The sequence below is a fragment of the Nocardia sp. CA-128927 genome, assembly GCF_050955855.1.
Lineage (GTDB): Bacteria > Actinomycetota > Actinomycetes > Mycobacteriales > Mycobacteriaceae > Nocardia.
Genome location: NZ_CP192087.1, coordinates 5,721,217 through 5,836,559, shown reverse-complemented (window position 1 = coordinate 5,836,559; position 115,343 = coordinate 5,721,217). Strand labels below are relative to the sequence as shown.

Genomic DNA, 115,343 nt, shown 5'->3' with positions numbered 1-115,343 from the left:
GTTGAGCAGTTCGAGATCTATCCCGGCGATCTCTCTGGACTGGAACGGGACCTCGCCGCCGGATGCCCGCGCGCACACCTCGCTGACCACGACATCATCGAAAGTGTCGCCGCCGGAAAGGTATTCGACGTGCGCGGTGAACGTCCCGTCGAGGCCGAGGGCGGTACACGTCCGCAGGGCGAGCTCGGCCAGCTGGGTCTCCGTCGCAGGGTCGGTGCGGGCCGAGCCCGAGCCGCCGCCCTTGGTCAGGTCCAGCAGCGAGCGGATGTACAGGCCGGAAAACAGATGTGTCAGAGTGCCGTTCGTTACCAGCACTTCCGAATGGTATTGCGGGCCTTCGAGTAACCGCTCGACAAGGGCGTCGCCGAGTCCGTCGAGATCGACGTCGGCGAACTTCTCGGTGCGGATGCCGCGCAGGTTCGCCTCCGCGGCCGGTTTGACGATGACGAGCTCGTCGTCGGCGAATCCGGTGCAGCCACCGGCCTTTTCGATGCTGCCGTTGGCGACGATCAGTGTTTCCGGGACCGGGACACCGGCGGCCTCGAGTGCCCGGCGCATGACACCCTTGTGCCGGTAGTTCTCCAGCGAGGCGGCGGGAAGGGGTGTCGGCAGGTTGATTTCGTCGCACAGCTGCGCCGCGAGCCCGAGCAAGTACTCGTCGTTGGTCACGATCGCGGTCGTCCCGGCGGGGATCAGCGACCGCCATTCGTCGATCTCGGCGATCCGCTCGTCGCCGATGCCGTCCAGCGGCGCGTCGCCCTCGCGGACCAGCGGGACCTCCCCGGTCCGCAGTATCCGTAGCTCGGCGCCCGACGAGGCCACGGCTGCACCGAATTCGGTCAGCCCGACGGTGCCCAGCGATTGCTTCGCTTGGAGCAGGACCACTGTTGCGCGATCACCTGATGACAACACGCCTCCACGCCTCTAGGTGCTGGTCGACGCGCTGGCAGCCGGTGATGACGGCGTCCGGATCGCGCGCCAGCGAGATACGGATCAGATCGGTGCCGAGTTTCGGCTGGGCCCAGTAGAACAGCTCGCCGGGCAGCACGTGCACACCGACCTCGCCCAGTTCGGTGTAGAGCGCGCTGGCCTCGACGCCTTCCGGCAGCCGGAACGTATCGACGGAGATTCTGGATTCAGGATAGGCCGACGGCAGGTTGATGTGATCCCGCGCCAGCGTCCGATTGCGCTGGATACCACCGCGTAGTCGGTCGTAGCCGCCGTGTTTGCCGTCCTCGGCGAACAACTCGACGATCCGCAGGATGAACGGCGACGCGGACAGCATGTGATCGGAGTACATCCTGGCCAAGGGGAGCGGATTGCCGACATTCCAATTCAGGAAGCCTGCCTTCAATTCCTGTAGGGGCCAGAGCTTTCCGGTGTCCTCGATGATCACCCAGTCGACGTCGTAGCGACCGAGCACGGCGTACATGTCGTACTGGGCCCGCAGATCCTGGGCTCGGAAGCACGAATCGATGACGAGCACCGTGTCGCGGTCGGCGCACGCGGCGGCGATCTCGTGCAGGCGATCCGCATCGATCACGGTGCCGGTCGGGTTGTTCGGCGAGACGGTGAACAGCACGCCGTGGGTGGGTATCACCTCGTCGAGTTTTCCTGCCGCCAAATCGGTTTCGGCGACGGAACGGATGGTCAGTCCGTGGCCCGCCAGCAGATCGTGCAGGTTGTCGAAGGTCGGCTCGACCATGGTCACCTGGCGGCCGGCCAGGCGGACCGCCTTGCCGATCATGTCGATGGCGGTCGAGGAGGAGTAGCAGCTGCGAAAGGTGACATCATCGGCCAGTGCGTCGTGCTGCCCGATCGAGGTCAGGAACGCGTTGCGCGCGCTCTTCTCGACGGCGTCGACCGGCTGCTTCCTGGTCTGCGCGAAGACCTCCGGGAACGCCGCGACGATCTCGGATTGCGTGCTGGACAGCGACATTCGCGGATGCCCGTCGGACAGGTTCACACCGTCGATCAGCGCCTTGACCTCGAGGTCGGTGATGTTGTCAGGCATGCAAACGACCATCCTGTTGCGTCTTGGTCCGCCGGGCGGCAGCGGCCAGGGTCATGATTTCGAAGATCACCGCGACACCGAGATGCGCGGTGATATCGGCGGAGTCGTACGGCGGCGAGATCTCGACCAGCGATACGGTGCGGATGTTCGGCAGGTCGAGCTCGCGGAGCAACTGCAACGCGAAGGCCGAGGACGGTCCGCCGACCTCGGGGGTGCCGGTGCCCGGGGCGCACGAGGGATCGACGAAGTCGATATCGAAGGTCAGTGCGATCGGATTCGAACCGACCTTGTCGCGGACGATCCGGCCGAGTTCGCGGGGGCCGAGCGCCATTGCCTCGTCGCAGTTGATCACGGTGAAGCCGAGGCCGTCGTCGACCAGGTCCTCGCGCGGCACGCTGCCGCGCATGCCGATCTGGATGCTGGTCGTCGGGTCGATCAGTCCTTCTTCGGCGGCGCGGCGGTACACCGTGCCGTGGAAGTGCTTCATGCCGAAGTAGTTGTCGAGCACGTCCCGGTGCGCGTCCAGCTGGACCAGCGAGAGCGGGCCGTGTTGTCTTGCGGCCGCACGTAATTCGGCGATCGCCAGGCTGTGGTCGCCGCCGACCAGGATCGGCAGCGCCCCGATGTCGTGCACGAGGTTGACGCTGCTCTCGATCAGCTCGAGGGTTTGCAGGTGGTACCCGGGCACGATGTGCACGTCGCCGCCGTCGACGACGGTGAGCAGATCGGTGATGACCAGGTCGCGTTCGCGGCTGCCCAACCGGCCGAGCGTGCTCGCCGAGCGGACCGCCTCGGGCCCGAAGCGCGCGCCGCTGCGGTAGCCCGTCGCGCCGTCGATCGGCACCCCGAGGATGACGGCGTCCACGCCGTCCTCGGCGGTCAACTCCTTGATCGGCCGGTAGGGAAGCCGGAAGAAGGTGCGCGGGCCCGAGCTCAACCGGGAGACGGCCTGGCTGTCAGTGTAGTCAGTCATCATGGGTTCCCTTGGACCGCAACAGCATTGCGGTCACGATGCCGGTTTCGTCGAGGCCGGGAGTGTCGACGTCGTCCACCACCACCTCTAGCCCCTCGCTCTTGTACAGCTCCGTCCAGTACTGCTTGGGCGCGAGGCGCTGGTCGGTGAACGGGTGCAGCAGGAAGTAGTGGTTGTAGTAGTTCGTGCGGTGCGGGTCGCGCATCTTCGCCGCGTCGTCCCAGCAGTAGTCGATATCGATGACCAGTAGTTCCAGCCCGGGGTTGGTGTCGAACAGCGACCGGAGGAACTTGCGGACGCCGACTTCGCCCTCCTGCCCGAGGATTTCGTGGATGACGAAGCTGATGATGCCGAAGTCGTATCGGGATTCGGTCTGCTCGAGATGGCCGATCGCGTCCGCGTTGACGATGTCGATCCGGTCGGCATGCAGCGATCCGGACACGAATTCGACTGCGGCGGCGGCCCCTTCGGGACTCGGCTCGATCCCCGTGAGCCGCATCTCCGGATACTTCTCGGCCAGCGTGGTGAGGAAGATGCCACTGCCGCAACCGAGGTCGATGCCGCTGCGATAGCTCTTGCCGCGCTGGTCGAGCACCCGATACATCAGCGGGATCGCGTCGTGCACGCTGATTTCGCAGCTGCCGATGCCGACCATGCGGCCGTCCCGGGGCACCGCGGCGGGCGCGGTGAACCCGCTGCCGATCTCCAGGAAGGTCCGGCCGTATCCGCCGATCATCATTTGATACCAGCCGCGCGCTTCCCAGATCTGCACGAGCTTGTCGGTGGCCTGATCGTTGTCGGTGTATCCGGCTGTGCGCAGGAAGAGTTGCAGGGCGTCGACCCGCTCCGGTGTGGTGACGGCCGATTCCAGCGCCTTGCGGGCCGAAATCCCGTTCACCACAATTTGTTCCAGCACACCGTGCTGGATCAGGTTGTACAGCACCGCTGACTGCACGAATCCGCTGAACGGTTCCAGCGCTTCGATCAGGCGATTCCGGTTGAGCATGTCGTTCATACCTTTCTTTCGGTCTTTCCGCCCGTCAGCCAGCGGCGAGCCGATCGGGATCACCGACGAATGCCAGCTCGTATTTGTTCTGCCGATAGCCGTACGCCCCCGACGAAAGGTTGGTGAACAGTGTCCAATCGGAGAGCTGTGGTGCGGCGGGGATCAGGCCGTGCTGGGTCGTTCGACCGGGTTTCGGGCAGATCAGGTCCAGTCCGGCGATCTGGGAAAGCAGGGTGGCGGCGCCCTCGATGCGCTCGGTGAAGTTGCCGATGCCCTGCAGCAGCATGCTGCGATCGGCGGCCCAGAAGCCGTAGCGTTCGTCGAAGGTGGCCGACGCGAGCGCGGCGGTGAAATCGCGTTCGGTGCTCGCGGCGAAACGGCGGAGCTTCGCCAGGACCACCGCGGGTTCCTTGACGGAGGTCTGGCCACCGTCCAGCACGCGTTGCGCCAGCGTGTAATACATCTCGGCCTTGGCCGACATCCGGGCCAGCGCCTGCACCCAGGCCGGGTGGGTCATGCCGGTGCGTGCGCGCAACGTATTGCACTGTTCGACGGAGCCGTCGATGAAGACGCGGGAGTTGGGGACGAACGCGTGGTCCAGTTCGATGATCGCGTCTTGTTCGTCGAGCACGTCGATGGACTGGTCCGGCAGCTCGTGCGCACCGCGGAAACCGGCCCGGGAATGTACCGTCACGCCGCTGCTGTCGGGTTCGATCGCGACGCACAGCGCGGTGCATTCCTCCGCCTGCGACAGCATGCGATAGGGATAGATCAGCAGCACGTCGGAATACAGTGCCAGGGTGGCGAGCTGTTTGAAACCGCTGAGGTAAATACCGTCGGCGTCGCGTGCCACGACTTTCAGCAGGTGGTCCTCGGAAATTCGGGCGCGTTCGGAGATATCGGAGATCGCGTGCGTGAGTATCCAATTGCCGGCGCGGCACTCGCGATGGAACTCGCGTATCGCTTCGGCGCCGACACCGAAATGGTCGGCGTTGGCGGCCCAGGCGGACACGATACCGGCGAGGAAATCAGGGCTGCGACCGAGTAATCCGCCGCTGTGCGTCGCGAACCGCCGCAGTTGAGCGGCGTACTCCAGGAATTGCTCTTTTGTTTCCGGCGGCGTCCAGATGCAGTCCCAGAACAGCTTGAGTTCAGGATTCGTGCGCAGGCCGTCCAATGTCTTCGCGAAAGGAGTGCGAGTCCTTTCGGCAAAACTGACCGATATGGTTTCGGTCGAGCAGCTGATCTGCTGAGTTTCCAATGGGTATCCTTAGTCCTGCGACCTGGAAGCCTGAAGTGTAGCTGCCGACTTCGGTGGAAAACTGCCGGTGACGATGGCTTTAGAACGTCCGAGTAATCGGGCGGCTACCTTTTGATCGACTTCGCGCATTGTGTACCTCTGATCAATCAATTCGAATTAACTACACCCCAGATCTAAGTAGGGACACCCGCTAGCCTGCCCCGCCTTCAAGGTAGCCGACCTAACGAAGTGTAACCATTCAAGTATCTGTGACCCTCATCACATCGTAGCATTTGGCGATCACGCGTCGAGCGTTCATTCGCGGCTATCGCATGCGGCATTGAATTCATGTTTCGGGAACCCCCCGACTGGGGGGATCGGCTTTCTCGGCAACCCCCCTTGTTGGGGGGTTGTGGATTCCGGAGATATGGAGAGAATGAAGGCGGAGCAGCGCCTGAAGAATGACCTGCCGTAACAACTCTCATTCATATACGTGCTGGTATGCAGTATGCTGGAAACGGCGTTGCGACGTGGGTATGTCGGTGCTAGATTCGGGGTCACCAGGGGCTCAGCTCTCCCTGATCGGGGTGTTCGGCAAAGGCTTCTTTACGAATTAGAACATTCAGGCCGTGACCCCGATGTCTGAAGGGCGGTATTGGTGGATACGAATCCGGTGGGGTCCGGTGCCTTCGATCGTCCGGCGATCGAAGAATGGATGGCAGCGAAGATAAGCCAGATCATCGGAATGGACCCGGACGCGATCGATCGGACCACCACCTTCGCCGCGTACGGGCTGACATCGTCGGACGCGGTCGGGCTGTCGGGTGAACTGGAGGAGTGGCTGGGGCGCAACCTCCCCGAAACCCTGCTGTACGAACACCCGACGGTCGAGCAGTTGAGCGCGGCACTTGTCGGGACTGCCACGGACTCCGTCAGCGCCACAACAGATTTGGGTACTGCGGACGGTCTCGGAGTGACTGCCGACGGTGACACGGTATGCATCGCCGGCATGTCGTGCCGATTCCCCGGCGGGGCGAACACGCCACACCTGTTCTGGCGCAATCTGGCCGACGGCATCGACACGGCGACCGACGTGCCGTCGCAACGATGGGACGCCCGGCGATTCTTCGATCCCGACCCCTATGCACCGGAAACGACGTACACGATGAGGGGTGCGTTCGTCGACGACATAGCGGGATTCGACGCCCAGTTCTTCGGCATCTCGCCCCGCGAGGCGATGCGGATGGACCCGCAACAGCGGATGCTGCTGGAAGCGGTCTGGGCGGCGTTCGAGGATGCGGCCATCCCGGCCGAACAGATCCGGGGCAGCCGGACCGGCGTGTTCGTCGGCATGATGGCGGACAGTCGTTACGCGAACGTACTGGTCGACCACGGCGGCCACGGCGAACTGGACGACCCGTATGTGGGCCTGGGCAGTGCGTCCAGTGTCGCGGCGGGACGGCTGTCGTATCTGCTCGACCTGCGCGGGCCGAGCATGGTCGTCGACACGGCCTGCTCGTCCTCGCTGGTCGCACTGCACCTGGCGATCAACAGCATTCGCAACGGCGAATGCGATCGAGCCGTCGTCGCCGGGGTCAGCGCGATCGTGCATCCCGACACCTATCAGCAGGCCTGCAAGATGCGGATGCTCGCCGCGGACGGTCGATGCAAAACGTTCGACGCGGAAGCCGACGGGTTCCTGCTCGGCGAGGGCTGCGGCGCAGTCGTGGTCGAACGGCTCACCGATGCCCGAGTTCGTCAGCATCAGGTGCTGGCGGTGGTCCGTGGGTCGGCGGTGAATCAGGACGGCATGAGCAACGGGCTGACCGCCCCGAACCGTGCCGCTCAGGTGGCGGTGATCCGCGAGGCGCAACAGCGTGCCGGAATCAGTGCCGACAGCATCGATTACGTCGAGGCGCACGGCTCGGGCACGCAGCTCGGCGATGCGATCGAGATCGCCGCGCTGACAGAGGTTTTCGGGGTACCACGCACGGGTGTCCGGCCGCTGTATGTGGGTGCGGTGAAGACGAATATCGGCCATTTGACCGGGGCGGCCGGGATGGCCGGACTGATCAAAACGGTGCTGATGCTGAACCGTCGGATGATTCCGCGGAATCTGCATCTGCGCCAACCGAATCCGGCGATCGACTGGTCCGCCAGCCCGGTCCGGTTGCCGCACGAGAACATTCCGTGGCCGCGCGAGGACGACCGTACGCCCACTGCTGGTATCAGTTCGTTCGGCTGGTCGGGCACCAATGCCCACGTCATCGTGTCCGCCCCACCGCTCGCCGCCCCACAGTCGGATCCTGACGACCAGCGCTGGCACATCCTGCCGTTGTCGGGGCGCTCGCCTCAGACGTTGACCAGCACCGCGCACGCGATCGCGGAGTATCTGCGCAGCCATCCGCGCCTGGACCCGGCCGACGTGGCCGCCACGCTCCAGACCGGGCGAGACGCGATGCCGACTCGTACGGCCGTGCCATTCCGGACTTTGCTCGACGCCGCCGAAGCTCTCGACGAGATCGGGCGTCGAGTACCGGTGGCGACCGTTCCACGCGGACCGCGGCCAACCGTGCGATTCGTGTTGCCGGGCACTGGCGATCAGTTCCCTGGGATGGGGCGCGATCTTTACCGATCGCACCCGGCATTCCGCGACGCGATCGACCGCTGTGCCGAGATCGCCACCGAATCGCTTGGTATGGACCTACGTACTGCCCTGTACCCCGACGCGGCACCGACAGCATCGGATCCCTTCGCTGCGCTGCGTGGGGGCGCGACCGCTGCCGCCGGGGAGCTGGTTACCCGAATCGATCTGGCGCACGCGGTGGTCTTCGCGTTGAACTATGCAGCGGCGCGGCTTTGGCAGAGCTACGGCATCGAGCCGAGCGGTCTGCTCGGCTACAGCCTCGGCGAGTACTCCGCCGCTTGTTTGGCCGGTGTGCTCGAGGTCGATGCCGTGCTGCCGCTGGTCATTCGGCGCGCACAGCTCGTCGCGGCCGCCGAACCCGGCGCCATGCTCACCATCGCGACCAGCGCGGACCGGGTAGCCGAGTACCTCGGCCCGGATCTGTCTTGTGCCGCGGTCAACAGTCCCAATACGGTCGTCGTCGCCGGTACCGATGCAGCGATCGCCGGGCTCGAACAACGCCTCGCCGCCGACGAGATCGCCGCGCGGCGGGTGCCGACCACGCGCGCCATGCATTCCCCGCTGCTGGATCCGTTGCGCGAGCGGCTGATCAAGCTGTTCGACGGGCTCGAGCTGCGGGCGCCCCGAATTCCGTTCGTGTCCAACCTGACCGGGGCGTGGATCACCGACGAGCAAGCGTGCGACCTGGACTACTGGGCGGAGCACATGTGCTCGACGGTGTCGTTCGCCGACGGAGTGCACACGCTGGGCTCGGAACCGTGCGTGGTGGTCGACCTCGGGGCCGGTCAGCTGGCCAGCCTGGTCAGTCAGGCGCTGGTGCAGTCCGGCGGTGCCGCGGCGTTGCCGACGCTGCGGGGCTCCGCGACGCGCGATCCGGACGAGATGATCGTGGCCCGCACGCTTGGTCGGCTGTGGTGCGGTGGGGTGGACGTGGATTGGTCTCGCGTCGGTTCGGCCGGTACCTCGATTTCCCTGCCGACGTATTCGTTTCAGCACCAACAGTTTTGGCCAGAAATCGAGAACAGACGCGGTGCCGCCCCGATCGTCGCGACGGAAACCGCGGCAACGGAGCTCTTCGAGCCCCAGTGGGTCGTGGCACCGGCCGGTGATTCAGCGGAGCGGTACGGGCCGTACCTCATCTTCACTGACCCCGGCACCCGCAGCGCCGATCTGGCCGGGCACTTGGTTAAGGCATTGGACGGCGTCGACCTGGTAACCGTCGTCCCCGGTACCGAATTCGGGACATCGACCGGGGGCGGGTACCGTCTGCGGCCCGACGAGCCAGCGGACTACGAGCGCCTGATTGCGGCGCTTGCCGAGCGGAACCTATTGCCACGCACCGTTGTTCACCTGTGGTCGGTGCACGGCTCGCTTGCCGATCCACGGACCGGCGACGGCGTGGTCACCCATCGACGCCTGGGGTTCGACAGCCTGATGGCACTCGCCGGACAGCTGGGCAGCGAATGCGTCGACGGGTGCCGGATATTGGTCGTCACCGATCACGCGCAGCTCGTCGCCGCCGAGGACGACCTCTATCCCGGAAAGACCACGGTGGCAGGGCCCGCGTTGACCGCAGGGCAGGAATACCCGGGGCTGGCGGTGCGCACCCTGGACGTCGTCACGCCGGTAGACGATGAGGATGGTTCGTGGGACGAGCTCACCGAAGCCGTTGTCACCGAACTGAATTGGCCGGGCACCGACACCGTCATCGCCCGTCGCGGACGGCGCAGATTGGTGAAACGCTTCAGGCCGCTCACCCTGGACGCACCCGCACCCTACGTGCGCGACGGCGGCGTCTATGTGATCACCGGGGGCACCGGGAGTATCGGTCTCCAGGTGGCGGCACATCTGGCCGCCGCGGCGTCCGATATCAAGCTCGTCCTGCTGGCCAGGACGCCACTGCCGGATCTCGACAACGAGGAATCAGCCCAGGCCGACGAGACATTGCGCGGCAGGGCGAGTGCGGTACGCGACCTGACGCGTACGGGTGCCGAGGTGCTCGTGCTGACCTGCGATATCGGTGATCGGAGCGCCACCGTTGCCGCGATCGCCAACGCCCGCAAACGATTCGGCCCGATCGACGGCGTGATCCACGCCGCGGGCGTGCTGTCGCCGGATGCGTTCACCACGATCGAGGCGACGACACCGGAGATCAGCGCGGCGCATTTCCGGGCCAAAGTCGACGGCACGATCGCGCTCGCCGAAGCGCTGCGCGGTGAGCGCCCCGACTTCGTCGTCCTGCTGTCTTCGATGTCGGCTGTGCTCGGCGGCATCGGATTCGCCGCCTACGCCGCCGCCAATGCGTTTCAGGACCAATTCGTCGCGATGCGCGGTCTGCCCGGCGGATCCGCGTGGCGTTCCGCGTGCTGGGACACCTGGCAGGCGACGGTCCGGCACGGCGAAACACCCGGTGTTGCAGACTCTTTGGACAAGTACTCGTTCGCAGCCGCTGACGCCCTCGCGGTACTGGACCGGCTCATCGCGAGTGGCCCGCGCCGCGCGGTTGTCTCCGCGGGCCAACTGCACCAACGCATCGAGGCGTGGGTTGGCGGCGGTGATCCGTTCCATGAGTCGGCCACCTCGTCGGCACCGGCATCCAACGCGGCACCCCCTGTCAGAACCATCGAGGAATACCAGCACCGGCTCGCCGAACTGTGGCAGGAGGCCCTCGGCGTGGACCAGGTCGGCCCGCACGAGAACTTCTTCGAGTCCGGCGGCAATTCACTGGTCGGGCTGCAACTGATCAACTCGATCAAGAAACAGTTCCGCGCCGTCATCCCGACCGTGGCGTTGTTCGAGGCGCCGACCATCGCCGACATGGCCGACTACCTGCTCACGGCGACCGCAGACGAAAGGAAGTCACGGGTATGAAACTTCTCGGCGTCATCGGGGCCGGTGTCATGGGCTCCGGGCTCGCGCAAGCCCTTGCGGCGCACGGCTTTTCCGTCGTGCTGGTGGACAGGTCCCGTGAACAGCTCGACCGTGCGGAAAGCGAGGTCGTTCGATATGCCCGCACCGGACGGCTGTTCGGCCACGACACGGAGAAGTACGGCGACCTGACCCAGCGGGTCAGCTACACCACCGATATCGGCGAGGTCGGCGCGGCGGAGTTCATCATCGAGAACATCACCGAGAACTGGGCGCTCAAGGCGGAGATATACCCCGAGCTGGATCGCATCTGTCCGACCGACACTGTCTTCGCGGCGAATACGTCGTGCATTCCGATCACCAAGATCGCCGGGGTGACCAATCGCCCGGATCGGGTGATCGGCATGCACTTCATGAACCCCGTTCCGATGAAATCCACCGTCGAGGTGATCCGCGGCTGGCACACCTCCGAGACCACCATCGCCACCGCGTTGCAGCTGCTCGCCGACCTCGACAAGCGCGGCATCATCGTCAACGACATGCCGGGCTTCGTGTCCAATCGGGTGTTGATGCTGATGGTCAACGAGGCGATCTTCCTCTTGCAGGACGGCGTGGCCGCGGCGGCCGAGGTCGACGAGATCTTCCGGTCCTGCTTCGGGCACGCGTCGGGTCCGCTGGAGACCGCGGATCTGATCGGGCTCGACACCATCCTGTACAGCATCGAAGGACTCCAGGAGTTCTACGGCGACAGCAAGTATCGGCCATGTCCCTTGCTGAAGAAGATGGTGGACGCCGGACTGCACGGCCGGAAGTCCGGTCAGGGCTTCTTCTCCTACTCATGAAATCCGGCTCGCACCAACGAACCATTGCCCCGTCACCGACAGGACCGTAGCTATGTTCACCGATGCCCGTTCCGAAATCCGTGAGTTCGTCGCCAAGCGGTTCCCCGAGGGCCGCCTCCAGGACGATCACGACATCTTCGAAAGCGGCTTCGTCAATTCTCTTTTCGCGATGGAACTGGTCATGTTCATCGAGCAGCGCCTCGGCGACCGCATTCCCAACGACGAGCTGATGCTGGACAACTTCCGCACGGTGGACGTGATGACCGACCTGGTCGGCAGGCTCGGCGGTCGAAACGGTCACGGCGCGGCCACCGAGGTGGCGTGATGACGGTGCAGACGGAACCCGCTGTGGGTCACGCGTTTTCGCGGGCCGAGATCGGTGCGTTCGTCGATGAGGTGGTTGTGCCGCGGGCGGCCGAGTTCGATCGTCTGGGGCGGATCGACGCGAGCATCGTGGCCGAGTTCGCCGCGCGTGGCCTGTGGGGTGCGGTGCTGTCGGTGGCCGACGGCGGTACCGGCGCCGGAATGACCGCTCTCGCAACGGTGCACGAGGAGGTGGGTCGCGGCTGTTCGTCCATGCGCAGCCTGCTGACCGTGCATTCGATGGCGTTGTACGCGCTTGATCGGTGGGGGACCGAGGCGGCGAAGAGCCGGTGGAAGGCCCATATGGTCGCCGGTGCCGCGCTCGGTGCGTTCTGCCTGACCGAGCCCGAGGCGGGCAGCGATTTCGCGGCGCTGCAAGCGTCGGCGCGGCGCGAGGGTGACGAGTGGGTTCTCGACGGCCACAAGCTCTGGGTCACCGGCGGCCAGCTCGCCGACGTGCTGCTCGTATTCGCCCGCACCGCAGTCGGTCCCGCCGCGTTCCTGGTCGATGCGGCTGCTCCTGGTGTCCGCCGCATTCCGGTCGAGGGGATCACCGGGACCCGTGGCAGCCAGGTCGCTGAGATCGTCTTCGAGAACTGTCGCGTCGGGTCGGACGCGATCATCGGGCCCGAGGGCATGGGGTTGGCCATTGCGACGGGCGTGCTGGATATCGGGCGGTTCAGTGTCGCCGCCGGGTGCGTCGGCATCTTGCAGGCCTGTCTGCAGGCCAGCGTGAGTTATGCCAACAAACGCCATCAGGGTGGCGCGTTGTTGCGCGAACACCAACTCGTGCAACAGATTATCGCCACCATCGCCACCAACACCCGGGCGGCCCGGCTGCTGGTCTGGCAAGCCGCGCAGCTGAAGGACGCGGGCAGTCCGGACACCATCATGGCGACCTGCATCGCCAAACAGTTCGCGGCGACCTCGGCGGTGGCCGCGGCGAATGACGCGGTGCAACTGCACGGTGCGCGCGGCTGTAGCGACGAGTTTCCCGTCGGCCGGTATCTGCGCGACGCCAAGGTCATGGAAATCATCGAGGGCAGCACGCAGCTGCAACACGTACTCATCGCTACCGACGCGTGCCAGAATCGGGCCCGGGTCGTCGACGTCGAATGATGCACAGAGACCAGGGAATTCGATGAACGCTGATGTCGGTAAACGTCCCCGCAACATCAAGTGTGTGGTCTGGGATCTCGACCACACCCTGTGGGATGGCGTCCTGCTGGAGAACGCCGTGGTCTCCGAGCTCAAGCCGGGGATCAGGGACACCATCGCCACGCTCGACGAGCGCGGGATTCTGCATTCCATCGCCAGTCGCAACGATCCGGAAATCGCGGTCGCGAAGCTCACCGAGCTCGGTGTCGCCGACTACTTTCTGCACCCGCAAATAGGCTGGGACAACAAGTCCACCTCGGTCGCGACGATCGCCAAGCTGCTCGATATCGGGATCGACACGCTCGCCTTTGTCGACGACCAAGAGCTCGAACGCGACGAGGTCGGGTTCGCCCATCCGGAGGTGCTCTGCATCGATGCCGAGCAGGCCGCAACCCTGGCGGACCGGCCGGAATTCCAGCCGAGGCACGTCACCGCGGATTCGCGGGCGCGGCGGCACATGTACCGGGCGAGTATCGAACGTTCCACGGCCGAGGAGCATTTCTCCGGCACCAACGAGGAGTTTCTCGCCACTCTGGGGATGCGTTTCAGGATCAGTCCGGCGGGCGCTGCGGATATAGGTCGCGCCGAGGAACTCGTCGTCCGGACCAACCAGCTGAACTCGACGGGCGTCATGTACTCGGCCGAAGATCTTGCCGCGCATGCCGAATCCGCTGATCACCTGTTGTTGATGGCCGAGCTGGAAGACAAGTACGGCACCTACGGACAGGTCGGTGTCGCGCTGGTGGAACGCGGTGTGCACCAGTGGCGGTTGAAGTTGTTGTTGATGTCGTGTCGGGTGATATCGCGGGGAGTGGGGACGGTGCTGCTGAACTATGTGGTGCGGCTCGCTCACGGCGAGGGTGCGCGGCTGGTCGCGGAATACGTTCCCACCGACCGGAATCGAATCATGTACATCACCTATCGATTCGCCAACTTCGCGGAACTCGGTGAAGAGAACGGCGTCACGCTGCTGGCCGCACCGGCGGTGCCGCCGGCGCTCGCACCGTCCTATCTCACCGTCGACACGGTCGAGACGGTCGCATCGGAGCGTCGACGATGAACGCTCCCACGATCGATGCCCGTAAATGGATGCCGTATCCGTCGACCGGTGTTGCGGCGACGACGCTGTACTGCCTGCCGCATGCCGGGGCGGGTGCTTCGACGTACCTGCCATGGCGCAAGGAGCTGCAAACCGACGTCGACGTGGTGCCGTTGCAGCCGCCGGGTCGCGAAATGCGTATGCGCGACGAGCCTTTCGAACATCTCGGGCCCTTGTTGGATGACTTGCTCGCGTCGATGGACGGTGTCTGGCGGGAGCCGTTCGCGCTGTTCGGCCACAGCTTGGGCGCTCTCGTCGCCTACGAGCTGGCTCGTCGGCTCTGTGCGGGCGAGGGGCCGCGTCCGGCGCAGCTGATCGTGTCCGGACGCCGTGCGCCGCAACACCCTTCACGGTTGCCGTGGATCCGCTTGGCCGATGATCCGATGCTGCTGGAGATCGTGCGCGGGCTCGGCGGTACGCCGGACGAGATCCTCGCGGACGACCAGATGCGGCAGACGGTGCTCACCCTGATGCGCGCGGATCTGGGGGTTGACCAGACGTATCGTTATCAAGCGGACCCGTCGCTCGACTTGCCGATCACCGTGCTCAGCGGCAGCGCCGACCCGCACGTGACGATGGCCGAGCTCGAGCCGTGGGCCGAGTGTGGTTCGGCCGGGGTCGACATTCGGCTCGTGCCCGGCGGGCATTTCTTCGTGGTGACCCACCGCGATACCGTGCTGCGTAGGGTCCGGCACTGCCTGGTGAGCCCGCCATGATCGGCGGCATCGCCCCGCGCCGGGCGATCGCCCCCGACGATGTCGAACTGTGGTGGTTGCGGCTGACGGGGGCGTGTTCCCCCGGAGATTGCCGGGTGCTGTCGCCCGAGGAACTCGCCCGCAGCGTCCGGTTTGATACGGTCGAGTTCGCTGGCGACTTCATTCACACGAGGGCCACGCTGCGGCGCGTGCTTTCGACCTATGCCGGGTGTCTCCCCGAGGACCTCGTTTTCACCGCCGGGCCGCATGGCAAGCCGGAATTGCCTTGCTATGCACCGGCATTCAATCTCACGCACACCCGAGGTCTGGCCATAGTCGCCGTCGCCGGGTCGGCATCGGTCGGGGTCGATATCGAACGGGTCGACGCCGATTTCGATCTGGCGGGCCTGTCGTCACGAGTGCTCACCACTCGCGAAGCGGACCTGGTCGGCACGGACCGGCGACGCTTTATGCACCATTGGGTCGCCAAGGAGAGCTATCTGAAGTGGCTGGGTAGCGGGCTGACGGTATCGCCCGACGCGATCGAGCTGACCACTGATCGGAGTGGGCGCGCCGTGATCGCGGCGGTCGATGGCGGCGAGCTGCCCACTCGATACGTCCATCACTTCGGCCTGAACTCCCACTACGTCGGAGCCTTCGTCAGCGACCGTATGCCACAACGCTTCCCGCTGCGGCCAGCCGAAACAGTCTGCGCCGAATCGAGTCTGCGACGCCAGACGTCAGGAGTGCAAGCATGACAACCTATTTCCCGGTCGAACCCGCCACCCTGGCGGAAATGCTGGCCGCCCGCGCCGCCGCCACGCCGGACGAGGTGCGGTTCCATCACCTCGGCGACGGTGACGAGCCCACCGCGGCAATGACTTTCCCCGAGCTCGACCGCGCCGCTCGGGCGACCGCCGCACATCTGGCGGAGGTCGCGCGGCCGGGGGAGCGGGCGCTGCTGCTCTATGCGCCCGGCCTGGAATTCGTTGTCGCGTTTTACGGGTGTCTCTATGCGGGCGTGATCGCGGTTCCGGTGGCGCCGCCGCAGCCGAACAAGTTGGCGGACAGTCTGGCTCGACTGGCCTCCATCGTCGGTAACTCCGGTGCGCGGTTGCTCCTCACCAGTGCCGATATCGAGCCGCTGCTGACTCCGGTACTGGCCGAGGCCGACGGATTCGCGGCGCTGCGCACGGTGGTCACCGACCGTATCGATCAGTCGGGGGCCGACCGGTACAGCGATCCGGGCATCACCGCTGACACTATCGCCCACCTCCAGTACTCCTCCGGATCGACCGGGGAGCCGAAGGGTGTCGCGCTCACGCACGGCAATGTGCTCGCCAACCTGCGGCTGGTGACCGGGCAGATCGGAGCCGGGGTCGGGGTGGCGTGGTTGCCGACCTTCCACGACATGGGTCTGCTCAGCATGGTCACCTATCCGGTGTACAGCGACTCGACCGTTATCGGTATGTCTCCCTTGGCATTTGTGCAACGCCCGGCGCGGTGGATAGCGGCGATGTCTCGGTACCAGGCCACCCACACCGTCGCCCCGAACTTCTCCTTCGCACTTGCCGTGCGGCGGGTGCCTGCCGAGCAGGTCGCCAACTACGACCTGTCCAATCTGCGGGTGGCACTCTGCGGTGCGGAACCCGTTCGGGTGGACACGATGGCCGCCTTCGCTGAGCATTTCGGTGCGGCTGGCTTCGATGCGCACAGCCTGTTCCCGTGCTACGGCCTAGCCGAGGCAACGCTTTTGGTGACCGGCGGCCCTCGCGGCAGTGGGCTCACCACCATCGAGGTGGATCCGACCGCGCTGGCCAAGGGGCGGGTGGAACCGGTGTCGAGCGGCGGTCGCAGGCTGGTGGCCAGTGGCGAGTTGAACGACGCCTACGAACTCATCCTCACCGATCCCGACACGCTCGCCCCGCTACCGGACGGGCAGGTCGGCGAGATCTGGCTGCGCGGGGACAGCATCGGCATCGGGTATTGGGATGCGCCCGAGGCATCGGCTGAAACCTTCGCCGCCACCATTCCTGGTCGCGCCGGGCACTTCCTGCGCACAGGTGACCTCGGCTTCGTGCACGAGGGACAGCTGTACGTCACCGGGCGTCGCAAGGACCTCATCATCGTGGACGGGTACAACCACTACCCGTCCGATATCGAGGCCGCCGCGATGGACAGTCATCCGGCGCTGCGTCCCGATCGATGCGCGGCGTTCCAGGTTCTCGACGGAGACGAACCCGCTTTGATCCTGGTCGCCGAGTTGAACCGCGGCAGGAGGGCCGAGGACATCGACAAGACCGAGATCGTCACCGCGGTGCGTCGTGCGGTGGGTGAGCACAACGGGTTGCGGCTCGATGACGTGGTTTTGGTGACGGCCGGTTCGGTGCCGTTGACCTCCAGCGGAAAGGTCCGCCGCTATGTGGTCCGCGAACAGTATCGAGACGGTGCGCTGACTGTCCTGCCCTGATCTTGTTGTGGCAGAGCCTATTGCGTTGTCCGCGGGAGATTCGGCTACGCAGGCACGTTGGCGAGGAGTCGATCGACGAGGGTGTCGACATCGTCGGAAGTCATTGTGCCCATGCCGAATAGCGTGCGGACGTAGATCGGGGCGAGGATGTGGTCGAGCACGTCCAGGGCTTCGGGCGGGTGTTCACCGCGGGCGTGTGCGCGGTCGAGCATCTGCTGGAGTTGGCCGCGCCGTTCGGTGAGGAACTGGTCGCGGGCCTGTGCTCCGGGTGCGCCTGCCTGGGACAGGGCGATGATCAGGCGCAGTACGGCGAGGCCGTCGGGACCGCTGACGTCGCGGGCCACGTCTGCCGCGTACTGGCGCAGGTCGGTGTCGAGGCTGCCGGTGTCCGGGATCGGTGAGTTGGTGGTGAGCCAGGTGAGCGCCACGTCGGTGGTCAGCGCTTCGAGGGTGCCCCAGCGGCGGTAGATGCTCGAATCAGCGACACCCGCGCGGGCGGCGACATCGCCGACGGTGAAGTTGCCGTATCCGGTCTCGGCCACCAGTTCGGTGACCGCTCGATGTACCGCGACCTTGACGCGGGCGCTGCGACCGCCCGGTCGGCGGGATGTGTCCGTCACCCTTTCATCTTAACGCAGCCGGGACTTGCGTTAGCGAACCACTCCGCCTTACAGTCACTAACGCAGCCAGTACTTGCGTTAGGAGATTCGCCGTGAACATCGCCGCCTCCACGATCGTCGATCGCATCGGTCTAGCCCTGGAGATGACGGGTGCCATCGTCGACGGCGTCACCGAAGCCCAGCTCGATCAGCCCTCCCTCTGCGCGGGCTGGGATCTGTGCACCGAACTCAACCACCTGGTGGGTGGCATGCGGATCTTCGCGGCCGAACTGACCGCGACCGAGCCCGGCGGCGAGCATCACGACGACTGGCTCGGATCCGACCATCACGCCGCCTTCGCGGTTGCCGCCGATCTCGATCGCGCGGCCTGGCAGCGCCCCGGTGCCCTCGACACCACCATCCGGCTCGGCTTCGGTCCTGTCCCCGGGCAGTTGGGGGCGCTGATTCACCTAGGCGAGGTCCTGGTGCACGGCGTCGACATCGCCGTCGTCACCCAGCAGCAGCACCTCATCGATCAGCATGCGTGCGGACAGCTGCTGAATACCATGCGGGACATGGACTTCGACGCTTTCCGTCGCCCCGGCCTGTTCGACCCGCAACAGCGCGCCCCCGCCGATGCCCCCGCCCATCAGCAACTACTCGCCTTCACGGGCCGACCGATCAGCTGACCCGGCGAGCCGTGATGAGCCAGGCACACGCGTCGAACCACACGCCATCGCTCGTGCAGTGCGCGGCCATGACGGCGCGCAGCCGGTCGAGTGCCCGCTCGGTCTCCTCGGTGTCGAACTGCTTCAGCACCTCGCCCGCCATCTGCAACGCGAGCACGGCGTCAACGCCGGCATCGGGATCCGCGCCGTAATAGACGGGCTCGGACACGTCAGTGATGCTGATGTCGATGAATCCGGCCGCGGTCAGCACGCTCTCCGCCTTGGCCGGATCGGCCAGCGAGAACGCGCCGCCGTCCGGTGCGGTGACCGGTGCGCCCGCAAGCGCTTCGCGGATCGCGACCACCCACTCCTGCTGGCCACCGCCTTGCCAAACCAGTTGCGCCAGTTGTGCTCCGGGCCGCAGTGCCCGCTCGATGTTGGTGAATGCCGCGACCGGATCGGCGAAGAACATCGTGCCGAACCGGCTGATCGCGAGGTCGAAATGCTGTGCTGGGAACGGATGGACCTGCGCGTCCGCCTGCTCGAAGCGCACATTGCGCACCGCCTCGGCCGCACTGAGCTCGCGAGCCTGCGCCAGCATCACCGGCGATATGTCTACGCCGAGCGCGTTGCCCTGGTGCGCGAGCCTGGCGACCTCACGCGTGATTTGACCGGTGCCGCAACCGATGTCGAGGACGCTGTCGCTGGGCTCGACGTCGAGAGCTTCGCGCAGTCGCCGGTTGTAGTGACGCAACTCGGCGTCGTAATCGAACGTGCTGTTCGAAGTCGGTGCTACGCGATTCCCACTGTCAACCATGCAGCCATCATGTCGACAATCCCCGCCGCGTGCAGCATTGTCAGCGAGCGTGCCCGGCGGTTGCCGCGAACTCCCGCAGCAGAGTGCCGGTCGTTTGCGGATCTTCGAGCATCGGAGTGTGGCCGACACCCGGCAGCAATTCGATCCGGACGTCAGGGATGACACGGTAGGTAGCCGCCGACGCGGAGCGCCATCGCTTGTCCTCGGCGCCGAAGATCACCAGCACCGTCAGGCCCAGCGGAGCGAGCCGGGCGGGCAGGCTTCGCTGACCCAGATAATCCAGGCTTGCCCGGGACGTCGCCGCAAGCGCGCGGTGGGTCATCCCCAACAGATCGGCGACGACCGCTTCCGGGATGTCGATCGGGCGAGTGATGGCGGCGCGGAACGCTTTTCGGGCGAGGTCAGGGGTGCGCAGCGGCCACAATAGCCGCCCGAGCCCGGTCATCATCAGCCGATTGAGCAGGCTCTGTGTGATACGGGCGTCCAGGCTCGGGCCGGTATTGACGAGCGCCAGTGCTCCCACCACATCGGGCCGTTGCTCCGCCAGCGCGGTGGCCACCGAACCGCCCGTGGAATGCCCGATGACTGTCACCCGGCCCACACCGAGTTCGTCCAGCGCCGCGCCGACCCGTCGAGCCTGCGTGGGAATGTCGTACCCGTCGGCAGGACTGGTCGACTTCCCATGACCGAACAGGTCGACCCGAATGACCCGATGGGTGCTCGCGAGTGCCGGTACTACCTGATCCCAACTGGCCGTCGAACCCGCCAAACCGTGGATCAGCAGCACCACAGGCGCATCAACCGCACCATCCAGCACAACGTGCATGTCCCCGTCGTCGACCCGAACGAACCGATCACCGGCCGTGTCCGCTGCCATAACGTTGTCTCCTGCCGTCCCCTCGAATGGCCCGATAACCACCCGCAGCCAACACGGTCAGCATCGCCGACGCAGTGCCGACCGTCTTGGACGAATCTTCCACACCGCTGGTCAGTGGCACGAGCGTATTTCGCACGTGTTGACGAGGGGCTCAGCCGACACGCCCCCGGGCGCGGACGGGTCGCGGGGCGCCTACCTGCGGCTAGAGTCGGAGTTCTGCGAAGACAACCGGTGGGAGGCTGAGTATGTGGGCGGTCGTCGAGAAGTGGTATGCGGGAGCGTATGAAGGTTTCGGTGTCCTCATCACCGAAGACTGCCAGGAAGTCATCGCGCGAGATGCGGTGGTGGAGAACGACATCCCGCTGAAGCCGGGTGACCGCGTCCTGATCGACTACATTTCCGGCCCCGACGGCGCCGACGCCATCAAGCTCGTGAAAGTCCAGTAGGTCGGACGATCGTCCTGGGCCGGGGTCGTGTGATTTCCGGCCGGTAGTAACCTCACCATCGGACAGATCGCCGATCGTTGCGGATTCGCCAGCCCCGGAGCGCTGTCGTCCGCCTTGCCAGCGAGGTCGGCGTCCGGCCGTCGGTGCACCGCAAGAATTGACCGATGGACGGCAATCCCGCGCATGGCTCTGGGCCGGTCGACTCGCTTAGTTTCGAACCGGCGCAACAAATCTCGCGTGCGCACCGAGCCCGTGGACAACCCAGTCCCACCGGGCAGCTGGCAGCGAACGAAAGGATTCCGTCTTGGAGAGCTACGACGCGTCCGCGACCTCGACTGCATCGGCAGCCGTCATCTGGCGCCTCCTCATCGACGCACGTACCTGGCCCGATTGGTCGACCGTCGACGCCCTGGTGACCGAACGTTCCAGCGGGCTAGATCCCGATGGCCGCGATCCGGTCGGTGCGGTCCGCGCGTTCCGCACCGGGCGCATCGTGACCGGCGAGCGGCTGACCGGACTCGACGAGGGCAAACGAATGACCTACGAGGACGCGTTCAACTGGGCCATCCGCAACTATGACGCGGTGATCGACCTGGTGCCCGCGGCCGACGGCGGCACGGTCATCCACTGGTACGGAACCTATTCCGCCCGTTGGGGATTGGGTTGGTTGATGCAGGCCGTCATGCGACGCGTCATGCAGCGGATGGCCGATGGCCTCGCTTCTTACGCGACGGCGTTGTCTTCCAGCACGAAGACCCCCTAGCCCGTTCCGGCAACAGGGCGCCAACTCTTCGAGACAGGGGAGCAGCCGCAGTCCGAGTGCATCGAGAATCCCGCGATCCTGTTGCGGAGCAGGTATCCGGTACCGGTAGTCTGGGCAATGTCAGAGCTCGGTCACATTCTGCCTGGTGAGGACCTTCATGCCATCGAATTTCGCTCTCAAGACAATGAATACAGCGCATCGAGTGCTGTTGAAGGCCACCTGCGGCAGGCTGGGGAACGAGTTCGGCGGGATGCCGTCGGTCGAGCTCGTGACCACCGGCCGCAAATCGGGGCGCCAGCATGCGGTGCTGTTGACCGCGCCGATCGTGGACGGGGACACCTACGTTGTCGTCGCCTCCCGCGGCGGCGACCCGCAACATCCGGCCTGGTTCCTGAATCTCCGCGACAACCCGAACGTCTTGGTATCGGTGCGCAGCGGGCCGCGTGTGCCGATGACCGCCCGGATCGCCGACGCCGCCGAGCGTGCCGAGCTGTGGCCGCGGGTGACCACCGCACAGAAGGTCTACGCCGGTTATCAGAAGAAGACCACGCGCGAGATCCCGCTGGTGCTGCTGACGCCGACCGCGGACCCCGCCTCGAACTGACCGTCGAGCTCGCTATCGGGCCGGGGAGTACGTCGGCGGTTGCCGTAGCAATCTCCCCGGCCACCGGTAGAGGATCAAGACGCCGATCACATTCGCGGCCAACGTCAGCACACCCTGCTCGCCGAGCCACAGCCAGGCGTGCGATCCCGTGGTGTGCGGATCGAACACGCTCTGAATGACGCTGTTCCACGATGCGTGCAGCACGACGACCGGCCAGATACTGCCGGTATCGAGCCGGAGCCGGGCGAACACATACGACACCACGGTCACCTGAACGACGAAGAGCAGGGCGATCACCGGCACGGACCCGCCATTGCCGGTCAGATAGCTGCCGCCGATGATCAACGGCAAATGCCAAGCCGCCCAGATCAATCCGCTGACCAGGATCGGCTGCGGAACTTCGGCATCGATGAGCCGGGTGAGCAGATACCCGCGCCACCCGAGCTCCTCACCGAGCGCGAACACCAGACCGACCGCGGTACCGAGCCCGACGCCGACGAGCAGTTCGCCGCCGAAGGACACCCATCCGCTGGAGGAGCCTGCGGGGGAGGTGAACTGGGCGAGTCCGCTCGCCCATCCCACGCCGTACGCGGCGACAGCGATGGCGACCGGGTAGCCGAGGCCGATCAACAACGCCCACCAGCTGCGCCGCCCGCCTAGTCGCAGCGAGATATCGGCGAAACCCTCATGCAGGATCAGCCGGGCGATCAACGCAGCCAGCCCCGGTGCCCACATGAGGAGAAGGACTCCGATGTCATTCTTCGCGATGACGGCGAAAGCCATGGCGGGGGCGGAAAGCGCGATCAGCGCAATGAGGAAGATGCCGACTCCTCGTCGCGCTATGCGACGCCGCTCACCCTGCTCCAGCACCGACGCCCCCACCAGCTGATCTTCGCGTTGTCCAGGTGCCATGCATGCACAGTAGGCAGCGCCGACCGGCTCGGGCGTCACCCCGGAGGGCGGTATTCCCCTCCGGGACAACCCTGATCTCCGCCCTGAGGCGGGAAGTCCTACGCGACCAGCTTCTCCTTCTTCAGCCAGTCGTAGGCGACGTCGGCCGGATCCTCCCCGTCGATATCGACGCGACCATTGAGCTCCTGCATCAGCTCATCGGTGAGGTGTTCGGAGATCGTCCCGATCAGCTTCCGCAACTCCGGGTAGCGATCGATGATGGCGCCACGCACGACCGCCGTGCCGCTGTAGGGCAGGAAGAACTTCTTATCATCTTCCAGGACAACGAGATTCAGGTTCTTGACCCGGCCGTCGGTGGTGTAGACCATGCCGAAGTTGCAGGGTGCAGCCTTGGCTGTCGCCGTGTAGACGACTCCGGCATCCATTCGGGTGACGTTGCCGGACGGAACACCGTTCGGATCGTTGTACGGGATACCGTATTTCTGCAACATCGGAATGAAACCGTCGGAGCGACTGAAGAATTCGTCGTCGACACAGAACGTCCGGTCGGGGACCGGTAGCGTGGCCACGTCGGACAGCGACTTCACATGCAGCCGTTCGGCGTTCGGTGTCGACGCACCGAACGCGTAGGTGTCGTTGAAGTTGGCGGGCGGCAACCACTCCAGATTGTTGTCGCGCTTCTCGATCTCGTGCACCCGCTGCCAGAGCTCGTTCGGATCCGCGATCGTCTCGGTCTCGTTGTGGTAGTTGACCCACCCGGTGCCGGTGTACTCCCACAGAATGTCGGCGTCGCCGTTGAGCTGAGCCTGCCGCGACGATGCGGAACCCGGTGCCCCGGTGAGGTCTTTGACCTCGGCGCCCGCCGCGGCCAGGTAGGTCGCGGTGATCTTGCCGAGCAGCACACCCTCGGTGAAGCTCTTCGACGTGACGACCAGCTTCGCGCCGTCGAGCGGCTCCTGGCCGTCCGGCAGATGCGCCTCGTGGAATGTCCCGGACGAGCTCACCAGACCGCACCCGGCCAGCATGGACATCGCGACGACGAGCGCGGAAAGCAACGTGACCCGTTGCGCGCGTGGCGATTTCATGAGATACCTCGCGGGGTCGCGGCGAGTTCGACGAGTCGGCCGAGCCAGTCGATGATCAACGCGAGCAGCCCGACGAGGATCGCGCCGGAGATGAGCAGCTTGGGCAGGAAGAGGGTGACCCCGGTGGTGATCAGCGTGCCCAGACTGGTCGCGCCGATGAACGTGCTCAGCGTCGCGGTGCCGACCAGAATGACCAGCGCGGTGCGCACCCCGTTGAGAATCACCGGCACCGCGAGCGGCAGCTCGACCTGGAACAGCGTCCGGGTGCCCGAGTAGCCGATGCCGCGCGATGCCTCGATCGTCCGGTGATCCACCTGCCGCAGCCCGACGATCGTGTTCTGCAAGATCGGCAGAATCGCGTACACCACGAGACCGACTATCGCCGTGCGGAATCCGGTGCCGAGCCAGAAGGTGAACAGGACGAGCAGGCCGACCGCGGGAGCGGCCTGACCGATGTTGGCGACATTCACCGCGATCGGCTCGAGCCGCTTCAACGCGGGCCGAGTCAGCGCGATACCCAGCGGAATCGCGACGACCACCACGATCAACGTGGCGACCACGGTCAGCTTGATGTGCGCGAGGATCGTCGTTTGCAGGTTGTCCCAGCCGAGCGACGCCTTCTCCGTCGGCGTGAACGTCGTGGACCGATACCAGAGCACGTACCCGATGCCGATGACCGCGATGATGATCGGCTCGAACCACACGTCGATCGGAACGCGGCGACTCATGACGGCTCGGCCGATCCGGGTTCCTCGTCGGCGGCCACCACCGGGGTCGGCGCCGGATCGGTGCCGTCGACGTAGGTCTCGTACGACAGATCGGCTTCCTCGGAGCGCACCTCGGCGAGCTTGGCCTGAATCGTCTCGGTCACCGAACCGATGCTGAGCGACCCGACCACCGCGCCCCGGCCATCGGTAACCAGTGCGGCACCTTGACTGGCTGCGAGCATGGCATCGAGTGCGTCGTTGAGGGTCGACGATCGGGCGACGACCGGCAACCGCCGATCGAGGAAGTCGGAGACCTCCGGTTTGGTCGCCACCTCCGTGAGCGACGGCCACGACCGCGGCCGCCCGGCCTCGTCCACCACCACGACCCAGGTGTGCCCGGCGGCCTTCGCGCGTCCGATGACCGCCTGCGCCGACTCACCGACCCGGGCGGTGATCACCTTGTCGTACTCGACATCACGCACGCGCGACACGGTCAGATACGCCAGCTTCGCGCCGGATCCGACGAACTCCTCCACGAACGGCGTGGCCGGATCGGTGAGGATCTCCTCCGGGCTCGCGTACTGCTCGATGTGCCCGCCTTCGGACAGGATCAGCACCTTGTCGCCGAGCTTGGTGGCTTCCTCGAAGTCGTGCGTGACGACCACGATGGTCTTGCCGAGCTCGTGCTGGATCGCGATCAGGCTGTCCTGCAAACGAACCCGGGTGATCGGATCGACCGCGCCGAACGGTTCGTCCATCAGCAGCACCGGCGGGTCCGCTGCGAGTGCGCGCGCGACGCCGACCCGCTGCTGCTGGCCGCCGGACATGTCCTTGGGCAGCCGGTCGGCGAAGACGCTCGGATCGAGACCGACCAGATCGAGCAGGTACTCGGTGCGCTCGGCGATCCGCTTCTTGTCCCACCCGAGCACCCGCGGGATCGCGCCGACGTTCTTGGCGACCGTCCAGTGCGGGAACAATCCACCGGACTGGATGACGTACCCGATCGACTGCCGCAGCTTGTCCGGGTCCTCGCGGGTGACATCGCGACCGCCGATGAAGATTCGGCCCTCGGTCGGCTCGATCAACCGGTTGATCATCTTGAGCGTGGTCGTCTTGCCACAGCCGGACGGGCCGACGAACGCGACGATCTCGCCCGCGTCGATGTCCAGGTCGAGCCGCTCGACCGCGGGCGTCTCCTGGCCGCGGTAGCGCTTGACGACCGCGTCCAGTTTGATGTCCGCGCCGGTCACATTGCGCTGCGCCGGCTGGCTGGTCACATCCGTCATGACAGTCCCTTTGCGATCGTGAGGCGTCCGAGCAGGACGAGGAGCGCGTCGAACACCAACGCGATGAGGACGATGAGAATGGTGCCGGTCAACGCCATTTCGATGGCGTTCGCGCCGCCGAGCCGGGACAGGCCGTTGAAGATCAGCGATCCGAGACCCGGACCGAGCACATAGGCGACGATGGCGGCGACGCCGACGATCATCTGGGTGGACACCCGAATACCGGTGAGGATCACCGGCCAGGCGATCGGCAATTCGACGGTCAGCAGAATGCGCCAGCGGGAAAAGCCGATGCCGCGCGCGGATTCGATGACCGTCGCGGGCACCGAGCGCAGGCCGACGATCGCATTGCCGATCACCGGCAACGCGGCGAAGAACGCCAGCATGATGAACGACGGGACGACGCCGAGTCCGAATGGCACCAACAGGAGCGCGAGCAGCGCGAGCGAGGGAATCGTCAGCGCGACGCGGCTAGAGGTCAGCGTCAGCGAGGACAACAGCGGGAGTCGATATACCGCGACGGCGATGAGCACAGCGACCACGGTTCCGACCAAGACCGTCTGAAATGCCAGGGAGGCATGCTGATACGCGAGGAACGTCAGAAATTCGCCTCGTCCCCGGACGTAGTTCCATAAGTTCACGCGATTCCCATCGTCAGGCGAAGTCGATACCTGTTTGTGCGTAGTCACCGGGCGCGAGCCGTCAAAGAGTAATCGACGCCGCGCGTTGGGCTCTGGATGACGCGCGGCGCAGGAATCGCCGGATTGTCGATCCCGGGCTGGCATTCCCCCCGCTAACGGCGATCAAACAATGCGATGTGCATTTCACACAATGCGTTCGGTACGAGGGCGTGACCGAATCCGCAGTGGAGACAAATACATCCGTGCCGACGCAGGTTATGCCGCGCCTTTCAGCGGCTCGACGGCCGAGTAGTACTCCGCATTGCCCGAGATCACGGTGCTCGACGTGCCGTCGACGCCGACGGGGATGCTGCCCGCCAGCGTGATCCGGGTCAGCCTGCGGTGTTCGCTGCCGTCGTAGTCGTCGATCGCGTAGTGCTGGGTGGCGTGGTTGTCCCACATCGCGACGTCACCGCGGGACCAGTCCCAGCGGACGGTGTGCTCCAGGCGCGTCACCCGGTCCTGGAGCAGCCGGAACAGCGCCTGCGATTCGCTGCTGGACACACCGACGAGCTGCTTCACGAAGCATCCGAGCAACACAGCGCGTTCACCGGTCTCCGGGTGCACGTGCACCACCGGGTGTTCGGTCTCGAAGTAGGTGGATTCGAACTCGCGACGGTAGGCCTTGGTGCTGTCGTCCAGGCGTTCCTCGGTGTCCGCGGCGTAGTCGTACTGGTTGGTGTGCCGGGCGCGCAGGCTTTCGGCCAGCCGCTTGAGCGGTTCCGGGAGCGAGTTGTACGCGGCGACGGTCGAGGCCCAGGTGGTCGAGCCGCCGTAGCTGGGCAGTGCGACCGCGCGCAGGATCGAGGCTTTCGGCACGCGATCGACGAAGGTGACGTCGGTGTGCCACACGTTGGAGCGACCGTGGTTGGAGTCGATGGCCAAGGTCTTCACGCCCGCCGAGGTGAGGGTCGGGTGTGGCGTGGTCGGGTTGCCGAGGAGTTCGGCGAATTCGTACTGTCCGTCCTCCGTCAGGTGCTGCTGGCCGCGGAAGAAGATCACCTTGTGCTCGTTGAGCGCCGCGCGGATGGTGGCCACGGTCTCCGCGTCCAGGTCACCGCCTAGTCGGACGCCATCGATGCGTGCGCCGATGTGGGCACCGAGGTTGACCACCTGTACGGCGGTGTCGGTCTCCGCTGGGTAATCGACGGACATACCAAGGCCTTTCGCTGAACCACATGGTCCAGACAGACGAAACCATCCGTGGTTTAGCCTGACCAGTATTACGGTCACCCAGATCAGAACGTCCGGTCGTCGCGTACCGAACGTCTAAGCGCTGGTACTCGGTTCAGGTGGTTGTTGCCCGACGTGCTCGGAATGCCGCTGTCTTGGCACGGTTCTGGCATGCGGTGCTACAGAACCGCTTGGTGCCGTTGCGGGAGGTGTCCAGGTAAACGCGGTCGCAATTGTCCGCCGAGCAGACGCCGATCCGGTCGGCGTGTTCGCTACCGAGCACGAAGGCGAGGCCGACGGCGCACGCGGCGGCGATGCCGGGGACGAGTGCGGCATCCGCGGAGTGGAAATGCAGGTGCCAGGGTTGCGTGCCGCGCCGGATGAGGGTCGGCCTGGCGCTGTATTCGGTGATCATCGAATTGACCTGTGCGGCAGCGGCATCCATGTCCTCGTCGGCGACCGCGGCGAACACCCGGTGCAGCTGCTCGGCCGCCCGGGCCAGATCTGCGGCGTCCTCCGGTTGGACGTGATACCGGTATGCCGCGAAGACCACGCTGTCCAACCGCTCGAGCAACTCCGCGTCGTCGGCCGCTGGTGGATACGGCTTGCCGCGACTTTCGCCCGGAACGGCGGCGTTCACCAGTGCGACCCCGTCTTCGACCACGCCTAACGTGTGACTGTCTAAACGCACTTGATCAGTCACCTCACTCTCGCTACAGTCGTTACTGTCGTTGATAGTTATGACAGTAACGGAGTCGTTCATGTCGCTCACGCCCACCCTCGCCCAGGCCTGGATCGACCGCTGGGATCGTCAGCAAGAGGGATATCTGCCCGACCGCGAGATCATGTTCGCGGTGATCGCGGACGCCGTCGCCGCCAAGGCCGACCGCCCGGACCCGCTCGTGCTCGATGTGGCCTGTGGTCCCGGTTCGCTCGGTGCCCGCATTCGCGAACGTCTGCCGCTCGCGCGTGTCATCGGCGTCGACGCCGATCCGGTGCTGCTCGAATTGGCCCGCACGGCATACGGATTCGAACTCGTCGACCGCAACCTCGCCGATCCGGCCTGGATCGCCGAGCTGCCCACCGAGCCGATCGACGCGATCGTCAGCACCACCGCACTGCACTGGCTCTACCCCGACCAGCTCGCCGCGCTTTACGCGCAATCCGCGAAGCTCCTCCGCCCCGGCGGCATACTGCTCAATGGTGACGACATGGCCACGCGCGCAACAGATATCGACCAGCTCCACCAGGCAATCGGCACCGGCCAGCTCGAACGAGAGGGCGTGGGCGACCGCGAGAACTGGGAGCAGTGGTGGACCGCCATCACCGCCGAACCAGAACTGGCCACCGCGGTCGCCGAACGAGACGACCGCCGGTGGGAACACCCATCTGACAGCGGCGCCACCTACGAGCAGCATCTGAAGTTGTTGCACGAAGCCGGATTCCGGACCGCGGAATCGATCTGGCAATACGGCCGCCGCCGAATCATCGCCGCCGTCAACTGATCCCGGATTGCCGCTACGGATAGCGGGTATGCGCCCGTTGTCAGTCGTTCGTCGGATATCTCGGAGGTTTTTAGTGTCGGAGCATAAGAGTGGTCCCCGCGAGGGCGTCGAAGGCGTCGTCGAAGGCGTGAAGGGCAAGGTCAAGGAGGCCGCTGGCGTCGTCACCGGTGACGAGAACCTCAAAGGCGAGGGACAGGCTCAGCAGGACAAGGCCGAATCCGAACGCGAAGCGGCGGCAAAGGAAGCCGCAGCGGAGAAAGCACGCGCGGAGGCCAAGGTGGACGAGGCAAAGCAAGCCGGTTATCAGCACGACCAGTAGTCGCCGAAGCCACGCGCAGGGCTGACGGGTGTATTCGCTTACCCCGTCAGCCCTGGCTTGCGATATCCGCCGCTCATCGCGCGAATTCAAGTGGTGCTGATCGCCCCGGTTTACCGTCCGTCGCGCGGGTATCCGGCGGGCAGGAGGTGTGATCATGCCGAAGGAATGGACCGACAAACAGGACCGTCAGTACGAACACGTCCGGGATTCGGAAAAGTCGCAAGGCGCGAGCACCCGCCGGGCCAAGGAGATCGCGGCGCGGGTGGTCAACAAGAATCGCGCACAAGCGGGTCAGACAAAGACCGCCAGCCGAACCTCGATACAGGACAAGTCGCCGCAGCAACGCGGCGGCGAGCGATCCGGCCGCCGCGGCCCCAAAGGCCCGACCCGCGACCAGCTCTATAACGAGGCTCGCCAACGCGGCATCCAGGGCCGTTCGAAAATGACCAAAAGCCAGCTCGCCCAGGCACTCGGCGGCAAGAAGTGACCGCGCAAACCTGACCTCCGCCAACAGGACGGCAGTGCGCCGACCCCCCACCAGCGGGCCGACCTCGGCGCGCCGCCGCAAACCGTTCGGCGACGGCCGTTTCTGCTGGCGTCGGCCGGGTATCACGACCGCTGACCGAGTCGCCGAAAGCGACTGTCGAAGGGCTCGACCCAGCGACTGCGGGGTCGAGCGAGGAAAGGGGTACATATGAGCACCTTGGCCGCCACCGTAGACGTCGAGGTACCGGTCCGCACCGCCTACAACCAGTGGACGCAGTTCGAATCCTTCCCGGAATTCATGGAGGGTGTGGAGGCGGTGCAGCAACTCGACGATCGGCATACGCACTGGCGGATCCACGTCGGCCCGTCGACGCGCGAGTTCGACGCGACCATCACCGAGCAACACCCCGATGAACGCGTCGCCTGGAAATCCGACAACGGCCCCCAGCACGCCGGTGTCATCACTTTCCACCGCCTCGACGACAACCACACCCGCATCACCGCCCAAATGGAGGTCGACCCCGAGGGTTTCGTGGAAAACGCCGCCGATGTTCTCGGCGTCCTGAAGCACCGCGTTCATGGCGATATGCAGCGCTTCAAGCAATTCATCGAGGGCAGGCACCACGAAACGGGCGCATGGCGTGGCGACATCGCGCGCCCCGACGCCTGACCAGACGTCCCCTATTCGTCAGCCGCGAGGAAGTCAGTTTCGTTGGCAGCGAAGGGATTCCGGGCGAACGGGGAGCGTGAAGGTGGGACAGCGCCGATCCGCCCTGTTTCGGGTGCTGTGCGCCGGGAAGGCTATATGGATGAAGGACGTACTGGAACGCGAAAGCAAATGGGAGGTCGACCGGGAATTCACACTTCCGCCGATCGATGACTTGGTTCCCGGCGGCCACGTCGAGGAAACATCGGTCGAACTCACCAGCACCTATTTCGATACCACCGCGCGCGACCTGCTCACCCACCACCTGACCCTGCGTCGCCGGGCCGGTGCTGACGAATCGGGTTGGCAGCTCAAGGTTCCGCAGGGTAGCGGCCGTGTCGAGGTGGTCGCCGAATGGTCCGACGAACTGCCGCGCGAACTCGCCGAGGTGGTCACCGGTGCAGCGTTGGGTCGGCAACTCCACGCGATCACGACGATTCACACGCTGCGCAACCGGCACCGCGTAGTCGGGCCGGACGGCGAACTGATCATGGAGATCGACGACGACGTCGTGCGGACGACGCCCGTCGACAAGGACGTGGACGCGCTTGCCTGGCGCGAGATCGAGGTCGAGCTCGGCCCGCACACAGACGCCATCCCGACCGAGTTGGCGGACCGGCTGGTCGAGGCGGGCGCCGCTCCGTCGAAGTATCCGTCCAAGCTCTCGCGCGCGGTATCGCAGCCGCCCGAGCGGAAAGTCGCGGGCTCGAAGGCGGAACGGGCAATTCACGCATACCTGGCCGCGCAGATCGACCTGATCTTCGCCGGGGACGTCGCGCTGCGCCGCGGCGAGGATCCGATTCACGACACTCGCGTCGCGACCAGGCGACTCCGCAGCACACTGCGCGTTTTCGGCAAGCTGCTGGACCGCACCGCGATCGGCGGCATCGCCGACGAGTTGAAGTGGTACGCGGGACTGCTCGGCGAGGTCCGCGACTGCGAGGTGCAGCGCAGCCGTCTCGCAGGCAAGATCGACGAGCTACCAGCCGAACTCGTGCTCGGTCCGGTGGCCGCCCGCATCGAGGCGACGCTGCTGGAACAACAGCTGGCGAGTCGGCAGGTGGTCGCCGAGGCGATGGACTCGCCCCGCTACCTGGCGCTGCTCGCCACCCTGCAAGCATGGAAGACGCAGCCGCCGTTGACGATTCGGATTCGCAAACACGAACTCGTGCGGTGCGCCCGCCGAGCGGCGGGCAAGGCCGACAAGCGGCTCGCGAAGGCGATACGGAACCGGCGAGATGAGTCGCTGCACCGTGCCCGCAAGGCCGCCAAACGCGCCCGTTACGCCGCCGAACTGCAAAAACCGGTGCGAAAGCGCGCGCAGGCGACGTCGAACATCAAGTACTACAAGCGGGTTCAGCGCGTGCTCGGCGACCACAACGACGGCGTCGTATCGGCCGGGTTCCTCTGGCGAACCGCCACCGCCGCGGGCACGGCGGGCGCCGAGAACGGCTTCACGTACGGCCTGCTCTATGCCAACGAAAAGCATGTGGCCGAGCAAGCGCGAGACTCGATCGCCGCGGTCGCCGGACGCCGATAGTTACCGACGTCGGTGCACGGAAATGGTGCTGACAACGAAAGCATGCGTGATTGCGCATGGCAATTCGGGCGCGTACAAAGGTGAAGCGGGTTGCTGTCCAAACGGTTTCGTTGTAATTCGGCACAGCCGGGGGTTTGCCGTTTTGTGATATCAATCGGCTATTGATTCGCCATTGACAACTGGCGCATGGATGCTGAATTCTTGCCGGGTGACGGGGAATGGGCCGAGCCGGCGAACACCGCCTCCGCACTTCTTAGGAGAATTGATGACTTTGCCGCAATGGCCCGACCACGACATCACTCAGCTACGTGAGGTCGCGGACAGGATCGCGACCCTCATCCAGCGGAACACCGACGGTAGCGGGGGACTTCCTCGTTTCGTCGATGCGCTGCGGCAGAGCGGGCCGATCGCGGAACTGCTGATCGAATACTCGGTCCGCTGGTTCAACGACAGCAACGGCGAGTCCGTCCTGCTCGGTCCGGAGCTGTACTGGCTGCTGACCGAGACCGTCCCGGTGGAAGACCGGGGGACCGCTGGTGAGGGTTTGGGCCCGGCGGGTATGAACTGCCATCCGGTGACCCGCACCAGGCAGATGCTGCTGATCTGCGTGCTGGAGAAGCTGTCGACGCGACCGTGGCGCCCGGAAACTCCCGAGCAGGCCGCGGCGATGGTCAAGCGGCGCTACAGCGACAACGCGCGGCCCGTGCTGCCCACCCGTGCGGCCGAGCAGGTCGGCGTCGAAGGCGTGATCACGACCTCGCAGTTCCCCTAGCACTCGGATCCTCGAGCCTGGATCACTGCGCGCCGCAACGTCGTTACTCATACCAACGCCACCTCCGTTGTGTGCGCCGTCACAGTGGTCGGGTTGCTCGCTCATCGTCGACGCGCTGCACGATGACCGACACGACTGGCCGCGTTTGCTCAGCGGATTCTGGGTCCGGCCCCGCCTGTCCGCGGCGAGCGCTATCGTAGATTCGTCCCACACCCGCACTGCCTGTTGCACTTCGAGGTGACGGTCTATGAGCGTGACAGCAGAAGGTTTCCGGCAGGACCTGCGCGAGTTCGCGCGACTGGCCGAAACCCGTTACGACCCTGATGTTGTGGATGCGCTATTGGCCGCGCTGGCCGGAGGGTGGGCCGAGTCCTGGCTCGCCGTGCGCACGACGACGCATCCGCCGCCGGTCCGACAGGTCAGCGCGCGGTTCATGAACCTACCGGCGGCACTGGATCCGGTCGGCCAACTGCGCGCGGCCGGGCTGCTCGGCTTCGACGGGCATCCGATGGAGGAACTGCTCGCAGAGGTATCGGCCGCGGTGCCGGTGGACTGGGGCGTCGACCTTGCAGTGGACAGCGGAGTTCAGAAGATCTGGACCGCTTTCCCGGACCTGATCAGCGTGGATCGGATCGTGAGCTTTCCGGGGATGCCCGCATCGGCGCGCGCCCACGCCGCACATCTGAACCGGTGGGGCGGTGGCGAAATCGCGTTGATGGCAGTCGATTTCGTCAACCGAACACTGAACTTGTACACCCAGATACTGCGGCCCGGCCAGCTCGCCGCCACCGACATCGCCACGATTCTGCGGGAACTCGATTTCGTCGCCGCCGATGCGGACGAATTGTCCGCGCTCGCTTGGCCTTACACGGTGTACGCGACCTTCGACTGGACCTCGCCCAGCATCCAGCGGATCTGTTTTCCCGCCCGCTACACCGCCGAGACGTTCCCCGCGCTCGATCCGGTGCTGACCCGCTTCGTCAACGGCGCACCGTTCGCGGGACCGGGACGACCACGCGGATTTGCCTTCTACGCCGCCTATGGCCCCACCGAGCGGTACTACAAAGTCCAAGCCGACTACACCTCGGCGGCGCGACAGACACTGCCGGGTGGTGTCGGGGTTCCGCAATCTCGATAGTGCCCGACGCAGGCGGAATCTGCTGCGCCCGAACAGGAGTGGGACGCCTCGGAGCCCATGCCGGTCAAGTCTGCTCGGAGCCGGGCGGCGTTCCCAGCAGTTCTCCCATGCGGCGTAGGACATCGATCTGGGCGGGGTTGTAGAGGTCGTTGATGGCCGCACTTATCGTGCGGCTGGCGAAGTGCGTCCCGCGCGGCGTCTCGGCATCGAGGCCCTGAAGTTGCGGGTGGCTCGCGAGCAGCACCCGGACCGGCGATATCAGCCTTTCGGCCAGCTCATCGCGGGTGCGCTCGTCCGCATCCGCCGCCGTTCGATAGTCCCCGCCAACTCGGCATCCAAGCTGCGCAGCGCCGCCTCGGGATGCTCGTCCGCCGCCCCCATCTCCGCAATGCGCGCCAACGAAAACCCGAGATCACTCTACCGCGTGATCCGCAACAACCGAACCAAATGCGCAACGCCATAACTCTTGTACCCGTTGGACTTCCGCTCCGGCTCGGCAAGCAGCCCCACCTCGTGATAGTGCCGCACCGCCCGCAAACTCGTCCCCGCAAGCTCGGCCACCTGACGAGTACTCCACGCCACGACTGCCTCCTCGCATCTCGCCGACATCGACCCCAGTCAAAACCATGCCGCCACGGCCGAGTCAACCCTCGTTGCGCGTGGGTGTGCTGCGAAGAATCACGTGTGGGATGTCAATCGTTCAGACGACGGTGTATCACGTGAATGGGTGGGAAAATATCTCTATGTTCGAGCCGAGAGAATTTAAAAAGGCCAAAAGGGACGTCGAAGAAGCGGTGCGCAGCGTTATCCAGAGTTCGCATCTCGGCACGTCGAACGATGTGGCCGCTCGGATGGTTCTCGAAGTGCAGGCCGAGAGATTTCGGTCGCTCGGCGGTGATGTCGGCAAGGCGGTGCATGGCCAGGGTTGGTATGCGCGAGCAATCATGGGATCCACGGCGTGCACCCGTGAGTTCATGGAGCATCTGGCTACGACGGCCGCACGTGTTCATTAGTCGAGAACCCAGCTAAGCAGCGCTGCAACGGATTTCGTTAGTCGGCAGTCGGCAGTCGGCCCGGCCTGGCGCTCGGCGAGCATGGAAAACGACGGCTCAGCTGTCCGTAACGCTTTCGCTCTGGGCGACGAATGTTGTATTGAGGCTCTGTACTTATTATCGCCCATTCTACCTACATATCCGAAAGAGGCCCGCCATGGGTCAATCGTCGATAACCGGCACGCGCGTCGGCACGCAGTTCGGCCATTACCAGCTGAATGCCTTGCTCGGGCAAGGCGGCATGGGAGAGGTTTACGAGGCCTACGATACGGCCAAGGACCGAACCGTGGCGGTGAAGATTCTGCGCGAGTCGCTGGCGAACGACCCGGTTTATAAGGAGCGTTTCCGGCGCGAATCGCATGCGGCTGCTCGACTGCGGGAACCGCACGTCATCCCGATCCATGACTGGGGCGAAATCGACGGCGAGCTCTACATCGACATGCGGCTCGTGCAGGGGCACAACCTACGGTCGCTGGTGACCGGCTATGGGCCGATCGCACCAGCCCGCGCGGTAGCGCTCATCGAACAGGTGGCCGCCGCGTTGGACGCGGCACACGCCGACACCCTGATTCACCGCGACGTCAAACCGGAAAACATTCTCGTGACCCGCGACGACTTCGCCTATCTGGTGGATTTCGGCATCGCCCACTGCGGCGCCGATCCGGGCCTCACTGCGTTGGGGTCAGCGATCGGTTCGTACGGATACATGGCACCCGAGCGGTTCGACGACGTGCCGGCCACCAACCGCGCCGACGTGTATTCGCTCGCCTGCGTTCTCGACGAGATCATGACTGGTGAGCGACCTTTCCGCGCGACCAGTGTCAGCCAGGTGATCAAGGCGCACTTGACATCTCCGCCGCCACGGCCCAGCAGTATTCGTCCCGGAATTCCGGCCGGATTCGACACTGTCATCGCCCGCGGAATGGCGAAGGATCCGAAGGATCGGTATCGCACCGCCGGAGATCTCGCCCGCGCGGCTCGCGCGGCTTTGTCGTCGCCGCAGCGTGTGGCGCCGACCGCGATCGTCGATCACGCGGTCTCGCCGACCACTGTCGTGCAATTGGGCAAGGCACCGTCGTATGAGGCGACCGCAGTCCGACCGGCCACCGGCCACGGCTCGGTCGCGGATATCGCTTCTCGCACAAACCCATCCGCCGCACCGGATGGCATCTCTTATGGGAGTCTCCAGTACCCGAGTGGGCTCTTTCCGTCGCAGGCGAGACGGTCGCGCATCGGCTCGGTCGCGGTGACCTTGTTGGTGGTGGTGCTGCTCGGCCTCGGCGGAGTCGTGGCATGGCTGGTCGTTTCCCAGTCGAAGTCCAGCGAGGTCGCCTCGACCAGCGGTGTGCCCTCGGTCGGTTCGGTACAACTCACCGCTGTAGTTCCTGCGGTACCCGCCGCGATGGCGAGCTTGCCGCCCACCGCGACGCCGTGTGCGTCGGTGTTCGGCCGAACCGGCCCGTTCACCGCATCCGCGGCGGGCACCAGTGTCACGTCGTGCCCGTTCGCCGAAGAGGTTCGTCGCGCCTACGCGGCCAGCGGCCCGCCCGCACCCCAGCCGGGCCCGGTCGTCGCGGTCAGCCCCGTCACCGGACTCACCTACACCATGATCTGCACGGCCAACACAGGCCTGGTCAGTTGCACCGGAGGCAACGACGCAGTTGTGTACGTCTATTGAGATCCGGCTCCTGACCTCGAGCACCTGATAGGTGCCCGCTGCAATGAGACGCGCATCGCACCTCGAGGCGCGACGCTCGCCGGTCCGATAGGGTGTGCACTTGCACGGCCGCGGGGGTTGATCGGGGCCGCTGAAACTAATCGAGATTTGCCAGTTTCGGGCAGGACATGCCCGGGCCGGTTGGGGGAGATTCGCCGCGAATCGCCGCACGGACAGGTCGTTGGCTGGCACGCGCATGAGGAGATATCGATGCCATACGCGATTGTGGGTCTGCTGACCTTGGCGCTGTGGGTCTACTGCCTGATCGACATCATCACCTGTCCGGACGCGGGCATTCGCCACCTGCCCAAGCTGGGCTGGCTGATCGTCGTCATCTTGGTGCCCACCATCGGCGCCCTGCTATGGCTCTTCGTCGGCCGACCGGTCAACGAGGGCCGCCCGCGCTCGACGACCGGTTACGCAGAGTACGACCGGCCGGGTCGCTACGTCGCCCAGGATCCGGAGGCCGACGCGGCGTTCCTGGCGGGCCTGCGCGAGCGGGCCGAACAACAGCGCGCCGAGGCCCGCCGCCAGGAGGCTGCTCGCCAGCGTGACGTGGACCAGCGCCGCGAGCGGGGCGAACAGCTCTAACTACGACGACGCCGGATTCCAGCGCCGCGCCAACTCGTCGAGCCGATCGCGGATGCGCCGAATCCTTGTGCTGGGCGCGGTTTTCGGAGCGAACAGCGAAACCGACAACGGATTCAGCGGTGTCTGCACGGGATGCGGCACATCTTCGCGCTGCAGGACACCGCCGAGTTCCGGACCGTATCCCAGATCGACCACGATCTGATCGGTCCGATACTCGACCCGGTTCACCATCGGCCGCAGCGCCAGCGCGACGATCTCGGGTATCAGTCGCACCAGCAACGCAGGCGCAAGGCCGACGATCACGGTGGCTGCGGCGACCGCCGGGCAAGCGACGAGGACTCTACTGAACACGGTCCAGCCGACGGTGAAGACTCGAGAGCTCCGCGCAGGCAACCGCCGCGCGATCGTCTCGCCGACGACGATCAGACCGAGCCCCGACAGCAACGCCCGCTCGATCCAGACAACGGGCACATTGTAATGTCGAAACACCAACTGCGAGAACGCCGCTCGCCCCTGCACGCGCTGCGCGAGTTGATGTGCGAGCACGGCTTCCAACTCCCGCGGGGCGAGCTGCTGCAACGATTCGGGCTGCGTCGTGATCATCCGATCCGGCACCACGAATCGCCGGTTCGCCTCCTGTATCCACAACGTATAGGACGCGGCGGTCACGCCTGCCTTGTGCGCGACCTTCTCCCACGCGGCGGTCAACACGCCCTGCTCGTCGGAGGTCGGCGGCCGCAGCCGGAATACCCGCAACATCCACCGGCGTTCCGCGCCCCGGAAACACACCGCACTCCAGAAACCGCACACCAGAAACCAGGCCACCGGCAGCGCGCCCGGTACACCGACACCGAGCGCGCGCCCGAGCCCATACAGCAAGACGGTCATCAATCCCGCGGACGGTAACGCGGCCAACAGCAGCACGATCCACGCCCGCACCCGGTCCGCGGTCGACCGCCGGGCAACAGCAGTTCCGCCTGGGTAATTCGCCTTCGCGATCACTTCGGAGGTCATGCCCGACCGTACAGCGGATTCCGGCCACACCGTTAAACCAGCGGTGATCAGTCGATGGCCATCGACTGGCCATCAGTGCTCGGGAATCGGGTGTTGATCGGCCTTGTCGAGGGTTGGTTGCGCGGGCTTGGCGGCGTTGTCGCCGGACGCGTCCGCCCCGGTCCGGCCGTTCGAACGATCCGCAACGCCGTCCGGCCCGTAGCGCTTGCGCAACAGCTGGTGAACGACACCGACGGCAACACCGGCGACGACCACGAGTCCGGCGAGCAAGGGGTTCATATCCTTCGAAAGGCTCGGTGCACGATCGGGCCGGAATATCCAAATACCCAGCGGGACAGCATAAGCCGCGGCAAGTGCCCCGGCCCAGCAGCGAAGTCGACGGAGTCGAACATCGCGGAAAGTACCGACCAGGACGACTGTGACCGGAATTACGGCCACCATGGCGAACTGACCGACGATCAAGACCGGGACGGCCCAAGCCGAAATCGCGACGGATCGAGCAGCGGGGTAGCTGCCGCGGTCAGTGCGCGGCGTTGTGCGGGACATGGCTTTCTCCTTCGGTGGCCGCGAGACGCGACCGGGTTCGTGGTCAGAGTTGGACGCCGAGGGTGGCCAGCAGCACGTGCACATCGGAGTTGACCCAGTACTCGGCGATCTTGCTCTGCTCGATGCGCAGGATGTCCGTGCCGGTGAATCGGACCGGGGTGCCCGGGGCGGCGGTCGCGCCGGGGAATCCGGCGCCGTAGGTGCCGACCGCGACCCAGCGGATCGCGAGGTGGTCGAGATCGACGATCGGACCGACTTCCACGGTGAACACCAGTTCGGTGAAGGCGGCACGGGTCTGCTTGATCCAGCCGATCAAACCGTCCGGCCCGCGGACGGCACGGTCGTCTCCGCCGCCGAGCAATGCGGCGTGCAGTGCGAAGTCCTGGGCGAGGATGTCGTCGGCGAGGGTGTAGTCGCCGTTCCAGAGGATCAGCCACCCGTCGAGTAGGCGTTGGGCTGCGAGTCTCGCGTCGGTACTGGTGGTTGTCGAGTTCTGCTGTGTTTCCATGTGAATTAGTCTCGCGGCGGCGCAGGTTTGCTCGCGTCGGTGATTCCTACCTATACCCAGGCGCGCCCGCTGGATACGTAGATGTGGCACTCCCGCCTCATCCACGCCAAGATCGGGTGGTGAGCGGGCGTCAACGAGTGAAAATGCACAGCACGACGGAGCCGAGCGGCGAGGGGCGGTCGTGAGTTATCTAGTCGGACGATCCGACGAGACGGCGCGACTGCTCGCGCTCTTGCACGAGACGAGGGAATCCCGCGGTGGCGCGATAGTGCTGCTCGGCGAGCCGGGTATCGGCAAGAGCTCGCTGCTGGACCAGCTGGCCAAGGCGGCCACCGGCGTCATGGTCATGCGCGCCACCGGTGCCGAATTCGAGATGGAGCTGCCGTATTCGGCGCTGCACCAGCTGTGCACGCCGGTGCTCGAACACCTCGACGCGCTGCCGGCCCCGCACCGCACGGCGCTGCGGATCGCGTTCGGCATGGAGACCGGCACCCCCGATCCGTTTCTGGCCGGTGCGGCCGCGCTCGGCCTGCTGGTCGAGAACGATCGACCGCTGCTGTGCCTCATCGACGACGCGCAGTGGCTCGATCATGCCTCGGCGCGGGCACTGGCATTCGTGGCCCGCCGGATCGCCGCCGAACGGGTGGCACTGGTCTTCGCCGCGCGCGAAAGCACGCCCACCCTGGACCAACTGCCTCGGCTGGAGGTCGAGCGGCTGAGCGAATCCGAGGCGCGCGCGTTGCTGGTTCGCGAGGTCCACTCCTCACTGGACGTGCGCGTTCGCGACCGCATCCTGTCCGAGGCACGAGGCAACCCGCTCGCCCTGGTGGAACTGCCGAGGACCGCGGGGCTGGCCGGCATGGCGGGCGGTTTCGACCTGCCCGCGCCACGCGCCGCCGAACGCAGCTTCCGCGCCCGCCTGGAAGTGCTGCCGCCCAAGACGCGGCTGCTGCTGACCGTGGCCGCCGCCGAGCCGACCGGTGATCCCGGCCTGCTGTGGCCTGCGGCGAAGCTGCTGGATATCGAGGACGCGGCCGCCGACGAAGTACCGATGGTCGAGTTCGGCACCAGGGTTCGGTTCATTCATCCGCTGGCCCGTTCGGCGGTCTATCAGGCGGCGACCGCGGCGGATCGCCGCCGCGCACACGGCGCGCTTGCCCAGGTGAGCGACCCGATCGCCGACCCCGACCGGGTCGCCTGGCATCGCGCACTGGCCAGCGTCGGCCCGGACGAGGAGGTGGCGGCCGCGCTGACTCGGTCGGCGACCCGCGCCCGGGCTCGGGGCGGCGAGGCCGCCGCTGCCGCTTTCCTGGAACGTGCGGCCGCCCTGACCCTCGAACCCGGCATGCGATCCGAGCGGATGCTCGCCGCGGTCGAGGCCAAGCTGTCGGTCGGTGACTTCGGTGTGGCCGCGGAGTTGCTCTCCACCCTCGACTCCGATGATCCGCGCGTCGACCTGCTGCGTGGCCGAATCTCCTTCGCCCGCTTCCGCGGTGGCGACCAGCCGACCGCGCATCTGCTCCGCGCGGCCACCCGCCTGGCGGACCAGGACCCGGCCGGTGCGCGCGAATGCTACGTGGACGCGATCGAAATGGCTTTGCTGACAGGCGGTCTCGACGCGGTGATCGAGGCCGCACGGACCGCACCACGCAGCCCGGAACCGCACACCAGCGCGGACGTCATCCTGGACGGCATGGTCGCGCTGGTCGACGAGGGACATCAGGCGGCCGCGAAGCTGCTGCGCAGCAGCGTGGCCGACGATTCCGACGGCGTGTGGACCCGCTGGCCGACCCTGGGATTCCTACTCGCCGTGGAACTTTGGGATCGCGACGCCATGCGCCGCATCGCCACCCAGGTTACCGAATCAGGCCGCGAGCTCGGCTCGTTCCACATGCTGCCGATCGGGCTGGCCATGCTCGCCACCATCACCGCGCACGCCGGCGACCTCGGCGGCGCCACGGCGATGATCTCCGAGGAGGAAGCGATCGCGGAGGCCACCGGCGCCGCACCGCTCGTCTATCCGCGCATTCACCTGGCGGGATTGCGCGGTCGACGGGCCGAGGCGGAGGAGCTGTTCGCGGGCGTCGGACCGCACATGACCCTCAGCGTGCAGTACGCCACCGCCGTCCTCAACAACGGCCTCGCCGACTATCCAGCGGCATTGCAGGCCGCCGAACGAGCCGTCGCCACAGGCGATCTCGGGATGGCTGGCCAGGCGCTGCCCGAACTGATCGAGGCGGCGATGCGCTGTCACCAACCGGAAACCGCACGCACCGCGCTCGCCGCATTGGCGGATCGGGCCGGTGCGGGCGGTCAGCCGTGGGGACTCGGAATCGAAACGTACGCAAGGGCTTTGGTAGAAGATGACGAAGACGCCTACCGCCAAGCCATAGCGCTGCTGGGATCCAGCAATGTCGCCGTCGCCACCGCCCGTGCGCACCTGGTCTACGGCGAATGGCTGCGCCGACAAGGCCGCCGCCGTGATGCCAAGGCCGAACTACATCACGCTCATGAGCAGCTGTCGGCGTTCGGCGCGGAGGCGTTCGCGGCGCGCGCGGCGGCCGAGCTGCGCGGCACGGGGGAGCAGACCCGCGGTCGATCCGCACTCGTCTCGGACACCCTCACCGTGCAGGAGGTGCACATCGCGCGGCTGGTCGCGGAGGGAGCCACGTCCAAGGAAGTGGCGGCCAAGCTGTTCCTGAGCCCGCGCACGGTAGATGCCCACCTGCGCAACATCTTCCGCAAACTCGGCATCACCTCACGACGGCAACTCCGCGATCTTCCGACCATCCGATAACCGCGCTGAGCATGCCGGGCTTCCCGTCGAGGCGACGCAGGGTGCGGTGGTCGGCTAGGGTCGGACTCGCTCTGGCCGACCACTTACCTGCGACGGATCCCATGATCATCGAGCTCGTACTCGCGGCGATCGCCGTGCTGGAGGCCGTCGGTCTGGTCGTGTTGTTCGTGCTGCTGACGCGCAGCCGCCGCGAGTTCGACGAGCTGCAACGCAAAGTCGACAGCAGGCAGCTCCTGATGATCAGTGGTCGAGAAGCGGTGAAGACCGTGTGGGATACCGCGAACCTGTTGCGCAAGAAAGGGTTCCGTGGCGCGGTCCTCACCTCGATCGAGAATCTGGCGGGTTGGGCCCAGGTCGAACGGCCTGACCTCGCGGGACTCACGCCCGACGGCCACGTCGTGATCATGTTCTCCGATATCGAGGGATCCACCGCCCTCAACGAACGGCTGGGCGACCAGGCATGGGTCAAACTGCTCGGCCGCCACGACCGGCTGATCCGCAACCGCGTCACCGAGCACGGTGGGCACATCGTGAAGAGTCAGGGCGACGGCTTCATGATCGCGTTCGCCGAACCCGAGCAGGCGGTGCGCTGCGGATTGGCTGTGCAGAGCGCGCTCGGCAACGGGGCCAAACTCGTTGGGCGCGAGCATGTTCGCGTGCGGATCGGCATTCATATGGGCAAGTCCGTTCGGCGCGGCGATGATCTGTTCGGCCGGAATGTGGCCATGGCGGCCCGGGTGGCCGATCAAGCGGGTGGCGGGGAAATCCTCATCAGCGAGCCGGTTCGGGAGGCGGTCGCCGACGAGCCGGATATCGCCGTCGGCGCCGGACGGGAAGTCGAGCTGAAGGGTCTGCACGGCACTCACCGCATCTACGCGGTCGAACGCGTGGGCTGAATCCGCGGAGCGTCGGCCGTTGTTGGTGGTCCGAATCGTACGAGGGAGCCGTAGTGTGGGCTGTCCGCTGCTATCGAAGTCATGCGATTCGGAGATCGGGGTAATCGGGAGTGAGTACCGAGGTCGTGCGGGGTGTCGGGGGAGCGGCACTGGCCTGCTACGAGGAGGAGAGCAGGGAAGGGGTCCGCTGGGCCGATGATCTGCGCCTGGTCGAGGCGGCTTCGCCGGTCGATGCCGCGGATCGCATCGTGGTGGAGTTGTCGGGCTGGGGCGCGACGACGCAGGCGGTACTCGGTGCGCACCTGGTCGAGCGCGGAGCCGGCGTGCGGCGCGAATTCGATACCTTTACCCATGGGCTGCAAGGCTTCTCGCCGCCACTCGCGCCGACCCTACTGCCATCGAATCTGGCGGTGCGTCCCGCCGAAGCGGTCGATCCGGCAGAGTTGCGTGAGACGTATGCCGCCGCATACCCGGTCGGGCACCCCGATCATCACGACATGAGCAAGTTCGAGGACCTGCTGGCGTTGATGGCGGGCACCCTCATGGGGCCGCTGTTGCCCACCAGTGCGGTGCTGATCGACACCGACCGCGGCGTCGGCGTCGCCGCCGTGCTCGCGCACGACTGTCCCGGCATCCCGCCCGAGGAAGGGCCGTGGATCTCCGAGGTCTTTCGTGACCCGGCGCCCGCCTATCGCGGCATCGGTTCGCTGCTCCTGCGTCACGTCCTCGAGGCATCCGCTGAGGCAGGCATACCCGCCCTCGGCTTGGCAGTTACTGCGGGAAACCCTGCCGCCCGGGTCTATGCGGACATCGGATTCGTCCGGACCGCGCGGTGGGTCGATCTAGTCCTGCCCTGACAGCCGCGGACAAGCATTCCTTGTCATCCGACGAGACACGCCCTAGCATCGAGACAAAGAGACGTGATATGTCTCGCAAGTATCCCACTGAAGGAGTGTCGATGCGTGATCGGATCGAGGTCAAACGGCACGTTGTCGGGTGGGTGCAGCGGCATATCGCCAACCCGGTCGCCCGTCGGCTACCGGGGCAGGCGCTGATCGAAACGATCGGCCGCCGCAGTGGCCTGCCGCGCCGTACGCCGATCGGCGGTAGGCGCGTGGGTGATGCGTCTGGTTCGTGTCCGAGTTCGGCGAACGCTCGGACTACATCCGCAACATCATCGCGAATCCTCATGTCCGCGTGCGAATTCACGGCCGCTGGCATTCCGGCATCGCCCACTTGGACCCCACTGACAACGCGAAACGTCGGTTACGTGAACTGCCGCGGATCAACAGCGGCGGTGTCCTGATCATCGGTGGCGAATTGCTCACCGTCCGGGTCGATCTCGACTCCGCGGGTAGTGTAGCGGCCTGATCGGCGATGTGCAGTTTCCTCGCCCGGCGCCGGTCGAGCTAGCGCTTCGGCCCGAAAACCATTGGCGCCAATGTGCGTTGGGCATAAGCGCGAACCGATTCATCGGTACGCAGATCGATGCCCTGTGCGGTCGGCATCAGTATGCAGGCGGCGAAGAGCATCGCAACGGTCTGACCTGCCTCGTCGGCATCTAAATGTGTTGCGTGGCCGTCGGATTGGGCCTGCCGAATCTGATCGGCGATGACGGCACTGCCGAGTCGCAGTAGCGCGGCGTCGTCGGCGAGGCCCGCCGCGATGAGCCGATCCGGTTCCAGCGACGCGGTACGCGCGATGACCGGATGCTCGCGAGCCATCCGCATACAGGCCACGAAGCTCTCCACCAGTCGCGCCGCAGGATCGTCGACCCCATCGACGGCGCGTAAAACGGTGTCGGCCATGCGCTTTCCCTCACGCATGGTGGCGGCCTCGATGAGGCCGTCGAGATCACCGAAGCGGCGATACACCGTCACCCGGTTGACCCCGGCCCGCCGCGCGATCGCGTCGATCTTCAACCGTGCGACCCCGCTCGCCGCCGCCTCCACCACCACGGCATCGAGAATCTTCGCCACCGTCCGGTCGGTGCGCTCCTCCGCGCTACCGAGAATCCCGGCCGCGACGAGGGCCCCGATGCTCTGCTTCATGCACTTCACTGTAGTGCGGCCTCGATGGATGCAACGGCATTCGGCTCGTTTGTTGCATCGGCTACATTCGCTGTCTACGATCCGGGTAATCGCCGACCGACTCCATTGCCGAGGGCTGCTGATGATCTCCGATAAACCCGCGCTCGTGCTGCTCCACGGCGTCACGATGTCGGCGAAGGCGTGGCAGGACGTGACGCCGTTGCTCACGGCGCACCACGAGGTGGTCGCATTGACGGCGCTCGGGCACAACGGTGGCGCGCCGGTCACTCGACGTCCGGTCCACGTCACCGACCTCGTCGACGACGCGGAACGCGCACTCGATGACCTCGGGCTCGAACGAGCTCATCTGGCGGGAAACTCGCTCGGCGGATGGATGGCCATCGAACTGGCCCGGCGCGGTCGCGCGGACTCCGTGTGCGCGCTCTCGCCCGCCGGGTTCTGGGAGGCGGGCGCGACCGGCCAGACGGCGGGTGTGAAGAAGCTGCGCAGAATGATCGCTGTCACCCGGCTGACCCATCGATTGCAGCCTCTCGCACTACATGCGCGACTCGTGCGTCGAATCGGCATGCGTGACATCGCCCGCCGCGCCGAGCGACTCACACCTGAACAAGCACTCGAAGCAGCCCGAGATCTCCTCGGCTGCACGGTAATCGATGACCTGCTCGGCAACGAAGAACAGCTCGCACCGCTGGCCGACCCGCCCTGCCCGATCACCCTCGCCTGGTCCGCCCACGACGCCATCCTTCTCCCGGATGTCAACGGCAGCATCGCCCGCGAGCGAATACCGAAGGCGCACTTCGAGATTCTGCCCGGCGTCGGACACGTGCCGATGATCGACGACCCGGCACTCGTCGCCCGAACGATCCTCGCCACCACCGGAGCACTCACCTGAAGGTCGAGATCGAGCGCGCGGTAACCATCACTGCCCCGATCGTCGCACTGGGCACACCACTCCTGACCGTTCCGGTCGCACTCGCCGTTCGGTCAGTCCCGCTCACTCGGCACGAGCAGGATCATATTAAGTGGTACCGCAGGTGACAGATAAACGCTACGATGCGAATGAAAGCAAATCCGCGCGGATCTTCCCCAAGGATGCGGAGGTTCTTCGATATGCGACCCAACTTGTTCTGGCGCTCGGCGAAACCCGCTGGTGCCGAGGGTGTTGCCTCTGTTGTCGGGCGCGGCGATCGAGCGGACCGGCAAACCGTTCGATCGACCGGACATCATGGTTCCGCACGTGGGCGGACGACGGTATGGCTGGACGCATTACGGCGTGATGATTCCGGATCTGCCTGAGCCACACCGGTATTTCAGCATCATGGTCATCGCCGGACTGCCCGGCGCGACGGCATTGGACAACGACGACGCCGTCGTGCGCAGCCCGCGCGACACGGTCACCATGTCCGCCTCCACCGCGGCACCGGGTGTGGCGCATTTCGGCGCGTACTCGATGTCCGAGCAGTGTGTCCTGACGCCGGACGGGTCGCTGCTCGACTTCGGTGGCGATGTGGTCGTCACCGGCACCTATCCGGATTTCCACGTGCGGGTGGGAGCCGGGGAATTCACCGCTGACCTGCAACTGCGGTGTACCGGCGAGGTCGCGTGGTTCGCCCGCTCGGTCGTCTACGACCACCTCAGCCTGCTCGTCGAATACACCGGCTCGATCTCGGTGGCCGGTCGACGTAGCGAGGTTTCCGGGCTCGGCACCTACGAATACGCCGCATGTGCGGGGCTGCACGGGCTCGTCGACCGGCCGCTGAGTGCATCGACGAAGGTCCCACTCGACTTCTTCAGCTATCACGTGATCGGCGTCGACGAGCGCTCGCAGCTGCTCCTCGCCGACACCCACGTGCTCGGTGCGCCGCTGGCCACCATGGCCTACTTCCGTTCGCTCGACGACGACACCTGGGTCACCCACGAAGGCGTGCGCTTCGAGGTCACCGAATACGCCGCCGAACCCGCCACCGATCCATTCGGTCAAAAGATGCGCCTGCCAACCAGATTCACCTGGACGGCGGCGGATGTGCTTGTCGTGCACGGCATCGTCGACAGCCCGCCGCGCTACGGCGTCGGCCGCGGATACATCATCGGATACTCCTGCGAGGGCAACTACCGCGGCCGTCCATTCGACGCCCGCGGCTACATGGAATACATCGACCGCGAAGCAGTAGACCGCGCCGATCCCGAATTCCGCACTGCGACAGCGGATCCCCTCCTCGCCTGACCGGTCGAAATCGATGCGGCGTCGAGGTCACTTCGGTAGCGGCACCATGCTGGAGAGCAACGCTCGGGCGAAGTGCCGGTAGCGCTCCGGAGTGAATCTATCCGGCTCCGAGAGCACCATCCGTCCGGCCTGTTCGCCCATCGCCAGCAACGAGATTGCCGTCAATTCGAGATCGAGATCGGCGAGACCGGGACGCCGATCGCGGCCCCACTCCAGCAGCGCGGTCAGCTGGGCAAGCGCGAAGCGGCGGCCGGTTTCGAAGCGGTCCCGGACCTGCGGGGGAGCGTCGTTGGCAGGCAGCAGCAACAGCTGCCACGATGTGGGGTTCTCGGCCACTGCGGTCAGCAGGTTAGTCATCGCCCGGATGAGGATGTCATCGAATTCGGCGGTGGTCTCGAAGGTGGGCATGGCACCGGCCAGCGTGGTCAGCGCCCGCTCCTCCTCGCGCTCGTGCAGCGCGACCAGCAGCGGCGCCAACCCCGGATATGCCGCGTACACCCGGGGTTTGGCGAGATCGACCTCCTTGGACACGGCCTCCATGGTGAGCGCCGCGTACCCGTGCCGGTTGAGCAGCCGCAACGCCGCGTCGAGGACCTGCTCGCGGCGTACTTCGAGGAGCATCCTCGGCTGGCGGGGACGCTTGGTGGATGGGCTCACTCGTCCCAACCCAATCATCCTCAGAAGTAGGCCCGCGCTCCCAGACGGGGCACCGGGACCTGGAGCGGACCGTTGGCGAGCCACGCACCCGCAGGCCACACGACCGGGGCGAGTTTGGCCGCGATGGCACGTTTGGCCTGGGTGGTGCGGTCGTTGCCGCGCATCTGGCGCAAGGCCTTGGACGAGATGTCGCGATTGTGGATGCCCCAGCGCCTGCTGTGGTCGGCGGCGCGTTCGATGATCTCGGTGCGTCGGACGGGGTCGCCGGCCGTGGAGGCCTGAGCAATCGCGGTGGCCGCGTCGGTGGCGTCGAAGACACCGGAGTTCACGCCGCGTCCACCCCAGGGGGAGAACAGGTGTGCTGCTTCGCCCGCGAGCAGGACGCGGCGGTCGACATCGGTGTAGGAATCGGCGACAACTTGGTGGAAGCGATACGTCGAAATCCATTGAATGTGTTCGCCATACCAGGGATCGACGACTTTCGACACCCACTCGCGCACACCTTCGGGGCTGGACAGCTGGTCCACGTCGTCGCCGGGTAGGCACTGCAGGTCGATCCGCATGCCGGAGGCGAACGGCATATGCATGACGTTGCGGCCGTCGAGGGCCGGGTCGTTGTAGTGGAAGTAGCCGTTCATCGGTGTCGTGCCGTCGGGGTGTTCGTCGACGTCGACGATGATGAACGGCGTCTGGTCGGTGACACCCTCCATGGTGACGCCGATCGCCTTGCGGGTGACCGAGCGGGCGCCGTCCGCGCCGATCACGTAGGAGGCGGTGAGTCGCGCGCCGTCGGCCAGCGTGATGGTCACGCCGTCGCGGGTGGTCTCGAGGTCCTGAACCGGTGCTTCCCAACGGAATTCGACGCCGTGCGCGAGGCATTCGGCGAAGACGATCCGCTCGGTTTCGCGCTGCGGCAGACTGCTCGCGAGGTGCGGCAGCACCTTGCGCAACGGACTGAGCTGCTGATTGAACACCCGACGGCCGCCGTAGTAGGCCTCATAGCCGGTCGGCAGCACGCCCGCGTCGATGATCTGCTGACCGAGCCCGGGCCGGATCTCGTTCAGGCGGCGCAGCGTTGGGAACATCAACGCAATCGCGCGACTGCCCGGCCGCACCCGCCCCTCCGGTTCGGCCTCCAGGACAATGACTTTCAGCCCGCGCCGAGCCAACGCGAGGGCGGCGACCAGGCCGACCGGGCCGGCGCCGACGACAACGCAGGGCTCGGTGTTCGACGGTTGATTCCCCATTGCGACCTCCATGTCTGACGGGTTCGTCAAGTAAGTACGTTACCGTAGCTACGGTATCGTACTTACGTCGAGAGGGCTTGAAGAAAGGTGGTCATGTCATCTTGTCGACGCGTGATAGTTACGTTAGCGTAGCTACGTCCACGTAACTAGAGCCGGTAAGAGCAGGCGGATCGCGATTGTGACAACTGATTCAATGAAGACTCAGGCCGAAGCGGGCGATCAGTCCCGAGGCCGCGTTCATCGCACCCGTGTGCTGATCATCGGTGCCGGCTTCTCCGGCATGGGAATGGCCATCCAGCTCGGCCGCCGCGGCCGTCGCGACTTCATCATCCTGGAGAAGGCCACCGAGTTCGGCGGGACCTGGCACGAGAACACCTATCCCGGCTGCGCCTGCGATATCCCCTCGCACATGTACTCGTTCTCCTTCGAGCCCAACCCGCACTGGTCCAAGATGTGGGCCGGCCAGCCGGAGATCCTCGAATACCTCAAAGGCCTTGCCGTCAAGCATAATCTGCGCGCCAACACCCATTTCGGGAAGACTCTGTATGGCGCCGCGTGGGACGAGGCCACGCACCGGTGGCACGTCCGCACCGAGGAGGGCGACGAGTACATCGCGCAGTTCCTCGTCTCCGGGATCGGCGGGCTGCACGTGCCCAACGTCCCGAAAGTCGCCGGTATCGAGAAGTTCTCGGGCACCACGTTCCACTCGGCGCAGTGGAACCACGAGTACGACCTGCGCGGCAAGCGGGTCGCGGTCATCGGAACCGGTGCCAGCGCAATCCAATTCGTGCCCGAGATCGTCGACGAGGTCGCCGAGCTGCACCTCTATCAGCGCACCCCGCCGTGGGTGCTGCCGCGCACCAACATCACCATCCCGGCCGCGGTACGCGAGCTGTTCAGTGCGGTACCGGTGACCCGGCGGTTGGCCCGCGACGGCATCTACTGGTCCTGGGAATCGCTCGGGATCGGCCTCAACGGCCGCACGAACCTGATGAAGCCGCTCGAACAGCTGGCGCGGCGCAACATCGAACGATCGATCAAGGATCCGGAACTCGCGCGAAAGTTGTTCCCGGACTACCGAATCGGCTGCAAGCGCATTCTCGGTTCCAACGACTACTACCCGGCGTTGGCCAAGCCGCACACGACCGTGATCACGGACGGGATCACCGAGGTGACCGAGCACGGCATCATCTCGGCGGACGGCGTGGAGCGCGAGGTGGACGCCATCATCTACGCCACCGGATTCGAGATCACCGGCGGATTCAGCCGCCTCGACATCGTCGGGCTCGAGGGTAGGAAGCTCGCCGAGCAGTGGGCCGAGCACGGCCTGGAAACCCACCTGGGTATCACCGTCGCAGGGTTCCCGAACGCCTTCTTCCTGCTCGGCCCCAACACCGGCCTCGGCCACAACTCTGTGGTGTTCATGATCGAACAGCAGATCAAGTACACGCTGAACGCGATGGCGCTGGCCGACCACCGAGGCGTCGAGGCGCTCACCGTGCGTCGAGCGGTGCAGGACCGGTTCAACGACGAGATCCAGCGCAAGCTGAGCAGCGGCGTCTGGAGCACCGGCGGTTGCGACAGTTGGTATCTCGACGCCGCGGGCGTCAACCGGACCGTGTGGCCGGGATACACCTGGCAGTACTGGCTCCGGGCCCGCCGGGTCGAACCCACCGAATTCGAACTCCTCGACTCCGCTCGGCCGACACCCGACAAGGTGGCAGCCCGATGAAGGGGTTCGACGGCAAGGTCGCGGTTATCACCGGCGCCGGATCGGGCATCGGTCGCGCGCTGGCGGTGGACCTGGCCGGGCGCGGTGCTCGGCTGGCGCTGTCCGACATCGATCCCGATGGCGTTGTCGAAACTGCGGCCCTGTGTAAAACGATTGGCGCACAGGCGATTCCCTATGTGCTGGACGTGTCGGACCGCAACGCGGTGTACGCCAACGCCGAGGAAGTGCTCGGCGCTTTCAGCGAGGTGAACCTGGTCATCAACAACGCGGGCGTAGCCCTGACCGCGCGCATCGAGGAGATGAGCTGGGACGACTTCGAGTGGGTGCTGAACATTGACTTCTGGGGCGTCGCCTATGGCACGAAAGCCTTTCTGCCACATCTGATCGCCTCGGGGGAGGGGCATATCGTCAACCTCTCCAGCGTCTTCGGCCTGATCGGCACGCCCACGCAAAGTGCCTACAACGCAGCGAAATTCGCGGTGCGCGGCTTCACCGAGGCACTGCGCCAGGAGATGCGGATCGCCGGACATCCGGTGGGCGTGAGCTGCGTGCACCCGGGCGGGATCAAGACCGACATCGCCCGCAACATGCGCGGACTGAGCGCCGTCGATCACAAGAAGGTGACCGCCGCTTTCGACAGGTACGCCTGGACCACCGCGCAACGCGCCGCCAAGGTGATCCTGCGCGGCGTGGAACGCAACTCCGCGCGAATCCTGGTCGGTGCCGACGCCTACGGATACGACCTGACACCGCGACTGCTCGGCGGCCGGTATCAGGACCTCAACGCGTTCGTAGCCAGGCTCGGCTCCGTGCAGGCGGCGAAGCGGGGCCTGCAGCTATGAGGCTGCGAGTTCGCTGCTTTCCTGGCCACGGCGCGCGGTAGCTGCTAGATTCCCGTTGAAATGACATCGTAGGTTGTCAAAATATCTGAGGCGTCGTTCCGAATGGCGTCTGAACAGTGCTCGAGCTGGTGTTGGAAGGTGAACGAGATGGCACAGTCGACAACAGCAGATGTCGAGGAACCACAGACCGAAGCCATGGAACCGGACCTCGACCGACCGTCGAAGGCCGACGAGCGGGTTCGCCGACGCGTCCCCGGCTCGGACGGCACCATCTCGATTCGACTGAGCACCGTCGCCCTGGCAGCCGCGATCGCCGTGCTGGTAGTCCTCGCGGGCGCGCTCGCCTGGGGCATGCACCGCAACGGCTCCGAGCGCGACGCGGCGCGCGCGGAGGTCACCTCGATGCGCGCGGCAGCCGACGATCGTCAGCACGCCCAGCAGGTGGCGAGTGACTACTCGGTCGGTGCGGCGGACATGAACTTCGGCAAGCTCCCCGACTGGTCGGCTCGACTGACCGCCAACACCTCACCGGAACTGGCGAACGAGCTCAAGCAGGCGGCCGCGTCGATGGAGCAGATCATCGTCCCGCTGCAATGGGTTTCGACGCCGACGCCGATCACCGCGACCGTGCGCTCGGAACAGAACGGTGTGTTCGTGGTGAACTGCTTCGTCAGCGTGATGACGAAGAACACTCAGGCGCCCAACGGGATTCAGTCGACGGCGACCTACACGGTCACCGTCGACAAGAACGCGGGCTGGAAGATCACCAACGTCGGTGGCATCGATACCGCGCTGAGCGGCAAGTAATGTTGAACGGCCACAACGTCGTAGCCGCCGAACCGATTGCCGACATCTCCCGAGTCGGCGCCCCAACCCGGCGCAATCGTCTCGTCGACGCGCCCAACGCCTTGGTCGACCACCTCGTCGGCACCGCGCGAACCAGTACCGCGACGATCGGCCGATCCGTCGTGCTGTCGGTGGCGATGCTGCGCTATCTGGTCAATGACATTGCGCGCGGCCGACTCCCGTTCGGTGAGTTCGTGCAACAAGCCTGGCATCTGCTCAAAGTCACGGCGGTACCGGCGATCCTGATGGCCATCCCGTTCGGCGCGGTCGTGTCGGTGCAGGTCGGCGGACTGGTGCAGCAGGTCGGTGCGACGTCGCTGACCGGTGCGGCCAGTGGCCTGGGGATCATCAGGGAGGGTGCGCCGCTGGCCGCGGGCTTGCTGCTGGGCGGCGCGGCGGCCTCGGCGATCGCGGCGGATCTGGGTGCGCGGGCGATCCGGGAAGAACTCGACGCGATGCGGGTGATGGGCGTCGATCCGGTGCAGCGCTTGCTGGTGCCGCGACTGCTCGCGTTGCTGGCGATCGCGCCGGTGCTGCTCATCGTGATCGTCACGGTGGGCGTCGGCTCTGCCTACGCGGTCGCCACCGGCGTCAGTGATGTCAGTCGAGGCAGTTTCTGGGCTTCGTTCGGTGCGTTCGCCACCACAACCGATCTCGCGATGGCTGTCGTGAAGACCGCGGTCGCTGCGGTGCTGGTGGCAATCATCGCGGGGCTGCGGGGGCTGGAGGCGCGCGGTGGCCCGCGGGGTGTCGCCGACGCGGTGAACTCGGCGGTCGTGTTGAGCGTGACCATGATCATCTTCTCGGCATTGCTGCTGACGCAGTTGCAGACGATGTTCCTGCCCAGCCGGATCGCATGATGACCACGACGCCGTCGCGCTACAGCCCGTTCCCGCGAATCGCCCGAGCCGGGGACAAGGTTTCCCGCCGGGTGGGTAATGTGCTGGCAGAGGTGGGCCGGGCCGTTGTCTTTGTCGCTCGGACACTGTGGCTCGTGCCGGTCACGATCCGCCAGTATCGACCGCAGACGCTGCGGACGTTGAACAACCTGGCATGGGGGAGAGGCTCGCTCATCGTCGATGGCGGCGTGGTCTCCACGATGCTGATCCTCGGTGTCGCGATCGGCGCCGTGGTGTCGATCGAGGCGTTCGCCGGGCTGGATCTGATCGGCTTCGGCGCGCTGTCCGGTGTGGTCGGCGGTATGGCCAACATCCGGGAGATGGCGCCGATCATCGCCGGTATCGGATTCGCCTCCCAAGCAGGCTGCCGGATGACCGCGGAGATCGGTGCGATGCGGATATCCGAGGAGATCGACGCCATCGAATCGCTTGGCGTACGGGTGATTCCGTTCGTGGTCGGCACCCGGCTCATCGGCGGCATGCTGTGCGTGATTCCGGCCTATCTGGCGACGCTGCTGATCAGCTTCCTCACCTGCCGCGCCGTGGTGACCGTGCTGCACACCCAGTCCGTCGGCACCTACAACCACTACTTCGAGCAGTTCCTCAACCCGGCCGATGTCGTGTATTCGACGGTCAAAGCGGTGTTGTTCTGTGCGGTGGTCACTTTCATCCACTGCTACTTCGGCTACTTCGCCACCGGCGGACCCGCCGGAGTGGGGATCGCGAGCGGCCGGGCGATCCGCGCCAGCCTGGTCGCGATCATCGTGCTCGACCTGCTACTGACCGTCCTGTTGTGGGGCGTGACACCGGAATTCGTGTTCGTGGGATGAGTGAACTGATGTCGGAACTCTTGGCCGGATCGCCGCGGCGGCAACGGCGCATCCTCGTCCTCGCCGGACTCGCCACCGCGCTGGTCTTGGTCGTCGCCGCGGTCACGGCCGCCCGTGTGCCGCAGCGGGATACCGACGACTCGATCCAGATCACCATCCGCACGCCGTATCTCGGGCAGGGCATCACCGAGGGCACCCAGGTGCTGTTGCGGGGCGTGCCGGTGGGCCGGATCGACACCGTCGCCAGCAGTGGCGCGGGTGGTGTCGAGCTAGGAATCCGATTGCGTAGCAGCCGGATCGAGGGCTTGACCGACGCCGTGGCGTTCGACTATCGGCCGCAGAACTACTTCGGTGTGACCGGCTTGAATCTGCTGCCCGGCAGCGGCGGGCGACCGTTGACGAACGGGCAACGTCTGGATCGTCGCGCACAGGGCAACTTCACCATGTCGGCAATGCTGACGCGTTCCTCGCAGATAGTGAACGGCGTACTGACCGACCGGATGGTTGACGTGATCGGTCGAATGGCCAACTACACAACGGCTTTGGCTCCGCTGATCGAGGCGGGGTTCATCACGGCCAACGCCATTGCCGAAATGCAACGCAGCACGCCCGATGTCCAGCTGCGTGCCGTCAACGACATCCTGGACCCGGCCCCGAAGTTCCTCGACGACGCCATCACCGCGGAATCCGCGATGTGGGGGATGCCCTCCGCACAGTCGGTGGTGCACGAATTCGGGCCGATGGAGACGACGATGCAGTTGATCGCCACCGGCTTCTTCGGCCCGGTGGGGACGCTACTCGGTTCGCACGCCGCCGATTTCACGCCGCTGACCGAGATCATCCGCACGCTCTCTGAGGTCGTGTCGGCGTCGATGCGCAAAGCACAGTTCATGCCGCAACTGAACGCCGTACTCACGGGACTGGAATCGGCCTACACCGGACCGGAAGGCGACAAGTCATTGAAGGTACGGCTCGCCGTGGAGTCGATTCCCGTGCTCGCCACCGGCCTGCAACTCCCCGAGGGTCGGTGAGCCGATGAAGACTACGCGCCAATCGCTGTGGCGAATGCTGGTCGTCGCGGCGGTGACCGTCGTCCTGTTCGTCGGCGCAGTGAACATCCTCCGCAATCCGGTCACCGGCGAAACCACGTCCTACACCGCCGATTTCACCGATGTTTCCGGGCTGCAGGTCGGCGCGGACGTCCGCCGCCAAGGCGTGCAGATCGGCAAGGTCACCTCGATCGACATCCGCCGCAGCGGCCCATCGAACACCGCGGCGGTGGGATTCGTTCTACAACAAGAACATCGAGTAACAGCGAACACGCGACTGGCCGTGAAGTATCAGAACCTCAGCGGCCAACGCTATGTCGACCTGACCGGATCCGCGGATACCGGCGCGACTGTCACCCATGTGCCGACCACCATGACTACACCGTCGTTCGACATCACCACACTGTTCCGCGGCCTGGAGCCGGTACTGGCCACCCTGAAACCCGACGACGTGAACAAACTGGCGTCGAGCCTGGTCGCGCTCCTGGACGGTGACGGGGCCGGCTCCGCGGACCTGGCGGCGGGCATCCGGTCCATCGCCGACTACGCCACCGACCGCCAGCGCGTCATCGCCACCCTCGTCGCCAACATGGCCCAGGTCGCCGAGACGATGCGCGGCAGTTCGGCACGCGTCGTGGAATTCATCGAGAGCTTCGACCTGGCGATCGATAAGACCATGACCGTGCTGGATCACTTCTACTCCACGGCCCAGTACGGTCCTGCATTCGTCGGCGCGGTCAACCGGCTGCTCACCGGCATCGGCCTACGGGAAGGTACCGACATCGACGCACTGCTGTCGACCGCGCTGGCGGGTATGGCCGACGCACCGGAAACGCTGCGCCTGCTCCCACAGCTGCTCGCCGGACTCGAACCGGTCACCGCGACGCGAACCATCGACACCCAATGCGGCAAGGGCGCCGCCGATCTGCCGCCGATGGTGCAGGTCCTGCTGGGCGGACAGCAGGTGGTGCTATGTCGCCGCTGACCGAAACAGCCGCCACCGCAAGGGCTTTCCTGCGTTCGCTGAGCGCCGAGACCAAACAGGTGATCCTCGGCGGCCTGGCACTGCTGACCGCCCTCATCGTCGCGATTGCCGCGGTCGTGCTGTATGTCAGCCCGCCGCAGCGGCAGACGGTCGCGTTCGAGATCACCGATGCCGCAGCCATCCGAGGCGGCGAGGACGTCCGCGTCGCCGGGGTGACAGTCGGCACCGTCTCGGAGATACGGCTGCAACCCGACCACGTGCGCGTCGAGGCGAAGATCCGCCGCGATGTCTACCTCGGCGCGGACACTAGCGTCGACATCCGAATGCTCACCGCGGTCGGCGGCTACTACGTCGCGCTCGTCTCCGCCGGTGACACCCCGCTCGGCTCCCGCACCATCCCGCGCCTTCGCGTGCACCCGCCGTACAGCCTGCCGGACCTGATTCGGGACGCACCCGCGAAGGTGGCCGCGCTCAACGCGCCGGATATCGGTGCCAGCCTGGACCGGATCGCCACCGGTCTGGAACAGAATCCCGGCTCGGTGAAGTCGATCATCGACAGCTTGCAAGCGTTGTCGGGAGTTCTGCAACGCGAACGTCAGCAGGTCGAGTCGACGCTGACCGTCTCACGGGAGTACCTGGGCACGTTCAACGTGCACCGCGAAGAGCTGTTCAACATGCTCCGCAAGGCCGCGATCGTGTTGCAGGTGCTGCAAGACACCGAAGTCGGCTTCACCCAGGCGTATCGAGGCCTCGCGCAGATCTTCGGCTCGCTCGATTCGATCACCACCTTCTACGCCAACCATCGCGAGGAAGTCTTCGCCGCCGCAACGCAATTGGACGAGGCGCTGCGTGGCGTCGGCACCGACGTCCCCACCCTGATCGGTGATCTGGAGAAGTTCATGACGTACCTGAGCACGCTGTTGGGTCCGGACGGTGTCCGGCTGATCGGCGCGGATCAGGTGCTGGCCACCGACCTGTGCGTGCCGATTCCGGGGCGGAGCTGCTGATGTGGCGCCGTCATCGCGGGCTGCTCGCGCTCACCATCACGGCGATCGCCGGAACCGCCGTCGCCGCCACGGTCACCACCGGCACCGATTCGCGGACCACCCAAGGGTTTTGCGCCATCATGCCCGATGCGGTCGGGCTCTACCCGGGCAACTTCGTCACCCAGATGGGCGTGCGGATCGGCACCGTCGAACACGTCGATCCCGAGAACACCAGCGTGCGAGTGACGTTCGCCATCGATGACGATCGAAAGCTACCGGCCGCGGTGAAAGCGGTAACCCGATCCCGAACCATCCTCGCCGACCGCGAACTGGAAATGGTCGGCAACTACGCGGCGGGTCCACGGCTCGAGCCCGGCCGGTGTATCGCCCTGTCCGACACCGCGACCTCGAAGAGCATCTCCGAAATCACCGCAGCCACCACCGAACTCGTCAACGGCCTCGGCCGCACCGGCACCGACAATCCGGTCGACCGGGCTCTGACGGCGGTCGGCACCGAACTTGCCGGAAACGGACCCGCTGCCGGAACCGCACTGACGACCGCCGCCCGCGCGGTGGCAGAGCCCGACGCGATGATCTCCACCCTCAGCCAACTGATCGCCGACACCGCACCCTTGGTCGCGACGACCCAACAGCGCTGGAGCGACATCGACAGCGCGATGCGCACCGCACCCGCCGGACTGGAATCCACTGCCACCGTGGTCTTCCCGGCGATCACCCAGATCTTCCACTACCTGCCCAACGCAATGAACCTCATCCTCGACATCCAGCAGCGCTACGGCACCTACCTGTGGCCCGGCCTCGACGCCGTAGCCACCGCCTTGCATCTGGCAGCCACGAACCAAGACAGCATCCAGCGGCTCGCGGCGACTTTGCCGGTGCTGGCCCAGTCCGTCGGCGCACTGACCGCCGGAGCGGATCGCGGGATCTCGGTGATACCGCCCCGATTCCAGATCGCCGCTCCCGATCCCGGGGCGCTGTGCGCCGTGCTCAACACCGCGGTCCCCGGCAGCTGTGACACGTCGACAGGTCAACCCGCTGTGGCCGATGTCGAACTGCTGCAACTGGTCCTGCGCGGGGGCCTGCCGCGATGACGCGAAACCGCTGGCGCGCAATGACAACCGCCGCGACCGTGGCGGTCGCACTGGCGGGCTGCTCGTACAACCCGGCTGAGCTACCGCTGCCGAGCCGCAGCACGGGCTACCCGATCACCATCGAATTCGCCAGTACGCTAAACCTTCCCGAAGGCGCGAAGCTGTCCTTCGACGGCGCACGCATCGGCTCGGTGCGCCGCGTCGAACTGGACGGCGCGGTCGTCGCGGTCCGCCTCGACGTAGACCCCGGCATCGTCATCCCGATCGGCAGCCGCGCCACGATCACCCAGGACACCGTCCTCGGCGACCCCTACGTACAGATCGACCGCCCCACCGAGGCGGCAGCAGGCGCATTACCACCGAATGCGCGAATCACCCTCGACCACACCACCTCACCCGCGCCCTTGGAAGACACCTTCGCCGTACTCGCCAACTTCCTCGGCACCGGATCGCTGCAACAACTCCAGACCTCGATGACCACCTTGGGTGCCGCATTGCCGCAGACACCTGCCGACGTCCACAAGGTCGCCGCCACCGTCGCCATCGACCTGCGCAGTCTCGCCGCGAACACCAGCGAGATCGACCGCCTACTGGCCAACGCGGCGGGCGTCGTCCAGGTCGCCAACGACCGCAGCGCCGATCTCACCCAGAGCTTCGCCCCCGAAACCATGAAGTTCTGGGCCAACCAGCGAATCCTGCTCGGCCACATCGGCATCCTGCTGCCCTCGGTCGGCAGCGTCTACACCGGCGGGTTCTGGCTGGTCCCGATGATCGACGCGCTGGCAACGACCGTCGAGGGCGGCGGCGAAGCCGGTCCGACCGCCGCCGCATTGCAGCGCTTCCTGCACACCACCGTCCTCCCGTTCGCTCGCGAACCCCGGGTCGACGTCACGTCCCTGGTCACCGGCGACGGCACCGAACACCTCGCCGAGGTCGAGAACCTGCTGCGCATGCTGGGAGCGTTCCGATGAAAGTCACCAACATCCTGTCGATCGCCGCGCTGGCAGCACTGCTGGTCGGTTCGGTCACCGCAATCGGCGGTCAAGGCGTGCGATGGGTCGCGCCGTCGGACCAACACCACGCCACCCTCGCGGTCGCCGACGCCAATGGGTTGATGCCCGGCTCCAAGCTGCTACTACGCGGTGTGCCGATCGGTGAGGTCACCCAGGTGCGATCCTCGGCCAGCGAGGTCGGCATCGAGTTCAGGTTCGGGTCGGCGTTCCGGATTCCCCTGGACAGCAGCTTCCGCATCGAGAGCCTGTCCGCCCTCGGCGAAAGCTATCTCGCGGTCGCCCCGAACACCGACCGCGGTCCGTATATCGCTGACCACCAACACATTCGGACCGACGCCGCCACCGCGCCCGCGACCTTCGGGGAACTGTCGGCCGCGCTGACCCGACTGCTGAACGACACCTCACCCGAGAAGGTCGACGCTCTCGTCGGTGAACTGCAATCCGCGCTGCCCGCCGACCCGATGGTGCCCAACAACCTCGCACGATTCGGCAGCCTGCTCACCACAACCTTGCTGATGAGCTACGGCCCGATCCGCGACCTCCTTGCCGACACTCAAACGCTGCTCGACCGCAGCGCAGGCGCCGGTCCCGCGATCGCCGCGGTCAGCGATCCACTGCGCAAGACCGGGACCGGCTTCGCGACCATGGCCGAAACCTCGATCCAGATGATGCACACCAACGACTACCCCCGCGTCGTCGAGATCGGCCCGCTGGCCTTCTTCGCCGGGCTGCAACGTTTCGAAGACCGGGTCGGCGGCGATGTCGCCGAGCTGTCCACCCCGCTGCTGCCCGCCGTGCAGTCCGGTGCCGCGGCCATGGGGTCGGTCGACATCAGCAGGCTGCTCGACTCCGCGCTGGCCGCGGTCGCCGTCCCCGGCGCGGTCACTCTGCGGGTCGCGGGGCCGAAGTAGGTCCCCGTGACACACGGACCTACGGACGGTGCCGGTCGACGCCACGGGGACCAGACGATAATCAGGCCCATGGCGGCGCAACCCAAGCAAGGCAGCAGACGCCCGCATCGTTTCGCGGGCATGAGCAAGGAAGACCGCCACCGGGCCCGTCGCGAGGTGTTCATCGAGGCAGGCATCGCGGTCATCGGTGCGGTCGGGATCACCGACATCAAGGTGCGGGATGTCTGCGTCCACGCCGAACTCACCGAGCGCTACTTCTACCAAAGCTTCGCCAGCCTGGACGTATTCGCCCAGGAGGTCGTCGAAACCGTGGCCATGCAGGTCGCGTTCCGGCTGTTCGGCAAGGCCATCGTCGTCGACGACGGCCAGGACCGGCTGCGCACGGTGGTCAAGGAACTGGTAGCGATCGTGGACGAAGACCCCAGGGTGGGGCGAATCCTGTTCGTGGAGACCGTCCGCGCCGGCGGCACCCTGGCGATGCTGCGCCAGCAGATGCTCTACGCCACCACCTGGCTGATGACCATGTGGCTCGACGACAACCCGGACGCGCCGGAAGTGGACCTGGCGGAAATCGCAGGCCCACTTCTCGCGCGCTACCAGAGCGGCGGCCCCGCCGCGGTCGAGCCGGTAGTCGGGGACATCAACATGATCGCCATCTCCGGCGCCTCGGCCGAACTGCTGATGGCCTGGATCGACAAGCGCCTGGAGCTGTCGGCCGAGGAGATGGTCGACTATCTGCTGACGTTCATCGACCAAACCGTTGCGTGGCAGAAGAATCGGCGCTGACTCGTTCGAGCCGGACCGGCAGACCGCCCTCGATGGTGGTGGAGAAGGTGGACGCGTGCTTCGGCGTCCAGCCGGGATCGGTGTGCATCCGGTAGCGCTGATGGAACAGCGCGAGGATGAATTGCGCGTTCATATAACCCAATTGGGAACCGATGCAGCGATGCGGGCCGGAACCGAACGGAATGAACGCGTTCACCGGCCGTTGCGCGATCACCTCGCGGTCGGTGAATCGGGTCGGGTCGAAGGTGTCCGGATGCGGCCACCAGCGTTCGTTGCGGTGCAGCGCGTACACCGATACCCCGACCAGCGTCCCCTTCGGAATCGAGTGGCCGCCGATCACGTCGTCCTGCAAGGCGATTCGCGGATGGAACGGATGTCCTTGCAGTCGTTGGCCTTCGTCGAAGCAGGCCTTGGCCCAGGTGAGGCGCTTCAGGTCGGCGTAGGTGGGCCGATTGCCGCCCAGCGCATCGACTTCCGCGATCAACCGGTCGAGATCGTCTGGACTGCGGTGCAATAGCGCGAGCGTCCACGACACCGACGCGACGACCGTCTCGTAGCCCCCGGTGATCATGATGGCCAGCTCGGCGACCAAGTCCCGGTGGCTGAGTGGTTTGCCGTCCTCATCGCGCGCGTCGATGAGGACCTGCAGCATGTCGGTGCCCTCGATCGGATTGGCTCTGCGGTGCGCGACCCGGGTTTCGATCCAGGTGGTGATGCGCCGCCACGCGCGTGGCAGCGTGTCTCGGCCGGGTAGTGGCATGAATTTCGGTGGGGGACTGAGGAATATCGCGGCGGCGAAGGAAGAAAGCAACATCCGCAGGTCGTGATCGAGCTGACCGATCTCGGCGTCCGAGGGCACGAAGCCGAACATCGCCCGCATGAACGCGGGCATCGTCAGCCACGCGATCTCATGCTGAAGATCGACGATCTGGCCGCTGTCGGCCCACCTACCCCACCTATCGATGCGGGTCGCGAACTCGTCCACGATTTCGTCGGCCAGCACGTTCAGCGAGCTGTGCTTGAACATCGGCGTCATCAGCTTGCGCCGTTCCCGCAGCTGGTCGCCTTCCAACAGCGGAATGGTGCCGCCGATGATGCGGGTCGCGATCGGTGCGTACGGCCCGACCATGCTGTAGCGGGTCGGGTCGCCCATGATGTATTTGACCAGGTCGGGAGTGTTGACGACGACCAGGTCGTGGATGGGCAGCGGCACGTGCACGACGTCGCCGTACTCCGCGACGCAGCCACGCAAGTACTCGAACGGATCCGATCGGAACTCCCGCAGCACCCCGGTCATCAACCGGCCCTTCGGTCCCGGCGGCAGGCTGAGTTCGTGCCGCCGGGCGAGCACGGTCTTGCGGACCCCACGCACCGGATTGCGCGCGAACCCGAAGTTGTTCGGCACTGCGGCAGTCATACTCGCGCCTCGGCTTTCACATTGGTGACGTGCGGCGTGAGCTGGACGCTGTCGCGCAGTCGTTGCACCGTCGGTGCGTATGCGGCGAAGACCACGGCACCCAGATTCAGTGCGGTCGACACGATGGCCAGCGACCAGGACACCGCGGGGGAGGCGTTGTTGTGGATCGCGTAGTAGCTGGGCAGGGTGCACAGGATCGTGTACGCCAAGTACACGGTGGGCGCGATGAACGGGACAACGACCAACTTTCGCCACCCGCTCAGGTGCGGCAACGTGGCGGCCATGACCCAGCCGATGAGCACGAACATCCCACCGTTCTGCACCAGGCTCGGCAGCGGGATACCGAATACCAACGCGTTGTTGTCGTAGTACAGCATCACGCCGTAGTGGCAGCTGATCATCTCGCCGATGCATTCGGGTACCGAGATGAGCGCGGCCCAGATGAACAGATCTCGCGCCGGGCGGCCCTTCATGATGATGAGATACGCACCGAGCGTGGCGAGTCCGATGCCGCCGGTGTAAGTCAGCACCACGTGCCAGGGAATCGGCCGATCCACGATCGTCACCACCGGATCGAAGATATTCGTCATATACGTTGTCGCGCCGATGAAATCGAGCCACGGCTCGACATAGAACGAGAAGACCACCAGCGCGCCGAGCGTGATCAGCCCCAACAGCAGCAGGTTCTCCCGATCCTTGCGCAGCGCGAGCAGGATCGCGGAGCCGAAGGTGCCCACAACCGAGGCGATAGCCACACCGAGTAGCAGCCACGCCGCGACGGGCCCGGCCTCGGTGATCGGCGGCGGGCTCCAGGTCCCGGCCAGGTATTGGTGCATGATTCGTTCCCTTTCATAGACCGAGCAGCGTGATTGCCGCTGCCGGACAGGCCAACTCCGCGGAATGCACCGCTCCGATCAGCTCTTCCGGCACCTCGACCGGCCCCGAAGCGCTGTCGCCGGTACGCAGCTCGACCACATCACCGGGCAGCCCGAACACCTCCGGCGCCGCCTGCACGCAATAGCCCGACCCCAGGCACAGCTCCTGATCGACCTGCACGGTGCCAACCACCGGATCCATCGCGTGCTCCCTCGCCGGACAGCGGGCCTGCCGACCCGGATAAAATGACAGTGGACATTGTCAATCATGTCATAAGGGCACGTCAATAGCTGATCTCGAGGTGTAGGAGACAACAGCCACATGCATCTGGCCAGACATCGATGGCGCGGACCAGCTTGGTCGGCGCGGTATCAGGTTGCCGCGCTGCGCTTCTCGATGAGGTGGGTCAGGATTTGGACGCTGGGCGCACGTGTGAACGCACGCCTTGCAGGCCGAACAGGATGAGCAGCTCGACCACGCCGCCGTCGGCGCTGCCCAGCCAGTGCGGCAGGGACGTGTCGAACTCGGCTGCCTCGCCGGGCGGCAAGATCAGGTCGCGCTCGCCGACCACGAGGCGTAGGCGACCGTTGAGCACGTACAGCCATTCGAAGCCCTCGTGCTTCTTCAGAGCCGGTTCGAGCGGTTCCGGCTGCGCCGGGATGATCATCTTGAACGCCTGCGTACCGCCGGGCCGCCTGGACAGTGGAATGAACGTCATCCCGTGGCGGTGCATCGGCTTCAGATGGATCCGCGGGTCACCGGTGCGTGGGGCGCCGACGAGATCGTCCAATGGAACGTCGTAGGTACGGGCCAACGGCAGCAACAACTCCAGGGTCGCCCGCCGCTGTCCGCTCTCCAGCCGAGACAGCGTGCTCTCCGAAACCCCGGTCGTCGCCGCGAGATCGGCAAGCGTGATCCCGCGATCCCGGCGCAGCGCGCGCAGCCGCGGCCCCACCACGTCTAGGACGTCTTCCGTTTCCCGGTCCACAGGGCCATCTTGCCAGAACCGCAAGAATGCGTGCCAAATGCTGGCATGCCTGGCGAGACTGAGCACATCCGACAAAGGAGACCATCGTGCCCACCGCCTTTCGCCGCAGCCGACGCACCGATGCGCCGCCACCCCGGACTGGAGGCAGCGAGATCGCGATTCTGCGCGGATTTCTCGACTATCTCCGGACCTCGATCGCGGTGAAGGTCGACGGTGCCCCCGAACCGCAGGTCCGAACAGCCGGAGTGCCGTCGGGCACGAACTTGCTCGGGCTGCTCAACCACCTGACGTTCGTCGAGCAAGCGACGTTCCTCGGTGCGAAAGTCACCAACTGGCAGGCGACGTTTCAGGCAGCACCGGAGGACAGTGTCGCCGATGTCGTTGCCCGCTATCGGAATACGGTCGAGCGTGCGAACAAGCTTCTCGACGGTTGCACCGACCTAGGCACGCCGATCCCAAGGCCGCGGCCGGGGCACCCCGCTCCCAGCGTGCGCTGGGCACTCGTGCACATGATCGAAGAGACCGGCCGCCACGCGGGCCACGCGGACATCCTCCGCGAACTGATCGACGGCGCCACCGGGCGCTGACTCCGAAACATCTTCTCCAGGACAGGAATTCATGATTGCCGCACCACGGCCGTCGTCGCGCCGATCCGCGCGCGCGATGGCGACTGTCGCGCTCACCGTTCTGCTCACGATCGGCACCGCGGCCTGCGCCACCTCGTCCGCCGACGTTCCCGCCTACGCCGCCGCTACCCAGAGCGACCCGCAATTCGAGAAGTCCTTCCGGCACGAGTTCGCCGACATCGACGGCGTCCGAATGCATTACGTGCAGGGCGGCAGCGGGTCACCGGTGGTGCTGATCCATGGTTGGCCGCAGACCTGGTTCGGCTGGTGGCCGATCATGCCCGCACTCGCCGAACACCACAGCGTCTACGCCATCGATCTGCCCGGGCTCGGCGACAGCACCGGTTCGCCGACCGGCTACGACAAAGCCACCCTGGCGCGGTACATCCACACCCTGATGGCCGATCGGCTCGGGGTGCGCGACGCCCGCGTCATCGGCCACGACTTCGGCGCAGCGGTGGCATTCCAGTACGCCAGCCAGTTCCCCGCCGACACCGCCCGCCTCGGCTACCTCGACCTGCCACTACCCGGCCCCGCGATCGATGCCGCCACCTACCGATCCCTCAGCTGGCACATCGCCTTCCACTCCCAACGGCGAATCCCCGAGGCAGTGGTCGGCGACGATGTCCGCGACTACCTGGCACTGTTCTACCCCCAAGTCTCCTTCGGCGGAACGGCTTTCGGCGGCACCTCGGACCGATCCCCATTCACCGACGCCGAAATCAACGAGTACGCAAGGACTTACAGCCGACCCGAAGCCCTGTCCGGCGGCTTCGACCTCTACCGCGCCCTCGACAAGGACGTCCCCGACACCGTGGCAGCCGCACCGGTGAGTGTCCCGACCCTGCTCATGACCGCCCAGGGCCAACTCGACGGGGTCCGGGCCACCGTGTCCCCACGCCTGACCAACATCGTCCGCGCAATGGACGTGCCCCACGCAGGCCACTGGCTGGTCGAGGAGAACCCCCAGTTCGTCACGACCGAGCTGCTCCAATTCGTCGAAGGCTGAGCTACAGCCCTTTGAATCCATGCGAGGCGGCTACGACAACCGTGGTCTCCGAAGGCTGAATGCGTCCCTGCCGATGCAGGAGCGCAAGTGCGGCGAACGCGGCATCGGAACTGGGTTCCCAGCAATACCCGAGGGACCACATACGCCGATGCCATTCCAGCGCAACCAGATCGGACACGACAACCGCTCCGCCATCGGAGCCGGAGGCCGCCACGACCGACTGCCGTGTCGTGGTGTCTCCGGCGATGGAGGGGAGTGCACGGGTTTCACCACGGAAGGTTGTTCGCCAGTCGATCCCCTGCTCGAGGACCGCGTGCAGTCGTGCAAACGGTTCGACCAGATACAGCCTGGGCATGCCCCGCCCGATCTCGGTAAACCCCCGATAGATGCCGTGCGCGAGATCGCCACGCGAACTAGGAATCACCATCGCATCGGGCGGTCCGCCGTGCGCCGACACGATCTCGCGGGCGATGTCCTTGAAGTACTCGATACCGAAGGGGGAGCATCCGACGACGGGCACAACGTAATTGGTGGCATTGAAGGCCTGCCCGGACGAACATTGAGTAGAGACGAATTCCCATCGCTCGTTGTAGGTGTCGAAGATCCGCACCTCCGCCCCGAGCGCCCGGACCTGCTCGACGAGCTGTCGCGGCACATCGGCTGTCATTGCCATAACGCCTTGGACATCGTTGGCCGCGCAGAAGGCACTGATCGACAAGGCGGCGTTCCCCGACGACGCCGCAACGACGGTGTCGAATCCGGCGACCTTCGCCCACCCGACCGCCCCGAGGCTGAACCTGTCTTTGTGCGAACCGGTGGGATTGCGGCTCTCGTCCTTGACCCACACCTGCGACCCGAGCCCGACCCGCTCGCTCAGGCGCTGTAGGGGAGTCGTGCCGGCAGCCAACGTAATCGGATCCACGAGCGGAACCTGAACCGACCCACTGTCCGTGGAAGGGCGGTACACGCAGTACAGATTGGACGGCACCCCCGCTTGTAAGCACGCCGGACACCCCGACGGGAAGTGGATCGGCTCGTACTCGCGTGCGCAGGATAAGCACCGTAGAGCAGTAAGGAGAGTGTTGATCGAAACCGTCACAGGAGCAGCCTAGATACGGCTAACAGCTGGTCCTCGGGAGTTGGTGTCGGTGTGGTGGGCTATCTTGCACGACAACGAGCAGGGCTGGGGGCACAACGGGCAGGGGCAGACATGAGTAGTGGTGAGGATCGGGATTCGCGGGTGCCGTCGCGTGCGATGACCGGGTGGACGGTGGGGCTGGTTTGCGTGGCGATTGTGGCCGGCGGCGTGATCGTCGGCGGCCTGTTGCACGAGCGCGAGCCGGAGCTGACGACGAAGCCGGTACCTGCGTCGACCACGGCCACACCGCCGGTCGACACCTCGTACGCCACGCCGCCGGTGGTGTTTCCCGTGGCGATTCCGGGTTGCGCTGTTGTCGAGCCGCCCAGCGACGGTGCAACGATGGGATTCGCGGCAAGCGCCTCCGGCTACGACAATCCGAAGTATCCGTGGTTCTCCGGGCCCAAGGCCGTCGTGATGTCGCAGGCGCTGCGCGACGTGCTGCCCGGTGCGGTCGAGGTCCCCTTCGCGTCCGTCGATCACTCGCTGTTCTTCGGGCCGATCTTCGATCCTCCTACCGAGCCCGGCAAGAGCGTCGACTTCGGCGGCTGGACCACCGCCAGCGGCGAACTGCTCCGCGGTGGTAAAGCAGGTGACCTGATGGTTTCGGTCCGGCAGTCCACCGCACCGATCCCGCCTTGTGTCGCAGGCGATCTCGACGAACGCAGGCACCGCGCCGACGGCACGATCGTCGATGTCCACGACACCTGGCACGAGGTCGGTAAGGTTCGCACCCTGTCCCGCACCGCTCGCGCATACCTGGCCGACGGCTCCGCCGTCACCGCCTACGCCACCGATAACGGCCAGGACGGCAGCAGTCATTCCGGCACGGTGCCGCTGACCGTGGACGATCTCGCCGCCATTGTCACCGCCCCTGGACTCCGCGTCACCACACCGGTGCCACCGGGCACGCCGGACGTTCCCGAATCCTGCGGCGCCGGATCGGACGCGGGTGCCGTGATCGACCAGGCCGCCGCCCACCGGCTGGACGCCGTGCTGGCGCGAATCCCGCTCGACGGCCTCACCCTCGACCGACCGCTGGGCCAACTGCGACCGCCGGGCTTCGACGGGAACGGGGTGTGTCAGGTCGTACGGGTGACCACGCCGGGACGACAGTCGCGGCTCAGCGTCGCAATCGCTGCGGGACAGCGCCTTCCGGAGGAATCGGCTGCCGTGTCGAGTCCCGACGGTGAGCGCGTCACGACACGTCGACAGCCGGACGGAGCAGTCGTTCAGAGCCGGGAATCGCGGACCACGAGATCTCCGAACGAACCAGGAATGCCGTCTATTTCGGAGACCATGCGCACTGTCACCATCACCCGCCGGTCCGGCGCCCAGGTCCAAGTGAGCTCCACGGCCGAGGGTTCCATCGAACCCTTGCCGTTCGAGCAACTGGAGGCGATCGCCGTGACCCCCGGTCTCGAGGTGTCGTGATGGCGTCGATCCCAGGTTTACGTGGTCTGATTCTCGCCGCCACGGCCGCTGTAATTGCCAGTGCCGGAGCTGTTTACGTCCTGATGCAACCCGATGACGGCACTCGCAAGATCACCGGAACCGCGGCGTCGGCGCCGGGTCTCGGCTGGTCGGTCGACGCCGCCGCCACCCACGGGAACGCGAAGGCGGAGTTCCGAGATCCCCGGGCGGGGACCGAATATGACATGGGCGGCAGCCCAGGATTCATCGATGCGGGCGACACTCTCCTCGCTGTGGTCGGCGTCTCTGCTGGCGATATGTCCGTGAAGGAACCGATGTTGGTCGGCATCGATGCCGAGACCGGCGCGGTGCGCTGGCGGACTCCGGCTCCCCACCTCGAGGGTTGCGGTGGTGCACCGGTCGATGGACGACTCGTCTGCGTCACCGCCCCGTCCGCCGAACCGACTGCCCTCGTCGGCTACGACATCGCCAGCGGACAAGTCACCCGCACGCCCACGGATTGGCAGGTCTTCGCGCTCGCGACGGTGGACAATCACGTGTACGTCGCCGAAGGTGATGTCGAGTCCGATGACGTGCGCGTCCATTCCGGCACGCTCGCCGACCCCGCTGCGAACTGGTCCCGCTCGTTCGCCATGGGCACCTCGTGGGAAGACATCACTTCAGACACGCTGGACGTGTCCCACGGGCAGGGCCTACTCAACCTCGGCGTCCAACTCGCCGGATTCGACCTCGGCACAGGTGCCTCCACCTGGACCACGGACCTGGGCGGGTGTTCCCGCACCATCGCGACCAGCACGGCGCTGGTCGAGCGCATCAACACCGAGTGCTCCGGCTACCACGTCACCGGCACCGACCTCTTCGATCGCACCGGCCGGGTGCTCGCCGCCACCGATAGCGAAGCCACCCATAGCCTTTCGATCGACCGGCCCACCGACGACACCGTCCCCGTGCTTCTCGCCGACGGCGCCTACGATCGCCGCACCGGCAAGCGGGCCTGGACCAGCCCCGATCTCGTCACCAAGCCGCGCAATACGAACAGCGACAACAGTAACGCCACGACCGGAACCGCGACCGCGATCCTCGGCGACATCGCACTGCTCCGAGATAGCGACGCGCGCAACATGACCGGGCTCGATATGCGAACGGGACACCGACTGTGGCAGCTCGAGACCGAACGTTACGGCACGGTGCTCGCATGGGACGGACACGTCGTAGTGCTGACCGACACCACCGGCCTATGGGCGATCGACCCGAGATCCGGCACGACGGTATGGGACATCCCGTTCCTTGCGGTGAACAACAACCGCGACGCCTTCGACGGCAGCGGTCAGCTGACCGCACGCGACAACGGCCGCTACGTCTACACCTCCGCCCGCACGATGATCGGCCTGCGTCCCATCGATCACTAGGCCAGCCGGATAGCAGCTCAGTGACTTGGGCTGACGCGGTGTAGACGTTGTGGACGTTCGGTGGAGACCCTTTGTGGCGCAGTTGATTCAGATGAGACTGGCGCAGTGAACGGGACATGGGAAGCGTGGGGCGGTGTCATACTCGCCACGATCGCGGCGATACCGCTGGCCGCCGCCACAGCATGGTGGCTCGCGCGGCGGCACGGCTGGCGGGCCGCGCTGTGTGATGTCGGCATGGTGGTCGGCACCGCACCCTGGCTGTGGATGATCCTGACGCCCAAGGGAACTGGGCGCTCGGTAAACCTGGTACCGCTGCGAGATCTGGCCGATCAACTATCCGACGACAGGGTGATCGAGCAGTTCGGCGGCAATCTCCTGGTCTTCGCCGCACTCGGCTTCCTCCTGCCGATCCGCCTACCCTGGTTCACCCGGCCCTACCGCGTTCTGTTTGCGGCAGCAGCAGCTTCGATCGCGGTGGAGACCACGCAGTTCGTCCTCGCCATCGGCCGTCACTCATCCATCGACGACGTGCTGCTGAACGCCACCGGTGCCTTCCTGGCAGCACTGCTGTCACGACACTGGTGGGCGTCCCGTGAGGTATCGGACCAGCGGCGATAGTCGTTGCCGCCGGTCCGGCAGTGGGTCAAGGCCCCTCCGGATCAGCCATCGCCGCCATCGCCGCCGCCCGCTGCCCAGGCGAGATACTGCCCCGAATCAAATCCGCGGCCCGACGGAACTCAGCCGAATGCGCCTCGGCCGCCCGAGTCGCGGAGGCAGCCAGAAACGTCGAGTCGATGCTGGCCACATGATTGGCGATGCGTCGAGTCTCCGGCACGCCCAAACGACTGGCGATCGCCAGCGCCGCCTTCCAGCGTTGCCGGGCCACGGAGAAGTGCGCCGAACAGTAGTTGACCGTCGCGATCGCATCGTAGGAAAGCACCTCCTCATACGGCGAACCGGATGCACGAGCAATGTGCAGCGCCCGCTCGTAGTGCCCGAGCGCCTCGCGGTACTGCCCCTGTCGCCGATGCACATCGCCGATACCGAGATGGGTGCTGCACTTGAGGATCAGGTCATTGTTCCGCTCTGCCCGCGCCAACGCCGTCCGCAAGCTGTCGAGCGCCGCCGGGAACTGCTTCATCGCGCAATAGACGTTGCCGATGCGAATCGAAAAGTAGTTGTGGAAAAGGGTATTCGACGGCATCGGCGACAGCGTCTTCCTGGCGTCCTCCAGGTGTGCGAGGGCGTCGTCATACCTGCCGATCCGCACATCGGTGTCGCTGATCCGCATCAGGGCGCAGGAACGCAGATAAGGATCGCCGGTCTCGTCGGCAACACCGACAGCCAGCCGAAGATACTCGAACGCTTCGTCGTAGTAACCCATCCGCTCATGAACCTGCCCCAGGCCCTGTAATGCGTAGCCCTCCATGAACTTGTCACCGCTCCACCGCGACAACGACAGGGCCTGGTGATACCCCATCAGCGCATCCCGATACCGCGCCAGCCGGAAGTAGACCAGCCCGCTGTGGTGCATTGCCCTTGCCGCACTGCCGTAGTCACCCATGCCATGGGCCAGCCGCACGGCGTCGTTGAGCACCACCAGCGCCTGCCTGCAATGCCGCATCCGCCAGAGCGTGTAGCCGAGATTGACCAGCAAACGGCACTCCTCCGCCTGTTCGCCGTTGCTGTGCGCGACCTCGACAGCGTCGAAGTGCAACGTGATGGCGTCGTCGGAGCAGCGAAGCCCGGTGACGTAAGGCCACCACAGGATCTCGGAGAACAACCCGGTGTAGTCGGACCAGCGACCCCTGGTCGCCTCGCGCGCGATGGCCAGCAGGTTGAGCCGTTCGCTGTGCAACCAGGCCACGCATTCCTGATGACTGGCGAGCGCGGGCATCGGGGTCACCGGCCTGGGCAGGTCGACGATGCGACTGATCCGATCGGGCAGGATCTTGCTGCCGACTGCCCACGCGGCATACCGGTAGTAGTCGAACAGCCTCGTCAACGCCGCGGCGCCGTCCAGATCGGACGGCTGAATCAGCGTCGCGGCGTAATCGCGCACCAGGTTGTGGAATCGGTAGCGCTCGGAGACAACCTGCTCCAGCAGATGCACATCGACCAGCGCCTCCAAGATCTGCTCGGCCGCGTCGATCCCGATATCGGCCAGGGCGGCGGTTGCATAGGTATCGAAGTCGCGGCCGGGGTGCAGGCCGAGCAGCCGGAACGTGCGCTGCTGATCGAGCGGTAAGTCCTGGAAGCTGGCAGTGAGCGCGGTGGCCACGCTGCGCGACCCCGCGGACAGGTGCTCGAGCCGGTTGTTCGGATGTCGAAGTCGTTCTGCTAACCGGTCGATCGGCCACACCGGACGTGCGCGCAGGCGGCCCGCCGCGATTCGGATCGCCAGCGGCAGATAACCGCACAGCCGAACGGTCTCCTCGACCGCGTCCGGCTCGGCCACCGCCCGGTCGTCATTGACGATGGTGGCGAACAGTGCCGTCGCGTCCGCGCACGAAAGAACATCCAGCGACAGGCTTTTGGAGACCTCCAAGTCGACCAGGCGGCGGCGGCTCGTGATCAGCACGAGGCAACTGGATGTACCGGGCAGTAGCGGCCGAATCTGCGTGGCGTCGGCGACGTTGTCCAACACGAGCAGCGCCGAGCGGGCCGCGATCTCGGTGCGCCACAACGCCGCTCGGGCGTCCAGATCCGGCGGTATCGACTCACTGGGCACGCCGACCGCGCGCAGCAGCCGATCCAGCGCCACCATCGGTTCGATGGGTGCGCTCTCGGCGGCGTGGCCGTGCAGATCGAGGTACAGCTGTGCGTCGGGAAACCGATCGCTGAGTTGATGAGCCGCGTGAATTGCCAGCGTCGTCTTGCCGACACCGGCCATGCCATCGATCGCTTCGATCAGCACGCTCTGCCGGGCCGCTTCCGGCGGTATGTCGGCAAGCAGCCGCGCCACCTCGGCTTCGCGACCGGTAAAATCCGCGATATCGCGGGGCAGCTGGTTTCGGCTCGGCAGCACCTCGGGTCGAGGCGTCGTTTTGCTGAGACCGCCGACCGACCCGATCAAGGGCGCCTCTTCCACAGCCATAGTGGCCGATGGCCCGGGCGACTTCTGGTCCAGATCGATGAAATCAGCACCGCCGTAAGCAGATTCATTCCGACCGGTCTGTGTATGTGTGGCCTCGACCGGCGGCTCGATCTCGTCGCGCAGGATCCGCCGGTGCAGCTCGCGCAGTTCGCGCCCCGGCTCGATCCCGATCTCGTCCGCCAGCCGACGCTGCGCGTCCTGGAAGACCATCAACGCCTCGGCCTGGCGACCGCAGTGGTAGAGCCCGAGCATCAGCAGCGTTCGAAACCGTTCCTGCAGCGGATACGAGCTGACCAGCGGCGCGAGCTCGGCAACAGCTTCCGCGTGCTGTCCGCGGGCGAGTTTGATTCCGGCGCGGTGCTCGAGCGCGGCCAGGTACCGCTCCTGCAGCCTGCGTCGTTCGGCCTCGATGATCGGGCCGGCCAGGCCGCTGAAAGGCTCACCGCGCCATAGCGCCAACGCCGCATCGGTATGCGAGGCCGCCGCCGCGAGGTCGCTGTCGCGGCGACAACGCTCGGCGGTCGCGATCAGCCGGTCGAACGCGACGTGGTCCGACAGCGACGGGTCGCCGTGCAGCACGTACCCCGTATCGGCCCGCACCAGAGCGGGTTCGGCGACCCTGCGGCGCGGCGCCAACGCGCGGCGCAGGCGGCTGACGTAAGTCTGTACTCCGTTGCGCGCGTCGCTCGGTGGGTGTTCGCCCCACACTCCGTCGATGATTGCGTTCACCGAAACTGGACGGTTCATTTCTAGCAGTAGTGCGGCGAGCACTGCCTGTTGTTTCGCTGGACCCAGCTCGATTTCACGGTCATCCCACCATGCCGTGAACGAGCCGAGCACACCGTATCTGATCTGTGTTTGAGCCATGGACAAGCCCTCCTGAACCATGTGCTGCCAGCGCAAAGCATAGGGGGCGCGGCACTCGTGCAAAGCGAGATCGAGCGATAGTTACCACTTTGACCAGTCATTTACGCACTAGTACAGCCGCAGTTATGCAGGCTGCGACATCCTGATCGAGTGTGCGACAGCATGATTCGGGGGGTCCGACGTCTGCGGCAGTCGACAAGCGGTGGGTCGCGTAACTGCGCGCCCAGTTATGGCCAAGCGCCCACTTGCCGGTTCGCGCATGTGGTACAGCGGCCGAGTCGTCGGCTAGCCGGGCTGCCGCAGGCAGCGGGCGGGGTTGTCGCCCACGGGGATTCGGGGTGGACGGAGCACGAGTGCGCTGCGGGCCGGTATCGCCGAAAACAACTGTTTTCGGCCTGCAGTCGATCGGTACCGCCCGGCATAGGTGATAAGCGAGGGAGTTTGCCATGCATTCCGGTAACAAATCACTGCTGCGCAGTCTGACTTCTATTCAGAAGGAACTCTGGATTGCGCACGAGCTGGCAGATATTCCGAACAACTGTATCGTTTACATCGATATTCACGCTGATCTCGAACTCGGCCATTTCTTCACCGCGCTACGCACCACATTCGCGGAGTCGGATTCGCTCACGGTCAATTTCGTCCGTGGCGCCGAAGGGGCGATGCAGGTAGCGCGCGATATCACCGATTGGGCGCCGTCGTACCTGGATCTCACCGAGAAGCCGGATCCGGTGGCGGCCGCGCTCGACTACATGGCCCACGAGCGTCAGGTGGGTTTCGACCTGGAGCAGGACGCGCTGTTGAGCGTCGCGCTGCTCGAGGTCGGCCACGAGCACTACATCCTGTCGATGTGCTTTGACCACATCATCATGGACGGTGTCGGTGTTGCGACCTGGGCGCAGCGCGTGCTCGATGTGTACGGCGCCCTGGCGGCCGAAACATCCATCGCGCCTGCCGGTTTCGCACGCATCGACGACATCGTCGACAGCGATCTCGAGTATCGCCGCACCCAACAGGCGGTTGATCGGGACTACTGGCGTGGACAGATCCCGGCCGGGATCGATCCGCTGCAACTCCCCGGCAGCGCGGACAATGGCACAGAGCCGGGCCGAATCGGTTGCACGCACGGCTTTTCGGGCGCGGAGCTGGGCGCGCTGATGAGCTCCGCGCAAGCGGTCGGTGTCAAGCTGCCCTATCTGCTGATGTCCGTTGCGTCGGCGGCCATCCAGCGGCACGCGTTGCGGGACGAATTCTGTGTGCAGATACCGGTTTCCAATCGAGTCGGCGTCGCCGGTAGGACGCCGTGCCAACTCTCGGACACCGTGCCCATGCTGGTCGACTCGGGCCGGAACCTGTCGCTCGGCGATCTGGCCCAACGCATCCACGGCACCATCTCGAGCGCCAGACCGCACCTGCGATACGGGATGTCGGACATCCGGCGCGACCTGAAAATGCCGAACTCCCAGGGGAATCCGTTCGGTCCGGTCATCAACGTCATGTCGTTCTTCGGCGCCTTGGAGATGACTGGCGGAACGGCTGATCTGCAAGTCTTCTCGGCCGGCAACAGCGGGGATCTGTCGATCGTCTTCTACTACGAGCGTCAGTCGTCCCGCGGCGGTTACCTGCGGTTGGAGGGCGACGCACAGCTCTACACCGACGACGACCTCAAGCGCTATCTCGGATCGATCGTGCGATACCTGCGGCAGGCGATAGCCGATCCGGGCGCGCCGATCGGGGAGGTCGACATCCTCGGTGCCGATCGCCCGCTGGTGGTCGAGACGTGGAACGACACAGCGGTGCCGGTCGATCCGGACGCGACCTTGGTGGGAATGTTCGAGAATCGGGTTGGTCAGGCGCCGGACTCGCTGGCGGTGGTGTCCGGTGACGTCCAGCTCTCGTATCGGCAGCTCGATGAGTGGGCGAATCGCGTTGCGCGAACCTTGATTTCACGCAGAGTGCGGCCCGACTGCGTGGTGGCGGTGGCATTGCCGCGGTCGGTGGAGCTGATCGTCGCGATTCTGGCGGTGTCGAAGGCGGGCGGCGCGTATCTGCCGATCGATCCGGCCTATCCTGCGGAGCGGTTGGCGTTCGTCCTCGAAGATGCCGCACCGATCGCCGTCCTCACCGACATCGGCACGTCAAAAGCGCTGCCGCACAGCGGAGTGCCCCTCATCTATGTCGAGGAGGCCGATGTCGCGCGGTCTGATGAAGCACGGCCCGCTACACCACGCCCGGGGAATCTCGCCTACCTGATCTACACGTCCGGTTCCACCGGCACGCCCAAAGGTGTTGCCGTCACCCACCGCAACGTGGCCTCGCTCTTCCTGAGCACCGCGCACTGGTGCGATTTCGGTTTCGACGATGTCTGGGCCTGGTGCCATTCCCAAGCCTTCGACTTCTCTGTCTGGGAGATCTGGGGAGCGCTGCTGCACGGCGGCCGAGTCGTGGTCGTGCCGTGGGACGTGGTGCGCACCCCCGCGCAGCTGTGGCACCTGGTGGTCGGCGAGGGCGTGACGATCCTCAATCAGACGCCGTCGGCGTTCTACGCGTTGGCGGAGGCTCGATCAGCCTGCGGCACTACGGAATCCGCGCTGCGGATGGTGATATTCGGCGGCGAGGCGTTGAATCCGGCCCACTTGCAGCCCTGGTATTCGTCCGGTCATGGCGACCTGCCTGCCCTGGTGAACATGTATGGGATCACCGAGACCACGGTGCATGTCACCAAACTGGATCTGTCGGCGGCGCATGTCACCCGTGGCGGCAGCCCGATCGGGTCCCCGCTCGGAAATCTGCGGGCGTTCGTGCTGGATCCGTGGTTGGCGCCGGTTCCGGTCGGGGTCGCGGGTGAGTTGTATGTGGCCGGTGCGCAGTTGGCGCGTGGCTATCACGGTCGGGCGGGTTTGACGGCCGCCCGGTTCGTGGCCGACCCGTTCGATCCGGACGGTGGCCGGTTGTATCGCACCGGCGATGTGGTCCGGTGGACCTGGGGCGGGGTGCTCGAGTTCGTCGGCCGTGCCGACGATCAGGTGAAGATCCGTGGGTTCCGGGTGGAGCCCGGCGAGGTCGAAACCGCGCTGGCGCAACATCCTTCGGTGTCGCAGGCGGTGGTGGTGGCCCTCGACGCAGAGGGTGGCAAGCAGCTGGTCGGGTATGTGGTCGCCGAACGTGGCGCGGGCAACGGCCACGCGGATGGGCCCGGCCTCGATGGCGCGGAGGTGCGCCGGTTCGCCGCCGAGCGGCTGCCGGAATTCCTGGTGCCGGCCATGGTGATGGTGATCGACTCGGTGCCGTTGACACCGAACGGAAAGCTCGATCGTGCCGCGCTGCCCGCCCCGGAGTTCGCCTCCTCGATGGCGTACCGAGCGCCGAGCAACGATGGCGAGCGGGCGCTGGCCGTGTTGTTCGCCGAGGTGCTCGGTCTCGACCGGGTCGGCGTCGACGACAGCTTCTTCGAGCTGGGCGGGCATTCCTTGTCCGCCACCCGGCTGATCAGTCGGATCAGGGTGGTGTTGGGTGTCGAGGTGCCGATTCGGACAGTCTTCGACGCGCCCACGGTGGCACAGTTGGCGACTCGGCTCGATACCGATGTGCAGATCCGCCCGACACTGCAGGTCCGGCCACGTCCGGACGTGATTCCGTTGTCGTTCGCGCAGCGGCGGTTGTGGTTCATCCACCGGCTGGAGGGGCCGTCGGCCACCTACAACATGCCGTTGGCCACCAGGTTGACGGGCACGTTCGACGCGGTGGCCTTCGCGGCCGCGCTCGGCGATGTCGTTGCGCGGCACGAGAGTCTGCGCACGATCTACGTCGAAGCCGATGGAGTCCCGGCTCAGCAGGTACTCGATGCGGACAGCGTTGAGGTGTCGATCACGGTGACCGATGTGGACCCGGCCGAGGTCGATGCGGCGGTCGCCAAGGCGGCCGCGCATCGGTTCGACCTGTCGACGCAGATCCCGGTGCGGGCCAGTGTATTTCGGTGCGGCACCGATGACTGGTTGTTAGTGCTGTTGATTCACCACATCGCCGGTGATGGCTGGTCGGCGACGGTCACCCTGCGGGATCTGTCCGCGGCATACGCGGCGCGTACGGAGGGCCGGGCCCCGGAGTGGCAGCCGATGCCGGTGCAGTACGTGGATTACGCGCTGTGGCAGCAAGAGTTGCTCGGTTCGTCGACCGATCCGGAAAGTGTGCTGGCGCGGCAGTTCGAGTACTGGCGCACGGAGCTCGACGGGTTGCCGGAGCGGTTGCTGTTGCCAATCGATCGGCCGCGGCCACGGGTGGCCAGTTATCGCGGCGACGCGGTGCTTTTCAGCATAGATCCGCACCTGCGCACCGAAGTGGAACGGTTGGCCGGTCGTCAAGGCGCGACGGTATCGATGGTGTTGCAGTCGGCATTGGCCGTGCTCCTGTGCAAACTCGGTGCGGGGGAGGACATTCCGATCGGATCGCCGATCGCCGGTCGCACCGATGACGCCCTGTCCGATCTGGTCGGGTTCTTCGTCAACACCTGGGTGCTGCGCGCCGCCGTGGTCCCCGCCGCGTCGTTCACCGAGTTGCTCGGCCAGGTTCGGGCAAAAGCGTTGGCGGCCTACGAGAATCAGGACGCACCGTTCGAGTCGCTGGTCGAGTTGCTCAACCCGGCCCGTTCGGCGGCACACCATCCGCTGTTCCAGGTACTGCTCACGTTGCAGAACAACGCCGTGCCCAGCCTCGAGCTGCCCGGGATCGTGGTCGAGCCGTACACGCCGCCCGTCACCACATCGCGATTCGATCTGACCTTCAACATCGGTGACACGGTTGCCGGTCGCCGGGACAACGGGAATGCCCCGGCCCCGCTCGGCTGGGACGGATACATCGAATACGCCACCGATCTGTTCGACCGGTCCACGGTCGAAGCCACGGCGGCGCGGTTGGTGCGGATACTGCGAGTGCTGGTGCAGAACCCGGACGCCCCAGTCGGGTCCGTCGACGTTCTCGACGCGGACGAACGCGACCTGGTGCTGAATCGGTGGAACGACGGCACCCTCCAGGCCGATCGAGACGTGACCATGGTCGAGCTGTTCGATGCGCAGGTCGCCGCGAACCCGGATGCGATCGCGGTGGTCTGCGCGGACTCCGAGGTGTCGTACCGGGATCTCGATCTTCGTTCCGATCGGCTGGCACGGGCGTTGATCGCGCGTGGGGTCTGCCCGGATGCTGTTGTCGCGGTGGCATTGCCGCGCTCGGTGGAGTTGATCGTCGCGCTGCTGGCGGTGTTGAAGGCCGGTGGTGGGTATCTGCCCATCGATCCGGCCTACCCCTCGGATCGGTTGAGGGTCATCCTCTCCGACGCAAGGCCGGTGGTTCTCGTCACCGACTCCGCTGTCGCGCCGCTGCTGCCCCGGACGACGGCACCGCACCTCTGTCTCGATAGCTTCGACACCACCGAGACAGCCGAAACGGAACTGGCACGTGTCGCGGTGCGGCCGGGCAATCTGGCCTACCTGATCTACACCTCCGGATCCACCGGTGTGCCGAAAGGCGTTGGTGTCACACACGGCAACGTGGTGACCTTCACGACCGATCCGGTCTGGCGCGACGGCGACCACCGTACCGTGCTGATGCATTCCTCGGTCGCCTTCGATGCCTCCACCTACGAGATGTGGGTGCCGTTGCTCGGTGGCGGCCGGGTCGTCGTCGCGCCGTCGGACCGCGCCGACATCGCGGCGCTCGGCCGCCTGCTGGTGGACCATGAGGTCACCGCGGCCTTCCTCACCACGCGGCTGTTCGAATTGTTCGTCGACGAGTGCCCCGACGCGCTCGCCGGTCTTCGTACGGTGTGGACCGGCGGCGAGGAGATGCCGCCGGAGGTCTTCGCGCAGGCCTTACGAACCTGCCCGAAGACGCGCATCGTGCACGTCTACGGACCCACCGAGACAACAACATTCGCGATCCGTCGTCCGTTCGAGGCCGCAGCGGACTTCGACGGTGTTTCGGTGCCGATCGGGTCCGCGCTGGCGAATGTCCGGGCGCTCGTGCTGGACTCGTGGATGATGCCGGTACCGGTGGGGGTTGCCGGTGAGTTGTATGTGGCCGGTGCCCAACTGGCACGTGGTTATTACGGTCGGGCGGGGATGACCGCGGCTCGGTTTGTCGCCGATCCGTTCGATCCGGTCGGTAGCCGGTTGTATCGCACCGGTGATGTGGTGCGCTGGAACTCCTTTGGGGAAGTGGAGTTCGTCGGCCGGGCCGACGACCAGGTGAAGATCCGGGGCTTCCGTGTCGAACCCGGCGAGGTCGAAACCGTACTGGCCCAACATCCTTCGGTGTCCCGCGCGGTGGTGGTGGCGCGCGCCATCGGCACCGAGGACGGTAAACAGTTGATCGGGTACGTCGTCGCGTCGGAAGACCTCGATGGCGGCGAGGTGCGTCAGTTCGCCGCCGGGCGGTTGCCGGAATTCATGGTGCCCGCCGCGGTATTGGTGATCGACGCGGTGCCGCTGACCGCGAACGGCAAACTGGATCGCGAGGCGTTGCCGGAGCCGGAGTTGTTGTCCTCGGTGCGGTATCGGGCGCCGGGCAGCGAGCGGGAGCGAGTCCTGGCCGAGCTGTTCGGTGAAGTCCTCGGGCGTGACCAGGTCGGCGTGGACGACAGCTTCTTCGAGCTGGGCGGTCATTCGTTGCTGGCCACCCGCCTGGCGAGCCGGATTCGAGTGGTGCTGGGCGTCGAGGTGCCGATTCGGACGGTCTTCGACGCTCCGACGGTGGCGCAGTTGGTGACTCGGCTCGACGCCGGTGTCCAGGTGCGCCCGACTTTGCTCGCTCGGCCGCGACCGGATGTCATTCCGTTGTCGTTCGCGCAACGGCGGCTGTGGTTCATCCACCGGCTCGAGGGACCTTCTGCCACGTACAACATGGCGTTGGCGGGGCGGCTGCATGGGGGCGACGCGTCGGCGTTGCGCGCGGCGATCGGTGATGTGGTCGCCCGGCACGAGAGTTTGCGGACGGTCTTCGTCCATGCCGACGGTGTGCCGTCGCAGCGGGTACTCGACGTCGACAGCGTCGAGGTGCCGTTCGCGGTGACCGATGTTGCTGCCGCCGAGCTCGATGCGTCGGTGACCGCGGCGGTGCGGTACGGGTTCGACCTGTCTTCGGAGATTCCCGTCCGCGCCAACGTGTTCCGCTGCGGTGCCGATGAGTGCGTACTGGTGCTGTTGATTCACCACATCGCCGGTGATGGCTGGTCGTTGACGCCGTTGCTGCGCGACCTGTCGGCGGCGTATGCGGCGCGTCTCGAGGATCGGGCGCCCGGGTGGGGCCCGTTGCCGGTGCAGTACGTGGATTACACGCTGTGGCAGCGCGAACTGCTCGGGTCGTCGACCGAATCCGACAGCGTGTTGTCGCAGCAGTTCAACTACTGGCGCGATGAACTCGACGGCTTGCCCGAGCAGTTGCGGTTGCCGATGGACCGGCCGCGGCCGCGGGTGGCCAGTTATCGCGGGGACATGGTGCTGTTCGGCATCGATCCCGAGATCCGCACCGCGGTAGAGCGATTGGCGGCCCGCGAGGGTGCCACGGTATCGATGGTGCTGCAATCGGCGCTCACCGTGTTGCTGTGCAAACTCGGCGCCGGAGAAGACATTCCGATCGGCGCCCCGATCGCCGGTCGCACCGACGAGGCGCTGACCGATCTGGTCGGGTTCTTCGTCAACACCTGGGTGCTGCGCGCCACCGTGTCTCCGGCGGCGTCGTTCACCGAGCTGTTGAGCCAGGTTCGGGCGAAAGCGTTGGCCGGGTACGAGAATCAGGATGTTCCGTTCGAGTTGCTGGTCGAGTTGCTCAACCCCGCCCGTTCGGCAGCGCACCACCCGTTGTTCCAGGTGTCCTTGGCATTTCAGAACAACAGCCTGCCCGCGCTGGAGCTGTCCGGAGTGCGGATCGAGCCCTACGCCGCGTCGACCGCGACCGCACGGTTCGATCTGTTCTTCAACATCGCTGACGCGCCCGCCGGTGCGGGGTGGGACGGGTTCGTCGAGTACGCGACCGAGTTGTTCGATCGGTCCACGGTCGAGACGATGGCGCAACGGCTGGTGCGGTTGCTGCAACAGCTGGTATCGGCCCCGGAAGTCCCCGTGGGGTCGGTCGATGTGCTCGGCAGTGCCGAACGTGAGCTGGTGCTGGACAACTGGAACGCCACCAGCGTCGATATCCCCGACACCACCCTGGTCGGATTGCTTGGCGCTCAGGTCGCCCGGACGCCGAACGCGGTCGCCGTCACCTGTGCGGATACCGAGCTGACCTATCGGGAACTCGATTCCCGAGCCGATCGGTTGGCGCGCGTGCTGATCTCGCGCGGGGTGGGCCCGGACGGTGTTGTCGCGGTCGCGTTGCCGAGGTCCGTCGAACTGATCGTGGCGCTGGTGGCGGTGCTGAAGGCCGGTGGTGCGTATCTGCCGATCGATCCGGCTTATCCTTCGGATCGGTTGGCGTTCGTGCTCGTCGACGCCGCTCCGGTTGTCGTCGTGACCGACTCGGCTACCGCGGAGTCGCTGCCGCACGCGATAACGCCTCGCCTCTACCTCGATACTCCCGACACGACCGAGGTCGAGCACTGGACCGGGCTGGATCAGGCCGCTGCGGTCGCACCGCAGAATCTGGCTTATGTGATCTATACGTCCGGCTCCACGGGCGTCCCCAAAGGCGTTGGTATCACGCACCGTAACGTGGTGAACCTGGTCGCTCAGGCTTGGCAAGCCTCGCCGGAGGACCGAATCTTGGTGCATTCTTCGGTCGCGTTCGATGCCTCGACCTATGAGATCTGGCCTGCGCTGTGCGGTGGCGCGACGCTGGTCGTGGCCGGTGAGCAGCGTTCGGATCTCGTGGAGATCACGAGGCTGGTGCAGACCCGGTCGGTAACGAAGATGTTCGCGACGCCACCGCTGTTGTCGGCGTTGGTCGATCACGCGGAGTCATTGCCCGACAATCCGTTCCAAAGTTTGCAACAGGTGAATACCGGTGCCGACACGCTCACCGTCGGGCTGGTCGATGCACTGAAAGCCAAGTGTGGGGTCGTGAGGGTCGACAACCTCTACGGGCCGACCGAAGCGACTGTCGATGTGACCGCCTACAGCGTGCCCGACGACGCGATGGGTTCGGCGGTGCCGATCGGCTCGCCGGTGGCCAATACGCGGGTATTCGTGCTGGATTCGTGGCTGGTGCCGGTTCCGGTCGGCGTGGCGGGTGAGTTGTATGTAGCCGGTGCCCAGTTGGCGCGTGGTTATCACGGTCGGGCGGGGTTGACGGCGGCACGGTTTGTCGCCGATCCGTTCGACCCATCCGGTGGTCGGTTGTATCGCACCGGTGACGTGGTGCGCTGGAACAGCCTGGGGGAGTTGGAGTTCGCGGGCCGAGCCGACGATCAGGTCAAGATCCGCGGCTTCCGCGTCGAACCGGGCGAGGTCGAAACCGTTCTGGCCCAACATCCCTCGGTGGCCCAAGCGGTAGTGGTCGCGCGCGACACCGACACCGGCAAGCAGTTGGTCGGGTATGTGGTCGCCGATCAATCCGGGCCGATCGTCGGTGAAGACGAACTGGTGGGGCAGTGGCGTCGGGTGTACGACGACCTGTACTCCGGCGTCGCGATCGGGAAAGAAGATGGCGCCCAACATGTCTCCACCGGCAGCACCGAGTTCGGCGCGGATTTCGGCGGTTGGGACAGCAGCTACACGGGGGTGCCGATTCCGGTGGAGCAGATGCGCGAGTGGCGGTCGGCCACCGTGGACCGGATTCGGGGCCTGAACCCCAGGCGCGTGCTCGAAATCGGCGTGGGTTCGGGATTGTTGTTGTCGGAGTTGGCTCCCGACTGCGAGGAATACTGGGCGACGGACTTCTCCGCCGCCACCATCGCCACGCTGCGGCAGCAGTTGGCGGAACTCGATTCGGGACTGGCGGATCGTGTCGTGTTGCGGGCCCAGGCGGCGGACGTCTGCGATGGGTTGCCGGAACGGCACTTCGACACCGTGGTCTTGAACTCCGTCATCCAGTACTTCCCCAGCCAGCACTACCTGCACACCGTCCTCGAACAGGTACAGGGACTGTTGGCCCCCGGTGGTTCGGTATTCGTCGGCGATGTCCGCAACCTGACGCTGCTCGAGGAGTTCACCACCGCGGTACAGATCAGCCGAAACGGTGGCGACGACCCGGCGGCGGTCGGTGATCGAGTCCGCCGAGACATGTCCGCCGAGCAAGAGCTGCTGCTGGCACCCGAGTACTTCGTTGGGCTGTGCAGTGACGCAACCGGATTCGACGCAGTCGACATCCAGCTCAAGCGCGGATTCTCGGTCAACGAGTTGACCCGATACCGATACGACGTTGTCCTGCACAAGACTCCGACGAAACCGCGATCGGTCGCCGACACGCCGAAAGCCGGTTTCCGCGGCCATGATTGGCTGCGCACCCTCCTGCACACCCGACATACCGACGGAGTTCGCGTCACCGGGATCCCGCATGCCGGATTGGTCGGGCAGATCGAGGCCACGCACCGAATCCGGGCAGGCCTGCCCGGCACCTCCACCGACGCGCTCGGCGTCACCTTCGAAGGAATGCTCGACACCATCGCCGACCGGGCGGGTGCGGGTCTACTGCCCGAGGACCTGCACCTGCTGGGGCAGGAATTCGGATACGCGACCGCGGTGACATGGTCCGCGGAGCCGGATCGTATGGATGCGATCTTCATCGACATCGCGACAGCACAGGGCCAACCACTGACCGACGTGTACGCCGCACCAGCGCCCGTGGACGATCTCAGCGCGTACGCCAACAACCCGCACGCCGGTCTGCTCGCCGCCGACGTGCGCCGATGGGTGACCGAGCGACTGCCCGAGTTCATGGTGCCCGCGACGGTGATGGTGATCGACGCGGTGCCGTTGACCGCGAGCGGCAAGCTCGACCGCGCGGCATTGCCGGACCCGGAGTTCGCCTCCGCACTGGCGTATCGAGCCCCACGCACCGAGCGGGAGCGGGTCCTGGCCGAACTGTTCGCCGAGATCCTCGGACTCGACCGGGTCGGTATCGACGACAGCTTCTTCGCGCTGGGTGGCCACTCGTTGCTGGCCACCCGCCTGGCCAGTCGGATTCGGGTGGTGTTGGGCGTCGAGGTGCCGATTCGGACGGTCTTCGACGCGCCGACCGTGGCGGAGTTGGTGCCCCGGCTCGACGCGGAAGTGCAAGTGCGGCCCGCGCTGTCGGCCCGGCCGCGACCGGACGTGATCCCGTTGTCGTTCGCGCAGCGGCGGCTGTGGTTCATCCACCGGCTGGAAGGGCCGTCCGCCACCTACAACATGGCGTTGGCGGTGCGGTTGCACGGCGTGGACGTATCGGTGTTGAGCGCCGCGATCGGTGACGTGGTCGCCCGGCACGAGAGTCTGCGGACGATCTTCGTCGACGCCGATGGTGTGCCGTCCCAACGGGTCCTCGATCTCGAGGGCATCGACGTGCCGGTGAGTATCACCGACGTGGAACCTGCCGAGGTGGACTCGGCGGTGACCGCGGCGGTGCGGTACGGATTCGACCTGTCGTCGGAAATCTCCATCCGCACCAACGTATTCCGGCACGGCGCTGACGAATGTGTCGCCGTGGTATTGATTCATCACATTGCCGGTGACGGCTGGTCGATGACGCCGCTGTTGCGGGACCTGTCGGAGGCGTACGCCGCGCGGCTCGAGTATCGGGCGCCGGGGTGGGAGCCGCTGCCGGTGCAATACGTGGATTACACGTTGTGGCAGCACGAAGTGCTCGGTTCCGCGAACGATCCGGAAAGCCTTCTGTCGCAACAGTTCAACTACTGGCGCACCGAACTCGATGAGCTGCCGGAGCAGTTGCGATTGCCGACCGATCGTCCGCGTCCGCTGGTGGCCAGTTATCGCGGCGACATGGTGATGTTCGGGATCGAACCTGAGATTCGTACCGCGGTGGAGCGCTTGGCGGGTCGCGAGGGTGCGACGGTGTCGATGGTGTTGCAGTCGGCGTTGGCGGTGCTGCTGTGCAAACTCGGTGCGGGGGAGGACATTCCGATCGGATCGCCGATCGCTGGCCGCACCGACGAGGCGTTGACCGATCTGGTCGGGTTCTTCGTCAACAGCTGGGTGCTGCGGGCGCGGGTGTCCCCGGCGGCATCGTTCAGCGAGATCCTGGCTCGGGTCAGGGCGAAAGCGTTGGCCGCCTACGAGAATCAGGACGTCCCGTTCGAGTTGCTGGTCGAGCTGCTCAATCCGGCCCGCTCGGCGGCGCATCATCCGTTGTTCCAGGTGTCCCTGGCGTTCCAGAACAACACCCTGCCGGACCTCGAGCTGTCGGGGGCGCGGATCCAGCCCTACATCGCGACCACCGCGACCGCGCGATTCGATCTGTTCTTCAACGTTGCCGATGCGCCCGCCGGTCAGCCATGGAACGCGCTCGTGGAGTACGCGACCGAGCTGTTCGACCGGTCCACGGTCGAGGGCATGGTGGCGCGGTTCGTGCGGATACTGCGGCAGATCGTGTCGGATCCGGCCGCGCCGGTGGGGTCGATCGATGTACTCGACACCGACGAACGCGAGCAGGTGTTGCATCGCTGGAACGACACCACTGCCTCGGTCACCGACACCACCATGGTGAGCTTGATTCACGCTCAGGTCGCCCGGACTCCGGATGCGGTCGCGGTCGTCTGCGGCGACATCGAGATCTCGTATCGCGAACTCGAAACTCGCGCTGGTCGATTGGCGCAAGTCTTGATCGCGCACGGGGTGGGGCCCGACAGCATTGTCGCGGTGGCGTTGCCCAGGTCCGCGGACCTGATCGCGGCATTGCTGGCGGTGTTGCAGGCGGGCGGCGGGTATCTGCCGATCGATCCGGCCTATCCGTCGGATCGGTTGGCGTTCATTCTCACCGACGCCGCTCCGGTTGTGATCGTGACCGATTCCGGCACCGCACCTCTACTGCCTCAATCATCGGCGCCGTGCCTCTATCTGGACAGCGCTGATGTGTGGGACCGGCCCGGCTTGGATCATGTTGTCGCCGTGGGGCCGCAGAACTTGGCCTATGTGATCTATACATCCGGCTCTACGGGTGTCCCCAAAGGTGTTGGTATCACGCATCACAACGTGGTGAACCTGGTCGCTTCGGCGTGGTCTACCGGACCCGAGGATAGGGTGCTGGTGCATTCTTCGGTCGCGTTCGATGCCTCCACGTATGAGGTCTGGCCTGCTTTGTGCGGTGGTTCGACGTTGGTGGTTGCCGGTGAGCAGCGGTCGGACCTGGTCGAGATCACGCGGTTGATTGCGACCCGGTCGGTGACGAAGATGTTCGCGACGCCACCTCTGCTGTCGGCACTGGTCGACCACGTTGATTCGTTGCCCGACAACCCATTACGGACACTGCGTCGAGTGATCGTCGGCGGCGCGGAGCTGACAGCGACCGTTGTGCGGAAGCTGAACGCCAAGTACGCCGATGTTCAGGTGATGAACGGATACGGGCCCACCGAGACCACGGCGTGTGTGACCGACTACGACGCGGTGGATGGTCTCGACGGTGCTGTTCCGATCGGTGTGCCGGTGACCAATACGCGGGTGTTCGTGTTGGACCCCTGGTTGGTGCCGGTGCCGATCGGGGTCGCCGGTGAGTTGTATGTCGCCGGTGACCAATTGGCGCGTGGCTATCGTGGCCGGGCCGGACTGACCGCGGCCCGGTTCGTGGCCGATCCGTTCGACCCGACTGGTGGCCGGTTGTACCGCACCGGTGATGTGGTGCGCTGGACCACGGCGGGGGTGCTGGAGTTCGCGGGCCGCGTCGACGATCAGGTCAAGATCCGCGGTTTCCGAGCAGAGCCCGGTGAAGTAGAAACCGTGCTGGCGCAACATCCTTCGGTGTCGCAGGCCGTAGTGGTGGCACGCGATACCGACACCGGTGGTAAGCAGCTGATCGGATACGTCGTGGCCGACCGATCGGGGCCGGTCATTGCTGAAGACGAACTGGTTGGGCAGTGGCGTCGGGTTTACGACGACCTGTACGCCGGAGCCACCAACGGGAATGGCAATGGCAACGGCCACGGGAACGGCAACGGCTCCCGACGGGCCGCCGAGGCCGGGTTCGGCTCGGATTTCGGTGGTTGGAACAGCAGCTATACCGGGTCACCGATTCCACTGACGCAGATGCGCGAGTGGCGGGCGGCCACGGTGGACCGGATCCGCGGGTTGCGTCCGCGCCGGGTGCTCGAGATCGGTGTCGGATCCGGATTGTTGCTCTCACAACTGGCTCCCGACTGCGCGGAATACTGGGCGACAGATCTCTCGGCGGCGACCATCGCCACACTGCGACAGCAACTGGCCGAGCTGAACGCGGAGTGGACCGACCGTATCGTGTTGAATGCCCAGGCGGCCGAAGATCCCGCGGGTTTGCCCGAAAGCTATTTCGACACCGTGGTATTGAACTCCGTCGCGCAGTACTTCCCCGGCGAACGGTATCTGCGTCGAGTCCTCGAACAGGTATCAGGACTGCTGGCTCCCGGTGGTGCGGTGTTCGTCGGCGATGTCCGCAATCACGCGCTGCTGGCGGAATTCACCACGGCGGTACACATCAGCCGTCACGGCGGGGACGACCCTGCCGTCGTCGACGATCGAGTCCGTCGAGACATGGCCGCGGAGAAGGAGCTGCTCCTGGCACCGGAGTACTTCTCGGCCCTTCGTCACGGCGAGACCGGATTCGACGCCGTCGATATCCAGCTCAAACGCGGATTCTCGGTCAACGAACTGACCCGGTATCGCTACGACGTGGTCCTGCACAAGGCTCCGGCGCAACCGCGGTCGGTCGCCGACACGCCGAAAGTCGAGTTCCGCGACCATGATTGGCTGCGCACCCTCCTGCACGCCGAACACCCCGACGGCATCCGCGTCACCGGAATCCCGCATGTCGGACTGACCGGGCAGATCGACGCGACGCACCGAATCCGGACCGGTCACGCGGTGGCGTCCGGTAGCGAAACCGACCCGCTCGCAGCGGAATTCGAAGGAATCCTCGACACCGTCGCCGACCGACCGAACGGGGGTCTGCTGCCCGAAGATCTGCACGTACTCGGCGAGCAACTCGGGTACATCACCGCGGTCACCTGGTCCACGAAACTGGGCCACATGGATGCGGTCTTCCTCGACCTCGCCACAGCCCGACCATTGACCGACATCTATCCGCCACCGGACGTGGTAGACGATCCGGCCACCTACGCCAACAACCCACAGGACACCCTCCTGCCTGCCAGCGCGCGCAGGTTCGTGGCCGAGCGGCTGCCGGATTTCATGGTGCCGACGGTGGTGATGGTGATCGACTCGGTGCCGTTGACGGCGAACGGAAAGCTCGATCGCGCGGCGCTGCCGGATCCGGAGTTGGTGTCCGCGAGGGAATATCGAGCCCCGACCACCGAACGCGAGAAGACGCTGACCGAGTTGTTCACCGAGATACTCGGCGTCGGCCGGGTCGGTGTGGACGACAGCTTCTTCGCGCTGGGTGGTCACTCGCTGTTGGCTACCCGCCTGGCCAGCCGGATCCGGGCGGTGATGGGAGTCGAAGTACCGATCCGGGTGATGTTCGAGGCGGCCACGGTCGCCCAACTCGCCCGCAGGTGGTCCCAGCTGGCGCCGTCTCGCCGACCAGCTCTTCGCAGAATGAATCGAGAGGTGGGTCTGTGATGATCCCATTGTCGTTTGCGCAGCGGCGGCTGTGGTTCATCCACCGGCTGGAGGGCCCCTCGGCCACCTACAACATGCCCGTCACGGTTCGGTTGACCGGTGTGTTCGACGCACCGGCTTTCGCGGCCGCGGTCGGTGATGTGGTGGTGCGCCATGAGAGTTTGCGGACCGTGTTCGTAGAAGTCGAAGGCGTGCCCGGTCAGCAGGTGCTCGACGCCGACAGCGTTGCAGTGCCGGTCACCATCACGGACGTGGATGCGGCCGAGTTGGCTGCGGCGGTGACCGCGGCGGCACGGTATGCGTTCGACTTGTCGACGGAAATCCCCATACGGACAAACGTGTTTCGGTATAGCTCCGACGAGTGCGTGGTGATGCTGCTGATTCATCACATCGCGGGCGACGGCTGGTCGATGGGACCGTTGCTGCGGGATCTGTCGGTGGCGTACGCGGCTCGCCGGTCGGGGCAGGCGCCCGGGTGGGAGCCGTTGCCGGTGCAGTACGTGGATTACACGCTGTGGCAGCAGGAATTGCTGGGGTCGTCGACCGATCCGGGCAGCGTGGTGTCACAGCAGTTCGAGTACTGGCGCGGTGAACTCGACGGGCTGCCCGAGCAGTTGCGGTTGCCGACCGATCGGCCACGGCCGCGGGTGGCCAGCTATCGCGGGGACATGGTGGTTCACCGGGTCGACCCGGAGATCCGGAGCGCGGTGGAACGATTCGCCGAGCGCGAGGGCGCGACGGTATCGATGGTGCTGCAGTCGGCATTCGCCGTGCTGTTGTTCAAACTCGGAGCGGGGGAGGACATTCCGATCGGATCGCCGATCGCCGGTCGTACCGACGACGCGCTGACCGATCTGGTGGGATTCTTCGTCAACACCTGGGTGCTGCGGACCGCGGTCACGCCGGAGGCATCGTTCACCGACATCGTGGGTCAGGTTCGGGCGAAGGCGTTGGCCGCCTACGAGAATCAGGATGTCCCGTTCGAGCTGCTGGTCGAGTTGCTCAATCCGGCTCGTTCGGCGGCCCACCATCCGCTGTTCCAGGTGTTGCTGAGCTTTCAGAACAACACCGCGCCCACGCTGGAGTTGTCAGGGGTCGAGTTCGAACCGTATGCCCTCGACGCGGTGACATCGCAATTCGATCTGACCTTCAACATCGGCGATGACCGAACCAATGGGCACGCCGCTGCCGCGTGGAACGTGTACGCCGAGTACGCCACCGACCTGTTCGATCGGTCCACGATCGAGGCGATGGTTGCCCGGTTGGTGCGGATCTTGCGATACGTGGTGTCCGACCCTGATGCCCTGGTGGGGTCGATCGATATCCTCGATACCGACGAGCGCGAGTTGGTATTGCATCGGTGGAACGACACCACTGTCCCGGTCGACCCGGCCGTCACCGTTGCCGAGTTGTTCCAGGCGCAGGTTGTTCAGGCACCGGACGCGGTCGCGATTGTCTGCGGTGACACCGAGGTGACCTATCGGGAACTCGATGCCCGAGCCAACGGGTTGGCGCGTGTGCTGGTCTCGCGTGGCGTGAATGCGGATGGTGTTGTCGCGGTGGCATTGCCGCGCTCGGTGGAGCTGATCGTGGCATTGCTCGGCGTGCTGAAGGCCGGTGGTGCGTACTTGCCGATCGATCCGGCGTATCCCTCGGATCGGTTGGCGTTCGTCCTCGGCGATGCCACTCCGGTCGTGGTGGTGACCGATCGCGGCACCGCAGACACCTTGCCGCACAACGCAATACCGCACCTCTACCTCGATGCCCGCGATGTGCCGGATCGGTCCGAGCTGGCTCCGGTGGTCGCGGTGGGGCCGCAGAATCTGGCGTACGTGATCTACACGTCCGGCTCGACCGGAATCCCCAAAGGTGTTGGCATTAGCCACCGTAACGTGGTGAACCTCGTCGCCCAGGCGTGGTCGGCCGATCCCGACGACCGAGTGCTGCTGCATTCCTCGATCGCGTTCGATGCCTCCACCTATGAGATCTGGCCCGCCCTGTGCGGTGGTGCCACGTTGGTGGTGGCCCGTGAGCAGCGCTCGGATCTGGGGGAGATCACCCGGCTCGTCGCGACGCGGTCGGTGACGAAGATGTTCGCGACGCCACCGCTGTTGTCGGCATTGGTCGATCACGTGGAGTCGTTGACCGACAATCCTTTCGAGAGTTTGCGGCAGGTGAATACCGGAGCCGACACACTCACTTCAGCGCTTGTCGACGCGCTGAAGACCAAGTGTGGGATTGCGCGGATCGACAACCTTTACGGGCCGACCGAGGCGACGGTCGATGTGACGGCCTATGCCGTGCCCGACGAAGCGATGGGTGCGGTGGTGCCGATCGGCTCGCCGGTGGCTAATACGCGGGTGTTCGTGCTGGATTCGTGGTTGGTGCCGGTTCCGATCGGCGTACCGGGTGAGTTGTACGTGGCCGGTGCGCAATTGGCGCGCGGCTATCACGGCCGGGCAGGGTTGACCTCGGCACGGTTTGTGGCTGATCCATTCGACCCGACCGGCGGCCGGTTGTACCGCACCGGTGACGTGGTGCGCTGGACCTCGGATGGAGTGCTGGAGTTCGCCGGTCGTGTCGACGATCAGGTGAAGATCCGTGGGTTCCGCGTCGAACCCGGTGAGGTCGAAACTGCGCTGGCCCAACATCCTTCGGTGTCCCAAGCTGTGGTGGTAGCGCGCGACACCGGCGGTGGCAAACAGCTCGTCGGCTACGTGGTCGCCGACCGAGCCAGCTCGGTCGATGGCAACGGGCACTCGGGTAGGAATGGACTCGACGGCGCGCACGAACTCGACGGCGGGGATGTCCGTCGGTTCGCGGCCGAGCGGTTGCCGGACTTCATGGTGCCTGCGGTCGTGCTGGTGATCGACTCGGTGCCGTTGACCGCGAGCGGGAAACTGGATCGCGGCGCGTTGCCGGTCCCGGAGCTCAGGTCGTCGGTGGCGTACCGGGCGCCGGGCACCATCCAGGAACAGATGCTGGCCGCGTTGTTCGCCGAGATCCTCGGACACGACCGGGTCGGCATCGACGACAGCTTCTTCGCACTGGGTGGCCACTCGTTGCTGGCTACCCGCCTGGTCAGCCGGATCCGGGTGGTGTTCGGCGTCGAGGTGCCGATCCGCACGGTGTTCGACGCGCCGACGGTGGCGCAGATGGTGACCCGGCTCGGCGACCGAACCCGGCTGCGCCCAGCGTTGCTGGCTCGGCATCGCCCGGACGTGGTTCCGTTGTCGTTCGCGCAGCGGCGGTTGTGGTTCGTGCACCGCTTGGAGGGACCGTCCGCGACCTTCAACATCCCGGTGGCGGTGCGGTTTCGCGGGGTCGATCTGGCCGCGCTGACCGGCGCGATCGGTGATGTCGTGGCCAGGCACGAGAGTCTGCGCACGGTGTTCGTCGAGGCCGACGGTGTGCCGTCGCAACGCGTGCTCGACAGCGTCGAGGTACCGGTGACGGTATCCGAGGTGGATCCGGCTGAAGTGGATGCGGCGGTGACCGCCGCGGCACGGTACGGATTCGACCTGTCGTCGGAGATTCCCATCCGCGCCGATGTCTTCCAGTGCGGCGACGATGAGTGCGTTGCGGTGCTGCTGATCCACCACATCGCCGGTGACGGCTGGTCGATGACGCCGCTGTCGCGCGACCTTGCGATGGCGTACATGGCACGGCTCCAGGGACGGCCGACAGGGTGGGAACCGCTGCCGGTGCAGTACGTGGATTACACGTTGTGGCAGCAGGAACTGCTGGGTTCGGACGCCGATCCGGACAGTCTGTTGTCTCAGCAGTTCGACTACTGGCGCCGTGAGCTCGCCGGTCTGCCGGAGCAGCTGCGGCTGCCCACCGATCGGCCGCGGCCGCGGGTGGCGAGCTACCGGGGGGACGTGGTGTCGTTCGATATCGACGCCCGAACCAGAGCGGAACTGGAACGGCTGGCGGCGCGCGAGGGTGCGACGGTGTCGATGGTGTTGCAGTCGGCGTTGTCCGTCCTGTTGTTCAAACTCGGTGCCGGGGAGGACATTCCGATCGGATCGCCGATCGCCGGTCGTACCGATGAGGCGTTGACCGATCTGGTCGGGTTCTTCATCAATACCTGGGTGCTGCGGACGGCGATATCGCCCGCGGCGTCGTTCAGCGAGATCGTGGGGCAGGTCCGGGCGAAAGCGTTGGCCGCGTACGAGAATCAGGATGTTCCGTTCGAGCTGCTGGTGGAATTGCTGAATCCGGCGCGCTCGGCGGCGCATCACCCGTTGTTCCAGGTGTCGTTGGCATTTCAGAACAACACGCTGCCGTCGCTCGAGTTGTCGGGGGTGCGGATCGAGCCGTACCCGGCGTCGACCGCGGTGTCCCGGTTCGATCTGTTCTTCAATATCGCCGATGCCCCGGCTGGTGAGAAGTGGAACGGCCTGGTCGAGTATGCGACCGATCTGTTCGACCGGTCGACGGTCGAGGCGATGGCCGGGCGGCTGGTGCGGATCCTGCGGCAGGTAGCGTCGGCTCCAGCCGCCCCGGTGGGGTCGATCGATGTGCTCGATACCGTCGAACGCGACCTGGTGCTGCATCGCTGGAACGACACCACCGCAACAGTTTCCGACACCACCGTCATCGACCTGTTCCGGGCTCAGGTGGCCGCAAATCCGGATGCCGTCGCGGTCATCTGTGCGGACGCCGCGCTGACCTACCGGGATCTCGATATTCGATCCTATCGACTTGCGCGGGTCTTGATCGCCCACGGGGTGTGCGCGGATGGTGTTGTCGCGGTGGCATTGCCGCGATCTGCAGACCTGATCGTGGCGTTGCTGGCGGTATTGAAGGCTGGTGGTGCGTATCTGCCGATCGATCCGGCGTATCCCTCGGATCGGTTGGCGTTCATCCTCGCCGACGCCGCTCCGGTCGTCGTCGTGACCGACTCCGCTACCGCACATCTGCTGCCCGATGCCGAAACGCCGCACCTCTACCTCGAAACGCTCGACACACCTGATGTAGAAGGCCCGGATCAGGTTGTCGTGGTGGGGTCGCAGAATCTGGCGTACGTGATCTATACCTCCGGATCTACCGGCGTCCCCAAAGGCGTTGCCGTCACGCATCGGAACGTGGTGGCCTTCGCGTCCAAGGCGGATTGGCGGGATGGTGCGCACAGCAGTGTGCTGGTGCACTCCTCGGCCGCGTTCGACGCTTCGACCTATGAGATATGGGTTCCGCTGTTGAGCGGCGGCCGGGTAGTTGTCGCGCCGCCGGGGCGCACCGATATCGCCACGCTCGGCCGGTTGCTGGTGGCGAATGGGGTTACCGCCGCATTCCTTACAACTCGGTTGTTCGAGTTGTTCGTCGATCATTGCCCCGACGCGCTCGCCGGGCTTCGGCAGGTCTGGACCGGCGGCGAGGAGATGCCGCCGGAGGTGTTCGAGCGTGCTTTGCGGATGTGCCCCGAAACGCGCATCGTGCACACGTACGGGCCTACCGAGACAACGACTTTCGCGATCCGGCGCCCGTTCGAACCCGTGGAACGCTTCGATGGCATGTCGGTGCCGATCGGGTCCGCGTTGGCCAATGTGCGGGTGTACGTGCTGGATTCGTGGTTGGCGCCGGTTCCGATCGGGGTCACCGGTGAGTTGTACCTGGCTGGTGCGCAGTTGGCGCGTGGATATCGCGGTCGGGCGGATTTGACTGCGGCGCGGTTCGTTGCCGATCTGTTCGATCGAACTGGCGGTCGGCTGTATCGCACCGGTGACGTGGTGCGCTGGAATACGGCCGGACAGTTGGAGTTCGCGGGCCGGATCGACGATCAGGTCAAGATCCGTGGCTTCCGAGTCGAGCCGGGGGAGGTGGAAAGTGCTCTGGCGCAGCATCCGTCGGTATCGCAGGCGGTCGTCGTGGCCCGCGACACCAACGGCGGCAAGCAGCTGATCGGATACGTGGTCGCCGACGGGTCCATGTCGGCCGGGGATAGCAATGTGCTCGACGGCGCGGACGTGCGCGCCTTCCTGTCCGAACGGCTGCCGGATTTCATGGTGCCCGCCGCCGTCATGGTGATCGACTCGGTGCCGCTGACCGCGAACGGCAAGCTCGATCGTGCCGCGCTGCCGGAGCCGGAGATCATCGCCTCGGCGCGGTATCGGGCACCGAGCACCGACCAGGAACAGATCCTGACCACGGCGTTCGCTGAGCTGCTCGGGCTCGGCCGGGTCGGTGTGGATGACAGCTTCTTCGAGCTCGGCGGCGACAGCATCCGCTCGATTCAGGTGGTGTCGCGGGCCCGGGAGCAGGGCGTCGAGATCAGTCCGCGGGAGGTGTTCGAGCATCAGACAGCGGCGGCGTTGGCCGCTGTTGCGGTCGGGCGAGGCGCGACGGGTTCGGTGTTGGCCGAGTTGGCCGGTGGTGGCGCGGGCTGGCTGCCGTTGTTGCCGGTGGCTCGGTTCGTGCGGGACCTGGGCGCGGGGTTCGACAGCTTCACGCAGTCGCTGCTGCTGGATCTGCCGATCGGGATCGATCGCGCGGGACTGGTGGCGACATTGGCCGCGGTGATCGATCGTCATGATGTGTTGCGGTCGCGGTTGATCGATGACGCGCGCGGCCCGGGGCTCGAGGTGGCGTCGGTCGGTGCGATTGATGTCGATCGCTTGCTGCATCGCGTGGAAATGACTGCACCCGAACAGCACTCAGGGGGCCGGCCCGCGGAACGAGCCGAGGTGATTGCCTCGCAGGTGCACGCGGCAGTCGACCGTTTGGCTCCGACGGCCGGTGTGGTGGTGCAGTTCGTGTGGTTCGATGCCGGGCCGGAGCGGTCGGGCTGGTTGTCGATTGTGGCTCATCATCTGGTCGTCGATGGTGTCTCGTGGCGGATTCTGTTGCCTGACTTGGCATCTGCGTGGCAGGCCGTGTCGGCGGGGGTGTCTCCAGTTCTGTCGGGGACGGGGACCTCGATGCGGCGGTGGGCGCACGGGTTGGTCGAGCGAGCTGCTGAACCGGCACTGGTGGAGCAGTTGGCTTGGTGGCGTTCGGTTCTCGACGGACCGGATCCGATACTGGGCACTCGGCCGTTGGATCCGGTCGTCGATGTCATGGCGACCGTGGACCACCTGACCGTGCGAATTCCGGTGGCGGCCAGCGAGGTGTTGCTGACCGCGTTGCCCGCGGCATTCCACGGCGGCGTCGAGGACGGGTTGTTGGCGGCCTTGGCGGCAGCGGTCACTCGCTGGCGCCACACCCACGGCATGTCCGAGGAATCGGTATTGATCCGGCTGGAAGGCCATGGCCGCGAAGAGGACACCGTTCCCGGCGCGGATCTGTCGAATACCGTCGGTTGGTTCACCAGTATGTTCCCGGTGCGATTGGCCGCGCCCGCGACGAAGTGGGATGAGCTCAGCGCCGGTGGTCCGGCTGCGGGCGCGGTGTTGAAGGCGGTCAAGGAGCAACTGCGTGCGGTGCCGGACAAGGGCATCGGGTTCGGGCTGTTGCGATACCTCAACCCCGAGACCGCCGCTGTGCTGCAACAGTTTTCGACCGGCCAGATCGGGTTCAACTACCTCGGTAGGTTGACCGCCACGGATCTACTGCCGCAACGACTGCGCGGAACAGGCTGGAACCCGGCCGAGGACGGCGCGGGATCCATTGCCGCCCCGGACCCGGCAATGCCGGCGCTGGCGGTGCTGGATGTCAACACGATGGTCGTCGACACCGCCGAAGGCCCGGTGCTGCAAGCGGTTTTCGCGGCGCCGACGGGAGTGCTGCCGAAGACTGAGCTGGATAGCCTGGCCGACCTGTGGCAGCGGGCACTGCTGGGTTTGGCGCAGCACGCCACAACGGTCGGTGCGGGCGGTTTGACGCCGTCGGATGTGTCCATGGTGCGGTTGGGCCAACCCGAGATCGAGGCGTTGGAGGCTCGCTACCCGGGCTTGGCCGACGTATGGCCGCTGACCTCGATGCAGTCGGGGTTGTTGTTCCATCAGCTGATGGCAGGCTCAGGCTTCGACGCCTACCACATGCAGGTCGTATTCGGGCTGGCCGGACAGGTGGACCCGCAGCGGATGCGCGAGGCAGGCCAGGGACTGTTGGATCGGTATCGGAATCTGCGGGTGGCTTTTGCCGCGGGCTCGCACGCTGATCAAGTCCAGGTCGTTGTCGACGGTGTCGAATTGCCCTGGCAGATAGTCGATCTGCGTGATCTCGACGAGGCCGACCGCGCCTCCGCGATGGAGCGGTTGCTGGTCGAGGATCGGCACGCGCACTTCGATGTGGCCCTGCCGCCATTGCTGCGGTTGACGCTGGTGCTGATGTCCGGGCAACGCTCGGAGCTCGTGTTCACCGCGCACCATCTGTTGATGGACGGCTGGTCACTGCCACTGTTGATCCGGGATCTGTTGCGTCTCTACGGGTCTGACGGTGCGGTATTGCCGAAAGCGCCCGATTACAAGGACTTCCTGAAATGGATGTCCGAGCAAGACTTCCAAGCCGGTGTGCAGGCGTGGACTGAAGAACTCCATGGCGTACACGAACCCACTCTGCTCGCCGACAAGACCGGCGGCGCGGACGGGGCCGATGTCGAACAGGTCGAGGTACCGCTGACCGCGGAGACTGCCACTGCGTTGAACAAGCGGGTCGGTGAACTCTCGATCACGCTGAACACGGTCGTGCAGGCCGCCTGGGGAATCCTGCTCGCCAAATCGACCGGCCGCCACGATGTGGTCGCCGGTGCGACCGTGTCGGGTCGCCCGGCGGCGATCGCGGGCGTGGATTCAATGGTCGGGTTGTTCATCAACACCGTGCCGGTGCGTGTGCGGTTCGGCCCGCGCGACACCCTCGCCGACCTGTTGAAGGGCTTGCAGGCCCGGCAGATCGCGTTGCTCGACCATCATCACGTCGGGCTGAGCGAGATCCACCAGGCGACCGGCCTGAACGTCCTGTTCGACACGCTGATCGGGTTCGAGTCCTATCCCGTCGACCAGGCCGGAATCGGTGCCGCTGCCACCACCAGCGGTATCTCCATCACCGATCTGCGGTCGCACGCACCCTCGCACTATCCGCTTACGGTCGTCGCGGGTGCCGCACCCACCTTGCAACTGCGGCTCGAATACCGCACCGATGTGTTCGATCGGTCCCAGGTGCAGTCGATGGCGCGGCGGCTCGCGCAGATACTGCGGCAGGTGGTGTCGGACCCGAGTATCCCGGTGGGGTCGATCGATATCCTCGGCGACGACGAACGTGAGCTGGTGCTGCATCGGTGGAACGACACCGCGGCCGAAGTCGCGGACACCACCGTGGTCGGCTTGTTCGAGGCTCGGGTCGCCGCGACTCCGGATGCGGTTGCCGTCGTCTGCGCCGACGCCGAAGTCTCGTATCGGGAACTCGATACTCGCGCTGGGCAATTGGCGCGCGTCTTGGCCTCGCTTGGGGTTGGTCCCGACACTGTTGTGGCGCTGACGTTGCCTAGGTCAGCGGACCTGATCGTAGCGATGGTGGCGGTGTTGAAGGCCGGTGGTGGGTACTTGCCGATCGATCCGGCATATCCCTCGGATCGGTTGGCCTTCGTGCTCGCCGATGCAATGCCGGTTGTCGTCGTGACCGATTCCGTCACCGCACGCGTGTTGCCTGACATCGCAACACCGCGCCTCTACCTCGATGCACCCGACGTGCACGACTGGACCGGGCCGGAACCTGCCGTGGCGGCGCGGCCGGAGAACTTGGCGTACGTGATCTATACCTCGGGGTCCACCGGTATCCCGAAAGGTGTTGGTGTCACGCACCATAACGTGGTCAACCTGGTCGCTCAGGCATGGTCGATCAGTGACGAGGATCGGGTGCTGGTGCACTCGTCGGTCGCGTTCGATGCCTCCACCTATGAGATCTGGCCCGCCTTGTGTGGTGGCGCGGCATTGGTGGTGGCCGGTGCGCAGCGTTCGGATCTGGCGGAGATCACGCGACTGGCCGAGACCCGTTCGGTGACGAAGATCTTCGCGACGCCACCGTTATTGTCGGCGCTGGTGGACCACGTGGATTCGTTGCCCGACAACCCGTTCCAGAGTCTGCGGCAGGTGAATACAGGGGCCGATACGCTCACCTCGGGGCTGGTCGAAGCACTGAAAGCCAAGTGCGGGGTCGGTCGAGTCGACAATCTCTACGGGCCGACCGAGGGGACGGTCGACGTGACGGCTTATCGCGTGCCCGACGATGTGCTGGGTGCGGTGGTGCCGATCGGTGGTCCGGTAGCCAATACGCGGGTGTTCGTGCTGGATTCGTGGTTGGTGCCGGTTCCGGTCGGAGTCGCCGGTGAGTTGTATGTCGCAGGTGCCCAGTTGGCGCGCGGGTATCGCGGTCGGGTTGGGTTGACCGCGGCGCGGTTTGTGGCCGATCCGTTCGATCCGTCCGGTGGTCGGTTGTATCGCACCGGCGATGTGGTGCGCTGGAATACGAACGGGCAGTTGGAGTTTGTCGGCCGGGTCGATGATCAGGTGAAGATCCGCGGGTTCCGTGTCGAACTGGGCGAGGTGGAAACCGTACTGGCCCAACATCCTTCGGTCTCCCAGGCGGTAGTGGTCGCACGTGACCCCGGCGCCGGTGGCAAGCAGCTCATCGGATACGTGGTCGTTCTCGCGAGTGCGGATGGGCTCGACGGGGGAGCGGTGCGTCGATTCGCCGCCGAACGGTTGCCGGATTTCATGGTGCCGACAGTGGTGATGGTGATCGACTCGGTGCCGTTGACCGCGAGCGGAAAGCTCGACCGCAAGGCGCTGCCGGAACCCGAGTTGAGCTCGTCGACGGCGTATCGAGTTCCGCGCACCGACCAGGAGCAGGTGCTGGCCGAGGTGTTCGCCGAGGTCTTGGGCGTGCCGCGGGTAGGCGCGGATGACAGTTTCTTCGAGTTGGGTGGGGACAGCATCCGGTCGATTCAGGTGGTGTCGCGCGCGCGGGAGCTGGGGGTGGAGGTCAGTCCGCGCGAGGTGTTCGAGCATCGGACGGCGGCGGCGTTGGCCGCGGTCGCTCGCGCACGTGAGGTGACCGGACCGGTATTGGCGGAGCTGGCCGGTGGTGGGGTCGGGTGGATGCCGTTGTTGCCGGTGGCTCGGTTCGTACGGGACCTGGGCGCGGGGTTCGACAGCTTCACACAGTCCATGTCGCTGGACCTGCCGATCGGGATCGATCGCGCGGGCTTGGTCGCGACTTTGGCTGCGGTGATCGATCGTCATGATGTGTTGCGGTCGCGGTTGATTGATGACGAGCGTGGCACGGGGCTCGAGGTGGCGCCGGTGGGCGCGGTGGATGTGGATCGGTTGCTGTACCGTGTCGAGCTGACCCCCGTTGAGCATGGCGACAAGGCCGGAGCGATCCTTGCGGAGGTGGGGGCGGCGGCTGGCAGCTTGGCTCCGGCGGGGGGGGTGATGGTGCAGTTCGTATGGTTCGATGCCGGACCCGAACGGGCGGGCTGGTTGTCGATTGTGGCTCATCATCTGGTCGTCGATGGTGTCTCGTGGCGGATTCTGCTGCCGGACTTGGCGTCTGCGTGGCAGGCCGTATCGGCGGGGGTGTCTCCGGTACTGGCGGGGTCGGGGACCTCGATGCGACGGTGGGCGCACGGATTGGTCGAGCAATCGACCGGGCCGGAACGAGTGTCTGAGTTGGCTTGGTGGACTTCGGTTCTCGACGGACCCGATCCGATCTTGGGTAGCCGGGCATTGGATCCCGCGGTCGACACCATGGCCACCGTCGAGCATGTTCAGATCCAGCTTCCGGTGTCGGTGACCGAACCGCTGCTGACCGCCTTGCCTGCGGTGTTCCACGGCGGCGTCGAGGACGGGTTGTTGGCGGCGTTGGCCGCCGCGGTGACCCGCTGGCGCGACGATCGTGGTGCGGATGCGGATTCGGTGTTGCTCCGGTTGGAAGGTCATGGCCGCGAGGAAGACACCGTTCCCGGCGCCGATCTGTCCGGCACGGTCGGCTGGTTCACCAGCATGTTCCCGATACGGTTGGCGGCATCGGCGACGGAGTGGGATCAGCTGTGTGCCGGTGGCCCGACCGCGGGCGCCTTGGTGAAGTCGGTCAAGGAGCAACTGCGCGGTGTGCCGGACAAGGGCATCGGATACGGGTTGCTGCGATACCTCAACCCCGAGACCGCCGCTGTGCTGCAACAGTATTCGACCGGCCAGATCGGCTTCAACTATCTGGGACGGGTCACCTCCATGGACCTGCTGCCGCAACGACTGCGCGGCGCGGGCTGGACACCTGCGGTCGATGTCGGACAGCTGATCACGCCGCTGGATCCGGCGATGCCCGCGATGTCGGTGCTGAACGTGAACATGTTGGTGGTCGATACCGACGACGGGCCGGTATTGCAGGCGGTATTCGCCGCGCCCGCGGGCGTGTTGGCGGACAACGAGATTCGGCAGTTGGCCGACCTGTGGCGGCAAGCGGCGATGGGGTTGGCGCTGCACGCCACCACGACGGGTGCGGGTGGGCTGACGCCGTCTGATCTGCCGTTGGCCCGGATAGGGCAACCCGAGATCGAGGTGTTGGAGGCGCGGTATCGGCGGCTGGTGGACGTGTGGCCGCTGACTTCGATGCAGGCGGGTCTGCTGTTCCATCAGGTGCTGGCGGGTTCGGGTTTCGACGCCTATCACATGCAGGTCGGGTTCGGATTGGCCGGACGGGTCGATCCGCAGCGGATGCGGGCGGCCGGACAAGGCATGCTGGATAGGTATCCGAATCTGCGTGTCGGCTTCGTCGCGGGTGCGCACGGTGACCCGGTCCAGGTCGTGGTCGACGGTGTCGAATTGCCATGGCGGGTAGTGGATTTGCGCGACCTCGATGAAGGTGCGCGTAGTGCGGCGCTGGAGCGGTTACTGATCGAGGATCAGAACACCCATTTCGATGTCGCGGTTCCGCCGTTGCTGCGATTGACGCTGGTGATGCTGGCCGACGAACGCTCGGAACTGATCTTCACCGCCCACCATGTGCTGTTGGACGGCTGGTCGCTGCCACTGCTGATCCGAGACCTGTTCGACAGCTACGGCTCCGGCGACGAGGTCACCGTTTCGCCGCAACCCGCTGCCTTCAAAGAGTTCCTGAAGTGGTTGCGGGAGCAGGATTCCCAGGCCGGTGTGCGGGCGTGGGCTCGAGAACTCGACGGCGTGCGCGAACCGACACTGCTCGCCGACAAGGTCGGTGGCGGTGCCGGCGGTGGGGTAGCGCGAGTCGAGGTGCCGCTGTCGCAGCAGACGGCGCTCGCGTTGAGTCAGCGCGCCACCCGGCTCGGGATCACGCTGAACACCGTGGTGCAGGGCGGGTGGGGGATTCTGCTCGCCAAATTGACCGGTCGTCACGACGTGATCACCGGCGTTATCGTCTCGGGTCGGCCGCCCGCGATCGCGGGCGTGAATTCGATGGTCGGGCTGTTCATCAATACCGTGCCGGTACGGGTGCGGTTCGGTCCTCGCGACACCCTCACCGACTTGTTGACCGGTCTGCAAGCTCGCCAAGCCGCGCTGCTGGACCATCATCACGTCGGGCTGATCGATATCCATCAGGCGGCGGGTCTGAACGTCTTGTTCGACACCCTGATCGGGTTCGAGTCCTATCCCGTCGATCAGACCGGAATCGGTGCGGCCGCGGCCACCACCGGCATTGCGATCACCGACGTACATCCCAAAACGCCCTCGCACTATCCGCTGACGGTCGTGGCCAATGCCGCCCCCGCTTTGACGCTGCACTTCGAGTACCGCACCGATGCGTTCGATCGGTCCACGGTCGAGGTGATGGCGACCCGGTTGGTGCGGATCCTGGAGCAGGTCGTGGCGGATCCCGATGTCGCGGTGGGGTCGATCGATGTCCTCGGCAGCGACGAGCGCGAACTGGTGTTGCGTCGGTGGAACGACACCACGGCCGATGTCCCGGACGCCACCATCACCGGGCTCTTCCAGTCGCAGGTCGCCGCGACCCCGGATGCGGTGGCGATCGTCTGCGGTGACGACGAGCTGACCTACCGAGAGCTCGACCTTCGAGCCGATCGGCTTGCACGAGTGTTGGTTTCGCGCGGGGTGGGTCTGGACGGTGTTGTCGCGGTTGCCCTGCCCCGATCTGCAGACCTGATCGTGGCGTTGCTGGCGGTATCGAAAGCCGGTGGCGCATATCTGCCGATCGATCCGGCGTATCCCTCGGATCGGTTGGCGTTCATCCTCGCCGACGCCGCTCCGGTCGTCGTCGTGACCGACTCCGCTACCGCACATCTGCTGCCCGATACCGAAACACCGCACCTCTACCTCGAAACACTCGATGTGCCAGAGGGTTCGGGTCTGGATCGCGTCATCGCGGTGGGGCCGCAGAATCTGGCGTACGTCATCTACACCTCCGGATCTACCGGCGTCCCCAAAGGCGTTGCCGTCACGCATCGGAACGTGGTGGCCTTCGCGTCCAAGGCGGATTGGCGGGACGGTGCGCACAGCAGTGTGCTGGTGCACTCCTCGGCCGCGTTCGACGCTTCGACCTATGAGATATGGGTTCCGCTGTTGAGCGGCGGCCGGGTAGTTGTCGCGCCGCCGGGGCGCACCGATATCGCCACGCTCGGCCGGTTGCTGGTGGCGAATGGGGTTACCGCCGCATTCCTTACAACTCGGTTGTTCGAGTTGTTCGTCGATCATTGCCCCGACGCGCTCGCCGGGCTTCGGCAGGTCTGGACCGGCGGCGAGGAGATGCCGCCGGAGGTGTTCGAGCGTGCTTTGCGGATGTGCCCCGAAACGCGCATCGTGCACACGTACGGGCCTACCGAGACAACGACTTTCGCGATCCGGCGCCCGTTCGAACCCGTGGAACGCTTCGATGGCATGTCGGTGCCGATCGGGTCCGCGTTGGCCAATGTGCGGGTGTACGTGCTGGATTCGTGGTTGGCGCCGGTTCCGATCGGGGTCACCGGTGAGTTGTACCTGGCTGGTGCGCAGTTGGCGCGTGGATATCGCGGTCGGGCGGATTTGACTGCGGCGCGGTTCGTTGCCGATCCGTTCGATCGAACTGGCGGTCGGCTGTATCGCACCGGTGATGTGGTGCGCTGGAATACGGCCGGGCAGTTGGAGTTTGTGGGTCGGGTCGATGATCAGGTCAAGATCCGCGGCTTCCGGGTCGAGCCCGGCGAAGTCGAAACCGCGCTGGCTCAGCATCCTTCGGTGTCGCAAGCGGTGGTTGTGGTGCGCGATACCGCTACCGGTGGCAAGCAGCTGATCGGGTATGTGGTCGCCGACCGAACCGGCCCGGTCGAGGGCGACGGACTCGACGGGGGACAGGTGCGTCGGTTCGCTGCCGAGCGGCTGCCGGAGTACATGGTGCCCGCCACGGTGCTGGTGATCGACGCGGTGCCGTTGACCGCGAACGGGAAGCTCGACCGTGCCGCGTTGCCGGTGCCGGATTTGGTGTCCTCGGTGGCGTATCGGGCGCCGGGCACCATTCAGGAACAGACGCTGGCCGAGTTGTTCGGCGAGGTGCTGGGGCTGGAGCAGGTGGGCATCGACGACAGCTTCTTCGAGTTGGGCGGCCATTCGCTGCTGGCCACCCGCCTGATCAGCCGAATCCGGGTGGTGCTCGGCGTCGAGGTGCCGATTCGGACGGTCTTCGATGCGCCGACGGTGGCGCAGTTGGTGACTCGGCTCGATGCCGGTGTGCGGATGCGCCCGGCGTTGCTGGCTCGGTCGCGGCCGGATGTGGTGCCGTTGTCGTTCGCGCAGCGGCGGTTGTGGTTCATCCATCGGCTGGAGGGGCCCTCGGCCACTTACAACATCCCCCTGGCCGTGCGGCTGAACGGGGTGGATGTTTCGGTGCTGACGGCCGCGGTCGGCGATGTCGTCGCCCGGCACGAGAGCCTGCGCACGATCTTCGTGGAAGCCGATGGGGTGCCCGGCCAGCAGGTACTGGACGCAGGCAGTGTCGAGGTTCCGGTGAGCGTTACCGACGTGGCTGCCGCCGAGGTGGAAGCGGCGGTCATCGCGGCGGTGCGTTACGGGTTCGACCTGTCCACGCAGATTCCCGTTCGGGTCACCGTGGTGCGGTACGGCACGGACCAGTGTGTGGTGGTGATCCTGATCCATCACATTGCCGGGGACGGATGGTCGATGTCACCGCTGCTGCGGGATCTGTCGGAGGCGTATGCGGCGCGCCTCGACGATCGGGCGCCCGGATGGGCGCCGCTGCCGGTGCAGTACGTGGACTACACACTGTGGCAGCAGGAATTCCTCGGCTCGCAGAGCGATCCCGACAGTGTGCTGTCGCAACAGTTCGAGTATTGGCGTAGTGAACTCGACGGCTTGCCGGAACAGTTGCGATTCCCGACGGATCGGCCGCGGCCGCGGGTCGCCAGTTATCGCGGTGACATGGTCATCTTCGGCATCGACGCGCACACCAGGGCGGGGCTGGAACAGCTGGCCGCTCGCGAGGGTGCGACGGTGTCGATGGTCTTGCAGTCGGCGCTGGCCGTGCTGTTGTTCAAACTCGGTGCGGGGGAGGACATTCCGATCGGCGCACCGGTCGCCGGTCGGACCGACGAGGCATTGACCGAGCTGGTCGGGTTCTTCGTCAACAGCTGGGTGCTGCGGACGAAAGTGGCTCCCGCCGCGACGTTCACCGAGATCCTCGGTCAGGTCCGGTCGAAAGCGCTGGCCGGCTACGAGAATCAGGACGCGCCGTTCGAGCTGCTGGTGGAGTTGCTCAACCCGACGCGGTCGGCGGCGCATCATCCGTTGTTCCAGGTGTCGTTGGCATTTCAGAACAACACCCTGCCCACCATGGCGTTGCCGGGAGTCGGCGTCGAACCCTACGACGCGTCCATCGCGACCTCGCGGTTCGATCTGTTCTTCAACATCGCCGACGCTCCCGCCGGTCAACAGTGGAGTGGATTCGTCGAGTACGCGACCGAGTTGTTCGATCGGTCCACGGTCGAGGCGATGGTGGCGCGGTGGGGTCTGATACTGCGGCAGGTGGTGTCGGACCCGGGTGCACCGCTGGGGTCGATCGATGTGCTCGATGCCGACGAACGCGACTCGCTCGTGCGTGGGTGGAACGACACCGCGGTCGCTGTCCCGGACGTCACCCTGGTCGAACTGCTGCACGCCCAGGTCCTTCGCACTCCGGACGCGGTCGCTGTGACCTGTGGCGATACCGAGATCTCGTATCGGGAACTGGATGCCCGCGCTGGTCGATTGGCGCGCGCTCTGGTCTCGCGCGGGGTGGGTCCGGACGCCGTTGTCGCGGTCGCGCTTCCCCGATCCGCGGATCTGATCGTGGCCTTGCTGGCGGTGTTGAAAGCCGGTGGTGGGTATCTGCCGATCGACCCCGGATACCCCTCGGATCGGTTGGCGTTCATCCTCACCGACGCTGCTCCCGTTGTCGTCGTGACAGACTCGGTTACCGCGAACCTGCTGCCGGACACGGCAATACCGCACATCTATCCCGACACACCTGATGTAGACGGTCTGGATCGGGTTGTCGTGGTGGCGCCGCGGAATCTGGCGTACGTGATCTACACGTCGGGTTCTACCGGAGTCCCCAAAGGTGTTGGTATCACGCACCGTAACGTGGTCAGCCTGGTCGCTTCGGCCTGGTCCACCTCACCTGACGATCGGGTGCTGACGCATTCTTCGATCGCGTTCGATGCCTCGACCTACGAGATATGGCCTGCCCTGTGCGGTGGCGCCACGTTGGTGGTGGCCGGTGAGCAGCGTTCGGATCTGGTGGAGATCGCCCAGCTCGTGCAGACCCGTGCGGTGACGAAGATGTTTGCCACACCACCGTTGATGCTGGCGTTGGCCGATCACGTGGAATCGTTGCCCGACAACCCTTTGCAGACCTTGCGCCGGGTCCTTGTGGGTGGCGCGGAGGTGACCGCGCCGGTTGTCCGGAAACTCGGTGCGGCGTGTGCCGGTGTGCAGATCGTGAATGGTTACGGGCCGACCGAGACCACGGTGTGTGTCACCGACTACGACGTGTTGGATGAGGTCGACGGTGCTGTTCCGATCGGTGCGCCGGTCGCCAATACGCGAGTGTTCGTATTGGATTCGTGGTTGGCGCCTGTTCCGGTCGGAGTCGCCGGTGAGTTGTATGTCGCCGGTGCCCAGTTGGCGCGCGGCTATCGCGGTAGGGCGGGTTTGACTGCGGCGCGGTTTGTGGCTGATCCGTTCGATCCGTCCGGTGGTCGGTTGTATCGCACTGGTGATGTGGTCCGTTGGAATGCCGCGGGACAGTTGGAGTTTGTCGGCCGAGTCGATGATCAGGTGAAGATCCGGGGCTTCCGGGTCGAGCCCGGTGAAGTGGAAACGGTGCTGGCTCAGCATCCTTCGGTGTCGCAAGCGGTGGTTGTGGTGCGCGACACCGACACCGGCGGTAAGCAACTGATCGGGTACGTGGTCGCCGATCGATCCGGGCCCGCTGCCGGTGAAGACGAACTCGTCGGACAGTGGCGTCGGGTATACGACGACCTGTACTCCGGTGTCGACAGCGAGAACAGCAGCCCGAGCAGCGTGCCGTTCGGCGCGGACTTCGGCGGCTGGAACAGCAGCTACACCGGGGCGCCGATTCCGCTGGAGCAGATGCGCGAGTGGCGGTCGGCCACTGTCGACCGGATCCGCGGATTGGCACCGCGGCGCGTGCTCGAGATCGGTGTCGGCTCGGGGTTGTTGTTGTCGCAGTTGGCCCCCGACTGCGAGGAGTACTGGGCGGCGGACTTCTCCGCCGCGACCATCGCGACACTGCAGCAGCAGGTGGCGGAACTCGATGGCGGGTTGGCCGACCGCGTTTTCCTGAGCGTGCGGAGCGCCGACGATACTGACGGTCTGCCCGAAAGCTATTTCGACACAGTGGTATTGAACTCCGTCATCCAGTACTTCCCGGGCGAACGGTACCTGCGCGACGTGCTCGACCGGGTACTCCGGCTACTGGCTCCCGGCGGGGCGGTGTTCGTCGGCGACGTGCGTAATCTGGCGCTGCTGGAGGAGTTCGCCACCGCGGTACAGATCGCGCGCAACGGCGGCGATGATCCCGCCGTGGTCGATGATCGAGTTCGTCGAGACATCTCCGCCGAACAGGAGCTGCTCCTGGCGCCGGAGTACTTCCTGGCTCTGGGACGTGTCCTCGACTTCGGTGCCGTCGATATCGGACTCAAACGAGGCTTCTCGGTGAACGAGTTGACCCGGTACCGATACGACGTGGTCCTGCACAAGGCGCCCGCGACACCGATCTCGATGGCCGATACGCCGAAAGTCGAATTCCACGACCATGTCTGGTTGCGTGCGCTGCTGCGCACACGACGGCCGGACGGCATTCGGGTCACCGGTATCCCGCACGCCGGACTGACCGGCCAGATCGAAGCCACGCACCGTATCCGCAGCGGTGATCCGGTGTCCGTCTATGGGCAAAGCGTCCCGCTCGCAGTGAGTTTCGAAGGCACGGTCGCCGACCACTCCGCTCGACTGGATGCGGGTCTGCTGCCCGAGGACCTGCACGTACTCGGCCGGGACCTCGGGTACACCACCGCTGTCACCTGGTCCACGGAGCCGGGCCGGATGGATGCGGTCTTCGTCGACGTCGAGACAGCGCGGGGCCGAGCACTGGCCGACGTGTACGTCGCACCGTCACCCGTCGGCGATCCCGCCACCTACGCCAACAACCCGCATGCGGGCCTGCTGGCCGCCGAGGTGCGCCGCTGGGCCACCGAGCGCCTGCCCGAGTTCATGGTGCCCGCGACGGTGCTGGTGCTCGACTCGGTGCCGTTGACCGCGAACGGCAAGCTCGATCGCCGGGCGCTGCCGGACCCGGAGTTGGTGTCCGCGAAGGAGTTCCGCGCCCCGCGCACCGAACGGGAACGGACCCTGGCCGAGTTGTTCGCGGAGATCCTCGGACTCGACCGGGTCGGCATCGACGACGACTTCTTCGCCCTGGGCGGTCATTCGCTGTTGGCGACCCGACTCACCAGCAGGATCCGGGCGACGTTGGGAGCGGAAGTTCCGGTTCGGGTGATATTCGACGCGCCCACTGTCGCGCAATTGGTGGGCAGGCTCGACGAAGGTGATTCCGCGGGTACGGATTTCGATCCGGTGCTGCGACTGAAGAGTTCCGGCTCGCGGAATCCGCTGTGGTGTCTGCATCCCGGCGGTGGTCTCGGCTGGTTCTATCAACAGCTCGGGCAGCACCTGCCCGATCGGCCGGTCTTTGCCATTCAGTCCCGTGGGCTCGACGGCGGGCCGGTAGCCGATTCCTTCCAGGAGATGATGGCGGACTATATCGACCGAATCCTTTCCTTCCAGGAAGACGGCCCCGTTTTTCTGCTGGGTTGGTCGTACGGCGGAATCGTCGCGCACGCGCTGGCGTACGAACTCGCCCAGCGAGGCGTGCAGGTCGGCTTCCTCGGCATCATGGACAGCAAACCGCCGGTCGCGTCCGCCGCTGAACCCGATGTTTCGGAAGACGACGCCATGGCCGGTATTCGAGCATGGGCCGCCGACAGGTTCGGAGACCAACTCGATTCCCCCGAAATTCAGCGACTGGTGGAGCAGGCGACGAAGGTGCTCATCAACAACAGCAAACTGCTGGACGGTTACGCCTCGCCGCGCTACGACGGCGACCTGACGATATTCGCGGCCGCCCTGGACGAAGAGGGCAATCGAAAGGCCGGTTTCGAGACCGAGCTCGAACAAGCGTGGCGTGCGCATATCGGCGGACAGATCAACGTATTCGAAGTCGACTGCTCGCACGGCGACTTCGATCGCCCCGAGAATATGAATCTGGTGGGCCGAATGCTGCGCGAACTCCTGTAATCGCTTGCCCCATCGGGCGCCCCCTTGATGGGGTGGCAGGATGGGTAGGTGAATGTGCGCAGCAAGAACAATGTCGTGGTAATCGGTCGAGACGACGGTCCCACGGTGGTGCTCGCGCACGGATTCGGCTGTGACCAGAATCTCTGGCGGCTCGTCGCGCCCGCATTGGCCGCCCAGTTCCGGGTGGTGCTGTTCGATCACGTCGGTGCGGGCAAGTCGGATTTGAATGCCTGGTCGCCGGAGCGGTATGCCACCCTCGACGGCTATGCCGCCGACATCGTCGAGCTGTGTGCCGATCTCGAGCTCCGTGACGTGGTGCTGGTCGGGCATTCGGTATCGGCGATGATGGCGGTCCTGGCCGCGGCGCAGGATCCCGGCCGGTTCGCGAAGCTGGTGCTGCTGACACCCTCGCCGTGCTACATCGACGACGGCGACTACCGAGGCGGGTTCAGCCGCTCGGACATAGACGAACTCCTCGAATCGCTCGACAGCAACTATCTGGGGTGGTCGGCGACGATGGCGCCGGTGATCATGGGCAACCCCGAACGGCCCGAGTTGGGCGCCGAGCTGACCGAGAGTTTCTGCCGCACCGACCCGGCGATCGCCCGGGTGTTCGCGCAGACCACGTTCCTGTCCGACAACCGTGCCGATTTGGCGCAGGTCACCGTGCCGACGCTGATCATTCAAAGCCGCGAGGACGCCATCGCGCCGCCCGAGGTCGGCCGGTTCGTGCGCGACCAGATCTCCGGCAGCACGCTGGTGACGTTGGACGCGACCGGCCATTGCCCGCAGCTGAGCGCGCCCGAAGCCACCGTCCGAGCGATAGCGGAGTTCGCGGCGGCGAGCGTGCCGTGATCCGCCAAGCCGACGACGACCGCACCGGCGGCGAAGCCGACGATGCCGCGGCGAATCCGGCGTTCTCCGCGCTGCTGGAAGACAGCGTCGAGGACCTCTACGAAAACGCCCCGTGCGGCTACCTCTCGACATTGATGGACGGCACGATCGCGAAAATCAATGGCACACTGCTCGATTGGCTCGGCTACCGGCGCGACGAACTGGTGGGCCGGCGCCGGTTCACCGATCTGTTGTCCGTCGGCGGGCGGATCTATCACGAAACGCATATCTCGCCGACCCTGAGCATGCATGGCGAGATCGGTGGGCTCGCCCTGGACCTGAAGGCCGCCAACGGAACTCGACTACCGGTGCTGGTGACCTCGATGGTCAAGTCGGGTCCGGACGGCACGGCCCAGTTGATCCGCACCACCATCTTCGATGCTCGCGACCGCCGCGCTTACGAACAAGAACTGCTGCGGGCCCGGCAGGACGCGGACCGGGAACGTGACCGTGTCCAGAAACTCGCCACCACGCTGCGGCGCACCTTGCTCCCGCCAACCTTGCCAACCGTCCCCGGAATCGACGTTGCCGCTTACTATCACGCGGCATCGGTCGACGAGGTGGGCGGCGACTTCTACGATCTGTTTCCGCTGAAGGGCGACACCTGGGGCTTCTTCATCGGCGACGTATCGGGCAAGGGTGCCCCCGCGGCCGCGGTCACCTCGCTGGCCCGCTACACCCTGCGCGCCGCGGCCGCTTCCGACCCGGACCCCGTCGCGGCGTTGGCCATCCTCAACACCGTGCTCAACCATGAGTACCACGGGATAGATCCCCGCTTCTGCACCGTGATCTATGGACAGCTGACACCAGATGCGAAGGGCTGCAACGTTTGTCTGGCGAGTGGTGGTCACCCGCCAGCGGTGCTGCTCAGCGCGACCGGCGGTGCGCGGTTCCTCGACATCCCGGGCGGACAACTGGTGGGCGCGCTGCCCGATGCTCATTTCGCCAGTATCGAATTCCGTCTCAGCCCCGGTGACACCGTGCTGCTGTACACCGACGGGCTCACCGAAGCGCGCACGACCGGCTCCGTTCGGCATAGCGAAGAGGAACTCCTGGAGTTCCTCGGTCCGCTGGCCCCGACCACCGCACCGGCAGTGGTCAGCGCGGTGACGGACCTGCTGGCTCGCTTCGGCGAGGGCGTCGATGACGACACCGCGCTGCTCGCGCTGAGCATCCCGCCCCGCGGCGACGGGCACCCGTGAGCAGCGAATGCCACACCGCCACAAGGATCATTCGTCGAGCGACAACCCGGTGTGCCGGGCGACGAAGGCGAGCAAGAGGATGAGAGCTCGGTCCGATGCGGGCCCACCGCCCGCGTGTCCCTTGCCCACGATCACGTCCAGCAGTACGGGCCCACCGCTGTCGCGCTGAAGTGCGGCAACCATTTTGCAGGAGTGCACCGCCGGGACCCGGGTGTCGCTGTCGCCGGTGGTGAACAGCGCGGGCGGCCATCGGTGCGCCGGTTCCCCGGTCCGTGCGGTGACGTTGTAGTACGGCGAATACCGAAGCAGCACAGACAGAGCCGCCGGATCGTCGACGGAGCCGTACTCCTCGCGCCAGGCACGGCCGAGCCCCCACCGTTCATAGCGCACCATGTCCAGTGGGGCGCCTGCGCTCACGACCGCGGCATAGTTCCCGGGCCGCTGCACCATGGCGCCGACCGCCATCAGTCCGCCGTTGCTGCCACCGAGCAGCGCCAGTGCGCCACTGCGGGTCCAGCCGGTCTCGACCAGCCAGTCACCGGCCGCGTGCAGGTCGGCGAACGCGTTGAGCTTGTGCACGCCCGCACCGTCGCGGTGCCAGCGCCGCCCGCGTTCGCCACCGCCGCGCACTCCCGCGATGGCCATCACACCACCGGCCAGCACCCAGGTCAGGCCGTCCGGCTGATAGCCGGGCCGGAAGGTGATGCCGAAGCCGCCGTAGCAGCTGAGGATGGTGGGCCGGGGCACCTGCGGCCCGGCCGGTGCGAGCACCGTCACCGGTACCTCGGTGTCGTCGTCGGAGCGGTATGTCGTTCGGGTGACGGTGATTCCGGGCAGCAGCCGCGACGACGGCTCGGTGGGGGTTACCTGGCCTGAGCGCAGATCCAGCCGCCAGGCGCCGAGCGGCCGGATCCAGTCGGTGTAGCTGAGCAGCAGCACGCCCGGTTCATCGGTGGACTTGATCCCGGCAACTGTTCCCGCACCGGGCAATTCGGCGTCGAGCAGCCAGGCGCCGCTGTCCGCGTCGTGCACCGACAGCTCCGCGTATCCGTCCCGCGTGCGCAACACCAGCAGCCGGTCGTCGCCGTCGGCTGGGGCTACCGCGAATGCGGCCAGCACCGAAGGTTCGTCGGCCTGCACGAGCACCCGCCACTGACCCCAGCCGCCCGACGGCTCGGGTTCGGCGACGAGCAGCTGGCCGAACTCGCACGTGGCGGTCGAGATGGCCAGGATCCGGCCCGCACCGTCGATCACGACGCCCGCCGAGGAGAGACCGCCGAGTTCGAGCGGTCGCGGCGGACCGCCTTCGGCCACATCGGCAATCGAGACCCTGGTCGATCTGCTGGTGCCCGCGCGGCCGGTGATGACGAGCCAGCGGTCGTGCCAGAAGGTGAAGTGGTAGCGGCCGACCGGGTTGTCGTCGCCGATGAGGAGTTCGTCGTCAGTGGTCTCGGTGCCTACCTGATGCCGGTATACCCCACTGCCGCAACGGTTGTCGTGGCGCCGCACGTAGAAGTAGCCGCTGCCGTCGGCCAGCCACTCGACCGGTGAGTATCTGGTCAGCGTGCACGTCCGCACCACGGCACCGGTCTTGGCGTCGACCAGCGAGAGTGGGGTGCTGTCCTCGGACCCGCCGACACTCGCCTGCACGGCCACGAACCTGCCGTCCGGTGACGGTGCCCAGCGTCGCAGGATCGCCCCCGCGCCAAGGGTTGTCGCGTCGAGCAGTGTGCGCCAGTCGCCCTGCGGCTCATCGGAGACCTGTAGCTGCCATGGTCCAGAAGAGCGCGCACGGCCGACTCGGAACCGGCGGGCGCCTGCGTATTTCACCGGCGAGGCGGTTGGTCCCTGAACGACGATGTCGCGCAACACTTCCTGCAGCCGCTCCTGGCCGGGCAGCGCGTCGAGATAGGTCTCGGTCAGCTGCCGCTGGGACGCTACCCAGGACACGCTGTCCGGATCGGCGAGGTCCTCGAGCGGTCGGAACGGATCCGGAATCCGGTTGCCGTGCAGGACATCCCAGTCATCGGACTCGGGGGCGTGCGGATACTCGGCATTCATCGTGCCACCTTCGCAATCGATTCGTTGTTGTTGTCGCGATCGGCCGGGGCGCGTCCGACGATCAGCAGGAAGGCGAGGGACGCGACCAGATCGACGGCGACGAACGCCCA

Annotated in this window: 77 protein-coding genes and 3 pseudogenes (2 of these 80 only partly in view); 50 read left to right on the top strand and 30 right to left on the bottom strand. The window is 65.9% G+C overall.

Going from position 1 to position 115,343, the window contains the following annotated elements:
* The 5 genes in view from ACQPW1_RS27345 to ACQPW1_RS27325 are tightly spaced (at most 34 nt apart) and all read right to left on the bottom strand, a layout consistent with a single transcriptional unit that may run on beyond the window.
* Window positions 1-909, bottom strand: the 5' portion of a protein-coding gene (locus ACQPW1_RS27345) for an ATP-grasp domain-containing protein (RefSeq protein ID WP_433654435.1). It extends 234 nt beyond the left edge of the window; the window shows 909 of its 1,143 coding nt (coding positions 1-909); its start codon is at window positions 907-909; the stop codon falls past the left edge of the window.
* Window positions 896-2,014 carry a pyridoxal phosphate-dependent aminotransferase gene (locus tag ACQPW1_RS27340; protein ID WP_433654434.1) on the bottom strand — a complete coding sequence of 373 codons (1,119 nt, stop codon included), beginning with the start codon at window positions 2,012-2,014 and terminating at the stop codon, window positions 896-898. Before ACQPW1_RS27340 ends, ACQPW1_RS27345 begins: the two co-directional genes overlap by 14 nt.
* The gene (locus ACQPW1_RS27335; RefSeq protein WP_433654433.1) at window positions 2,007-2,987 is read right to left on the bottom strand and encodes an arginase family protein; all 981 of its coding nucleotides are present in this window, start codon (window positions 2,985-2,987) and stop codon (window positions 2,007-2,009) included. Before ACQPW1_RS27335 ends, ACQPW1_RS27340 begins: the two co-directional genes overlap by 8 nt.
* A complete protein-coding gene (locus tag ACQPW1_RS27330) occupies window positions 2,980-3,993 on the bottom strand; it encodes a methyltransferase (RefSeq protein ID WP_433654432.1) in 1,014 nt (337 codons plus the stop codon). Before ACQPW1_RS27330 ends, ACQPW1_RS27335 begins: the two co-directional genes overlap by 8 nt.
* 34 nt (window positions 3,994-4,027) lie before the next feature.
* On the bottom strand, window positions 4,028-5,254 hold the full coding sequence (locus ACQPW1_RS27325; RefSeq protein ID WP_433654431.1) for a 4-hydroxyphenylacetate 3-hydroxylase N-terminal domain-containing protein: 1,227 nt from the start codon (window positions 5,252-5,254) through the stop codon (window positions 4,028-4,030).
* 694 nt (window positions 5,255-5,948) lie between these two features.
* Between ACQPW1_RS27325 and ACQPW1_RS27320 the strand changes: the two genes are divergently transcribed.
* The 9 genes and pseudogenes from ACQPW1_RS27320 (at window position 5,949) to ACQPW1_RS27280 (ending at window position 17,375) form a co-directional block, all read left to right on the top strand.
* Complete coding sequence (locus ACQPW1_RS27320; RefSeq protein ID WP_433654430.1) at window positions 5,949-10,751, top strand: SDR family NAD(P)-dependent oxidoreductase; 4,803 nt, start codon at window positions 5,949-5,951, stop codon at window positions 10,749-10,751.
* Window positions 10,724-11,275 (top strand): annotated as a pseudogene (locus ACQPW1_RS27315) (3-hydroxyacyl-CoA dehydrogenase family protein); the annotation flags it as partial. The gene ACQPW1_RS27320 and the pseudogene ACQPW1_RS27315, both read left to right, overlap by 28 nt.
* 12 nt (window positions 11,276-11,287) lie before the next feature.
* A complete protein-coding gene (locus tag ACQPW1_RS27310) occupies window positions 11,288-11,590 on the top strand; it encodes a 3-hydroxyacyl-CoA dehydrogenase family protein (protein WP_433665348.1) in 303 nt (100 codons plus the stop codon).
* 52 nt (window positions 11,591-11,642) lie between these two features.
* A complete protein-coding gene (locus tag ACQPW1_RS27305; protein ID WP_433654429.1) occupies window positions 11,643-11,915 on the top strand; it encodes an acyl carrier protein in 273 nt (90 codons plus the stop codon).
* The gene (locus ACQPW1_RS27300; RefSeq protein WP_433654428.1) at window positions 11,915-13,072 is read left to right on the top strand and encodes an acyl-CoA dehydrogenase family protein; all 1,158 of its coding nucleotides are present in this window, start codon (window positions 11,915-11,917) and stop codon (window positions 13,070-13,072) included. Before ACQPW1_RS27305 ends, ACQPW1_RS27300 begins: the two co-directional genes overlap by 1 nt.
* Before the next feature lie 22 nt (window positions 13,073-13,094).
* Window positions 13,095-14,171: an HAD-IIIC family phosphatase gene (locus tag ACQPW1_RS27295; RefSeq protein WP_433654426.1), complete on the top strand. Its 1,077-nt coding sequence runs from the start codon at window positions 13,095-13,097 to the stop codon at window positions 14,169-14,171.
* The gene (locus tag ACQPW1_RS27290; RefSeq protein WP_433654424.1) at window positions 14,168-14,926 is read left to right on the top strand and encodes a thioesterase II family protein; all 759 of its coding nucleotides are present in this window, start codon (window positions 14,168-14,170) and stop codon (window positions 14,924-14,926) included. Before ACQPW1_RS27295 ends, ACQPW1_RS27290 begins: the two co-directional genes overlap by 4 nt.
* Window positions 14,923-15,663, top strand: a complete 741-nt coding sequence (locus tag ACQPW1_RS27285) for a 4'-phosphopantetheinyl transferase family protein (RefSeq protein WP_433654423.1) — start codon at window positions 14,923-14,925, stop codon at window positions 15,661-15,663. The genes ACQPW1_RS27290 and ACQPW1_RS27285 overlap by 4 nt, the downstream gene beginning before the upstream one ends.
* The gene (locus ACQPW1_RS27280) at window positions 15,660-17,375 is read left to right on the top strand and encodes a fatty acyl-AMP ligase (protein WP_433654421.1); all 1,716 of its coding nucleotides are present in this window, start codon (window positions 15,660-15,662) and stop codon (window positions 17,373-17,375) included. The genes ACQPW1_RS27285 and ACQPW1_RS27280 overlap by 4 nt, the downstream gene beginning before the upstream one ends.
* A gap of 44 nt (window positions 17,376-17,419) precedes the next feature.
* On the opposite strand, the gene ACQPW1_RS27275 is transcribed toward ACQPW1_RS27280, so the two are convergent.
* Entirely contained in the window at window positions 17,420-17,995 is a 576-nt protein-coding gene (locus ACQPW1_RS27275) for a TetR/AcrR family transcriptional regulator (protein ID WP_433654420.1), read from the bottom strand.
* Window positions 17,996-18,087: 92 nt separating this feature from the next.
* Between ACQPW1_RS27275 and ACQPW1_RS27270 the strand changes: the two genes are divergently transcribed.
* Window positions 18,088-18,663 (top strand): TIGR03086 family metal-binding protein, encoded by a 576-nt coding sequence (locus ACQPW1_RS27270; protein WP_433654419.1) that lies wholly within the window; start codon window positions 18,088-18,090, stop codon window positions 18,661-18,663.
* On the opposite strand, the gene ACQPW1_RS27265 is transcribed toward ACQPW1_RS27270, so the two are convergent.
* Window positions 18,656-19,459, bottom strand: coding sequence for a class I SAM-dependent methyltransferase (locus tag ACQPW1_RS27265; protein WP_433654418.1), 804 nt, complete (start codon window positions 19,457-19,459; stop codon window positions 18,656-18,658). The genes ACQPW1_RS27270 and ACQPW1_RS27265 overlap by 8 nt on opposite strands.
* A gap of 40 nt (window positions 19,460-19,499) precedes the next feature.
* Window positions 19,500-20,336: an alpha/beta fold hydrolase gene (locus ACQPW1_RS27260; RefSeq protein WP_433654417.1), complete on the bottom strand. Its 837-nt coding sequence runs from the start codon at window positions 20,334-20,336 to the stop codon at window positions 19,500-19,502.
* A gap of 245 nt (window positions 20,337-20,581) precedes the next feature.
* Between ACQPW1_RS27260 and ACQPW1_RS27255 the strand changes: the two genes are divergently transcribed.
* The 3 genes from ACQPW1_RS27255 to ACQPW1_RS27245 all read left to right on the top strand — a co-directional run bounded on the left by ACQPW1_RS27255 (window position 20,582) and on the right by ACQPW1_RS27245 (window position 22,149).
* Window positions 20,582-20,782 carry a hypothetical protein gene (locus ACQPW1_RS27255; RefSeq protein WP_433654416.1) on the top strand — a complete coding sequence of 67 codons (201 nt, stop codon included), beginning with the start codon at window positions 20,582-20,584 and terminating at the stop codon, window positions 20,780-20,782.
* A gap of 304 nt (window positions 20,783-21,086) precedes the next feature.
* On the top strand, window positions 21,087-21,545 hold the full coding sequence (locus ACQPW1_RS27250) for an SRPBCC family protein (protein WP_433654415.1): 459 nt from the start codon (window positions 21,087-21,089) through the stop codon (window positions 21,543-21,545).
* A 157-nt stretch (window positions 21,546-21,702) separates the two neighbouring features.
* Window positions 21,703-22,149 (top strand): nitroreductase/quinone reductase family protein, encoded by a 447-nt coding sequence (locus ACQPW1_RS27245; RefSeq protein ID WP_433654414.1) that lies wholly within the window; start codon window positions 21,703-21,705, stop codon window positions 22,147-22,149.
* A gap of 12 nt (window positions 22,150-22,161) precedes the next feature.
* On the opposite strand, the gene ACQPW1_RS27240 is transcribed toward ACQPW1_RS27245, so the two are convergent.
* From ACQPW1_RS27240 to ACQPW1_RS27210, 7 genes are all read right to left on the bottom strand, one after another.
* Window positions 22,162-23,061 carry a CPBP family glutamic-type intramembrane protease gene (locus tag ACQPW1_RS27240; RefSeq protein ID WP_433654413.1) on the bottom strand — a complete coding sequence of 300 codons (900 nt, stop codon included), beginning with the start codon at window positions 23,059-23,061 and terminating at the stop codon, window positions 22,162-22,164.
* A 98-nt stretch (window positions 23,062-23,159) separates the two neighbouring features.
* Entirely contained in the window at window positions 23,160-24,146 is a 987-nt protein-coding gene (locus ACQPW1_RS27235; RefSeq protein WP_433654412.1) for a glycine betaine ABC transporter substrate-binding protein, read from the bottom strand.
* The gene (locus ACQPW1_RS27230) at window positions 24,143-24,874 is read right to left on the bottom strand and encodes an ABC transporter permease (RefSeq protein ID WP_433654411.1); all 732 of its coding nucleotides are present in this window, start codon (window positions 24,872-24,874) and stop codon (window positions 24,143-24,145) included. Before ACQPW1_RS27230 ends, ACQPW1_RS27235 begins: the two co-directional genes overlap by 4 nt.
* Window positions 24,871-26,139: an ATP-binding cassette domain-containing protein gene (locus tag ACQPW1_RS27225; RefSeq protein ID WP_433654410.1), complete on the bottom strand. Its 1,269-nt coding sequence runs from the start codon at window positions 26,137-26,139 to the stop codon at window positions 24,871-24,873. Before ACQPW1_RS27225 ends, ACQPW1_RS27230 begins: the two co-directional genes overlap by 4 nt.
* The gene (locus ACQPW1_RS27220) at window positions 26,136-26,780 is read right to left on the bottom strand and encodes an ABC transporter permease (RefSeq protein WP_433654408.1); all 645 of its coding nucleotides are present in this window, start codon (window positions 26,778-26,780) and stop codon (window positions 26,136-26,138) included. The genes ACQPW1_RS27225 and ACQPW1_RS27220 overlap by 4 nt, the downstream gene beginning before the upstream one ends.
* Window positions 26,781-27,035: 255 nt before the next feature.
* Entirely contained in the window at window positions 27,036-27,974 is a 939-nt protein-coding gene (locus ACQPW1_RS27215) for a TauD/TfdA dioxygenase family protein (RefSeq protein ID WP_433654407.1), read from the bottom strand.
* A gap of 133 nt (window positions 27,975-28,107) precedes the next feature.
* Entirely contained in the window at window positions 28,108-28,683 is a 576-nt protein-coding gene (locus tag ACQPW1_RS27210) for a CGNR zinc finger domain-containing protein (RefSeq protein WP_433654406.1), read from the bottom strand.
* Window positions 28,684-28,753: 70 nt separating this feature from the next.
* Between ACQPW1_RS27210 and ACQPW1_RS27205 the strand changes: the two genes are divergently transcribed.
* The 7 genes from ACQPW1_RS27205 to ACQPW1_RS27175 all read left to right on the top strand — a co-directional run bounded on the left by ACQPW1_RS27205 (window position 28,754) and on the right by ACQPW1_RS27175 (window position 34,458).
* Window positions 28,754-29,497, top strand: coding sequence for a class I SAM-dependent methyltransferase (locus tag ACQPW1_RS27205; RefSeq protein ID WP_433654405.1), 744 nt, complete (start codon window positions 28,754-28,756; stop codon window positions 29,495-29,497).
* A gap of 73 nt (window positions 29,498-29,570) precedes the next feature.
* The gene (gene mbp1 / locus ACQPW1_RS27200; protein ID WP_433654403.1) at window positions 29,571-29,816 is read left to right on the top strand and encodes a microaggregate-binding protein 1; all 246 of its coding nucleotides are present in this window, start codon (window positions 29,571-29,573) and stop codon (window positions 29,814-29,816) included.
* 154 nt (window positions 29,817-29,970) lie between these two features.
* Window positions 29,971-30,303, top strand: a complete 333-nt coding sequence (locus tag ACQPW1_RS27195; protein WP_433654401.1) for a plasmid stabilization protein — start codon at window positions 29,971-29,973, stop codon at window positions 30,301-30,303.
* A gap of 207 nt (window positions 30,304-30,510) precedes the next feature.
* Window positions 30,511-30,972: an SRPBCC family protein gene (locus tag ACQPW1_RS27190; RefSeq protein ID WP_433654400.1), complete on the top strand. Its 462-nt coding sequence runs from the start codon at window positions 30,511-30,513 to the stop codon at window positions 30,970-30,972.
* Between the two features lie 139 nt (window positions 30,973-31,111).
* Window positions 31,112-32,548: a CHAD domain-containing protein gene (locus ACQPW1_RS27185; protein ID WP_433654399.1), complete on the top strand. Its 1,437-nt coding sequence runs from the start codon at window positions 31,112-31,114 to the stop codon at window positions 32,546-32,548.
* A 265-nt stretch (window positions 32,549-32,813) separates the two neighbouring features.
* Window positions 32,814-33,320, top strand: coding sequence for a hypothetical protein (locus ACQPW1_RS27180; RefSeq protein ID WP_433654398.1), 507 nt, complete (start codon window positions 32,814-32,816; stop codon window positions 33,318-33,320).
* 247 nt (window positions 33,321-33,567) lie between these two features.
* A complete protein-coding gene (locus ACQPW1_RS27175; protein WP_433654397.1) occupies window positions 33,568-34,458 on the top strand; it encodes an aromatic prenyltransferase in 891 nt (296 codons plus the stop codon).
* A 64-nt stretch (window positions 34,459-34,522) separates the two neighbouring features.
* Here the strand turns inward: ACQPW1_RS27175 and ACQPW1_RS27170 are convergent.
* Window positions 34,523-35,067 (bottom strand): annotated as a pseudogene (locus ACQPW1_RS27170) (MerR family transcriptional regulator).
* Window positions 35,068-35,201: 134 nt separating this feature from the next.
* Here ACQPW1_RS27170 and ACQPW1_RS27165 point away from each other — a divergent pair.
* From ACQPW1_RS27165 to ACQPW1_RS27155, 3 genes are all read left to right on the top strand, one after another.
* Window positions 35,202-35,471: a hypothetical protein gene (locus tag ACQPW1_RS27165; RefSeq protein ID WP_433654395.1), complete on the top strand. Its 270-nt coding sequence runs from the start codon at window positions 35,202-35,204 to the stop codon at window positions 35,469-35,471.
* Between the two features lie 196 nt (window positions 35,472-35,667).
* Window positions 35,668-37,188 (top strand): protein kinase domain-containing protein, encoded by a 1,521-nt coding sequence (locus tag ACQPW1_RS27160; protein ID WP_433654394.1) that lies wholly within the window; start codon window positions 35,668-35,670, stop codon window positions 37,186-37,188.
* Window positions 37,189-37,437: 249 nt separating this feature from the next.
* Window positions 37,438-37,818 (top strand): PLD nuclease N-terminal domain-containing protein, encoded by a 381-nt coding sequence (locus ACQPW1_RS27155; RefSeq protein WP_433654393.1) that lies wholly within the window; start codon window positions 37,438-37,440, stop codon window positions 37,816-37,818.
* Here ACQPW1_RS27155 and ACQPW1_RS27150 read toward each other — a convergent pair whose 3' ends face one another.
* From ACQPW1_RS27150 to ACQPW1_RS27140, 3 genes are all read right to left on the bottom strand, one after another.
* Window positions 37,819-38,832 (bottom strand): hypothetical protein, encoded by a 1,014-nt coding sequence (locus ACQPW1_RS27150; protein ID WP_433654392.1) that lies wholly within the window; start codon window positions 38,830-38,832, stop codon window positions 37,819-37,821. It abuts the gene before it with no gap.
* Between the two features lie 72 nt (window positions 38,833-38,904).
* Window positions 38,905-39,378, bottom strand: a complete 474-nt coding sequence (locus ACQPW1_RS27145; RefSeq protein ID WP_433654391.1) for a hypothetical protein — start codon at window positions 39,376-39,378, stop codon at window positions 38,905-38,907.
* A 43-nt stretch (window positions 39,379-39,421) separates the two neighbouring features.
* Complete coding sequence (locus ACQPW1_RS27140) at window positions 39,422-39,886, bottom strand: ester cyclase (protein WP_433654390.1); 465 nt, start codon at window positions 39,884-39,886, stop codon at window positions 39,422-39,424.
* A 181-nt stretch (window positions 39,887-40,067) separates the two neighbouring features.
* Here ACQPW1_RS27140 and ACQPW1_RS27135 point away from each other — a divergent pair, with 181 nt between their 5' ends.
* The 4 genes and pseudogenes from ACQPW1_RS27135 (at window position 40,068) to ACQPW1_RS27120 (ending at window position 44,950) form a co-directional block, all read left to right on the top strand.
* Window positions 40,068-42,683 carry an AAA family ATPase gene (locus ACQPW1_RS27135; RefSeq protein WP_433654389.1) on the top strand — a complete coding sequence of 872 codons (2,616 nt, stop codon included), beginning with the start codon at window positions 40,068-40,070 and terminating at the stop codon, window positions 42,681-42,683.
* A gap of 101 nt (window positions 42,684-42,784) precedes the next feature.
* Window positions 42,785-43,579 (top strand): adenylate/guanylate cyclase domain-containing protein, encoded by a 795-nt coding sequence (locus ACQPW1_RS27130; protein WP_433654388.1) that lies wholly within the window; start codon window positions 42,785-42,787, stop codon window positions 43,577-43,579.
* A 110-nt stretch (window positions 43,580-43,689) separates the two neighbouring features.
* The gene (locus ACQPW1_RS27125) at window positions 43,690-44,436 is read left to right on the top strand and encodes an N-acetyltransferase family protein (protein WP_433654387.1); all 747 of its coding nucleotides are present in this window, start codon (window positions 43,690-43,692) and stop codon (window positions 44,434-44,436) included.
* A gap of 101 nt (window positions 44,437-44,537) precedes the next feature.
* A pseudogene (locus ACQPW1_RS27120) lies at window positions 44,538-44,950 on the top strand (nitroreductase/quinone reductase family protein).
* A gap of 38 nt (window positions 44,951-44,988) precedes the next feature.
* Here the strand turns inward: ACQPW1_RS27120 and ACQPW1_RS27115 are convergent.
* A complete protein-coding gene (locus ACQPW1_RS27115) occupies window positions 44,989-45,630 on the bottom strand; it encodes a TetR/AcrR family transcriptional regulator (protein ID WP_433654386.1) in 642 nt (213 codons plus the stop codon).
* Between the two features lie 121 nt (window positions 45,631-45,751).
* Between ACQPW1_RS27115 and ACQPW1_RS27110 the strand changes: the two genes are divergently transcribed.
* The gene (locus ACQPW1_RS27110; protein WP_433654384.1) at window positions 45,752-46,522 is read left to right on the top strand and encodes an alpha/beta fold hydrolase; all 771 of its coding nucleotides are present in this window, start codon (window positions 45,752-45,754) and stop codon (window positions 46,520-46,522) included.
* Window positions 46,523-46,789: 267 nt separating this feature from the next.
* Window positions 46,790-47,854: a DUF6670 family protein gene (locus ACQPW1_RS27105; RefSeq protein WP_433654383.1), complete on the top strand. Its 1,065-nt coding sequence runs from the start codon at window positions 46,790-46,792 to the stop codon at window positions 47,852-47,854.
* 27 nt (window positions 47,855-47,881) lie between these two features.
* On the opposite strand, the gene ACQPW1_RS27100 is transcribed toward ACQPW1_RS27105, so the two are convergent.
* Together ACQPW1_RS27100 and ACQPW1_RS27095 are read right to left on the bottom strand one after the other, a co-directional pair.
* Window positions 47,882-48,511 (bottom strand): TetR/AcrR family transcriptional regulator, encoded by a 630-nt coding sequence (locus ACQPW1_RS27100; protein WP_433665347.1) that lies wholly within the window; start codon window positions 48,509-48,511, stop codon window positions 47,882-47,884.
* A gap of 20 nt (window positions 48,512-48,531) precedes the next feature.
* The gene (locus ACQPW1_RS27095; RefSeq protein WP_433654382.1) at window positions 48,532-49,758 is read right to left on the bottom strand and encodes an FAD-dependent oxidoreductase; all 1,227 of its coding nucleotides are present in this window, start codon (window positions 49,756-49,758) and stop codon (window positions 48,532-48,534) included.
* Between the two features lie 193 nt (window positions 49,759-49,951).
* On the opposite strand from ACQPW1_RS27095, the gene ACQPW1_RS27090 reads away from it, so the two are divergent.
* The 12 genes from ACQPW1_RS27090 to ACQPW1_RS27035 all read left to right on the top strand — a co-directional run bounded on the left by ACQPW1_RS27090 (window position 49,952) and on the right by ACQPW1_RS27035 (window position 61,749).
* Window positions 49,952-51,490 (top strand): flavin-containing monooxygenase, encoded by a 1,539-nt coding sequence (locus ACQPW1_RS27090; RefSeq protein WP_433665346.1) that lies wholly within the window; start codon window positions 49,952-49,954, stop codon window positions 51,488-51,490.
* A complete protein-coding gene (locus tag ACQPW1_RS27085) occupies window positions 51,487-52,332 on the top strand; it encodes an SDR family NAD(P)-dependent oxidoreductase (RefSeq protein WP_433654381.1) in 846 nt (281 codons plus the stop codon). Before ACQPW1_RS27090 ends, ACQPW1_RS27085 begins: the two co-directional genes overlap by 4 nt.
* A 147-nt stretch (window positions 52,333-52,479) precedes the next feature.
* Window positions 52,480-53,139, top strand: coding sequence for a hypothetical protein (locus tag ACQPW1_RS27080; RefSeq protein ID WP_433654379.1), 660 nt, complete (start codon window positions 52,480-52,482; stop codon window positions 53,137-53,139).
* On the top strand, window positions 53,139-54,038 hold the full coding sequence (locus ACQPW1_RS27075; protein WP_433654378.1) for an ABC transporter permease: 900 nt from the start codon (window positions 53,139-53,141) through the stop codon (window positions 54,036-54,038). The genes ACQPW1_RS27080 and ACQPW1_RS27075 overlap by 1 nt, the downstream gene beginning before the upstream one ends.
* Complete coding sequence (locus ACQPW1_RS27070) at window positions 54,035-54,907, top strand: MlaE family ABC transporter permease (RefSeq protein ID WP_433654377.1); 873 nt, start codon at window positions 54,035-54,037, stop codon at window positions 54,905-54,907. The genes ACQPW1_RS27075 and ACQPW1_RS27070 overlap by 4 nt, the downstream gene beginning before the upstream one ends.
* Window positions 54,908-54,915: 8 nt before the next feature.
* Window positions 54,916-55,938 (top strand): MlaD family protein, encoded by a 1,023-nt coding sequence (locus tag ACQPW1_RS27065; RefSeq protein ID WP_433654376.1) that lies wholly within the window; start codon window positions 54,916-54,918, stop codon window positions 55,936-55,938.
* A gap of 4 nt (window positions 55,939-55,942) precedes the next feature.
* Window positions 55,943-56,941 carry an MlaD family protein gene (locus tag ACQPW1_RS27060; protein ID WP_433654375.1) on the top strand — a complete coding sequence of 333 codons (999 nt, stop codon included), beginning with the start codon at window positions 55,943-55,945 and terminating at the stop codon, window positions 56,939-56,941.
* A complete protein-coding gene (locus tag ACQPW1_RS27055) occupies window positions 56,929-57,948 on the top strand; it encodes an MlaD family protein (RefSeq protein ID WP_433654374.1) in 1,020 nt (339 codons plus the stop codon). Before ACQPW1_RS27060 ends, ACQPW1_RS27055 begins: the two co-directional genes overlap by 13 nt.
* Window positions 57,948-59,039 (top strand): MlaD family protein, encoded by a 1,092-nt coding sequence (locus tag ACQPW1_RS27050; RefSeq protein WP_433654373.1) that lies wholly within the window; start codon window positions 57,948-57,950, stop codon window positions 59,037-59,039. The genes ACQPW1_RS27055 and ACQPW1_RS27050 overlap by 1 nt, the downstream gene beginning before the upstream one ends.
* Before the next feature lie 20 nt (window positions 59,040-59,059).
* Window positions 59,060-60,010 (top strand): MlaD family protein, encoded by a 951-nt coding sequence (locus ACQPW1_RS27045; protein WP_433654372.1) that lies wholly within the window; start codon window positions 59,060-59,062, stop codon window positions 60,008-60,010.
* Window positions 60,007-60,963, top strand: coding sequence for an MlaD family protein (locus ACQPW1_RS27040; protein ID WP_433654371.1), 957 nt, complete (start codon window positions 60,007-60,009; stop codon window positions 60,961-60,963). The genes ACQPW1_RS27045 and ACQPW1_RS27040 overlap by 4 nt, the downstream gene beginning before the upstream one ends.
* 69 nt (window positions 60,964-61,032) lie before the next feature.
* Complete coding sequence (locus ACQPW1_RS27035; RefSeq protein ID WP_433654370.1) at window positions 61,033-61,749, top strand: TetR/AcrR family transcriptional regulator; 717 nt, start codon at window positions 61,033-61,035, stop codon at window positions 61,747-61,749.
* Here the strand turns inward: ACQPW1_RS27035 and ACQPW1_RS27030 are convergent.
* The 4 genes from ACQPW1_RS27030 to ACQPW1_RS27015 form a co-directional block, all read right to left on the bottom strand.
* Complete coding sequence (locus ACQPW1_RS27030) at window positions 61,709-63,166, bottom strand: cytochrome P450 (protein ID WP_433654369.1); 1,458 nt, start codon at window positions 63,164-63,166, stop codon at window positions 61,709-61,711. The genes ACQPW1_RS27035 and ACQPW1_RS27030 overlap by 41 nt on opposite strands.
* On the bottom strand, window positions 63,163-64,002 hold the full coding sequence (locus ACQPW1_RS27025) for a hypothetical protein (RefSeq protein ID WP_433654368.1): 840 nt from the start codon (window positions 64,000-64,002) through the stop codon (window positions 63,163-63,165). The genes ACQPW1_RS27030 and ACQPW1_RS27025 overlap by 4 nt, the downstream gene beginning before the upstream one ends.
* A 13-nt stretch (window positions 64,003-64,015) precedes the next feature.
* Window positions 64,016-64,243 (bottom strand): ferredoxin, encoded by a 228-nt coding sequence (locus ACQPW1_RS27020; RefSeq protein WP_433654367.1) that lies wholly within the window; start codon window positions 64,241-64,243, stop codon window positions 64,016-64,018.
* Window positions 64,244-64,448: 205 nt separating this feature from the next.
* Window positions 64,449-65,030 carry a helix-turn-helix domain-containing protein gene (locus ACQPW1_RS27015; protein WP_433654366.1) on the bottom strand — a complete coding sequence of 194 codons (582 nt, stop codon included), beginning with the start codon at window positions 65,028-65,030 and terminating at the stop codon, window positions 64,449-64,451.
* 86 nt (window positions 65,031-65,116) lie between these two features.
* Here ACQPW1_RS27015 and ACQPW1_RS27010 point away from each other — a divergent pair, with 86 nt between their 5' ends.
* Entirely contained in the window at window positions 65,117-65,617 is a 501-nt protein-coding gene (locus ACQPW1_RS27010; protein WP_433654365.1) for a DinB family protein, read from the top strand.
* Between the two features lie 31 nt (window positions 65,618-65,648).
* Window positions 65,649-66,665 carry an alpha/beta fold hydrolase gene (locus tag ACQPW1_RS27005; protein ID WP_433654364.1) on the top strand — a complete coding sequence of 339 codons (1,017 nt, stop codon included), beginning with the start codon at window positions 65,649-65,651 and terminating at the stop codon, window positions 66,663-66,665.
* Between the two features lies 1 nt (window position 66,666).
* On the opposite strand, the gene ACQPW1_RS27000 is transcribed toward ACQPW1_RS27005, so the two are convergent.
* Window positions 66,667-67,587: a PLP-dependent lyase/thiolase gene (locus ACQPW1_RS27000; protein ID WP_433654362.1), complete on the bottom strand. Its 921-nt coding sequence runs from the start codon at window positions 67,585-67,587 to the stop codon at window positions 66,667-66,669.
* Window positions 67,588-67,875: 288 nt separating this feature from the next.
* Between ACQPW1_RS27000 and ACQPW1_RS26995 the strand changes: the two genes are divergently transcribed.
* From ACQPW1_RS26995 to ACQPW1_RS26985, 3 genes are all read left to right on the top strand, one after another.
* Entirely contained in the window at window positions 67,876-69,237 is a 1,362-nt protein-coding gene (locus ACQPW1_RS26995; RefSeq protein WP_433654361.1) for a hypothetical protein, read from the top strand.
* Window positions 69,237-70,646: a PQQ-binding-like beta-propeller repeat protein gene (locus ACQPW1_RS26990; RefSeq protein ID WP_433654360.1), complete on the top strand. Its 1,410-nt coding sequence runs from the start codon at window positions 69,237-69,239 to the stop codon at window positions 70,644-70,646. Before ACQPW1_RS26995 ends, ACQPW1_RS26990 begins: the two co-directional genes overlap by 1 nt.
* A 105-nt stretch (window positions 70,647-70,751) precedes the next feature.
* Window positions 70,752-71,264, top strand: coding sequence for a VanZ family protein (locus ACQPW1_RS26985; RefSeq protein ID WP_433654358.1), 513 nt, complete (start codon window positions 70,752-70,754; stop codon window positions 71,262-71,264).
* A gap of 25 nt (window positions 71,265-71,289) precedes the next feature.
* Here ACQPW1_RS26985 and ACQPW1_RS26980 read toward each other — a convergent pair whose 3' ends face one another.
* Entirely contained in the window at window positions 71,290-74,610 is a 3,321-nt protein-coding gene (locus ACQPW1_RS26980; protein WP_433654357.1) for a BTAD domain-containing putative transcriptional regulator, read from the bottom strand.
* 446 nt (window positions 74,611-75,056) lie between these two features.
* Here ACQPW1_RS26980 and ACQPW1_RS26975 point away from each other — a divergent pair, with 446 nt between their 5' ends.
* The 4 genes from ACQPW1_RS26975 to ACQPW1_RS26960 are packed head-to-tail and all read left to right on the top strand — an operon-like array spanning window position 75,057 to window position 113,172.
* The gene (locus tag ACQPW1_RS26975; protein ID WP_433654355.1) at window positions 75,057-90,302 is read left to right on the top strand and encodes an amino acid adenylation domain-containing protein; all 15,246 of its coding nucleotides are present in this window, start codon (window positions 75,057-75,059) and stop codon (window positions 90,300-90,302) included.
* A complete protein-coding gene (locus ACQPW1_RS26970) occupies window positions 90,302-111,076 on the top strand; it encodes a non-ribosomal peptide synthase/polyketide synthase (RefSeq protein WP_433665345.1) in 20,775 nt (6,924 codons plus the stop codon). Before ACQPW1_RS26975 ends, ACQPW1_RS26970 begins: the two co-directional genes overlap by 1 nt.
* Before the next feature lie 48 nt (window positions 111,077-111,124).
* A complete protein-coding gene (locus ACQPW1_RS26965; protein WP_433654354.1) occupies window positions 111,125-111,931 on the top strand; it encodes an alpha/beta fold hydrolase in 807 nt (268 codons plus the stop codon).
* Complete coding sequence (locus tag ACQPW1_RS26960) at window positions 111,928-113,172, top strand: PP2C family protein-serine/threonine phosphatase (protein WP_433654353.1); 1,245 nt, start codon at window positions 111,928-111,930, stop codon at window positions 113,170-113,172. Before ACQPW1_RS26965 ends, ACQPW1_RS26960 begins: the two co-directional genes overlap by 4 nt.
* 27 nt (window positions 113,173-113,199) lie before the next feature.
* Here the strand turns inward: ACQPW1_RS26960 and ACQPW1_RS26955 are convergent, their stop codons facing one another.
* Window positions 113,200-115,233, bottom strand: coding sequence for a prolyl oligopeptidase family serine peptidase (locus ACQPW1_RS26955; protein ID WP_433654352.1), 2,034 nt, complete (start codon window positions 115,231-115,233; stop codon window positions 113,200-113,202).
* A protein-coding gene (locus ACQPW1_RS26950) for an MFS transporter (RefSeq protein ID WP_433654351.1) crosses the window boundary here: on the bottom strand, window positions 115,230-115,343 show its end. Its footprint extends 1,155 nt past the window's final position; 114 of the gene's 1,269 nt are visible here — the last part of the coding sequence; its start codon lies beyond the right edge, outside the window; its stop codon occupies window positions 115,230-115,232. The genes ACQPW1_RS26955 and ACQPW1_RS26950 overlap by 4 nt, the downstream gene beginning before the upstream one ends.

Bases quoted from the DNA above. Each gene is read 5' to 3' on its own strand.
- ACQPW1_RS27340 (WP_433654434.1), bottom strand. From the start codon at position 2,014: ATGCCTGACAACATCACCGACCTCGAGGTCAAGGCGCTGATCGACGGT.
- ACQPW1_RS27335 (WP_433654433.1), bottom strand. From the start codon at position 2,987: ATGACTGACTACACTGACAGCCAGGCCGTCTCCCGGTTGAGCTCGGGC.
- ACQPW1_RS27330 (WP_433654432.1), bottom strand. From the start codon at position 3,993: ATGCTCAACCGGAATCGCCTGATCGAAGCGCTGGAACCGTTCAGCGGA.
- ACQPW1_RS27320 (WP_433654430.1), top strand. From the start codon at position 5,949: ATGGCAGCGAAGATAAGCCAGATCATCGGAATGGACCCGGACGCGATC.
- ACQPW1_RS27310 (WP_433665348.1), top strand. From the start codon at position 11,288: ATGCCGGGCTTCGTGTCCAATCGGGTGTTGATGCTGATGGTCAACGAG.
- ACQPW1_RS27305 (WP_433654429.1), top strand. From the start codon at position 11,643: ATGTTCACCGATGCCCGTTCCGAAATCCGTGAGTTCGTCGCCAAGCGG.
- ACQPW1_RS27300 (WP_433654428.1), top strand. From the start codon at position 11,915: ATGACGGTGCAGACGGAACCCGCTGTGGGTCACGCGTTTTCGCGGGCC.
- ACQPW1_RS27295 (WP_433654426.1), top strand. From the start codon at position 13,095: ATGAACGCTGATGTCGGTAAACGTCCCCGCAACATCAAGTGTGTGGTC.
- ACQPW1_RS27290 (WP_433654424.1), top strand. From the start codon at position 14,168: ATGAACGCTCCCACGATCGATGCCCGTAAATGGATGCCGTATCCGTCG.
- ACQPW1_RS27285 (WP_433654423.1), top strand. From the start codon at position 14,923: ATGATCGGCGGCATCGCCCCGCGCCGGGCGATCGCCCCCGACGATGTC.
- ACQPW1_RS27280 (WP_433654421.1), top strand. From the start codon at position 15,660: ATGACAACCTATTTCCCGGTCGAACCCGCCACCCTGGCGGAAATGCTG.
- ACQPW1_RS27265 (WP_433654418.1), bottom strand. From the start codon at position 19,459: ATGGTTGACAGTGGGAATCGCGTAGCACCGACTTCGAACAGCACGTTC.
- ACQPW1_RS27260 (WP_433654417.1), bottom strand. From the start codon at position 20,336: ATGGCAGCGGACACGGCCGGTGATCGGTTCGTTCGGGTCGACGACGGG.
- ACQPW1_RS27255 (WP_433654416.1), top strand. From the start codon at position 20,582: ATGTGGGCGGTCGTCGAGAAGTGGTATGCGGGAGCGTATGAAGGTTTC.
- ACQPW1_RS27245 (WP_433654414.1), top strand. From the start codon at position 21,703: ATGCCATCGAATTTCGCTCTCAAGACAATGAATACAGCGCATCGAGTG.
- ACQPW1_RS27240 (WP_433654413.1), bottom strand. From the start codon at position 23,061: ATGGCACCTGGACAACGCGAAGATCAGCTGGTGGGGGCGTCGGTGCTG.
- ACQPW1_RS27235 (WP_433654412.1), bottom strand. From the start codon at position 24,146: ATGAAATCGCCACGCGCGCAACGGGTCACGTTGCTTTCCGCGCTCGTC.
- ACQPW1_RS27230 (WP_433654411.1), bottom strand. From the start codon at position 24,874: ATGAGTCGCCGCGTTCCGATCGACGTGTGGTTCGAGCCGATCATCATC.
- ACQPW1_RS27225 (WP_433654410.1), bottom strand. From the start codon at position 26,139: ATGACGGATGTGACCAGCCAGCCGGCGCAGCGCAATGTGACCGGCGCG.
- ACQPW1_RS27215 (WP_433654407.1), bottom strand. From the start codon at position 27,974: ATGTCCGTCGATTACCCAGCGGAGACCGACACCGCCGTACAGGTGGTC.
- ACQPW1_RS27205 (WP_433654405.1), top strand. From the start codon at position 28,754: ATGTCGCTCACGCCCACCCTCGCCCAGGCCTGGATCGACCGCTGGGAT.
- ACQPW1_RS27195 (WP_433654401.1), top strand. From the start codon at position 29,971: ATGCCGAAGGAATGGACCGACAAACAGGACCGTCAGTACGAACACGTC.
- ACQPW1_RS27190 (WP_433654400.1), top strand. From the start codon at position 30,511: ATGAGCACCTTGGCCGCCACCGTAGACGTCGAGGTACCGGTCCGCACC.
- ACQPW1_RS27185 (WP_433654399.1), top strand. From the start codon at position 31,112: ATGAAGGACGTACTGGAACGCGAAAGCAAATGGGAGGTCGACCGGGAA.
- ACQPW1_RS27180 (WP_433654398.1), top strand. From the start codon at position 32,814: ATGACTTTGCCGCAATGGCCCGACCACGACATCACTCAGCTACGTGAG.
- ACQPW1_RS27175 (WP_433654397.1), top strand. From the start codon at position 33,568: ATGAGCGTGACAGCAGAAGGTTTCCGGCAGGACCTGCGCGAGTTCGCG.
- ACQPW1_RS27165 (WP_433654395.1), top strand. From the start codon at position 35,202: ATGTTCGAGCCGAGAGAATTTAAAAAGGCCAAAAGGGACGTCGAAGAA.
- ACQPW1_RS27160 (WP_433654394.1), top strand. From the start codon at position 35,668: ATGGGTCAATCGTCGATAACCGGCACGCGCGTCGGCACGCAGTTCGGC.
- ACQPW1_RS27155 (WP_433654393.1), top strand. From the start codon at position 37,438: ATGCCATACGCGATTGTGGGTCTGCTGACCTTGGCGCTGTGGGTCTAC.
- ACQPW1_RS27150 (WP_433654392.1), bottom strand. From the start codon at position 38,832: ATGACCTCCGAAGTGATCGCGAAGGCGAATTACCCAGGCGGAACTGCT.
- ACQPW1_RS27145 (WP_433654391.1), bottom strand. From the start codon at position 39,378: ATGTCCCGCACAACGCCGCGCACTGACCGCGGCAGCTACCCCGCTGCT.
- ACQPW1_RS27140 (WP_433654390.1), bottom strand. From the start codon at position 39,886: ATGGAAACACAGCAGAACTCGACAACCACCAGTACCGACGCGAGACTC.
- ACQPW1_RS27130 (WP_433654388.1), top strand. From the start codon at position 42,785: ATGATCATCGAGCTCGTACTCGCGGCGATCGCCGTGCTGGAGGCCGTC.
- ACQPW1_RS27115 (WP_433654386.1), bottom strand. From the start codon at position 45,630: ATGAAGCAGAGCATCGGGGCCCTCGTCGCGGCCGGGATTCTCGGTAGC.
- ACQPW1_RS27110 (WP_433654384.1), top strand. From the start codon at position 45,752: ATGATCTCCGATAAACCCGCGCTCGTGCTGCTCCACGGCGTCACGATG.
- ACQPW1_RS27095 (WP_433654382.1), bottom strand. From the start codon at position 49,758: ATGGGGAATCAACCGTCGAACACCGAGCCCTGCGTTGTCGTCGGCGCC.
- ACQPW1_RS27090 (WP_433665346.1), top strand. From the start codon at position 49,952: ATGAAGACTCAGGCCGAAGCGGGCGATCAGTCCCGAGGCCGCGTTCAT.
- ACQPW1_RS27085 (WP_433654381.1), top strand. From the start codon at position 51,487: ATGAAGGGGTTCGACGGCAAGGTCGCGGTTATCACCGGCGCCGGATCG.
- ACQPW1_RS27080 (WP_433654379.1), top strand. From the start codon at position 52,480: ATGGCACAGTCGACAACAGCAGATGTCGAGGAACCACAGACCGAAGCC.
- ACQPW1_RS27075 (WP_433654378.1), top strand. From the start codon at position 53,139: ATGTTGAACGGCCACAACGTCGTAGCCGCCGAACCGATTGCCGACATC.
- ACQPW1_RS27070 (WP_433654377.1), top strand. From the start codon at position 54,035: ATGATGACCACGACGCCGTCGCGCTACAGCCCGTTCCCGCGAATCGCC.
- ACQPW1_RS27065 (WP_433654376.1), top strand. From the start codon at position 54,916: ATGTCGGAACTCTTGGCCGGATCGCCGCGGCGGCAACGGCGCATCCTC.
- ACQPW1_RS27060 (WP_433654375.1), top strand. From the start codon at position 55,943: ATGAAGACTACGCGCCAATCGCTGTGGCGAATGCTGGTCGTCGCGGCG.
- ACQPW1_RS27055 (WP_433654374.1), top strand. From the start codon at position 56,929: ATGTCGCCGCTGACCGAAACAGCCGCCACCGCAAGGGCTTTCCTGCGT.
- ACQPW1_RS27050 (WP_433654373.1), top strand. From the start codon at position 57,948: ATGTGGCGCCGTCATCGCGGGCTGCTCGCGCTCACCATCACGGCGATC.
- ACQPW1_RS27045 (WP_433654372.1), top strand. From the start codon at position 59,060: ATGACAACCGCCGCGACCGTGGCGGTCGCACTGGCGGGCTGCTCGTAC.
- ACQPW1_RS27040 (WP_433654371.1), top strand. From the start codon at position 60,007: ATGAAAGTCACCAACATCCTGTCGATCGCCGCGCTGGCAGCACTGCTG.
- ACQPW1_RS27035 (WP_433654370.1), top strand. From the start codon at position 61,033: ATGGCGGCGCAACCCAAGCAAGGCAGCAGACGCCCGCATCGTTTCGCG.
- ACQPW1_RS27030 (WP_433654369.1), bottom strand. From the start codon at position 63,166: ATGACTGCCGCAGTGCCGAACAACTTCGGGTTCGCGCGCAATCCGGTG.
- ACQPW1_RS27025 (WP_433654368.1), bottom strand. From the start codon at position 64,002: ATGCACCAATACCTGGCCGGGACCTGGAGCCCGCCGCCGATCACCGAG.
- ACQPW1_RS27020 (WP_433654367.1), bottom strand. From the start codon at position 64,243: ATGGATCCGGTGGTTGGCACCGTGCAGGTCGATCAGGAGCTGTGCCTG.
- ACQPW1_RS27005 (WP_433654364.1), top strand. From the start codon at position 65,649: ATGATTGCCGCACCACGGCCGTCGTCGCGCCGATCCGCGCGCGCGATG.
- ACQPW1_RS26995 (WP_433654361.1), top strand. From the start codon at position 67,876: ATGAGTAGTGGTGAGGATCGGGATTCGCGGGTGCCGTCGCGTGCGATG.
- ACQPW1_RS26990 (WP_433654360.1), top strand. From the start codon at position 69,237: ATGGCGTCGATCCCAGGTTTACGTGGTCTGATTCTCGCCGCCACGGCC.
- ACQPW1_RS26980 (WP_433654357.1), bottom strand. From the start codon at position 74,610: ATGGCTCAAACACAGATCAGATACGGTGTGCTCGGCTCGTTCACGGCA.
- ACQPW1_RS26975 (WP_433654355.1), top strand. From the start codon at position 75,057: ATGCATTCCGGTAACAAATCACTGCTGCGCAGTCTGACTTCTATTCAG.
- ACQPW1_RS26970 (WP_433665345.1), top strand. From the start codon at position 90,302: ATGATCCCATTGTCGTTTGCGCAGCGGCGGCTGTGGTTCATCCACCGG.
- ACQPW1_RS26955 (WP_433654352.1), bottom strand. From the start codon at position 115,233: ATGAATGCCGAGTATCCGCACGCCCCCGAGTCCGATGACTGGGATGTC.